The 115,343-nt window shown below is 46.3% G+C and carries 109 protein-coding genes and 6 tRNA genes (2 of these 115 cut by a window edge); 61 read left to right on the top strand and 54 right to left on the bottom strand.

Annotated features, from left to right (window positions below; all coding sequences use genetic code 11):
- Together K6Y21_RS00820 and K6Y21_RS00815 are read left to right on the top strand one after the other, a co-directional pair.
- Nucleotides 1-830, top strand: the 3' portion of a protein-coding gene (locus tag K6Y21_RS00820) for an inactive transglutaminase family protein (protein WP_233069701.1). The gene continues 682 nt to the left of window position 1, outside the view; the window shows 830 of its 1,512 coding nt (coding positions 683-1,512); its start codon lies off the left edge, out of view; the stop codon is at nt 828-830.
- 2 nt (nt 831-832) lie between these two features.
- Nucleotides 833-1,795: an alpha-L-glutamate ligase-like protein gene (locus tag K6Y21_RS00815; RefSeq protein ID WP_233069700.1), complete on the top strand. Its 963-nt coding sequence runs from the start codon at nt 833-835 to the stop codon at nt 1,793-1,795.
- Nucleotides 1,796-1,866: 71 nt separating this feature from the next.
- On the opposite strand, the gene K6Y21_RS00810 is transcribed toward K6Y21_RS00815, so the two are convergent.
- The 4 genes from K6Y21_RS00810 to rnm all read right to left on the bottom strand — a co-directional run bounded on the left by K6Y21_RS00810 (nt 1,867) and on the right by rnm (nt 5,328).
- On the bottom strand, nt 1,867-2,592 hold the full coding sequence (locus K6Y21_RS00810; protein WP_233069699.1) for a YebC/PmpR family DNA-binding transcriptional regulator: 726 nt from the start codon (nt 2,590-2,592) through the stop codon (nt 1,867-1,869).
- A 187-nt stretch (nt 2,593-2,779) separates the two neighbouring features.
- Entirely contained in the window at nt 2,780-3,643 is an 864-nt protein-coding gene (gene rluB / locus K6Y21_RS00805; RefSeq protein WP_233069698.1) for a 23S rRNA pseudouridine(2605) synthase RluB, read from the bottom strand.
- Between the two features lie 120 nt (nt 3,644-3,763).
- Complete coding sequence (locus K6Y21_RS00800) at nt 3,764-4,384, bottom strand: L-threonylcarbamoyladenylate synthase (protein ID WP_233069697.1); 621 nt, start codon at nt 4,382-4,384, stop codon at nt 3,764-3,766.
- Nucleotides 4,385-4,476: 92 nt separating this feature from the next.
- The gene (gene rnm, locus K6Y21_RS00795; protein WP_233069696.1) at nt 4,477-5,328 is read right to left on the bottom strand and encodes an RNase RNM; all 852 of its coding nucleotides are present in this window, start codon (nt 5,326-5,328) and stop codon (nt 4,477-4,479) included.
- A gap of 318 nt (nt 5,329-5,646) precedes the next feature.
- Between rnm and K6Y21_RS00790 the strand changes: the two genes are divergently transcribed.
- From K6Y21_RS00790 to trpA, 6 genes are read left to right on the top strand one after another with little or no spacing between them, the layout of a single operon-like run.
- Nucleotides 5,647-7,239, top strand: a complete 1,593-nt coding sequence (locus K6Y21_RS00790) for an anthranilate synthase component 1 (protein ID WP_233069695.1) — start codon at nt 5,647-5,649, stop codon at nt 7,237-7,239.
- A complete protein-coding gene (locus tag K6Y21_RS00785) occupies nt 7,232-7,840 on the top strand; it encodes an aminodeoxychorismate/anthranilate synthase component II (RefSeq protein WP_233069694.1) in 609 nt (202 codons plus the stop codon). Before K6Y21_RS00790 ends, K6Y21_RS00785 begins: the two co-directional genes overlap by 8 nt.
- A 10-nt stretch (nt 7,841-7,850) precedes the next feature.
- The gene (gene trpD / locus K6Y21_RS00780; RefSeq protein ID WP_233069693.1) at nt 7,851-8,867 is read left to right on the top strand and encodes an anthranilate phosphoribosyltransferase; all 1,017 of its coding nucleotides are present in this window, start codon (nt 7,851-7,853) and stop codon (nt 8,865-8,867) included.
- The gene (trpCF, locus tag K6Y21_RS00775) at nt 8,851-10,239 is read left to right on the top strand and encodes a bifunctional indole-3-glycerol-phosphate synthase TrpC/phosphoribosylanthranilate isomerase TrpF (protein ID WP_233069692.1); all 1,389 of its coding nucleotides are present in this window, start codon (nt 8,851-8,853) and stop codon (nt 10,237-10,239) included. Before trpD ends, trpCF begins: the two co-directional genes overlap by 17 nt.
- A 9-nt stretch (nt 10,240-10,248) precedes the next feature.
- Nucleotides 10,249-11,436 carry a tryptophan synthase subunit beta gene (gene trpB / locus K6Y21_RS00770; protein WP_233069691.1) on the top strand — a complete coding sequence of 396 codons (1,188 nt, stop codon included), beginning with the start codon at nt 10,249-10,251 and terminating at the stop codon, nt 11,434-11,436.
- A complete protein-coding gene (trpA, locus tag K6Y21_RS00765) occupies nt 11,436-12,245 on the top strand; it encodes a tryptophan synthase subunit alpha (protein WP_233069690.1) in 810 nt (269 codons plus the stop codon). Before trpB ends, trpA begins: the two co-directional genes overlap by 1 nt.
- 64 nt (nt 12,246-12,309) lie before the next feature.
- Here the strand turns inward: trpA and K6Y21_RS00760 are convergent, their stop codons facing one another.
- From K6Y21_RS00760 to K6Y21_RS00730, 7 genes are all read right to left on the bottom strand, one after another.
- Entirely contained in the window at nt 12,310-12,483 is a 174-nt protein-coding gene (locus K6Y21_RS00760) for a DUF6435 family protein (protein WP_233069689.1), read from the bottom strand.
- Nucleotides 12,484-12,618: 135 nt separating this feature from the next.
- A complete protein-coding gene (locus tag K6Y21_RS00755) occupies nt 12,619-13,737 on the bottom strand; it encodes an AI-2E family transporter (RefSeq protein WP_233069688.1) in 1,119 nt (372 codons plus the stop codon).
- On the bottom strand, nt 13,724-14,845 hold the full coding sequence (locus K6Y21_RS00750) for a DUF2955 domain-containing protein (RefSeq protein WP_233069687.1): 1,122 nt from the start codon (nt 14,843-14,845) through the stop codon (nt 13,724-13,726). Before K6Y21_RS00750 ends, K6Y21_RS00755 begins: the two co-directional genes overlap by 14 nt.
- Nucleotides 14,835-15,968 (bottom strand): HlyD family secretion protein, encoded by a 1,134-nt coding sequence (locus tag K6Y21_RS00745; protein ID WP_233069686.1) that lies wholly within the window; start codon nt 15,966-15,968, stop codon nt 14,835-14,837. Before K6Y21_RS00745 ends, K6Y21_RS00750 begins: the two co-directional genes overlap by 11 nt.
- A gap of 173 nt (nt 15,969-16,141) precedes the next feature.
- Nucleotides 16,142-17,638, bottom strand: coding sequence for a PTS glucose transporter subunit IIBC (gene ptsG, locus K6Y21_RS00740; RefSeq protein WP_233069685.1), 1,497 nt, complete (start codon nt 17,636-17,638; stop codon nt 16,142-16,144).
- A gap of 277 nt (nt 17,639-17,915) precedes the next feature.
- Nucleotides 17,916-18,689 (bottom strand): tRNA pseudouridine(65) synthase TruC, encoded by a 774-nt coding sequence (gene truC / locus K6Y21_RS00735; RefSeq protein WP_233069684.1) that lies wholly within the window; start codon nt 18,687-18,689, stop codon nt 17,916-17,918.
- Nucleotides 18,689-19,015, bottom strand: a complete 327-nt coding sequence (locus tag K6Y21_RS00730; protein WP_233069683.1) for a YqcC family protein — start codon at nt 19,013-19,015, stop codon at nt 18,689-18,691. The genes truC and K6Y21_RS00730 overlap by 1 nt, the downstream gene beginning before the upstream one ends.
- Nucleotides 19,016-19,124: 109 nt before the next feature.
- Between K6Y21_RS00730 and K6Y21_RS00725 the strand changes: the two genes are divergently transcribed.
- The 5 genes from K6Y21_RS00725 to K6Y21_RS00705 all read left to right on the top strand — a co-directional run bounded on the left by K6Y21_RS00725 (nt 19,125) and on the right by K6Y21_RS00705 (nt 21,874).
- On the top strand, nt 19,125-20,147 hold the full coding sequence (locus K6Y21_RS00725; RefSeq protein ID WP_233069682.1) for a DUF3549 family protein: 1,023 nt from the start codon (nt 19,125-19,127) through the stop codon (nt 20,145-20,147).
- A gap of 10 nt (nt 20,148-20,157) precedes the next feature.
- Nucleotides 20,158-20,448, top strand: coding sequence for a DUF3301 domain-containing protein (locus K6Y21_RS00720; RefSeq protein WP_233069681.1), 291 nt, complete (start codon nt 20,158-20,160; stop codon nt 20,446-20,448).
- Between the two features lie 79 nt (nt 20,449-20,527).
- Nucleotides 20,528-20,758: a DUF2789 domain-containing protein gene (locus K6Y21_RS00715; RefSeq protein WP_233069680.1), complete on the top strand. Its 231-nt coding sequence runs from the start codon at nt 20,528-20,530 to the stop codon at nt 20,756-20,758.
- A gap of 43 nt (nt 20,759-20,801) precedes the next feature.
- Nucleotides 20,802-21,104 carry a hypothetical protein gene (locus tag K6Y21_RS00710; RefSeq protein WP_233069679.1) on the top strand — a complete coding sequence of 101 codons (303 nt, stop codon included), beginning with the start codon at nt 20,802-20,804 and terminating at the stop codon, nt 21,102-21,104.
- Nucleotides 21,104-21,874, top strand: a complete 771-nt coding sequence (locus K6Y21_RS00705; protein ID WP_233069678.1) for a Zn-ribbon-containing protein — start codon at nt 21,104-21,106, stop codon at nt 21,872-21,874. Before K6Y21_RS00710 ends, K6Y21_RS00705 begins: the two co-directional genes overlap by 1 nt.
- A 7-nt stretch (nt 21,875-21,881) precedes the next feature.
- On the opposite strand, the gene syd is transcribed toward K6Y21_RS00705, so the two are convergent.
- Nucleotides 21,882-22,439, bottom strand: a complete 558-nt coding sequence (gene syd, locus K6Y21_RS00700) for a SecY-interacting protein (protein WP_233069677.1) — start codon at nt 22,437-22,439, stop codon at nt 21,882-21,884.
- Nucleotides 22,440-22,495: 56 nt separating this feature from the next.
- On the opposite strand from syd, the gene queF reads away from it, so the two are divergent.
- The 6 genes from queF to K6Y21_RS00670 all read left to right on the top strand — a co-directional run bounded on the left by queF (nt 22,496) and on the right by K6Y21_RS00670 (nt 30,691).
- On the top strand, nt 22,496-23,350 hold the full coding sequence (queF, locus tag K6Y21_RS00695; protein ID WP_233069676.1) for an NADPH-dependent 7-cyano-7-deazaguanine reductase QueF: 855 nt from the start codon (nt 22,496-22,498) through the stop codon (nt 23,348-23,350).
- A 130-nt stretch (nt 23,351-23,480) separates the two neighbouring features.
- Nucleotides 23,481-25,685: a tetratricopeptide repeat protein gene (locus K6Y21_RS00690; protein WP_233069675.1), complete on the top strand. Its 2,205-nt coding sequence runs from the start codon at nt 23,481-23,483 to the stop codon at nt 25,683-25,685.
- 102 nt (nt 25,686-25,787) lie between these two features.
- The gene (locus K6Y21_RS00685; protein ID WP_233069674.1) at nt 25,788-27,401 is read left to right on the top strand and encodes a GGDEF domain-containing protein; all 1,614 of its coding nucleotides are present in this window, start codon (nt 25,788-25,790) and stop codon (nt 27,399-27,401) included.
- A 78-nt stretch (nt 27,402-27,479) separates the two neighbouring features.
- On the top strand, nt 27,480-28,844 hold the full coding sequence (gene ppnN / locus K6Y21_RS00680) for a nucleotide 5'-monophosphate nucleosidase PpnN (RefSeq protein ID WP_233069673.1): 1,365 nt from the start codon (nt 27,480-27,482) through the stop codon (nt 28,842-28,844).
- The gene (gene xni / locus K6Y21_RS00675) at nt 28,841-29,626 is read left to right on the top strand and encodes a flap endonuclease Xni (protein ID WP_233069672.1); all 786 of its coding nucleotides are present in this window, start codon (nt 28,841-28,843) and stop codon (nt 29,624-29,626) included. The genes ppnN and xni overlap by 4 nt, the downstream gene beginning before the upstream one ends.
- 153 nt (nt 29,627-29,779) lie before the next feature.
- On the top strand, nt 29,780-30,691 hold the full coding sequence (locus K6Y21_RS00670) for an isocitrate/isopropylmalate family dehydrogenase (RefSeq protein ID WP_233069671.1): 912 nt from the start codon (nt 29,780-29,782) through the stop codon (nt 30,689-30,691).
- Nucleotides 30,692-30,737: 46 nt separating this feature from the next.
- Here K6Y21_RS00670 and rlmM read toward each other — a convergent pair whose 3' ends face one another.
- From rlmM to hemA, 10 genes are all read right to left on the bottom strand, one after another.
- Nucleotides 30,738-31,871, bottom strand: a complete 1,134-nt coding sequence (gene rlmM / locus K6Y21_RS00665; protein ID WP_233069670.1) for a 23S rRNA (cytidine(2498)-2'-O)-methyltransferase RlmM — start codon at nt 31,869-31,871, stop codon at nt 30,738-30,740.
- On the bottom strand, nt 31,868-32,275 hold the full coding sequence (locus K6Y21_RS00660; RefSeq protein ID WP_233069669.1) for a DUF423 domain-containing protein: 408 nt from the start codon (nt 32,273-32,275) through the stop codon (nt 31,868-31,870). Before K6Y21_RS00660 ends, rlmM begins: the two co-directional genes overlap by 4 nt.
- 9 nt (nt 32,276-32,284) lie before the next feature.
- Nucleotides 32,285-32,920 carry an alpha/beta family hydrolase gene (locus K6Y21_RS00655; RefSeq protein ID WP_233069668.1) on the bottom strand — a complete coding sequence of 212 codons (636 nt, stop codon included), beginning with the start codon at nt 32,918-32,920 and terminating at the stop codon, nt 32,285-32,287.
- 1 nt (nt 32,921) lies between these two features.
- Nucleotides 32,922-33,842 carry a transcriptional regulator GcvA gene (locus tag K6Y21_RS00650; RefSeq protein WP_233069667.1) on the bottom strand — a complete coding sequence of 307 codons (921 nt, stop codon included), beginning with the start codon at nt 33,840-33,842 and terminating at the stop codon, nt 32,922-32,924.
- Between the two features lie 374 nt (nt 33,843-34,216).
- The gene (kdsA, locus tag K6Y21_RS00645) at nt 34,217-35,062 is read right to left on the bottom strand and encodes a 3-deoxy-8-phosphooctulonate synthase (protein WP_233069666.1); all 846 of its coding nucleotides are present in this window, start codon (nt 35,060-35,062) and stop codon (nt 34,217-34,219) included.
- Nucleotides 35,063-35,071: 9 nt separating this feature from the next.
- Complete coding sequence (locus K6Y21_RS00640; protein ID WP_233069665.1) at nt 35,072-35,875, bottom strand: SirB1 family protein; 804 nt, start codon at nt 35,873-35,875, stop codon at nt 35,072-35,074.
- A gap of 4 nt (nt 35,876-35,879) precedes the next feature.
- On the bottom strand, nt 35,880-36,263 hold the full coding sequence (locus tag K6Y21_RS00635; protein ID WP_233069664.1) for a SirB2 family protein: 384 nt from the start codon (nt 36,261-36,263) through the stop codon (nt 35,880-35,882).
- A 5-nt stretch (nt 36,264-36,268) separates the two neighbouring features.
- Nucleotides 36,269-37,120, bottom strand: a complete 852-nt coding sequence (prmC, locus tag K6Y21_RS00630) for a peptide chain release factor N(5)-glutamine methyltransferase (RefSeq protein ID WP_233069663.1) — start codon at nt 37,118-37,120, stop codon at nt 36,269-36,271.
- Nucleotides 37,110-38,201, bottom strand: coding sequence for a peptide chain release factor 1 (gene prfA / locus K6Y21_RS00625; RefSeq protein ID WP_233069662.1), 1,092 nt, complete (start codon nt 38,199-38,201; stop codon nt 37,110-37,112). Before prfA ends, prmC begins: the two co-directional genes overlap by 11 nt.
- Before the next feature lie 30 nt (nt 38,202-38,231).
- Entirely contained in the window at nt 38,232-39,500 is a 1,269-nt protein-coding gene (hemA, locus tag K6Y21_RS00620; protein ID WP_233069661.1) for a glutamyl-tRNA reductase, read from the bottom strand.
- A 128-nt stretch (nt 39,501-39,628) separates the two neighbouring features.
- Here hemA and lolB point away from each other — a divergent pair, with 128 nt between their 5' ends.
- The 12 genes from lolB (at nt 39,629) to K6Y21_RS00560 (ending at nt 45,557) form a co-directional block, all read left to right on the top strand.
- The gene (lolB, locus tag K6Y21_RS00615) at nt 39,629-40,228 is read left to right on the top strand and encodes a lipoprotein insertase outer membrane protein LolB (protein WP_233069660.1); all 600 of its coding nucleotides are present in this window, start codon (nt 39,629-39,631) and stop codon (nt 40,226-40,228) included.
- The gene (ispE, locus tag K6Y21_RS00610) at nt 40,203-41,072 is read left to right on the top strand and encodes a 4-(cytidine 5'-diphospho)-2-C-methyl-D-erythritol kinase (protein ID WP_233069659.1); all 870 of its coding nucleotides are present in this window, start codon (nt 40,203-40,205) and stop codon (nt 41,070-41,072) included. The genes lolB and ispE overlap by 26 nt, the downstream gene beginning before the upstream one ends.
- A 96-nt stretch (nt 41,073-41,168) precedes the next feature.
- Nucleotides 41,169-42,116 (top strand): ribose-phosphate pyrophosphokinase, encoded by a 948-nt coding sequence (locus K6Y21_RS00605; RefSeq protein ID WP_233069658.1) that lies wholly within the window; start codon nt 41,169-41,171, stop codon nt 42,114-42,116.
- A 173-nt stretch (nt 42,117-42,289) separates the two neighbouring features.
- Nucleotides 42,290-42,904, top strand: a complete 615-nt coding sequence (locus K6Y21_RS00600) for a 50S ribosomal protein L25/general stress protein Ctc (RefSeq protein ID WP_233069657.1) — start codon at nt 42,290-42,292, stop codon at nt 42,902-42,904.
- 2 nt (nt 42,905-42,906) lie between these two features.
- The gene (gene pth / locus K6Y21_RS00595; protein ID WP_233069656.1) at nt 42,907-43,497 is read left to right on the top strand and encodes an aminoacyl-tRNA hydrolase; all 591 of its coding nucleotides are present in this window, start codon (nt 42,907-42,909) and stop codon (nt 43,495-43,497) included.
- A 16-nt stretch (nt 43,498-43,513) separates the two neighbouring features.
- A complete protein-coding gene (gene ychF, locus K6Y21_RS00590) occupies nt 43,514-44,605 on the top strand; it encodes a redox-regulated ATPase YchF (RefSeq protein ID WP_233069655.1) in 1,092 nt (363 codons plus the stop codon).
- 286 nt (nt 44,606-44,891) lie between these two features.
- Nucleotides 44,892-44,968: transfer RNA gene (locus K6Y21_RS00585), tRNA-Met, on the top strand.
- 30 nt (nt 44,969-44,998) lie between these two features.
- Nucleotides 44,999-45,083, top strand: a tRNA-Leu gene (locus K6Y21_RS00580).
- Between the two features lie 59 nt (nt 45,084-45,142).
- A tRNA-Gln gene (locus K6Y21_RS00575) sits at nt 45,143-45,217 on the top strand.
- Between the two features lie 44 nt (nt 45,218-45,261).
- Nucleotides 45,262-45,336, top strand: a tRNA-Gln gene (locus tag K6Y21_RS00570).
- A gap of 44 nt (nt 45,337-45,380) precedes the next feature.
- Nucleotides 45,381-45,457: transfer RNA gene (locus K6Y21_RS00565), tRNA-Met, on the top strand.
- Nucleotides 45,458-45,472: 15 nt separating this feature from the next.
- Nucleotides 45,473-45,557, top strand: a tRNA-Leu gene (locus K6Y21_RS00560).
- 104 nt (nt 45,558-45,661) lie between these two features.
- Here K6Y21_RS00560 and K6Y21_RS00555 read toward each other — a convergent pair.
- Nucleotides 45,662-46,828 (bottom strand): FAD-dependent monooxygenase, encoded by a 1,167-nt coding sequence (locus K6Y21_RS00555; RefSeq protein ID WP_233069654.1) that lies wholly within the window; start codon nt 46,826-46,828, stop codon nt 45,662-45,664.
- 242 nt (nt 46,829-47,070) lie between these two features.
- Between K6Y21_RS00555 and miaB the strand changes: the two genes are divergently transcribed.
- From miaB to lipA, 17 genes are all read left to right on the top strand, one after another.
- A complete protein-coding gene (miaB, locus tag K6Y21_RS00550; RefSeq protein ID WP_233069653.1) occupies nt 47,071-48,504 on the top strand; it encodes a tRNA (N6-isopentenyl adenosine(37)-C2)-methylthiotransferase MiaB in 1,434 nt (477 codons plus the stop codon).
- A 10-nt stretch (nt 48,505-48,514) separates the two neighbouring features.
- Nucleotides 48,515-49,582 (top strand): PhoH family protein, encoded by a 1,068-nt coding sequence (locus K6Y21_RS00545; protein WP_233069652.1) that lies wholly within the window; start codon nt 48,515-48,517, stop codon nt 49,580-49,582.
- Nucleotides 49,566-50,030, top strand: a complete 465-nt coding sequence (gene ybeY / locus K6Y21_RS00540; protein WP_233069651.1) for an rRNA maturation RNase YbeY — start codon at nt 49,566-49,568, stop codon at nt 50,028-50,030. The genes K6Y21_RS00545 and ybeY overlap by 17 nt, the downstream gene beginning before the upstream one ends.
- A gap of 2 nt (nt 50,031-50,032) precedes the next feature.
- Nucleotides 50,033-50,914 carry a CNNM family magnesium/cobalt transport protein CorC gene (gene corC, locus K6Y21_RS00535; RefSeq protein WP_233069650.1) on the top strand — a complete coding sequence of 294 codons (882 nt, stop codon included), beginning with the start codon at nt 50,033-50,035 and terminating at the stop codon, nt 50,912-50,914.
- 64 nt (nt 50,915-50,978) lie between these two features.
- Entirely contained in the window at nt 50,979-52,508 is a 1,530-nt protein-coding gene (gene lnt, locus K6Y21_RS00530; protein WP_233069649.1) for an apolipoprotein N-acyltransferase, read from the top strand.
- Nucleotides 52,509-52,676: 168 nt separating this feature from the next.
- On the top strand, nt 52,677-55,256 hold the full coding sequence (gene leuS / locus K6Y21_RS00525) for a leucine--tRNA ligase (RefSeq protein ID WP_233069648.1): 2,580 nt from the start codon (nt 52,677-52,679) through the stop codon (nt 55,254-55,256).
- Nucleotides 55,257-55,270: 14 nt separating this feature from the next.
- Nucleotides 55,271-55,762: an LPS-assembly lipoprotein LptE gene (locus tag K6Y21_RS00520; RefSeq protein WP_233069647.1), complete on the top strand. Its 492-nt coding sequence runs from the start codon at nt 55,271-55,273 to the stop codon at nt 55,760-55,762.
- Nucleotides 55,763-56,791: a DNA polymerase III subunit delta gene (gene holA, locus K6Y21_RS00515; RefSeq protein WP_233069646.1), complete on the top strand. Its 1,029-nt coding sequence runs from the start codon at nt 55,763-55,765 to the stop codon at nt 56,789-56,791. It abuts the gene before it with no gap.
- The gene (gene nadD / locus K6Y21_RS00510; protein WP_233069645.1) at nt 56,769-57,452 is read left to right on the top strand and encodes a nicotinate-nucleotide adenylyltransferase; all 684 of its coding nucleotides are present in this window, start codon (nt 56,769-56,771) and stop codon (nt 57,450-57,452) included. Before holA ends, nadD begins: the two co-directional genes overlap by 23 nt.
- 69 nt (nt 57,453-57,521) lie before the next feature.
- A complete protein-coding gene (gene rsfS, locus K6Y21_RS00505) occupies nt 57,522-57,860 on the top strand; it encodes a ribosome silencing factor (RefSeq protein ID WP_233069644.1) in 339 nt (112 codons plus the stop codon).
- On the top strand, nt 57,857-58,327 hold the full coding sequence (rlmH, locus tag K6Y21_RS00500) for a 23S rRNA (pseudouridine(1915)-N(3))-methyltransferase RlmH (protein ID WP_233069643.1): 471 nt from the start codon (nt 57,857-57,859) through the stop codon (nt 58,325-58,327). The genes rsfS and rlmH overlap by 4 nt, the downstream gene beginning before the upstream one ends.
- Nucleotides 58,328-58,330: 3 nt before the next feature.
- Nucleotides 58,331-60,304 carry a penicillin-binding protein 2 gene (mrdA, locus tag K6Y21_RS00495; RefSeq protein ID WP_233069642.1) on the top strand — a complete coding sequence of 658 codons (1,974 nt, stop codon included), beginning with the start codon at nt 58,331-58,333 and terminating at the stop codon, nt 60,302-60,304.
- Nucleotides 60,301-61,407 carry a rod shape-determining protein RodA gene (gene rodA, locus K6Y21_RS00490; RefSeq protein WP_233069997.1) on the top strand — a complete coding sequence of 369 codons (1,107 nt, stop codon included), beginning with the start codon at nt 60,301-60,303 and terminating at the stop codon, nt 61,405-61,407. The genes mrdA and rodA overlap by 4 nt, the downstream gene beginning before the upstream one ends.
- Before the next feature lie 224 nt (nt 61,408-61,631).
- Nucleotides 61,632-62,804, top strand: a complete 1,173-nt coding sequence (locus K6Y21_RS00485; protein WP_233069641.1) for a serine hydrolase — start codon at nt 61,632-61,634, stop codon at nt 62,802-62,804.
- 145 nt (nt 62,805-62,949) lie between these two features.
- Entirely contained in the window at nt 62,950-63,219 is a 270-nt protein-coding gene (ybeD, locus tag K6Y21_RS00480) for a DUF493 family protein YbeD (protein WP_233069640.1), read from the top strand.
- Nucleotides 63,220-63,240: 21 nt separating this feature from the next.
- Nucleotides 63,241-63,888: a lipoyl(octanoyl) transferase LipB gene (gene lipB, locus K6Y21_RS00475; RefSeq protein WP_432757969.1), complete on the top strand. Its 648-nt coding sequence runs from the start codon at nt 63,241-63,243 to the stop codon at nt 63,886-63,888.
- Nucleotides 63,885-64,850, top strand: coding sequence for a lipoyl synthase (lipA, locus tag K6Y21_RS00470; RefSeq protein WP_233069637.1), 966 nt, complete (start codon nt 63,885-63,887; stop codon nt 64,848-64,850). Before lipB ends, lipA begins: the two co-directional genes overlap by 4 nt.
- A gap of 82 nt (nt 64,851-64,932) precedes the next feature.
- On the opposite strand, the gene proB is transcribed toward lipA, so the two are convergent.
- The 5 genes from proB to K6Y21_RS00445 form a co-directional block, all read right to left on the bottom strand.
- The gene (gene proB / locus K6Y21_RS00465; protein ID WP_233069636.1) at nt 64,933-66,036 is read right to left on the bottom strand and encodes a glutamate 5-kinase; all 1,104 of its coding nucleotides are present in this window, start codon (nt 66,034-66,036) and stop codon (nt 64,933-64,935) included.
- A gap of 146 nt (nt 66,037-66,182) precedes the next feature.
- Nucleotides 66,183-66,584: a sigma factor-binding protein Crl gene (gene crl, locus K6Y21_RS00460; protein WP_233069635.1), complete on the bottom strand. Its 402-nt coding sequence runs from the start codon at nt 66,582-66,584 to the stop codon at nt 66,183-66,185.
- Between the two features lie 165 nt (nt 66,585-66,749).
- Nucleotides 66,750-68,012, bottom strand: coding sequence for an esterase FrsA (frsA, locus tag K6Y21_RS00455; protein ID WP_233069634.1), 1,263 nt, complete (start codon nt 68,010-68,012; stop codon nt 66,750-66,752).
- Nucleotides 68,013-68,215: 203 nt separating this feature from the next.
- Nucleotides 68,216-68,677, bottom strand: a complete 462-nt coding sequence (gpt, locus tag K6Y21_RS00450; RefSeq protein ID WP_233069633.1) for a xanthine phosphoribosyltransferase — start codon at nt 68,675-68,677, stop codon at nt 68,216-68,218.
- 46 nt (nt 68,678-68,723) lie between these two features.
- The gene (locus K6Y21_RS00445; RefSeq protein WP_233069632.1) at nt 68,724-70,016 is read right to left on the bottom strand and encodes an NCS2 family permease; all 1,293 of its coding nucleotides are present in this window, start codon (nt 70,014-70,016) and stop codon (nt 68,724-68,726) included.
- A 363-nt stretch (nt 70,017-70,379) separates the two neighbouring features.
- Here K6Y21_RS00445 and K6Y21_RS00440 point away from each other — a divergent pair, with 363 nt between their 5' ends.
- The 3 genes from K6Y21_RS00440 (at nt 70,380) to K6Y21_RS00430 (ending at nt 74,470) form a co-directional block, all read left to right on the top strand.
- Nucleotides 70,380-72,017 (top strand): methyl-accepting chemotaxis protein, encoded by a 1,638-nt coding sequence (locus K6Y21_RS00440; protein WP_233069631.1) that lies wholly within the window; start codon nt 70,380-70,382, stop codon nt 72,015-72,017.
- Nucleotides 72,018-72,447: 430 nt separating this feature from the next.
- Nucleotides 72,448-73,905: an aminoacyl-histidine dipeptidase gene (locus K6Y21_RS00435; RefSeq protein WP_233069630.1), complete on the top strand. Its 1,458-nt coding sequence runs from the start codon at nt 72,448-72,450 to the stop codon at nt 73,903-73,905.
- A gap of 139 nt (nt 73,906-74,044) precedes the next feature.
- Nucleotides 74,045-74,470: a hypothetical protein gene (locus K6Y21_RS00430; protein ID WP_233069629.1), complete on the top strand. Its 426-nt coding sequence runs from the start codon at nt 74,045-74,047 to the stop codon at nt 74,468-74,470.
- Here the strand turns inward: K6Y21_RS00430 and dinB are convergent, their stop codons facing one another.
- The 13 genes from dinB to K6Y21_RS00365 form a co-directional block, all read right to left on the bottom strand.
- Nucleotides 74,471-75,535 (bottom strand): DNA polymerase IV, encoded by a 1,065-nt coding sequence (dinB, locus tag K6Y21_RS00425; RefSeq protein WP_233069628.1) that lies wholly within the window; start codon nt 75,533-75,535, stop codon nt 74,471-74,473. It abuts the gene before it with no gap.
- A gap of 113 nt (nt 75,536-75,648) precedes the next feature.
- Complete coding sequence (gene nqrM, locus K6Y21_RS00420) at nt 75,649-75,873, bottom strand: (Na+)-NQR maturation NqrM (RefSeq protein WP_233069627.1); 225 nt, start codon at nt 75,871-75,873, stop codon at nt 75,649-75,651.
- Nucleotides 75,870-76,895, bottom strand: a complete 1,026-nt coding sequence (locus K6Y21_RS00415) for an FAD:protein FMN transferase (RefSeq protein ID WP_233069626.1) — start codon at nt 76,893-76,895, stop codon at nt 75,870-75,872. Before K6Y21_RS00415 ends, nqrM begins: the two co-directional genes overlap by 4 nt.
- Nucleotides 76,896-76,901: 6 nt before the next feature.
- Nucleotides 76,902-78,125 carry an NADH:ubiquinone reductase (Na(+)-transporting) subunit F gene (gene nqrF / locus K6Y21_RS00410; protein WP_233069625.1) on the bottom strand — a complete coding sequence of 408 codons (1,224 nt, stop codon included), beginning with the start codon at nt 78,123-78,125 and terminating at the stop codon, nt 76,902-76,904.
- A gap of 41 nt (nt 78,126-78,166) precedes the next feature.
- The gene (gene nqrE, locus K6Y21_RS00405; RefSeq protein ID WP_233069624.1) at nt 78,167-78,775 is read right to left on the bottom strand and encodes an NADH:ubiquinone reductase (Na(+)-transporting) subunit E; all 609 of its coding nucleotides are present in this window, start codon (nt 78,773-78,775) and stop codon (nt 78,167-78,169) included.
- Nucleotides 78,775-79,401 carry an NADH:ubiquinone reductase (Na(+)-transporting) subunit D gene (locus K6Y21_RS00400; protein WP_233069623.1) on the bottom strand — a complete coding sequence of 209 codons (627 nt, stop codon included), beginning with the start codon at nt 79,399-79,401 and terminating at the stop codon, nt 78,775-78,777. Before K6Y21_RS00400 ends, nqrE begins: the two co-directional genes overlap by 1 nt.
- Complete coding sequence (locus K6Y21_RS00395; RefSeq protein WP_233069622.1) at nt 79,394-80,173, bottom strand: Na(+)-translocating NADH-quinone reductase subunit C; 780 nt, start codon at nt 80,171-80,173, stop codon at nt 79,394-79,396. The genes K6Y21_RS00400 and K6Y21_RS00395 overlap by 8 nt, the downstream gene beginning before the upstream one ends.
- Nucleotides 80,166-81,371 carry an NADH:ubiquinone reductase (Na(+)-transporting) subunit B gene (locus tag K6Y21_RS00390; protein ID WP_233069621.1) on the bottom strand — a complete coding sequence of 402 codons (1,206 nt, stop codon included), beginning with the start codon at nt 81,369-81,371 and terminating at the stop codon, nt 80,166-80,168. Before K6Y21_RS00390 ends, K6Y21_RS00395 begins: the two co-directional genes overlap by 8 nt.
- Nucleotides 81,372-81,373: 2 nt before the next feature.
- A complete protein-coding gene (locus K6Y21_RS00385) occupies nt 81,374-82,711 on the bottom strand; it encodes a Na(+)-translocating NADH-quinone reductase subunit A (protein WP_233069620.1) in 1,338 nt (445 codons plus the stop codon).
- Between the two features lie 422 nt (nt 82,712-83,133).
- Nucleotides 83,134-84,240, bottom strand: coding sequence for a TRAP transporter substrate-binding protein (locus K6Y21_RS00380; RefSeq protein ID WP_233069619.1), 1,107 nt, complete (start codon nt 84,238-84,240; stop codon nt 83,134-83,136).
- A gap of 120 nt (nt 84,241-84,360) precedes the next feature.
- Nucleotides 84,361-85,740, bottom strand: coding sequence for a TRAP transporter large permease (locus tag K6Y21_RS00375; RefSeq protein ID WP_233069618.1), 1,380 nt, complete (start codon nt 85,738-85,740; stop codon nt 84,361-84,363).
- The gene (locus K6Y21_RS00370) at nt 85,740-86,270 is read right to left on the bottom strand and encodes a TRAP transporter small permease subunit (protein WP_233069617.1); all 531 of its coding nucleotides are present in this window, start codon (nt 86,268-86,270) and stop codon (nt 85,740-85,742) included. The genes K6Y21_RS00375 and K6Y21_RS00370 overlap by 1 nt, the downstream gene beginning before the upstream one ends.
- Nucleotides 86,271-87,020: 750 nt before the next feature.
- Nucleotides 87,021-87,632, bottom strand: a complete 612-nt coding sequence (locus K6Y21_RS00365; RefSeq protein ID WP_233069616.1) for an alpha-ketoglutarate-dependent dioxygenase AlkB family protein — start codon at nt 87,630-87,632, stop codon at nt 87,021-87,023.
- 81 nt (nt 87,633-87,713) lie between these two features.
- On the opposite strand from K6Y21_RS00365, the gene K6Y21_RS00360 reads away from it, so the two are divergent.
- The 5 genes from K6Y21_RS00360 to pntB all read left to right on the top strand — a co-directional run bounded on the left by K6Y21_RS00360 (nt 87,714) and on the right by pntB (nt 93,732).
- The gene (locus K6Y21_RS00360) at nt 87,714-88,277 is read left to right on the top strand and encodes a YajG family lipoprotein (RefSeq protein ID WP_233069615.1); all 564 of its coding nucleotides are present in this window, start codon (nt 87,714-87,716) and stop codon (nt 88,275-88,277) included.
- Nucleotides 88,278-88,292: 15 nt separating this feature from the next.
- Nucleotides 88,293-88,871, top strand: coding sequence for a peptidylprolyl isomerase (locus K6Y21_RS00355; protein ID WP_233069614.1), 579 nt, complete (start codon nt 88,293-88,295; stop codon nt 88,869-88,871).
- A 113-nt stretch (nt 88,872-88,984) separates the two neighbouring features.
- Nucleotides 88,985-90,460 carry an AmpG family muropeptide MFS transporter gene (locus K6Y21_RS00350; protein ID WP_233069613.1) on the top strand — a complete coding sequence of 492 codons (1,476 nt, stop codon included), beginning with the start codon at nt 88,985-88,987 and terminating at the stop codon, nt 90,458-90,460.
- 336 nt (nt 90,461-90,796) lie between these two features.
- Nucleotides 90,797-92,329 carry a Re/Si-specific NAD(P)(+) transhydrogenase subunit alpha gene (locus K6Y21_RS00345; protein ID WP_233069612.1) on the top strand — a complete coding sequence of 511 codons (1,533 nt, stop codon included), beginning with the start codon at nt 90,797-90,799 and terminating at the stop codon, nt 92,327-92,329.
- An 11-nt stretch (nt 92,330-92,340) separates the two neighbouring features.
- Nucleotides 92,341-93,732, top strand: coding sequence for a Re/Si-specific NAD(P)(+) transhydrogenase subunit beta (pntB, locus tag K6Y21_RS00340; protein WP_233069611.1), 1,392 nt, complete (start codon nt 92,341-92,343; stop codon nt 93,730-93,732).
- A gap of 71 nt (nt 93,733-93,803) precedes the next feature.
- Here the strand turns inward: pntB and K6Y21_RS00335 are convergent, their stop codons facing one another.
- Nucleotides 93,804-94,649: an AraC family transcriptional regulator gene (locus K6Y21_RS00335; RefSeq protein WP_233069610.1), complete on the bottom strand. Its 846-nt coding sequence runs from the start codon at nt 94,647-94,649 to the stop codon at nt 93,804-93,806.
- 145 nt (nt 94,650-94,794) lie between these two features.
- On the opposite strand from K6Y21_RS00335, the gene K6Y21_RS00330 reads away from it, so the two are divergent.
- The gene (locus K6Y21_RS00330; RefSeq protein ID WP_233069609.1) at nt 94,795-96,168 is read left to right on the top strand and encodes an MATE family efflux transporter; all 1,374 of its coding nucleotides are present in this window, start codon (nt 94,795-94,797) and stop codon (nt 96,166-96,168) included.
- A complete protein-coding gene (locus tag K6Y21_RS00325) occupies nt 96,165-96,512 on the top strand; it encodes an MGMT family protein (protein WP_233069608.1) in 348 nt (115 codons plus the stop codon). Before K6Y21_RS00330 ends, K6Y21_RS00325 begins: the two co-directional genes overlap by 4 nt.
- Here K6Y21_RS00325 and ltaE read toward each other — a convergent pair.
- From ltaE to K6Y21_RS00300, 5 genes are all read right to left on the bottom strand, one after another.
- On the bottom strand, nt 96,509-97,519 hold the full coding sequence (ltaE, locus tag K6Y21_RS00320; protein ID WP_233069607.1) for a low-specificity L-threonine aldolase: 1,011 nt from the start codon (nt 97,517-97,519) through the stop codon (nt 96,509-96,511). The two genes, K6Y21_RS00325 and ltaE, sit on opposite strands and share 4 nt — an antisense overlap.
- Nucleotides 97,520-97,596: 77 nt before the next feature.
- Nucleotides 97,597-98,037, bottom strand: coding sequence for a type IV pilus modification PilV family protein (locus tag K6Y21_RS00315; protein ID WP_233069606.1), 441 nt, complete (start codon nt 98,035-98,037; stop codon nt 97,597-97,599).
- 20 nt (nt 98,038-98,057) lie between these two features.
- Entirely contained in the window at nt 98,058-99,440 is a 1,383-nt protein-coding gene (locus K6Y21_RS00310; RefSeq protein WP_233069605.1) for a hypothetical protein, read from the bottom strand.
- A gap of 222 nt (nt 99,441-99,662) precedes the next feature.
- Nucleotides 99,663-100,328: a PilW family protein gene (locus K6Y21_RS00305; RefSeq protein ID WP_233069604.1), complete on the bottom strand. Its 666-nt coding sequence runs from the start codon at nt 100,326-100,328 to the stop codon at nt 99,663-99,665.
- 8 nt (nt 100,329-100,336) lie between these two features.
- Nucleotides 100,337-100,927 carry a GspH/FimT family pseudopilin gene (locus K6Y21_RS00300; RefSeq protein WP_233069603.1) on the bottom strand — a complete coding sequence of 197 codons (591 nt, stop codon included), beginning with the start codon at nt 100,925-100,927 and terminating at the stop codon, nt 100,337-100,339.
- 234 nt (nt 100,928-101,161) lie between these two features.
- Between K6Y21_RS00300 and K6Y21_RS21235 the strand changes: the two genes are divergently transcribed.
- Nucleotides 101,162-101,563 (top strand): type IV pilin protein, encoded by a 402-nt coding sequence (locus K6Y21_RS21235; RefSeq protein ID WP_285229705.1) that lies wholly within the window; start codon nt 101,162-101,164, stop codon nt 101,561-101,563.
- Nucleotides 101,564-101,696: 133 nt separating this feature from the next.
- Here the strand turns inward: K6Y21_RS21235 and K6Y21_RS00285 are convergent, their stop codons facing one another.
- The 7 genes from K6Y21_RS00285 to K6Y21_RS00255 form a co-directional block, all read right to left on the bottom strand.
- On the bottom strand, nt 101,697-103,601 hold the full coding sequence (locus tag K6Y21_RS00285) for a transglycosylase SLT domain-containing protein (protein ID WP_233069602.1): 1,905 nt from the start codon (nt 103,599-103,601) through the stop codon (nt 101,697-101,699).
- Between the two features lie 15 nt (nt 103,602-103,616).
- The gene (locus K6Y21_RS00280; protein ID WP_233069601.1) at nt 103,617-105,203 is read right to left on the bottom strand and encodes an ABC transporter ATP-binding protein; all 1,587 of its coding nucleotides are present in this window, start codon (nt 105,201-105,203) and stop codon (nt 103,617-103,619) included.
- On the bottom strand, nt 105,200-106,240 hold the full coding sequence (locus K6Y21_RS00275) for an ABC transporter permease (RefSeq protein WP_233069600.1): 1,041 nt from the start codon (nt 106,238-106,240) through the stop codon (nt 105,200-105,202). Before K6Y21_RS00275 ends, K6Y21_RS00280 begins: the two co-directional genes overlap by 4 nt.
- On the bottom strand, nt 106,240-107,322 hold the full coding sequence (locus tag K6Y21_RS00270; protein ID WP_233069599.1) for a microcin C ABC transporter permease YejB: 1,083 nt from the start codon (nt 107,320-107,322) through the stop codon (nt 106,240-106,242). Before K6Y21_RS00270 ends, K6Y21_RS00275 begins: the two co-directional genes overlap by 1 nt.
- Nucleotides 107,323-107,366: 44 nt before the next feature.
- Nucleotides 107,367-109,187: an extracellular solute-binding protein gene (locus tag K6Y21_RS00265; RefSeq protein ID WP_233069598.1), complete on the bottom strand. Its 1,821-nt coding sequence runs from the start codon at nt 109,185-109,187 to the stop codon at nt 107,367-107,369.
- 191 nt (nt 109,188-109,378) lie between these two features.
- On the bottom strand, nt 109,379-109,783 hold the full coding sequence (locus K6Y21_RS00260) for a DUF4124 domain-containing protein (RefSeq protein WP_233069597.1): 405 nt from the start codon (nt 109,781-109,783) through the stop codon (nt 109,379-109,381).
- A 133-nt stretch (nt 109,784-109,916) separates the two neighbouring features.
- Nucleotides 109,917-113,048: a GGDEF domain-containing phosphodiesterase gene (locus K6Y21_RS00255; RefSeq protein WP_233069596.1), complete on the bottom strand. Its 3,132-nt coding sequence runs from the start codon at nt 113,046-113,048 to the stop codon at nt 109,917-109,919.
- Between the two features lie 395 nt (nt 113,049-113,443).
- On the opposite strand from K6Y21_RS00255, the gene hpf reads away from it, so the two are divergent.
- Both hpf and K6Y21_RS00245 read left to right on the top strand, forming a co-directional pair.
- The gene (gene hpf / locus K6Y21_RS00250; protein WP_233069595.1) at nt 113,444-113,782 is read left to right on the top strand and encodes a ribosome hibernation-promoting factor, HPF/YfiA family; all 339 of its coding nucleotides are present in this window, start codon (nt 113,444-113,446) and stop codon (nt 113,780-113,782) included.
- Between the two features lie 77 nt (nt 113,783-113,859).
- Nucleotides 113,860-115,343: the 5' portion of a chorismate mutase gene (locus K6Y21_RS00245; protein ID WP_233069594.1), read on the top strand. It continues 406 nt past the right edge of the window; 1,484 of the gene's 1,890 nt are visible here — the first part of the coding sequence; its start codon is at nt 113,860-113,862; the stop codon falls past the right edge of the window.

Genomic DNA, 115,343 nt, shown 5'->3' with positions numbered 1-115,343 from the left:
AAGGTGAACAATGGTTGCTATTTGATGCCAAGACAGGTAAAGAAGCCAACCGCGAGAGCCTACTGCTCTGGGAACAAACCGACTCTTCATTACTGGATTTAGAAGGCGGCTATAATTCATTAGTGACCTTCTCAATGATCAAGCAAGAGCAGCCGGCCCTGATGGCCGTCAAAGAGAAACTCAGCAGCCAAGATTTACTCAACTTCTCAATCCAAAGCCTACCGATCGAAGAACAAGCCCTATTTAAAGGTATTTTGCTCATTCCTATTGGTGTCTTAGTGGTCGTATTAATGCGCGTTATTGTGGGCTTAAAAACGTCCGGTACCTTTATGCCGGTGCTAATCGCCATGGCCTTTATCCAAACCAGCTTACTAACGGGACTTGTTGGTTTTATATTAGTCGTGGGCACGGGCCTGATCATTCGCTCGTACTTGTCACGTCTCAACCTGCTATTAGTGTCTCGAATATCCGCCGTGATTATCATGGTGATTTTGATGATCGGGCTGTTCTCGGTGATCTCTTACAAAGTGGGGTTAAGTGAAGGCCTTAAAATCACCTTCTTCCCGATGATCATCCTATCTTGGACCATAGAGCGTATGTCGGTACTTTGGGAAGAAGAAGGCGCCAAAGAAGTGCTTCGTCAAGGGGGCGGTAGCTTGCTAGTGGCGGTACTGGCTTATCTGGCGATGAACAATGATTATGTTCGCCATATCACCTTCAACTTCTTAGGTGTTCAACTGATCATTATGTCCTTGGTACTGTTATTGGGTAGTTACACAGGCTACCGTTTACTTGAACTTTATCGCTTTAAATCCATGGCGGAGAAATAATCATGTTTGGATTACTCGCCAACCCTTTTAAATTAAAAGAAAAAGGCATTATGGGTATGAACAAGCGTAACGGTCATTACATCGGCCGTTACAATAAACGCTGCCTATACCCTTTAGTTGATAACAAGCTAAAAACCAAGATCATTGCCCAAGATGCCAAGGTCACCACCCCCGCGTTAATTGGTGTAATCAGCTCTCAAGCCGAAGTCAGTAAGGTGGGAGAGATGATCAAAGGGCACCCGGGTTTTGTGATAAAACCGGCTAAAGGCAGTGGCGGTAAAGGTATTTTGGTTATCACCAAAGTAGAGCATGACCGCTACTATAAGCCTAATGGCGCCGAAGAAACCCATGAAGATTTCGAACGCCATGTGTCCAATATCTTAGCAGGTCTGTTTAGTTTAGGTGGCGCCCAAGATGTGGCCGTCATCGAAGCCTTGATTGAATTTGATACGGCCTTTGATGGCTTTAGCTATGAGGGGGTGCCAGATGTGCGCGTGATCGTATTTAAAGGCTTTCCGGTGATGGCCATGATGCGCTTATCCACCACAGACTCAGATGGTAAGGCTAACCTACACCAAGGAGCTGTCGGTGTCGGTATCGACATAGGGACAGGTAAAGCCTTACATGCCGTGCAATTTGGCGATCCGGTAACGCACCATCCCGACACAGGTCGAGCATTAAATGAGCTGGTAGTTCCCCAGTGGGATACGCTCATTCGCTTAGCGGCGAGTTGTTATGAAATGTCGGGGTTAGGCTATCTAGGAACAGATATGGTATTGGATAGAGACAAGGGGCCCATGCTACTTGAGCTTAATGCTCGCCCGGGTTTAGCGATCCAAGTTGCCAACGGCGCAGGTTTGCTGCCTCGATTAAAGTTAGTGGAAAGCTTAGGCGAAAAAAAGATGACGCCAGAGCAACGTATTGAGTTCGCTTTTAAGCACTTTTCAAGCACGCCTACACTTTAGAGCGGCGCATCAAGCTTAGAGACAAAAATAGCCGGAAAACCGGCTATTTTTTTACGATAAACTCAAACCAATCAAGCTTCGCTAACTTCACCGTTGTGGTAAACGTCTTGTACGTCATCGCAATCGTTGAGCATCTCTAAGAATTTTTCAAACACTGGAATATCATCGCCACTGATAGGCGCTTGTGTTTGCGGCACAAAGGTAATTTCTTCAACGTCAAATTCCAACTCAGGCATGGCTTCTGCTAATGCCGTTTTGGCCTTGTAAAACTCGGTATGGGGAGCAAACACCGTGATCACACCATTTTCGTTTTCAATGTCTGTCACATCCACATCGGCCATCATCAGCGCTTCCAATACGGCTTCATCGTCTTCACCCTTGAATGCCAGGATGGCAAGGTGATCAAACATGTGCGCTGCTGAGCCAGGAGCGCCTAACTTAGCGCCATTTTTTAAAAATGCTTGGCGCACTTCCATATGGCTACGGTTAGTGTTATCCGTTAAACAATCCACTATCACCATACAGCCACCTGGGCCAAAACCTTCGTATCGAGCGTGAGCATAATCTTCACCACCCGCGCCACTCGCTCTTTCGATGGCACGCTCGATGACGTGAGTCGGCACTTGGTCTTTTTTAGCTTTCTCAATGATGCGGCGAAGTGACAAGTTAGTATCGGGATCCGGGCCACCATTTTTTGCAATAACGTATATTTCTTTACCGTATTTTGAATAAACTTTGGTTTTCATGCCGGCCGTTTTAGCCATCGAATCTTTACGGTTCTGGTAAGCTCTTCCCATCTCGTTCTCTCTCGATCTGATTTTGTATTAAAAAAAGTGCGCCGATTTTACCCGCCTCGCCCATTCAAGGCTAGCGATACCGTCACTTAAATGCTCAACGTCTCGTTAAGGTCAAATTTTCCCTTAATTTAACGAGCCAAAGACATAAAAAAACCTGCCGCAGCAGGTTTGATATCGGACTTGGCAATCAACGCTTACGTGTTTTTTTACGCTCGTTGTTTTGCTTCATTTGATGTTTTTTCACCGAACGACGGATACGGTGGTTTTGCTTACGATCAGGGCGTTTATCCACTTTAACCTTAGTTTCGGTTTCTGGCGCTAAGCCTACTGCTGTACGAAGTAAGTTCACATCCTTAAGAGGTAACTCATTCCAGCCCCCTTTAGGTAAACCTTTAGGTAGATCCAACTGACCATAACGAACCCGGATCAAACGGCTCACCTGCATGCCTTGGCTTTCCCATAAACGGCGCACCTCACGATTACGGCCCTCACTTAAGGTCACGTTAAACCATTCATTAATGCCTTCGCCGCCGGATTTCTTGATTTTACTGAACGCAGCCATGCCATCGTCTAGCTCTACGCCTTGCTTCAAACGGTGTAGCATCTCATCATCGACTTCACCAAAGACACGCACCGCATATTCACGCTCGATTTCATGGCTTGGATGCATCATACGGTTGGCAAGCTCGCCATCGGTTGTAAACAACAATAACCCCGCCGTATTAATGTCTAATCGGCCTATCGCAATCCAGCGAGACCCCAACACCCTAGGTAAACGGTCAAACACCGTTGCTCTGCCTTCACTGTCAAAGCGAGTACATAGCTCACCTTCTGGCTTGTGATACATCAATACTCGACATACCACATCGTCTTCGGCTTTGGTGGCGATAATGCGCCCTTCTACTCGCAACACTTGATCTGCTTCGGCGCGATCGCCCAACTTCGCTACTTTCCCGTCAACGCTGACTTTGCCTGCAGCAATTAACTCTTCCATCTTGCGACGTGAGCCAACGCCACTGCGCGCTAATAGTTTTTGGATTTTTTCACTCATCTTGATTCCTAACACTGAGTTGGCGCAGCCGCAAGCAACTGCAAGCCTACTTCACAGCAGTCTTATAAATGGGCGCGAATTGTATCAGTTTTAATACAGATCACTTAATAAAAAATACCTTTATTCAAACGGGCTAGGATCCCCTGACCCTCTGCGTATCACTTCAGGATCGCCCTCTGAAAAGTCCACCACCGTGGTGGGATGCTCAGACAAATAACCACCATGAATGATTAAATCAACCTGACGCTCTAAGTGGTCACGAATTTCCTCAGGATCGTATTCCGTGTGATCATTGCCCGGTAAAATCAAACTGGATGACATGAGAGGCTCTTCAAGCTTTTCGAGTAAGGCCAAGGCAATATTATTGTCAGGTACGCGAATACCTATGGTCTTTTTCTTCGGGTTCATCAGACGTTTGGGCACTTCTTTGGTGGCCTTAAAGATAAAGGTGTACGCCCCAGGAGTATTGTTTTTCAATAAACGAAACGCGGCGTTATCCACTCGCGCATAAGAGGCCAGCTCAGATTGATCGCGACATACCAAGGTAAAGTTATGATCTTTATCGATTTGTCGTATTTGGCAAATGCGATCCATGGCCGCCTTATTGCCAAGCTGGCAACCGATGGCATAACCCGAATCCGTTGGATAAACAATTACACCACCGTTTTTTACTATGTCTACGGCTTGGTTAATTAAACGAACTTGGGGATTATCTGGGTGTACATAAAATAATTGACTCATGTTTTTTCCTTTGCATGCGCCAACGTTATCATTTCGGGCGCTGTTCTTATTATTTATGGCGCTTATTTATGGCGCTTATTTATGGCGCTTATTTATGGCGCAACGGCCGTTAACTCTGGCCAATCTTGCCAAATTGGCTCGGCATCTTTGGGTAAATATAGGTTACGTCCTAAATCTGACCAACTGCTGACCAGATGAAAATCAGATCCTTGGGATGCTTTTAAACCCACTGCATTACCCCATTGGGCAAGATTGATCCTATCTTGAGGTGATTGTTGCGACATGGCGACTTCAAGGGCATCCCCTCCTGCGGCTTTAAAATCATGCAACAGGCGCTTTAACCACTTATTAGATAATTTGTAATGGGTGGGGTGCGCCAACACAGCCACACCACCCGCCTGTTTAATAATGCCTATCGCCTCAGTCATGTCAGGCCAATTATGGGGCACATAACCGGGATTGCCTCGGGTTAGGTATTTCTTAAACACCTGTTGAAATGAATCTACAATGCCTTGCTCTACCATATAGCGGGCAAAGTGGGCGCGGGTCACTTGGGCTTCCCCCGCCAAGGCTTTGGCTCCTTCATAGCAACCCGCAAGGCGATTTTTTTCAAGTCGACGACCCATTTCTATCGCGCGCGCTTCACGTTTTTCACTCTGGCCTTGAATAAAAGCCTGTAAAGCGGGGTCAGTGATATCTAATCGCAACCCAACCACATGAATTTCATGATTTTGCCAACCAGAAGATATTTCAATCCCATCAATCAAGGTTAACGGCAGCGCCAATTCGGCAATGGCTGCACGCGCAGGCGCTATGCCAGCAGTGGTATCGTGATCTGTAATAGCGAGCACGTCAACACGGCGATCAACTGCCCTTTGCACTAATTCTTTAGGCGATAATAACCCATCAGAAAACCGAGTATGAGAATGAAAGTCGACTAACATCACTGTTCCATAAATATGACTTGACTTTATAGGCCAAATAAAAGAAGAATTAGGCATCATTCATGTAACGAAATCGCCGAGATGCTTAATTTAACACATTCTTCTCTAATTTGGTGGTGGCACAATCCAATATAAGCGGGTTGTGGTTTGTTATATGTAAAAATATTTGAAAAAAACCGACAAAAAGCCCGCAACTAAGCGGGCTTTTTTCGTATCAGGACTGTTAAAATGCGTATTCAGGTAAGAAAACATAATTGGCGATGGCGAGTTAGCAATAGAACTTAATAAAAACAAATTGTTATTCGCATCGGAGTTAAAATGAAAAATTCAGAATTTACGGGTGAGCTAATCACCCTGCGCCGGCCCAGCCAATACAGCGCAGAATCTTTACCGCTTTATCAAGCATTAAGTCGCCATGGCGACAACAGTCTGTTACTTGATTCAGCCGAAATCGACAGCAAGGCAGACCTTAAAAGTTTAATGTTATTAGACGCCGCGGTGCGCATTGCCTGTCATGATCTCAACGTAACCATGCAAGCCTTAACCGATAACGGTTATAACCTGTTGGTGTTTTTGACCGAGCAATTTGATGCCAAGGTCAAGGTTGAATTAACAGAGCGCACCTTGCACCTCACCTTCCCAGAGCCAGATCGTAACTCTGACGAAGACACCCGCTTAAAGTCTCACTCTCCCGTTGATGGCCTGCGCACCATCATCAACAAGGTAAAAACCGATTCAGCGCTAAACGAAGCCTTATTCCTTGGTGGCGCTTTCTCTTATGATTTTATCGGCACCTTTGAGCGATTGCCCGAAGTGCCAAACGGCACCAATCAATGTCCGGATTATTTGTTCTATGTGGCGGAAACCCTGCTACTGCAAGATCACCAGCAGCAACGCTGTGAATTGATTGGCTCGGTTTTCAGTGGCCCAGACAGCCAAAGTAACCAAGCCAAAATAGAACAGCGTCTTAGCGAGATTGCCACCCTTTGTGAAACCTTCACCCCAAGCCCAATTACCACCAGCCAAACCGTTAACAGCAAGATCAGCGTTGACGTATCAGATGTTGAATTTTGCCGTCAGGTAGAAACCCTAAAAGGCTATATTCGTAAAGGTGATATCTTCCAAGTGGTGCCCTCACGCAGTTTCTCCCTTGATTGCCCTTGCTCGTTAAGCGCTTATGGCAAACTGAAAGAAACCAACCCGAGTCCTTATATGTTTTATCTAAACGATCAGGACTTTGTGTTATTTGGTGCGTCCCCAGAAAGCGCGATTAAGTATTGCCACAAATCGAACGATGTTGAAATCTACCCGATTGCGGGTACGCGTCGCCGTGGCTTTAACCCAGATGGCAGCATCAACAAAGATTTAGATGGCCGTATCGAACTAGAACTTCGTCTAGATAAAAAAGAAATGTCTGAACATTTAATGCTGGTAGATCTCGCGCGTAATGACGTGGCTCGTATTTCTGAGCCCGGCACCCGCCATGTCGCCGATTTGCTAAAAGTCGACCGCTACAGCCATGTGATGCACTTAGTATCACGCGTGGTGGGTAAACTGCGCGGCGATTTGGACGCGCTACATGCTTACCAAGCCTGTATGAACATGGGCACCTTAACGGGCGCGCCTAAAATTCGCGCATCCGAATTAATCCGCGAAATCGAAAAGCAACGCCGTGGCAGTTATGGCGGCGCCGTAGGTTATCTCACCGGCCAAGGTGAAATGGATACCTGTATCGTGATCCGCTCGGCCTTCGTACAAAACCAAGTGGCCCATGTGCAAGCCGGTGCCGGTGTTGTATATGATTCAAAACCTCAAGCCGAAGCCGATGAAACCCGCAACAAGGCAGCAGCCGTACTTAACGCCATTGCCAAGGCTCATGGCACCACATTGGAGGCAGTGAGCCATGACTAATACAACCCTCAACACCATAGTATTACTGGATAACTTCGATTCATTTACTTACAACTTAGTGGATCAATTTCGCAGCCTAGGCCACCCGGTAAAAATTTACCGCAACAGCGTGGATGCCAAGAAAATCAAAGCAGAATTAGATGCCATTCCTAATTCAGTGCTAGTGCTATCACCTGGGCCGGGTTGTCCATCGGAAGCTGGCTGCATGCCGGAATTGATCCAACTGTGCCGAGGTCAAGTACCTATCCTGGGCATATGTCTAGGCCACCAAGCCTTAATCGAGCATTACGGCGGCATTGTTGGTCCAGCCGAAGAAATCATGCACGGTAAGTCATCAGATATTAACCATTGCGGCAATCGCATGTTTGCAGGGTTAAGCCAGCCACTTCCCGTTGCCCGTTATCATTCACTGGTCGGGACTTTTGTGCCAGATACCCTTAAAATTGTCGCCAGTTTTAATGATATGCCGATGGCCATCTATCAAGAGCAAGATCGGGTGATCGGGTTTCAGTTCCACCCAGAGTCTATTTTGACCAGCGAAGGCGCTAAACTGCTTGAAGCCAGTTTAGCCATACTTTCGCAGCCAGCTAGCAGAAGCTAAGGACAGCCTCATGAGCAAGATTTTAGATACTTTATTCGCTGGGCAATCACTCAGTGCTGAGCAAAGCCATGATTTTTTTAATCAGGTTATCCAAGGTGAAGTCGATCCGATAGTATTATCGGCTGTTTTAACCGCACTGAAAATCAAAGGCGAAACCCCAGAAGAAATTACCGGTGCCGCCTCGGCATTATTGGCTAACGCCAAAGGGTTTCCGCGCCCCGATTACGATTTCACCGATATCGTGGGCACGGGCGGTGATGGCTTTAGTACCATCAATATTTCCACGGCCAGCGCGTTTGTGGCTGCAGCCTGTGGCCTAAAAGTGTGTAAACACGGCAGCCGCAGCGTGTCGAGTAAATCAGGCGCATCGGATCTACTGAGCGCATTTGGCATTAATGTCGATATGAGCCCAGAAGTGGCGCGCCAATGCTTAGACGAGCTTAACGTGTGCTTTATTTTTGCGCCGCAATACCACGCGGGCATGCGCTTTGCCGGTCCCGTACGCGCCGCCCTAAAAACCCGCACCTTATTTAATGTGCTTGGACCTTTGGTTAACCCTGCGCGCCCATCGACTGAATTAAACGGTGTTTATGATGCGAGCCTATTGCGCCCGATTGCCGAGGTACACAAAACCTTAGGCATGAAGCGCGTGATGGTGGTGCATGGCTCGGGCTTAGATGAATTTGCCCTGCATGGCCCAACCCAAGTGGCAGAGTTGCAAGATGGCATTATCAAAGAATACACGGTGACACCTGCCGATTTCGGCCTAGAGCAATTCCCCATTGATGCCATCGTTGGAGGTACGCCTGAAGAAAACAAAACCATTATCGAGCAAATCCTTCAAGGTAAAGGCACGCCTGCGCAACAAAGCGCGGTGGCCATTAATGTGGCGGCATTGCTGGTACTCAATGGTCTGGCCAACAACTTTAAACAAGGCGCCGAGCTTGCCATTAAGGCCATGCAAAGCGGTGAGCCACTGGCCTTGGTAAACAAATTAGCGGAGATGAGCAATGCCACTGCAGTCTGAATTGGAAAACACCATCTTAGGTAAGATCATTGAAGATAAGAAAATTTGGCTTGAGGCGCGCAAACAAAGCCAGCCTTTAGCCGAGTTTGAACATCTGTTAACGCCTACCGACCGCAACTTCTACGGCGCCCTTGAAGCGCCGGGCACCCATTTTATTTTGGAGTGTAAAAAAGCATCGCCATCAAAAGGCTTAATTCGTCCTGAGTTCGACTTAGACTTGATTGCTAGCGCGTATAAAAATCACGCCAGTGCGATTTCGGTATTAACCGATGAAAAATACTTTCAAGGCCAGTTTGACTACGTCACCCAAGTGCGTAATCAAGTCACCCAACCGGTATTGTGTAAAGACTTTGTCATCGACCCTTACCAAATTAAACTGGCACGTCACTACCAAGCCGATGCGGTGCTGCTGATGCTATCAGTACTTAGCGATGAAGAATACGTGGCCTTAGCTGAGGTGGCTCATAGTTATAACATGGGCATCTTAACCGAGGTCAGTAACGAGCAAGAAATGGCGCGCGCACTGGCGTTAGATGTGCGTATTTACGGCATCAACAACCGTAACCTGCGCGATTTAAGCACCGATCTTAATCGCACTAAAACCTTGTCACCTCTGGTGCCAGAAGGCAAGGTCGTGATCTGTGAATCGGGCATGTACCATCACGACCAAGTGAAAGATCTGCGCCACTTCGCCAAGGGCTTCTTGGTGGGCAGCTCTATCATGGCCCAAGACAACGTCGAGCTCGCTTGTCGCCGTTTGATCTTAGGTAACAACAAAGTCTGTGGCTTAACCAGCAAAGAAGCGGCCGCTGATGTCTATGCTGCAGGCGCTGTGTTAGGTGGGTTGATTTTTGTCGAAAAGTCACCGCGCTATGTGTCACCAGAGCAAGCCCGAGCGGTGATGTCAGGCGCGCCACTTGAATATGTTGGCGTGTTTCAAAACCATGACGCCAAGCAAGTGGCTGCCATTGCCAATGAGTTAGGTTTACAGGCTGTGCAATTACATGGCGATGAAGACGAAAACTACATTGGCGCTCTAAGGCCCTTATTGCCGGCGCAATGCCAAGTATGGAAAGCCATCGCCATTGATGGCGCGGAGCCCGTGCTTTGTCCAGCTGCCGATATGCAATTATTTGATACCCGCTCGGGCGGTCAATCCGGTGGTACGGGGCAAGCGTTTGATTGGCAAATTTTGGCAAAGCAAGATAAAAGTAAATTGATGCTAGCCGGTGGCATCACCCCAGAAAATGCCACCCAAGCCGCCCATCAAGACTGCTTAGGATTAGATCTGAATTCTGGAGTGGAAAGCGCTCCGGGAATCAAGGACAAAGAAAAATTACAACGTGCATTTAGTGCAATTAGACAGTATTAAGGCAGAGCAATGAGTAAATTAAATCCCTATTTTGGTGAATTTGGCGGTATGTTCGTCCCCCAAATTCTGATGCCAGCGTTAAACCAGCTGGAAGAAGAATTCATTAAGGCGCAAAACGATCCTGAATTTATCGCAGAGTTTAGAGAGCTACTAAAAGAATATGCTGGCCGTCCAACGCCATTGACGCTATGTAGCAATCTGACCAAAGGCAAGAAAACCAAACTATATCTAAAGCGTGAAGATTTACTTCACGGCGGCGCGCACAAAACCAACCAAGTCTTAGGTCAAGCGCTACTGGCTAAACGCATGGGTAAAACCGAAATCATAGCCGAAACCGGTGCTGGTCAACATGGGGTGGCTTCAGCCCTAGCTTGTGCGCTTTTGGGCTTAAAATGTAAGGTTTACATGGGCGCTAAAGACTGTGAACGTCAAAAGCCAAATGTGTTTCGCATGCGTTTAATGGGCGCTGAAGTAATCCCAGTGACCTCAGGCTCATCGACCCTAAAAGATGCTTGTAACGAAGCATTACGCGATTGGACCGCCAGCTATGATAAAGCCCATTACCTACTAGGCACCGCGGCAGGCCCGCATCCTTTCCCCACTATCGTGCGTGAATTCCAGCGCGTGATTGGCGAAGAAGCGCGCGCCCAGCATTTAGAAAAAGAGCAAGTACTACCAAACAAGGTGATTGCTTGTGTTGGCGGTGGCTCTAATGCCATCGGTATTTTTGCTGATTTTATTGATGATGAGTCGGTTGAACTGATTGGCGTTGAGCCAGCTGGTAAAGGCATCGACACACCGCAACACGGTGCACCACTACGCCATGGCCGTAAAGGTATCTTCTTTGGTATGGCATCGATGATGATGCAAGACGAGTACGGCCAAGTAGAAGAATCTTACTCGGTATCGGCGGGTTTAGACTTCCCATCCGTTGGTCCACAGCATGCTTACTTGCACTCCATTGGCCGCGCTCAATACGAGTCGGTAACCGATGACGAAGCCTTAGCCGCGTTTCACGAGCTTGCTCGTAAAGAAGGTATTATTCCTGCGCTTGAGTCAGCGCACGCCCTTGCTTATGCACTCAAAATCATCGAGCAAGATGACAAAGAGCAAAGCATCATAGTTAACTTATCAGGCCGTGGCGATAAAGACATCTTTACCGTGGCTGAGCTATTTGAAGAAAAAGGATTAATGTAATGACTCAAAGATATGAACAATGCTTTGCGGCATTAGCAGAAAAGAACCAAGGTGCGTTTGTGCCTTTTATCGCCCTTGGCGATCCTAACCGCGAATTATCGATGAAGATTGTCGATTGTTTAGTTGAGTCAGGCGCTGACGCCCTTGAGCTCGGGATCCCATTTTCTGATCCTGTGGCCGATGGCCCAACCATTCAAGATGCGTCAACGCGCGCATTGAACAGCGGTACCACGCCAGACACTTGCTTTGAAATGCTTAGCGAAATCCGCGCTAAATACCCCGATTTACCGATTGGTTTGTTGCTGTATGCAAACCTGGTTTTTAGCAATGGCGTTGATAACTTTTATGCCCGTTGCGCTAAAGCGGGGGTAGATTCACTGCTGATTGCTGATGTGCCAGTAGAAGAAAGCGGCCCTTACCGCGAAGCCGCAGCCAAGTATGGTATTCACCCTATCTTCATCGCGCCACCAAACGGTGACGAGCACACCATGGAGTTAGTGGGTAAATACGGCGGCGGATATACTTATCTATTAAGCCGTGCAGGCGTAACGGGTGCGGAAACCAAGGCAGGCAAGCCCGTTGAAAGCCTACTCGCTAACTTAACCAAGTACCAAGCGCCCCCTGCACTATTAGGGTTTGGTATTTCTGAGCCAAACCAAGTGAAAGAGGCCATTGCGGCAGGCGCAGCGGGTGCGATCTCTGGATCAGCTGTGGTTAAAATCATCGAGCAAAACGTGGATAATGAAACCGCGCTACTTGAGCAAATGGCTGCTTTTATCAGCTCAATGAAGGCTGCTACGCAAAAGTAACCATCAAAATCACACAATGACACTAAACCAAACCCTCGTTACGTCGAGGGTTTTCGTTTAAGGGCTACCTACTTTGCTGTAATCCCTCAATCTGTTGCCAAATCTGCTCGGCTTCTGCACTCAAAAACGCAAAGGACTTCATGTCACCACGACGCTGGGCCAGCATGGCTTGCTCAAGCTTGGCATCATATCGCTTGCGTAATTTTTTCTCTGGGTTACCTAACAGCCACTTTAACATCTTGTTACCTTAATATTCTCATGGTCACAAAGATACGCGGCTATCGGCTTTTTGGCTCAAGTTGAAACAGCGGGAAATACCGCAAAATATCACATCAGTTCATATTTTGCGGTACTGGATTCAGAAGATTTAAAATTACTCAGCAAGTTGAGTATCAGCACTGCGCGTATCAGGGGCTTCATCGGAAGCGTCATCATGAGAGAGCCATGCCATCAGTAATTTATAACCTAACGCTAAGACTACCGCGCCAACAAATAGGCCAATTAAACCTGACATCAGCATGCCACCAATGGCGCCGAGTAAGATGACTAACATCGGAATATCAACACCGCGTCCCATTAGCATCGGCTTTAAGAATGAATCGCTCACTCCGACAAACAAGCTCCAAATCATAAAGATAGTGGCAACGGTACTGGATTCAACTGTGTAAACATAGGCAATAATGGGCCCCAAAATAAGGATTGCGGGCAGCTGTACTATGGCTAAGATCAGCACTGCAACCACCCAAATACCTGTGGCGGGCACGCCAACCAAGGCCATGCCTAAACCAGCCAGTACCGCTTGGATCACCGCCACCCCAATCACACCTTGTACCACGCTGCGCACGGTGGCCGCAGACAACGATGCAAACTCATCACCATGGCTACCCGCTAGGCGCACTGCGATACGCTGGAAAACGGCGCCGCAGGCTTGGGCGTTGGTCATAAATACACCCGCAATGATTATCGATAGGACAAATTGCAACGTCGTCAGTCCGGCGCCCCCTATCATACCGACTAAATAAAGCACAACCTCTTTCACTTCACTGGCATGCTGCACGGTAAACGCCTTAACATTGGACACGGCATTGCTCCAAGTTTTATAAACAGCCTCTCCTATGATGGGCCAGTCAGCCACACTTTCTTTTGGTGCAGGCAATTGTAGGTTGCCTTCTTGTAAAGCATGAATAAACTCTTGCGAGCTACTAAATATCGCTCCAGAAAACATCACCGCAGGTACCAATAGTACCGCCAAACAAACTAAGGTGACCAATAGGCTGGCTTTTCCTTGCGTTAGCTTCACTTTATTACTGACAAACTGAGTGACGGGATACAAGGCCACCGCAATAATTGCCCCCCAAGTAATTAATAAAATGAAGGGGCGAATAATTTCAACACACCAGCCAATCATCAATAACACCACGATAATTTTAATCGCCGCATCCACGGCTTGGGTCGAGAACGAGTCCGTCGAGGTGAGTTTATTTGGTTTCATATTTGATCGGTTCCTTAGTCGATGCTTGATCAATGAAGAGGGATCTTAATCTATTCCACTTTTTCCCTTCGATAAAAAATGAAATAACAACGAGATAAACACATGCACCGCCGATTTGGGCAATACGGGCATAAAAGTTACTGTCTACATCACCCGATCCAGACGCCATTGTCGAACTAACCAGTACCAGTAAGGTACTAAAAATAGTAGAAAAAACCATGGCCTTATCGGGATTGGCGTACATCTTGTGTGCAAACTGCAATGAAATAACAAAGATAAGACACAGATAGAACCCAATCACAGGTACAAATGAGACGAGGTTATAGACAACTATCGCTATGATGCCGCCAATGATGTTAGTGAGCAGCATAAACAAGGTGAGTTTAACGCTTTTTTGCCCTGCGGTTTGCAATGATAAAATCGCAACAAAGATCATGGTTAGCATGGCCCCTGATAACTCAAAGGTGTAAATAAACACGATCACAGGGAAGGCAATAATCAGCGCTTTAACCGACTCAAACAGCCGTGTGGCTTTATCCAGTTCGGATTCTGCGAGTTGCTCTTTTTCTCCGGCAAGGTCGGGCAGGTAGATGTGTAGCAGTGAAAATAGCAGCACAGACACTAACCCCGAAAAACATAAGCCCACCCCCACCACCATGCCAATCCCCGGCGAGATAATCGCGGTGTAGGGGATAACAAGGGAAGAAACAAGTAGCATAGTGGCAAAGAAATTCCACCTTGGGTCCGTAAACAGGTAATACGACACCAAGAGCAATACGGCGATAAGGGGTAATAAAAGACTGGGGTACTCTAGAAGTCCCACACTTACAAACCAAGCGATGACGATGGTAAGCAGCATAGAGATCACCAGCTCATAGACCGTTTGCACCCGAGGCGCTTGCCTATCAACCAAAAACTTGGCTAATAAGATGGGCATAATGTAAGCCAAGGTCCAGTTGACTAACGCCGAGATAGCCACCGCGAGGGTGATGCCTAAGGTAAACCGCAGCACCCTACGTTGCAAAATTTCCCCAGGGCTGTATACGGGAGTGAATGACTCCTCAGGCTTTACTATCTCAAGCTCAGCGCCTTGCGACTTATCTGACATAAGAAAGCCAACTTAAGAAACGGATCCAGATGCGACCGATAGGACGCAGCAAGGAAGCATCTTCACTGTAAGCGATGACATCCGCTTGGCCACCCACACGTAAATAGCCCTTAGCTTCAGAATCAGTAAATTCAATGGTGACAGGGAATCGCTGGGTATCACGCAACCAACTTGATTGTGAACTGATCTGCGCCAGCTTACCCGCTTGCTCATTTTGTCCCCAATCCACACCATAATCGATATTAGCAATCGCTCCTTTGAACACTTTACCAGGTGCATAGTCCAGAGCAATTTCGACTTCGTCTCCCGGCTTAAGATTACCTAAGCTGTTTTCTCTGAAATACGCCTCCACCCATACCGAATCGGTGGAAATAAAGGTCATTAATGGCTGGCCCACATTGGCGCGGAACCCGACATCAAGCTTAAAGTTAGACACGCCACCATCGGAAGGCGCTAAAATATGAGTTCTCGACAAATCTAATTGTGCTTTTTCTAGAGCTAACAATGCTGACTGTAACTGGCTGTTATCTTCACCCGTTGCTCCCAACTGCTCTTTCACCTTTTCCAGCTCGGCTTTGGCACTGGCTACGCCTGCTCGTGCAGTCGACAGCCCAGCATTGGCGTTATCTTTATCGGCTTTAGATACCACTCCTTTTTCAGCTAACGCCGCTATACGCTTATACTGAGCTTGCGCGTTGACTAAGTTTGCTTGGGCTTCACTCACGCGAGCTTCTGCCGAGACCACGCTGGCGGTTTGCGCTCCCACCCCTTGCTTGGCTTGCTCGACCGATTCAACGGCTTGTTTGTAAGCAATTTCATAATCCGTGGGGTCCAATTTAACTAAGGTATCCCCTTCTTTTACAAATTCGTTAGGTTTGACCATGATTTCCACAACATCCGCAGCCACTTGAGGTGCAACGGGCACCACAAAACCTCGCACGCGGGCCAAGTCGGTTGAAGGAATAAATCTATCGGCAACCAAGTGAAATACAAACATCGCTAAAAGTACCAACAATAAAATATTAGTTACTTTTTTGATTTTATTAGTTTTATTGTTATTGGATTCGGGAGTCGACTGCTCGGGTGACGCCGGCGCGGTGGTTGCTGGTTCTGGTGTTGCCATAAATATTCACTTTATCTGAATTTGATGATTGTTAAATATTAAACCAGTAAAGTTAAATTTTGTCGACATTTCAAAGATAAGGAGAGTGTTTGCAACCCAATTTTGATAAAAAGCTGAAAACTAAAGTCATAAAAAAGGAGCCGTTAGGCTCCTTTCAAGCTAGATATCACGGCCTACAGGCCAGCAATGTATTCTTCCATATCGGTTTTCAAGTTGTCCGATTGAGTACCAAAGATAGCTTGCACGCCATCACCGGCGACCACGACGCCTTTCGCACCGAGCTCTTTTAGGCGATCTTTGTTCACCGCATCGACGCTTTTCACACTGATACGTAAACGGGTAATACACGCATCTAGGTTAGTGATGTTGTCTTTACCACCAAAGGCAGCCACCAGCTCTTTTGACATGTCAGAGCCTTCAACAGCAGCGCTCGTTTGCTCAACTTCATCTTCACGCCCCGGTGTTTTAAGGTCTAGCTTGATGATAGTGAAACGGAAAATAACGTAGTATAGAGCAGCATAACCTAAGCCAAGTAGTGGGAACATCCAGCCTTTATTTGAGTTTGCGAATAACACCACAAAGTCAATAAAGCCGTGTGAGAAAGTTGTACCGTGCACCATACCCAGCATGTTAGTAAGCACAAATGCAGAGCCTGCCAAAACAGCGTGAATTGCATACAGAACCGGCGCAACAAATAAGAACGCAAATTCGATTGGCTCTGTGATACCTGTTAGAAAGGAGGTAAGCGCAGCAGAGATCATAATGCCCCCTACTTTTGCTTTGTTTTCAGGTTTTGCACAATGCCAAATTGCAATTGCCGCTGCTGGCAGACCATACATTTTAAACATGAAACCACCGGCTAATTGACCAAATCCATTACCCGCTGCACGTGACGCTTCATCGGCGACTTGGTAACAAGTTAAAATACCGTTGCGCACAGCGCCAGAAGAGTCAACACACTGCCCTGCTTCAAAAAAGAAAGGCACATTCCAGATATGATGTAAACCAAATGGGATCATACTACGCTCAACCACACCATAAATACCAAAGGCTAACGCAGGGTTTTGGTAAGCAGCCCAATGGGAGAAAGCACTAATTACACTTGCAATAGGGGGCCATACAACCGATAAAACAACACCAAGTACGATAGCTAAGATACCAGTGATAATTGGCACAGCACGTTTACCAGCAAAGAAACCTAAATACTCAGGTAATTGAATTCTGTAGTAACGATTAAATGCCCATGCAGCCAAAGAGCCAGCTAATACACCACCAAGTACACCCGTTTGGTATTTATCGGTCACACCTTTCATATCTAAATCAGATAAAACATTACCGGCAGCCGCAGCAGCTTCTTGAACAGAGCTCAGTTCCATATTCCCTAGCATACTCAGAACGGATTGCATGATACCGTAACCAACAATGGCGGCCAAAGCAGCCACGCCATCGTTTTTGGTAAAGCCTAGTGCGACACCAACCGCAAACAATAATGGCATTTGCCCAAATACTGAATCGCCTGCATTTTTCATTAACTCAGACACAATATCCGGCAGGAAGCTAAAATTAGCTGCACCGACCCCGAGTAAAATACCCGCAACAGGCAACACTGACACAGGTAGCATCAGCGACTTACCCACTTTTTGCAGGCTTGCAAATAGCGCCTTAAACATAGTGAATCTCCTCTCATTACAAAACGTCACTGATAGTCAATACTCGGTCAGTAAAGTTATCAGCGGATGAATTAATTAAAGCACAAGATTTACAAGTTAAAACTTGTTCTAGTTCAAAAACTTAATTGTCGTTATGTAACAAAAAGTAACAATTATTAGTTTCTATTTATCAATAACTTAAATCAGGGAGGGAGGCATTTCCTTGTTAGCCGTTACAGCACTGGAACAGATGCAAAGCTAAGTAACGGCAAAACAGGCTGAAAAAGACGCTGGAGGGTTATATAGCACCGCCCGAGAGACTCATTTCACAGCGTGTTAGGAATTGTTGGAAATCGTCGGGTAAAGGCGCAACCATGGTCATGGCCTCTCCCGTAATGGGATGTGAGCAAACCAGTTTAGCGGCATGTAACAACAACCTTTGATTGCCTAAGGTTTGTTTTGCGAACGCATTTTGTTTGCCATCGCCGTGGCTCGTATCCCCAATAATAGGGTGCCTTAGATGAGCTAGATGGCGACGCAGTTGATGCTTACGCCCGGTTTTCGGCATCAATTGCATCAGGCTATAGCGCGCACTTTGGTAGCGTCCAACCGGATAAGGTAGCTCAACCTGCTGTAAGCATTTATACTGGGTGATAGCCTCCTTATAGCTGGCCTCTTGACTGGCATGTTTATCGGCTATCTTGTCTAGCTCTTCTTTTAAAGGGTAATCCAGTTCGCCATCACCGCACCACCCTCTGACCACCGCGTAATAGGTTTTTTGCGGCTGGCGAGCAGCAAATTGCTCGCTCATGATGTTGGCTACTTCCGAGCTTAAGGCAAACAACAACAAACCTGAGGTCGGCCTGTCGAGGCGATGGATGGGATAAACATATTGGCCTAACTGGTCACGTAGCATTTGCATCGCAAACTGGGTTGCCGCCTTATCTAACCAACTGCGGTGCACTAATAACCCCGAGGGCTTGTTAATGGCCACCAGGTAGTCATCTTGATAAACGATTTCCAGCGGGGCTACAGGCTTCGCTTCGTTTAGCTGCTGATCGATTTCTGCCATTATTGGTCTCCTCTAAGCAATTGATCAATTTGGCCAATTATCTCAGCCACCTCTTCGCCCTGATGGGTGAGTCCTGGCAAAGCTTCTTGAGCCATCGGCAGTACTTCTATGTTACTTGGCAAGGGCAAGCCATGAATGGCCAAGTGTTGTAATTTCGGGTGAAACACAAACTGCAGCCACTGGGCAAAGGTTAAGGTGTCGATACAAAAAGGCATCTGACTTTGCAAGGCTTGGGCGCTTGGGGCCTGAGCTTGCCATAAGTCGGCCTGCTCCATGGCGGTTTTTAGCTGGGCTAATAAAGTTAATAGGTGAGCCGCTTGATCCATCTATCACAGTTCATTCAAATAATACTTGGCCGCAAATATACCATCTGTCAGCCTTAAGCCCTATAATGCCTGCCTATTTTTATCTATTAGTTCATAGGTGACTTCGACGATGCATATTCATTCTCTGACCGATTTTCTCGACCAAGCTAAGTGCCAATACCGGATTTATGATCTGGGCCGCAAGGTACAAAAAATCAGCGCCAGCGAATTTAAAAAAGTCGAACAAAACCAAGTGCCATATCCCTTTCCGCTGCAACAGCATGCTTGGCTGGCGGTGGTCTTTTGGCAAGCGGATCAACCCGAGCACTATATCTGGTTTTTAAAGTTGCCTTTGGATGAGAGAGGGTTACTACTGGCTGGCCCGCAAACTCACTTTATTCAACTTGTGGTAGAAGCCCTAGGCGCAACTTTAGAGCAAAAACCCGATGAAAAGCAGCAAGAGAGATTGGCTAATAACCCTTACACCTTCAAGCCTGCCGAACTCAAAAAGGCCGTGTTTCATGCCAAGTTGAACCTGGATTTAGCCCGCCCTGCTTCACGCTATTACGAGCAAGCTCATGCCTATTTCAGCGGCCAACTTGATTGGCAACAGTGGCAACAATTAGGCATGCAAGGCATTGCCGATGTGGCGGTGCGTTTAAAACAAGATGCTAACGAAACCCACTTGATCAATGCCCTGCCTCAGCTCCCCGAAACACCCCTTGGTATTTTATTGGAATGTTTAGAGCACCAAGACTTAGGCACCCCATTAGCCGAATCATTGCGCGACTTTGCCTTAACCAAAGGACAAACCCAGCCCGCATTAGCCACACTTGCACTGCGCGCCATGTCGTCTTGCAAGGCCAGTGGCATGCGCCAAAACTTGATGAAACATCAGCTTGATTCCGGCCTTGCCAAAGATCCGCAATGGTTTATCGCTATCGCAGCACGCTGCTGGCAAGATTTAGCTGAGCCTGAGTTGCAACGTGCTTATTTAGAAAAACTGGCGTTGATCGACCAAGGGCAATTATTCGTTCAGTTATTTGCCGATTTAGTGGCCCAGCCTGGCCTGCGCACCAGTCTATTAACTTTGATCCGCGATCCTCATCGCAGTCCCGAGCTAAGCCGCGCCATTGGCTTATTGTTTTCTTAGAGGTAAAAGCATGTCTGATTTAATCTGGTTACTGGTCATCGTCGGCATCTGCATCTGGTTTTGGCAACAGCGAAAACAAACAGAAAAAGCGCGGACCTTGATTGAACAAAAATGCAATGCGTTGGATTTACAGCTGGTTTCCGTGGCAAAAGAGCGAATTAATTTAAAACTGGGAGAGCAATTTCTTGAGCAATCCTTTATTTTTGAATTTAGCAGCGACAGCGAAAACTGTTACCAAGGCAAGTTGTATATGTTAGGCCAGCATCAGTATCGGTTTGATATCCCCCCTTACCGGGTTTGAACGCCAAGTAAAACAGCAAAGCCAAAAACCGCTAGGCCCGACTATACTGGATAACACGAGTTGCAGTTTGGAGGTTCATATGGACTATTCAAGTTATACCATGGCGTCTCTATTTGCTCAGTTAGGCCTAGCGAATGATGAGATGAGCATTCAAAGGTTTAGCCACCAACACCCGCTAGATAATACCACCCTATTAGCGGACGCCCCGTTTTGGAATAGCGCACAAGCCGAGTTTATTCGCGAACAAATTTGGCAAGACTCCGACTGGGTTGAAGTTATCGATCAACTCGATTTGATGCTAAGGCGTTAAAATTAGCGTAAACTAGCGGTTTTTAATCTCAGTAGTTAATTTCATGGAAGAAGCAATTCGCGTCGCTCAGCAACTTGCTAAAAGTGGCAAAAACCCAAGTGTGGCTCTGGTCAAAGGCAAGCTGCCTAAAGGCTATCCTTTACCTAAAATCATTGCCGCCCTCAAAGTGTGGCAAGAGCACCCAGAGCTGGAACCGGCCACGGCTTCAACGCAACATAAAGACGAATCCGAGCTCGATGATTTAGACCAAAAAATTCAACGCCACATAGCTCAAGCAGTCAGCTTACTACAACAGGAAATTGCCGAATTGCGCGCTGAAGTCGACAAGTTAAAGAACGCCCCTTAATGTATATTCAAGATCTCATCTTTGAGTGTTTTCAAGACACCACGTTTTCGCGTGTTGAACAAAGCATCAATCAATATTTAGATGCCCTGCGCTACCAAGGTCAAATACTGGGTCGCGAGTTTCCTATCGCGATTAAAGAGGGCTATTTTCAGCTTCGTCTGGTGACACCAGAAAGTAACAGCCTGCACAGTTCATTTTTAAGCGACCAAGGTCGGCTGGCCTTACAAGGGCTAACCCAAGCTGGCTTACTGAGCCCAAAAATCAAATTATTGGGCGAAGATCTCAATTCGCAAGCAACATGCAATACGTCGCCCCCATGGCAAATTTTATATACAACCTATGTCCACACCTGTTCACCGCTGCGCAGCGGCGACGATCTTAGCCCGATTCCCCTTTATCGTATTCCTAGCATCGCTAATGGCAGTCAAAAACAAGCCATAAAATGGCAAGAAGATTGGGAAGCGTGCGATCAATTGCAAATGAATGGCTCCATTTTAGAGCATGGCGCGTTGGCCGAAATAAGTGAGGTCGATTCGCGACTATTCCGGCGGGGTTATGATTTAACCAAACGCATTGAGTACCTGACCAAAACCCCGACATACTACTATCTATATCGCGTTGGCGGGAGCAGCCTAGCGCAAGAGCTTGCTCGCCCTTGCCCTCTTTGCCAACAACCTTGGCAGCTCGCCCAACCGGCTCTGGATATTTTTGACTTTAAATGCGATAGCTGTCGCTTAGTCTCTAATTTATCTTGGGATTTTAAACAATAATTCAGTGTTAAACGGGTTGCAATTGATCGAGAAACTCAGCTAACGAGGGGGCTAACGTGGCCACAGCGCCCTTACCTAGCTGCTCTAGAATCACTTCACCGCTGTCATTGACCACGGACACGATTTGCATTTCATCTTCACAACTGGCAATGAACACGGTATCAGGTAGCTTTAAGCGGCGCTGCATTAAAACGTGAGCAATCACATTCTCTTGTAACCTTTGATAATCCTCTAAATTCCACGCTTGCACTAAAGTCAGGGCCATGGCGTCACCTTGCTGGTTAATAAAGCGACAAGCTAGAGGATCACTGTACCAACTACTAAAAAAGTCATTGATGCTGGGGTGTAATTGGCAATCGAGGGCCTTTGCTACGTTATCAAAATTCACCGTATCTGAGTTGACGGCAGGTTGCCAAGTGATCATGCCATCGATGGGGGCACCGCGTTGGCAGGGCGAAGGCCACTGTTGATCATACTCAACCTCAGGCCATTGATTTCGCTCAGCCCAATGGGCTTCGCAGCGTTGAAAAAATGCAGATAGTTGTTCAAGGGAAGATTGTGACACTACTTTTTGCCTATTTTCGGTTAGAATAAGGCCATTGTAACTATTTTTGATTGCCAATGAAAAAAACATCTCGATACGAAAACGCGCCCATCCTCAATAGTTTATCCTTGGGCCAAGATACCCAATACGATGCCACCTATGATCCAACTTTACTGCAGGCGGTGCCGCGATCACTCAACCGCGATGATTTAGCGCTCAAGGGCGACCCGTTGCCGTTTCATGGTTTTGACTTATGGGGCCTTTATGAATTGTCTTGGCTTAATGCCAAAGGCAAACCCGTGGTGGCGACAGCCCATTGTAAGCTTGATGCTGGCAGTGAAAATTTAATCGAGTCAAAATCGTTTAAGCTCTACCTTAATAGCTTAAACCAGCAAAAATTTAGTTCTGAGCAGGCCGTGCTGGATACCTTAGTTAAAGACTTATCTGCCTGTGCAAATGGCCAAGTCGACGTCACCTTGTACACTGACTTAGACCAAAATTATGAAACCTTGGGCAGTTTCAGTGGCCACTTGATTGATGATCTGGACATAGAAATTAACACTTATGACTTTAACCCTGATTATCTGAAAAATAGCACCACGACGGAAGTTGTTGAGGAAACCTTATACAGCCATTTACTCAAATCTAATTGCCTAGTGACCAACCAACCCGACTGGGGCAGCGTGTTAATAAAATACCAAGGGCCAAAGATCAATCCCGAGCATTTATTGCGCTATCTCATTTCATTTCGACAGCACAATGAATTCCATGAACAGTGTGTTGAGCGTATATTTCAAGACATCAGCCACTATTGTAAACCGACAAAACTGACTGTTTTTGCTCGATATACCCGCAGAGGTGGACTAGATATTAACCCGTTTCGTAGTAACTTTGAGAGCGGGATAACAACCCCGAGACTTTTGCGCCAATAGAGGTTTTTTTGCGTTGGGGCTGGCGTTATCATTACGCCAGCTGCGATATCTGTTTTTTTGGAGAGCTCTGCCAATCTTGCGATTGATACGTTCATTAAACACTCAAGCCCTGATGTTAGTTGCGGGATTAATGAGTGCTGTATTCCCAGCCTACGGCTATGACGACATCACGAGCTTATCGCTTAATGATGAACTTCAGGCTGCCTATGATTTACGCATCACCGCGCCTTTAAAATGCATAGAATTAGTGGATGGCTATCTAAGCCGCAATAAGTCGCAGCTACAACAAACCCAGCAAGGCTACGAATTCAACGATGCCTTCTCCTTAGCCAGTAATAACAGCAGCAGTATCATTAATGCCTTTCAAATTAAGTCTCGCTGTTACAAAAAGCTGAACAACATCGATCAGGCGCTGGTTAATATCGAAATCGCCATCGAGCTGGCACAAACAAGCTCACTGGCGTTTGAATTGGCGCAGGCCAAACTCAGCTATGGTAATATTTTATTTAACCATACCCAACGCCATGTTGATGCGTTACTTGAAGTGCAGCAAGCCTCACTGCAAGCAGATAGCTCCAGCCACCCCAAGACACCTGAATTGCAATTATCAACCCATTTAGCCTTGGCCGACTTTTATACTCAGAAGGATAAATTCCAACAAGCAAACCAAGAGCTAGAAAGCGCCAAGACCATCGCCAATAAGCTCGACAAGCCTCAATTAATTGCTTGGCTTAATTATTACTGGGGCCGCTATTACATTCGTATTTCTCAGCCTCAATTGGCTTTGAGCCACTTTGTCGATGCGAAAAGCATGGCTGAAAACGAAGATAACTTTTTACTTATCGCCAAAGCCACTTATGAAATTGCCGACATCTATCGCTTGCAAGGCAACAAACTGGATAAAGCCTTGCATTATGCCAACCTCTCCGCCAATGCTTACCAAGATTTAGGTGATGAGCGTGAACTCGCCTATGCCCAAATTTACATGGCTATTTTGCACCGTCAAAATCAAGAGTATTCTTTGTCTATGGTGTATTTTTGGAACGCGGGCGACTTATTAAAAGGCTTACAAGATCTCACCGGCAGTGCCTTGTGCAACTTTGAAATGGGTAAAACCTTCTTAAAAATGCACAGTGTTGATGAAGCCCGAAATTACCTCAACTTGGCCCGCTTTCAATACAGCAAAATGGATGACACCAAGATGCTGGCTGACACCCTATTACTGTTAGGGCGTCTAAATATAGAACAAGGAGAAGCGGGAATAGCACGTATCCAATTAGAGAAAGTACTCGCCTTAAGTGAGTCCTTATCATTTTTGGAGCAACGTGAGCGCGCTTACGAACTACTGGCCGCGGCTTATGAATTAACGGGGCATTACAAAAAAGCCATCGAAAACTTTAAGCAATTCCATGCATTGCAAACCAAGATAAAGCAGTTGGAATTCACCTTAGAACAAAACAAATTTAATGAACAATACCAACTCATCGAACGCACCCAACAAATTACCGTGCTGGAACAAGACAACCAAAAGTTGACCAGCAAGCTTGAAAGCTTTTTGCTCATCTGCGTGGTTATCGCCACCATTTTATTGGTGCTATTGTATCGCTACATCCGTAATTGGCTAAAACTCAAACAATTAAAGTCATCCACCAAACAATTGGTTGAACAACTCAACCATCACCCCCATACCTTGCTGCCATGGTGGGCAAGCCAATTAAAAGCCCAGCGGCTATATCAACCTAAAGAGCAACATGAAGCGCAATATTATGCTTTGATCTCTATCGACTTTTTAACTGACCTCTACGAAAAGTATGGCGCGTTAAAAGCACAGAGAATTGAAAAAGAATTTGGCCTTCACCTGCAAAGCCAACAAGGTGAGCATGCCACCTTCTATCAAGTACGCGACAACCAGCTGCTCTACATTTGCCAGCGTGATGGCAACATTCATGCCGAGGCCTTATCTCGCATCTTAATCGAGACCATAAGCCAGTTTACCGTAAAATACGACCTGAACCCTGGCATGGCCATCGGGATCGTTAATCACCCCTTTTTACCAAAAGCGGAAGCCGCCATTGATCACAAACGGGTCAGTGACTTAGCCTGCCTTGCATTACTGGGTGCGAAGCAGCTTCAACCCCAAGAGCAAACCGCATGGCTTGAGTTATTCGCCATCGATTGCCCTCAAGCCGCCTTCTTTAATGGCGATATTTGGCAGTTAGGGCAGCAAGCCATCGCCAAAGGGTTAGTCAAAATAAATTGTAGTGGGGACAAAAACCAGATCCTGTGGCCAATCATTCAAGCCAGTAACACCATGAAGCTAAAGCCGGGCATTTAGTTGCTTCATGCAACAGATTTCATGGCAAAATCTTGTTTGCATTATCGAACTATTGCACAATGCAATCTTGCGACAGGATTGTGTTATTGACAGGGAATGTCATTGAAATCACCAAATGAAAAATGCGTCATTATAAGCAAAGATGGCATCGCCCCTCTCGCCAGAGGCGGCGTAAAGCAAAATAGTGTCAATCAACCTAAGGCCGACATGGAAAACAAACTAATCAGCCAACTCATCGAAAAGCTCGCTTTATGTGCACAAAGCCTAGATCCGTCACTCGATGAAAAGCTTGAACAGCTTGTCACTCAACTGCAACACTCAGGTGATCTCAATCAGGTCCTTGAGGAAATTAAAGCCGTTGAACAGCATCTACAAAATAAGCCGGCAACAATCAAACCTGCGCTAGCAGAGCTAGACAAGCAAACGCGCACCGCGGCTGAAAATCTCCAACAGGCCAAAAGCTTACCCAATAATGTCAGAGCAAATATTCGTGAATATATGAATCGACCCGCTTCTGAAGTATTGCGTGAACACCAAGATAAATTAGCCGTTTTGGTTGGGTTTTATCAACAATTAGTGACACATAGCGAGCGCCCTGCACCCAACTTTTTACGCGTTCAATCCAGCGCGGATCCGGTGCAAGAAGAGAGTACCAGCAATATTCCCACCGTCGACGCTACGTCTCATAAACGTATCTGTGATGAACTGCAAAGGTTGATCACTGAGCTAGACTTTGCCGGTGAGTTTGGTGAAAAACTGGCCAAGATACGCAACCGTATTCTCAGTGGAATAGCCCCATCGCAATTGGCCAGTATTTGCTTGGAAATGATTAACTTGATCATTGATGGCACACGCGAGGAGCGCAAAGCCTCACAAGCTTTTTTATACTCGTTAAATGAAAGCTTAAATTCTTTTCATCAAACCTTTTGCTCCTCCGTCAGTGAATCGCGCAGTATTCGCAATGAGCAGTTTGAACTCAATGAAGATTTGCGTGCAAGACTGCGTACCATGGGCCTTCAGGTTGATAATACCAACGACTTACTGCAGCTTAAATTGTCTATCCAATCACAATTAAAAGAGATAGGGCGTTTATTATCAGAAAAAGAAGCCTTTGAACAACGAGAGAAAGAGCTCGAAAAGCGCTTAGCTGAAATGGAAAATAAGCTTAGCCTAATGAAGGATGAGACCTCGGAATATAAAAAGCGCCTTAGCGCTCAAAAGCACAAGTTATTTTTAGACAGTTTAACTCAGGTATATAACCGAGCAGCCCTAGATGAGCGACTAGAGTTAGAGTTTAAGCGCTGGCAGCGTTATGACCACCCCTTGTGTCTGGCCATTGTCGATATCGATCATTTTAAATCGATTAACGATAACTATGGCCATATGGCGGGTGACAAAGCCCTTAAGGTGATCGCCCGAGCCTTGCAAAAATCACTACGCGATACGGATTTTATTGCACGTTTTGGCGGTGAAGAGTTTGTCTTGTTGCTACCCAATATCAGTGCCCAGGACTTGCAAGCCCCGCTAGATAATCTAAGAGAGAGCATTAAGAGCATTCCTTTTAAATTCAAGGATAACCGCGTATCCATTACCATCTCAATTGGCGCAACAGCCTTTGTCGAAGGCGACCAACCCTTAGACGCGTTCGAACGAGCCGACCAATCTCTTTATGATGCTAAACACCAAGGGCGTGATCGTGTCATCCTAAGTATTTAGCATTCTTAACATTATAAAGCTATACTAATCATAAAGTTAAAGAGGCAATCATGCCTCTTTATTAATTAGGGGGTCAACATGATCACACACATCAGCCCCGTTGGTAGTATGGACTTACTGTCACAACTTGAAGTCGACAGATTAAAGAAAACCGCTTCCAGCGAGCTTTATCAAATGTATCGCAATTGCTCTTTAGCTGTATTGAACTCAGGCAGTAAGACAGATAGCAGTAAAGAGATCCTCGAAAAATACGCCAATTTTGAAATCAGCGTCATTCGCCGTGAGCGCGGTGTTAAGTTAGAGCTGTTTAATGCGCCCGAGCACGCTTTTGTCGATGGCGAGCTCATTTATGGCATTCAAGAGCACCTGTTCTCGGTGCTCCGTGATTTAGTGTATGTCAACAGCCAACTACCGCAAAAAATTCCCACAGACGAAGAAGAGCTGACCGCTTTTACCACCAACCAAGTTTTCTCTATTTTGCGAAATTCTCGGGTACTGCACCCAGGAGTGGATCCTAATCTCGTGGTTTGTTGGGGCGGTCACTCCATCAGTGACGTGGAATATGCTTATACCCGTGAGATGGGTAGCCAGTTAGGGTTACGTGGTTTAAATATTTGTACCGGATGTGGTCCTGGTGCAATGGAAGGGCCAATGAAAGGGGCCACCGTCGGCCATGCGAAACAAAGGGTTAAAGGCGGCCGCTACATAGGTCTAACCGAGCCCAGTATTATCGCAGCAGAGCCGCCAAACCCGATTGTTAACGAGTTGGTCATTCTACCCGATATCGAAAAACGGCTAGAAGCTTTCGTCAGAATGTCACACGGTATTATTATTTTTCCAGGCGGAGTCGGCACAGCTGAAGAGCTGCTCTACATTCTAGGCATCATGATGCACCCAGAAAACAAACGTCAACCTTTGCCCATCATTCTGACTGGTCCCAAAGAGAGTGAAGAATATTTTCGCACCATAGATGATTTCATCGGTGAAACATTGGGCTTTGAAGCTCAGCGCCACTATCAAATCATCATTGATGATGCGGCTAGTGCGGCGCAAGTGATTAAGCAAACCATGCCTAAAGTAAAAGACTACCGCCGCGCTATTGGTGACGCTTACTCATACAATTGGTCGCTCAAGATTGAGCATGACTTCCAAGTGCCCTTCGTGCCTAACCATAAGAATATGGCCGAATTAAACCTTAACTTGGATCAAGAGCCGCAAGTATTGGCAGCCCATCTACGCCGCGCGTTTTCTGGCATTGTGGCCGGAAACGTCAAAGAAGACGGCATCAAAGCCATTGAGCAACAAGGCCCATTCCAGATAGATGGGGATCCAAAACTGATGAAGATGATGGACAAACTATTGCAAAACTTTGTTAAGCAAGGTCGCATGAAACTGCCCGGCTCGAATTACATTCCCTGCTACCAAATCATCAACAAAGAATGAGCAATACCTTACTTATCGTCGATGCGATGAACTTGATTCGTCGCATTCATGCGGTATCTCAAGCACAACAACACACCGAGCAAGGGCAGCTCATTGCCACCTTGCACGGTACTCTCAACAGCGTGAACAAACTACTCAAGCAACTGCCCTCAAGCCACGTTATTGCGGTGTTTGATGGCCTAGCACCAAGCTGGCGCAGCGAACTATGGCCTGAATATAAAGCCGGACGCACGCCAGCCCCGTCAAGTTTGCTTGACTATCTTGATAAGATCCAAGATGCCCTGCTGGAGCAAGGGGTTGAATCTCTGGTCAGTGAATCCGATGAAGCCGATGATCTGATCGCAACCTTAAGTCACACCTTAGCCAGTAAAGGTAAGCAAAGTATTATCGTGTCCACCGACAAAGGCTTCTTTCAGTTACATAATGACTTGATTAAACAATTTGATTATTTCAATCAGCACTGGCTCCAAGCCGATGACTATTGCGCTAAAGTGGGCATCTTAGCAACCCAGTTGATTGATTTTTGGAGTTTAACCGGGGTGAGTAGCAGCAATATCAAAGGCGTCCCAGGTATTGGCCCGAAATCCGCCGCTAAATTACTCGCCAACCATGCCGATCTCAATCAGTTATTAAAGGCCAATGCGCCTAGGGATAAGTTAGCGCAAAAAGTGCATCAACATCAGCAAGACTTAATCATGAGCCGAACGCTCATCATGCTAAAAAGGGATATTCCTTTAGGTTTCAATTTAAAAGATATTCGTTATAACAAAAAAATCAATTAGTAAAAGATTAATTGATTTTTATCTGCTACTCTGAACCGATAATAATAAGAATCAATAAGCCACTGCTAAGCTTGCTATCTCACTCAATATCGATAGCGCACACTTTTTAACTTTTTTTATCTTGTTAGCTCTCACATTACAGTAAGGTTAACTATGACATTTGAACGCATCGCCCTCTTGCCAAGCCGACATCAAGACGAATCCATGACTCAAGGGATAGTTCAAGCTTTAGATAAACTGGGGGCAGGTATCATATTGCAACTGGCGCCCTATCCCCATACGCCAGAGGATTTAGAGCAAAGCTGCGATCTAATAATAGACAATCAAATTGCGTTGATCGGACCTTTAAAAGAAGAATCGTTAGAAGAAGCAAAATTACGAAGCCAATTACATTTGCCTTTAGGCTTAACGACACAATGCTATTACATTCTTCATTTCCCCAGCAGCCCGTTTCAGCCTGTGCAGGAAATAAACCTCGTGTTTGATCTAACCAAAGCCAGTGGACTCAGCCTAGAGTTGCATTATCAACAGTTTGCCCAGCAAGCTTTAGAGGCTGCCCAGTCAAAGCAAAAGCGTATCGTCACTGTGGTAGATGAAAACGAACATGATTCGGTATTGCTTGATGTCATCGCGCGCACAGCCAAACAAGACTTTCCCGAGCTCCAAGTGCAGTTTAGCAGTATCGATGAAGTCAGTTTACACCTAGCCAGCGATGCCGAGCGCTATAACTTTATTATCACCCACAAGTTGTTTGGAAAAATCATCAAAAACCAAGTTTGTGGTAAGCAAATTGCTAAGCGCCTATGTGCGAAATCGTATTTCGGTGAGCAAGGCGCCATTTTTTGCGCCCTTGAGTTAACCAACCAGCTTCAGCTGGAAGACGATCCGGCTGCGTTGATGTTAGCGTCGGTCAACTTACTTGAATACCTTGGTAAAGAAAATGAAGCAGAAGCCATGTTCAATGCCTTGACCCAAACCATCGCCTTTGACGATCGCCTTACCTGCGCCTTCGGCGGTCATCATAGTGGAACGGATTTTACTCAAGCTATCCTAGAGCGCTTATAATTATTCAGGGGAACGGACTCCCCCGAACATCAGTCACCCCACCGAGTTATCGCGTAAAAGCTTTCCAACGAATGTGAACGGTCACTTCTTCTCGATCGTGATATAAGTGCTTAACTTGATAATCAAATGCATCTTCACCAAGGCGAGCAATGATCATATCTAAACACTCTTTTACCGCGTAGTAACGACGCTTCATGGGCAGCTTAAGGTTGAAAATCGCCTCGCGACAATAGGCTTGTTCTAGCCAATCAGCCATTAATTTGGCCACGCGATGGGGCTTTTCAATCATGTCACACACCAGCCAGTTAACATGAGTATGCTCAGGATATTGCACCTTACGGCCATGTTCATTTTTACCCGTCAACCAAGTCAGGTTGCGAATAAAAGGTTGAAATTTAAAACCATCATCGGGATAGTGTTTGACCTGGCCCGTGTCCATTAATGATTGAGCTATTTGGCCATTATCAACGGCAGCAACAAACAAGCCACGGCGAACCAATTGATAGGTCCAGCCACCGGGGCAGGCCCCCAAATCCACCGCTTTCATACCTGGCGCAAGCCGTGTTTCTTGCTCTTCTTTAGGAATAAATAGTTGAATGGCTTCATCTAATTTAAGGGTTGAACGACTGGGCGCAGCACTGGGAAACTTCAAACGTGCAATCCCCATATAAAAGGGAGAGCTGTTGTAAGTTAATGAATAACCAACATAAGCCGTTTTATTATCAAGAAAACAAACATGATAACGCGGTTTTTTGGGCTGCTCCTTAGCCGTTAATTTGTTAGCCTTGCGCAATGCACCTCTAAGGGGCACGGTGAATTTACGACAAAATGTTAACAGTGGCTTAGTTTCGTCCCCCTCTGGTGCTTCAACCCAAAGATCACCACCTAACGGTAACGGCTTAGCCGCTTCAACAATCGGCGTCACGCGATCATTGATGTCCAAATCCGTTAATAACGCTGTCACGGCAATCATCTGACGGGCAAACACTAATCGGAAAAAGTCTAACGCTTTGAGCAGCCCCTCAACCTGATTAGGATCGTAGCATTCAAAATAAACATAGCCAGACTGGCTTTGAGTTTTGACAAAGCCGAAGCAGTCATGGATGGCAGCTTGCTCTTGAATTTCAGCAGCACAATCACTTTCAAAACCGGGGCGACAATACAACAATATGCCCTTCATTGTTTATTTCCTCTCAACGCTATCATGGCTAAACACAGCCAACCTAAAATAAAACACATGCCGCCGACAGGCGTTAGCCAGCCAAGCAGCTTTTGTCCGGTGAGGGCCCAATAATAAAAAGAGCCACAAAACAAAAAAATGCCTGCCAAGAAACAAGTGGCAGCGCAATATGATAACCGATAACCGCGTTCTTGGTGGATAAAAAGTGTCAACAAAGCACACCCAAGTAACGCCAGGGTGTGATAAAAGTGATATTGCAGCGCCAACGCTACATAGCCAGCCAGGGGCTCAGATAATGTTAGAGCATGGCTGATATAAGCCCCCAGTCCCACCGCACTGGCTCCTGATAACCCAGCTAATAAAAATAGCCAGCGTCCGCCCCAGCCTTGATTCTCTATTGCCATGCTTATTTCCTAACGCGATAAGATAAATTTTGCTGTCAACTCGATGGCTTGCGCCATATTCTGTTGATAGCTCACGCCCGAGGCCTTACGGGGTTTAAAGCTATGATCGCCATCGGTTAAAAACGCCATTTCAATTAATGGGGATAACGAATACTGGGCAATTTCCTCTTTGCTGCCCATGGTGTCACGCTCACCTTGAATTAATAAACACGGCTTATTGATGTCAGCCAAGTGCTCCCCTTTTAGTCGCTCTGGTTTACCTGGGGGATGAAACGGAAAACCCAAGAAAACGCCTCCTTTAACCTGGGGTAAATGCATTAAATGACTGGCCATGCGCCCGCCCATAGACTTGCCGCCTATCATCACCGAACCATCGGCAACTTGCGCAATGACTTGTTCAAAGGCCTCAAGCAAGATGGGCGCTTTATTGGGCGGTAAACGCCGCTGCTCTGCTAACATGCGCTGCATATAAGGAAAATTAAACCGAATAACCTTAATGCCGTGACTGGCTATCCCTTGCGCCATTTGTGTCATGAATGGGTGGTCCATACCCGCGCCAGCGCCATGGGCGAGAATGAAGCTGTGTCCACTGTGGCTTGATGCCCCATCAATTAATAAGGTTTGTTCCATCTTCAACTCACTCATCTTATTGCGTCTCCAAAATCCCAACCAGTTCTTGCTCTTCTTGCTCAACCAGCTTAATCATCCAATCACGAAAAGCCGCAATTTTACCTAACTCGGCTTGGCTTTCTTCACACACCAAGTAATGGCACTTTTTACTTTCTAACACATCATTAAAAGGGCAAACCAAGCGGCCGGCATCGAGCTCAGGTTTAGCTAACACATTATGCCCTAAAGCAATGCCTTGGCCGTGAATAGCGGCTTGAAGCACCATGGACGAATGGCTAAAGATAGGGCCTTGATTGACATTAGCGGCATTGACTCCAACCTTCTTCATCCAGGTTTTCCAATCTTTACGCGCGGTGTCATGCAGTAAAGTATGGCGACAAAGGTCGGCTGGTGATTCCAGCTTTTTTGGCCCTTTCAATAATTCAGGCGAACACATAGGTAACAGGTATTCAGTATGTAACTTATGGCAACGTAAATTTGGCCAATTGCCTTTGCCATAATAAATAGCCAAATCGACCCCATCACGCAGTAAGCCTTCATCGGCATCCACCGCTTTGATACGCACGTCTATTTCGGGATATTGCTCACTAAACTTAACCAAACGGGGCACCAGCCATTGAATGGCAAAACTCGGCTGTAAGCTCACCGTCAAGGCACCGGTTGCGGTACGGGCTAATAATTTCTCCGTGGCATGATTTAAATTGGCAAAAATTTCCTTGAGATCGAGGAAGTAGCTTTGGCCCTCTTCAGTCAGCAACAATGCTCGGTTGCGCCGCTGAAATAGCCTTAGCCCAAGATACTCCTCTAACCCTTTTATCTGATGGCTTACAGCAGCTTGGGTAACAAACAGCTCTTGTGCCGCCCGGGTAAAACTAAGGTGGCGAGCAGCCGATTCAAAAGTTTTCAGCGCCTTTAATGGTGGTAACCTGTTATACATTGCATATCCATTAGAAAAACTAATGACAAATATTATAAATTGTCGTTTGTTGTATCACCAGCGAAAGACTATATTTCCTTACGCAACAAAGGCTATATGTAGCAAGTAGTGTTTTTCTCTAGGCTCTTACCCAGTATTTTGTAACAAACTTTTTACAAAATACGTTACTATAGCTAATGGTTTGCAATGTTGTGTTTGCATTCATAGGTTATTCTATGAAAGGTTAAATTATGACGTGGTGGAACCGGTAATTTAATCTTCTTCTGTTTAGCTACAGTTAAGCGCTGCCTCTGGCAGCGTTTTTTTTGCCTGCACTTCCACCAACCAAAAATAAAGGCCGCGAATGCGACCTTATGGGTTGATTGATTCAGTCCTTAAACCGTTTCGATCTTTTCAAAGCTTTTGACTAATTCATCCAGCTGCTTAATTTGCTGTAAAAATGGTGCTAATTTCGCCAGTGGCAGAGCACATGGGCCATCACATTTGGCTTGGTCTGGATCGGGGTGAGACTCAAGGAACAAGCCAGCTAACCCTTGTGACATTCCCGCGAGGGCGAGATCAACCGTTTGCCCACGACGACCATCGGCACTATCCGCCCGACCACCTGGCTTTTGCAGCGCATGGGTCACATCAAAAATCACCGGATATTGCGTTTCTTTCATGATGCCAAAACCTAACATATCAACCACCAGGTTGTTGTAACCAAAGCAGCTACCACGCTCACATAAGATCAAACGATCGTTGCCCGCCTCTTCAAACTTGGTCAATATATGCGCCATTTCATGGGGAGCCAAAAACTGGGCTTTTTTGATGTTAATGACAGCCTTAGTTTTTGCCATTGCCGCCACAAGATCCGTTTGACGACTTAAAAAGGCAGGCAGTTGGATCACATCAACCACTTCTGCCGTAGGAGCAGCCTGATAGGGCTCATGGACATCAGTGATCACCGGAATGTTAAAGGTTTGCTTAATTTCTTGAAAAATTTTCAACCCTTCATCCAGGCCCGGCCCACGAAAACTATTAATCGATGACCGATTCGCTTTATCAAAAGAGGCCTTAAACACATAAGGGATGTTTAGTTTTTGTGTAACCTCGACATAGGTTTCGGCCATTTTCATCGCTAAATCACGCGACTCCAGTACGTTCATGCCACCAAATAAAACAAAAGGTAAGTCATTGCCAACTTGTACATCACCGATAGAAACAATTTTCTGGCTCATCATATGTCCTTAGTGCATCACTAATTGCTTGGGATCCATTTGCTTTATTTTTAATTTCAGCAAACTAATCGAAGGATCATCAGGGCACTTATCAATAAAATAGTTAAAGTCATCAACCGCTACGTTATAGCAGTCTAGCTCGTGAAAAATAAATCCGCGATCGCGGATTTCAAACGGATCGCCAGGGGCTAACCGCAGCAATAAGTCAGAGCAACATAAAGCGAGATCTAACTTATTTTCGCGCAACAATACGCCTTTCTTGGTTTGCAGTAAGCGTCGGATAATATCCTTTAAGGTATCAGCTTGTAGGTCTTGCTCTGATAGCCGAGCGAGATCGCCTTTAGCTCCTCTTAATTTAAGCTCAAGCTGGTGCCTATTTTGCACCTTGCCATCAAAAGGGTCGAGAATGATCCGCTCACCCTGTTGCGTAATCGACACCAAAAAGTGACCAGGAAAGCAAATCCCTTGCGCATCAACTTGCACCCGTTTAAGAAAGTGCAGTAGCAATATGCCTAAGCTCAGCGGGATCCCTTTGCGCGTTAATATTACCTGACTTAATTGCGTATTGGGGTATTCAAAAAAGTGCTGCCAATCACCACTAAACTGCCAATGGTTGAAAAAGCAGTTAACCACAGTTTGCCAGATCGGTTGCTGCTTGCAGTCATGTCCGGCCATAAACGCATCAAACTGCTGCTCCAGTAAAGTTAGCTCAGCCTCGACCGACGCCATCTCTACTTCATCAAGCTCTTGCTCAATCAGCAAGGCCATATCCAGCAAACTCAGCTCAGTGATTTGGTCCTGAAACAACGTCACCCCACTACCCCAAAATAATTGCCTGATGTTTAACCGCAACATGAGCCATGTAGGCGACCCAACTCAATGCACCGATGAAGGCACAGATTTTTATCACTTTCGTTCGCCCTCCCTTAAGGGCCATATATTGCAGCAAGAGCACCGCTAAAAAGGCTAATACCTTATCCGTTAGCCAAACATGAGCTGAGGTAAAAGGCATCATTCCTGTCACCGCGATCAAGCCAACGCCCGTCAACACCAAACCGGTTAAACAGGCCATGTAGCTGCCAATGAGCGCTTTGTTCGCCGCTAAACGGCTACCATAAATCACTAAGCCAAAACGCACCATAAATAGCACCACCGTCAGTGCAATAAACAAAAAGTGGCTGTGCTTAAATGCCATATACATATTAATTAACTCCATTTACCTAGGGTAATTCGATCATTTTGGCAATAATCGGCAAGGGTTTGAACATCACTGAAGCCTTGTTCGACTAACAAGGTACGAACCGCCTCACCTTGATCATAACCATGTTCCATTACAAGATAGCCTCGCTCGACAAGATACGTAGGCGCTTGACGTGCGATCAATGCCAGATCCGCTAAACCATGGTCTTTTGCCACCAAAGCCGAACGCGGTTCAAATCTAACGTCGCCTTCACTTAAATGCCTGTCTTGCTCATCAATATAAGGTGGATTCGAGACGATCAACGAAAATTGCTGACCTGTCACCGGCTCAAACCAACTGCCCTGCTTGAAGCTAGCATTACTCAACCCCAGCGCTTGGCCATTTGTTTGGGCTAATTCAACCGCATCCCCTTGAATATCAATGCCAATAACCGATACATTTGGCCACTCCGAGGCCAGTGCGAGTGCTATCGCCCCCGTCCCCGTCCCCAAATCAAGCACGCCAAACTCATGAAGCTTGGGTAACTCAAGCTGTAATACCTGCTCAACTAATATTTCAGTATCGGGGCGCGGGATCAAGGTGGCAGGGCTCACCTTCAAGGGCAATGACCAAAACTCGCGTACTTGGGTGATATGGGCAACCGGCTCACCCGCAACACGTCTTGCAATCAACGCAAGAAAGCGAACTTGTTGCTCATCCGTTAACACCTTATCAGGCCAAGTGAATAAAAAGCTATCTGGCTTCTCGAGACTGTAAGCCAGCAGCACCCGCGCATCTAAGGCCGCGGATTCTGATTGCACCAATTGCTGACGAGCCCAATCTAGGGCATCAGCGATAGTGAGCAATTTATCCTTCATTTTCTGCCAACGCCGCTAATTGATCGGCTTGGTATTCTTGCAAAATAGGCTCAATCAAGGCGTTCAGATCCCCTTCCATCACCTCATTTAAGCGATAAATGGTTAGGTTGATGCGATGATCAGATACACGGCCTTGCGGATAGTTGTAAGTGCGAATGCGCTCTGAGCGATCGCCACTGGCCACAAGGCTACGACGCATGCTTTGCTCTTCGGCTTGGCGTTGATCATCGACCATAGATTGTAAGCGAGATTGCAATACACTCATTGCGCGAGCACGGTTTTTATGTTGTGAGCGCTGGTCTTGACACTCCACCACCATTCCCGTTGGCAAGTGGGTAATACGAATTGCCGAATCAGTTTTGTTGACGTGCTGACCACCCGCGCCTGAGGCTCTAAAAGTATCAATTTTAAGATCGGCTGGGTTAATGTCGATGGCTTCAGATTCCGGTACTTCAGGCAATACCGCCACAGTACAAGCCGAAGTATGAATACGACCTTGAGATTCCGTTTCTGGCACACGCTGTACACGATGGCCACCCGATTCAAACTTCATCACGCCATAAACGGATTCGCCTTCCATCTTAGCAATGATTTCTTTATAGCCGCCTTGGTCACTTTCATTCATGTTAACCACGCTAACACGCCAACCGCGTTTCTCGGCATATTTGCTGTACATGCGAAATAAGTCGCCAGCAAAAATCGCCGCTTCATCGCCACCCGCACCCGCGCGAATTTCGATGTAACAATCACTGTCGTCGTTGGGATCTTTTGGCAGTAATAGAATTTCCAGCTCGCTCGTCATGGATTCCAATGCCGCTTTAGCATTCGCCACTTCTTCTTCGGCCATCTCGCGCATATCCGGATCATCATCTTGCAACATTTCTTGCGCAGATGCGTAATCCAGTTCGGCTTGATTATAAGCATCAAAACAGTTAACCACCGTTTCAAGCTGTGAGTATTCCTTATTTAAGGCACGAAATTGATCTTGATTGGAAATCACATCGGGCTCGCTCATTAGCGCTTGTACTTCTTCGTAACGCTCTTTCAAGCCTTCCAATTTTGAAATAATGGACGGTTTCATGGTTGCTCCGGGCTGATGCCCTCTAAAAAATTAATTTAAATCTTGGTCAGCACTTATACCAAGGCCTTGGCATAAGGTTGCTAGCTTGTCTTGTTGGCCACTTCGAGCCATCTCGGTTAATGATATGGTGGGCTGATGGATCAGCTTATTGGTTAACTTAAAACCTAATTCTTTAATCACTGCCCCAGGATCTTCCCCCTGTTGCAATTGAGCCAGTGCGCGTTGTACACAGGCATCACGGACAGCTTCGCTGTTTTCTCGGTATTCACGAATATGATTGACCGAGCGTAGCGACGCCAACCATGCCATAAAATCTTGACTACGAACCCTAACAATACGCTCTGCATCAATCGCAGCCTTTTGTCTGGCTTCTAAATTTTGCTCTATGATACCTTGTAAATCATCCACGGTATAAAGATAAGCATCATTGAGCTCTGCCACTTCACTTTCAATGTCACGCGGCACGGCAATGTCCACTAACAGCATGGGCTGATGTTTACGTTGCTTTAATGCCGTTTCTACCGCCCCTTTGCCCAAAATAGGCAGTGGCGCAGCGGTAGAGCTGATCACGATGTCGGCCTGAGATAAATAATGAGGAATGTCACCCAGGGTGATCGCGGTGGCATTAAACTGCGAAGCCAAAACCTCGGCGCGCTCGCGGGTACGATTGGCCACGAACATCTTCGCCACTCGCTGCTCGGCTAAATGCTTGGCGGCTAACTCTATGGTTTCGCCAGCACCGATTAATAACACGCTCGTTTCAGCTAGCTCAGCAAAAATCTGTTTAGATAAGTTAACCGCCGCGTAAGCAACCGACACGGCATTGGCACCGATGTCGGTTTGAGTACGAATTTGCTTAGCCACTGCAAAACTGTGCTGAAATAATTTATCTAAGATGCGATAAACACAATCCACGTCGCGCGCTTGTTGATAGGCTTGCTTAATTTGCCCTAAAATTTGAGGCTCGCCCAATACCAAAGAATCAAGACCGCTAGCCACTCGAATTAAATGAGCGGCTGCGTCGCGCTGTTTATGACAATAGAGATAGGGCTGTAACGTCGCCCTATTTAGATTGTGATAGCGACAAAGCCAAGCAAGTAATTCCCCTTCATCATCAATCGCAAGGGAGGCATAAATCTCGGTGCGGTTACAGGTTGACACTATCACCAGCTCATTAACCGATGCTAACGCCAGCGCACTTTGATGGGCAGCCGCCATCGCATCTGGTGCAAAGGCAAGTTGTTCCCTTAGCGCCACAGAAGCTGTTTTATGGTTTATTCCCAGTGCAAGCAGTGTCATTTCAATTTCTTTCAAATTCGCGAGGGCGCAATTTTACGGAAAACTCCCGCTTAATAAAAGGGATTGCTGACTGGTTTTGCTTGGATTGCCTAGCTATACTGTGCTGGCAATATCAAAAGGGGTCAAAATTGAATCATCTACGCTTTTACTTACTCTTTATAATCATGGGGTTGAGTGGTTGTTCCTTACTTTCACCCGATACCGACAAACCCTTACCACAATTTAGCCAGCAAGCTGAATTAGCCCAGCTCAACCACTGGCAATTAAAAGGTAAGCTCGCCATACGCGCTTCTGGGCAAAAAGCCAATGCGGTCGATATCTTTTGGCGCCAGCAAGGTGATGAGTTTCACATTACCTTTACCAAGTTATTTAAAACCGTGCTTGAGGTGAAACAAGATCCATACGGCGCTTGGCTTAGAGATAATAACGGCAAGGAGCATTACGCCGCCAGTGCAGAGCGCTTAATACAGCAATTGGCGGGGTGGGATTTGCCCCTTGATCAAATGCAACAATGGATCAAAGGTGTCCCTCAAGGGGCGCTCGCCACGTATGATGAAAACGGAAACACCTTAACCATTAATGCGCTAGTCAACCAGCAGGATTGGCAATTAAGCATTGCCTCTCATATGCAAACCCAAGGTCTGAGCGTCCCGCAAAATTTAACACTTAAAAATCAAGATAATACGTTAAAGTTAAAAGTATATGAATGGATCTTCACCCAGCCTTGAGGCAATACGTTGGCCTGCGCCAGCCAAGTTAAACTTATTTTTGTACATCAACGGGCAACGCTCGGATGGATATCACGAACTGCAAACCCTGTTTCAATTTATTGACAAGGCTGATTATCTGACCATAAGCGCCAATCATAATGGTGCGATCACGGTTCAGCCAGACAGTGATATCCCATTGACGGACAACCTCATTTACAAAGCCGCCAACGCATTGCAACAATACAGTGGCACACACTTAGGTGCCAATATTGAGCTTGAAAAAAATCTGCCCATGGGCGGTGGACTAGGAGGAGGATCCTCCGATGCCGCCACCACCTTAGTCGCTCTTAATCAGCAATGGCAACTAAACTACTCAAATAAAGTACTCGCAGAAATAGGGGCAAAATTAGGTGCCGACGTGCCTATCTTTATTCATGGTTTGGCATCGGTTGCCGAGGGCGTCGGTGAGCAGCTAACCAGCGTTGACATTGATGAACCTTGGTATGTCATTGCCTGTCCTCAAGTGCATGTGTCAACAGCAGCAGTGTTCACCCACCCTACGCTGATTCGCAATACACCTAAACGCCCATTAGCCCAGTTATTATCTGATGCTTGGCGTAATGATTGTGAGCCTTTAGTTAAAAAACAATATCCCGAGGTTGCCAAGGCAATTGACGCCTTGATAGAATACGCGCCGTCAAGATTGACTGGCACCGGCGCATGTGTCTTTGCAACATGTCAAAGCCAACAGCAGGCCCAATCAATTTTACAACATTGCCCTGCGTGGCTTAATGGATTTGTAGCGCAGGGAAGTAATCAATCTGCCTTATATAAGCAGTTGAAATTGCGAAATAAAATATAAATCGTCGATAAAGTTAGGTTGCCAAAGTAGGCAACTTAGCGTCCAGCGCTTGCGCTGGTATCACCCTAAACAGGAAGCAACCTGAGGTTCCCCACCGTGCCTGACATGAAGCTGTTCACTGGTAATGCGACGCCAGAACTTGCCCAGAAGATCGCTGACCGCCTTTTCACTAAACTTGGTAGTGCCGAAGTTGGCACTTTCAGTGACGGAGAAATTAGCGTACAAATTAACGAAAATGTACGTGGCGGCGACATCTTTATTATTCAATCTACTTGTGCACCAACCAACGACAATCTAATGGAATTGATCGTAATGATTGATGCCTTGCGTCGTGCATCTGCTGGTCGTATTACGGCTGTTATCCCTTATTTTGGTTATGCGCGTCAAGACCGTCGTGTACGCTCTTCTCGTGTGCCAATTACCGCTAAAGTAGTGGCTGACTTTTTGTCTAGCGTAGGTGTTGACCGCGTCATGACCGTTGACCTGCATGCTGAACAAATTCAAGGTTTCTTCGATGTGCCGGTTGATAACGTATTCGGTAGCCCAGTGCTACTTGAAGACATGCTTAACAAGAAGCTAGAAAACCCGGTAGTCGTATCACCGGATATCGGTGGTGTAGTACGTGCCCGTGCTCACGCTAAACTGCTTGATGATGCTGACCTTGCCATTATCGATAAGCGTCGTCCTAAAGCCAACGTGGCTCAAGTGATGCACCTCATCGGTGAAGTTGAAGGGCGTGATTGTATCATCGTTGACGACATGATCGACACTGGCGGCACCCTATGTCAGGCGGCGGCAGCACTAAAAGATCGCGGTGCTAAACGTGTTTTCGCTTACGCAACCCACGCCGTATTCTCAGGTAACGCGCCACAAAACATCGCTAACTCTGTGATTGATGAAGTGATCGTAACCGACTCGATCCCGCTTTCACCTGAAATGGCTAAAATTGAGAAAGTCACTCAGCTAACCCTTAGCGCCATGCTGGCTGAAGCCATTCGTCGCGTCAGCAACGAAGAGTCTATCTCAGCGATGTTCCATCATTAATATCAGGACGACTGAACACTCGGCGTAAAATCGGCTTGATTTAATCGCCTACAGGTGTAAAAACAGTTTGAGAAAAAGGCGTAGTCAAGGTAACATGGCGCGCCTTTTTTTTATGGGCATTTTTTTAAGCTGGTCGCAAGCTTAAAACCATTCTATTAATTTGGAGAAATATTATGTCAACAATCACTCTTAACGCTGAAGTGCGTACAGACCTAGGGAAAGGTGCGAGCCGCCGCCTACGTCACGCAGACAAAGTTCCAGCGATCCTATACGGTGCTGGTCAAGAAGCTGTGTCACTAACTCTTGCACACAACGATGTACTGAAAGTAAACAACGTAGAAAGCTTCTACACAAGCGTTATCACGCTAACTGTTGACGGTAAAGAAGTACAAGCAGTACTAAAAGACATCCAACGTCACCCGTTTAAGCCTAAGGTTCAACACTTAGACTTCCTACGCGTTGACGCGTCTCAAAAACTGCACACAACTGTACCACTGCACTTCATCAATGAAGAAACTGCAGCATCAGTTAAAGCGGGCGGCGTACTATCTAAAACTGCACACGAAGTTGAAGTTAGCTGTCTACCTGGCGTACTTCCTGAGTTCATCGAAGTTGATGTTAACAAGATTGAACTAGGCCAAACACTACACCTTTCTGACCTTGTGTTAGCAGAAGGCGTAGAGCTAGTTGAACTAGCTAAAGGTGCAGACCACGACCAAGCGGTAGCCACTGTTGCTCCTGCTAAAGGCGGTGCTGCAGCTGAAGAAGCTGAGGAAGCAGCTGAATAATCGTGACGACGAATATTAAGTTGCTTGTGGGCCTGGCTAATCCAGGCCCCGAATACCAGCAAACACGGCACAATGCTGGAGCCTGGTTTATTGAAGAACTAGCGCGCCAACACCATACCCAACTCAAGCCCGAAGCTAAATTCTTTGGCTTGACCGCTCGGATCCAAATCGAAAACCAAGACATTCGCTTACTCATCCCCACCACCTTTATGAATTTAAGTGGTAAAGCGATTGCAGCTATGGCCAACTTCTATCGTATCTCCGCTGAAGAAATCTTAGTCGCTCACGATGAAATGGACATGCCCCCCGGTGTTGCAAAATTAAAACAAGGCGGTGGCCACGGCGGCCATAATGGATTACGAGACACGATCAACAAGTTGGGAAACAATAAGAATTTCTACCGCTTGCGTATCGGCATTGGTCATCCTGGCCATAAAGATAAGGTAACCGGTTATGTGCTCGGCAAAGCGCAAAGTATCGATCAAGCTCGCATTGACAGCGTGATTGATGAAGCGGTTCGCTGCACCCCTATTTTAGCCAAAGACGGCATCGCCAAGGCGATGAATCGACTTCATAGCTTTAAAGCAGATTAAATTAAGGTAAACACTCATGGGTTTTAAATGTGGTATTGTTGGTCTTCCTAATGTAGGTAAGTCAACCCTCTTTAATGCATTAACGCAAGCGGGTATCGAAGCCGCTAACTTTCCGTTTTGTACAATAGAGCCTAACACGGGTGTGGTGCCTGTTCCTGATCTGCGCCTGGATGCGATTTCTGATATCGTTAAACCACAACGTATTATTCCGACGACCATGGAGTTTGTCGATATCGCGGGCTTAGTGGCTGGCGCATCCAAAGGCGAAGGCTTAGGCAATAAATTCCTAGCCAATATTCGTGAAACCGACGCCATTGGCCATGTGGTACGTTGTTTTGAAAACGACAACATAGTGCACGTTGCTGGCAAGGTCGATCCCGCCGAAGACATTGATATTATCAATACTGAACTGGCGCTTGCTGACCTAGAAAGCTGTGAGAAAGCCATTATCCGTGTGGGTAAAAAAGCCAAAGGCGGTGATGCCGACGCCAAGTTTGAATTACCTGTATTAGAAAAAATTCGCGCGCACCTAGAAGCCGATCAGCTGATCCGCAGTCTGGAGCTTGAAAAAGAAGAGCGTGCTGCTATTGCCTACATGAGCTTCTTAACAGATAAACCAACCATGTACATTGCCAACGTTAATGACGATGGCTTTGAAAACAATCCTTATCTGGACACAGTAAAAGAAATTGCGGCGAAAGAAAATGCCGTTGTGGTGGCGGTTTGCGCCGAAATTGAAGGTGAAATTGCCGAGCTTGAGGACGAAGAGCGTGCTGAGTTTATGGCTGAGATGGGCTTAGAAGAGCCAGGCCTAAATCGTGTTATTCGCAGTGGTTACGAGTTATTGAACTTACAAACCTACTTTACCGCCGGTGTTAAAGAAGTGCGCGCTTGGACTTTCCCTCAAGGCGCGACAGCACCTCAAGCGGCAGGTAAAATCCATACTGACTTTGAAAAAGGCTTTATCCGCGCCGAAATCATTGGTTACGACGATTATATCCAATACAAGGGTGAAGCGGGCGCCAAAGAAGCCGGTAAATGGCGTCAAGAAGGTAAGAGCTATGTGGTTAAAGACGGCGATGTGATCCACTTCCTATTTAACGTCTAAGCCAGCCAAGCAAACAATCAACACCCTAGCCTCGCATTTGCGGGGCTTTTTTGTTTAACCATCTCGGTTTTCTCAGCTTTTTAGTTAACTAAATACTTCCGATTACCCCGCTGGAGCTTATTTCGATTAACAAAGCAGCAACGGCTCGGCTAAATGCCTAAAAACTAGGCATACGAATCAAAACTCGATTATTTTTGCGAAAAAGGTATTGACGCTTAGGCTCAGTATCCGCATAATGCGCCCCGCAACGACGAACAGGGCATCAAAATCTTGAACGTCAAAGCATGGCTACATAGCTCAGCTGGTTAGAGCACATCACTCATAATGATGGGGTCCCAAGTTCAAATCTCGGTGTAGCCACCAATTTTCTTTTTAGCTAAGCTATCAAGAAGTGCGGAAGTGGTGAAATTGGTAGACACGCTAGATTTAGGTTCTAGTGCCGCAAGGTGTGAGAGTTCAAGTCTCTCCTTCCGCACCATTAATGATTAAGTGTAAACTTGATCCGTGTGACTTAATTACACGTAAAACTCAGACAACAGGGATATCGCCAAGCGGTAAGGCACCGGGTTTTGATCTCGGCATTCTGAGGTTCAAATCCTCATATCCCTGCCAATTTCGACAAGTTGGCCACATTGGCGAGCTGTCAAAAGTACAACAGGGATATCGCCAAGCGGTAAGGCACCGGGTTTTGATCTCGGCATTCTGAGGTTCAAATCCTCATATCCCTGCCAAATTTTCTGGTTGCAAATGCGGCCAGAGAATAGCAAAAAAGAATGGCTACATAGCTCAGCTGGTCAGAGCACATCACTCATAATGATGGGGTCCCAAGTTCAAATCTCGGTGTAGCCACCATTCTTTCTTTGCATTGCGGAAGTGGTGAAATTGGTAGACACGCTAGATTTAGGTTCTAGTGCCGCAAGGTGTGAGAGTTCAAGTCTCTCCTTCCGCACCATATCAAAACAATCCTTAATCATTCCAGCTTTTTATACCCATCAGCTTCTTACGATTTCTAGCATCCTCCATCGTCTCTGATATAAATCACGATTAAGGGCTCAGTTACAAGCCCATCGCATACTTCATTACCTTATTTTTTAGCGCTCCCGAATTTTGCGCCAGGGTTAACCCTATCTCGCGCAAGCCCTGCATACCGGGTAATTGGCTACTGAAACTTTTATAAAACACATCCATCGCCGACTGCATCAGCAAGTTATCACCACGGCGCTGCTGTTGATAATCACGCAACGCCTGCTGCTTTTGATCGACTTGAGTCAGCGCATTAAACTCAAGTTGCACCGCTAATGCTTGCACATCCTTAAAGCCTAAATTGACCCCCTGCCCGGCTAACGGGTTAATGGTGTGCGCGGCATCCCCAAGCAGCACCACACTGTGTTTATAATAGGACTGCGCATGCTGCCGAGTTAATGGAAATGCACCCGCTTGTAATACTTCAAAATCAAAGTCTAAATGCGCAAATTCCGCCTTAATCGCCTGCTTTAACTCGGTATTGGAAAGGGACGATAGCCGGCGAATATCAGCGACTTGGTGATACCAAGCCAAGGAGGCATAAGGGCCAGCTAGGGGTAAAAATGCACGCGGCCCTGTGGTTACAAACTCCTGCCAAGTAATGTCTTGCTGCGCTTGATCGGTTTTAATGTTGATCAACATGCAATGCTGGCGATAATCCCATGCCGTCGTGCCAATCCCTGCGTGCTGGCGACAGAATGACTTAGCACCATCGGCGGCCACTAACAATTGAGCAAACCAAGTATCGCCGGAACTGAGCTTGACCTCTACGCCCTCGGGTTGATTATCAAACGAGGCAATTTGAGCGGGGTTGAGCATTTCAATGTGGGGGTGCGCTAACATGGCTTGCCATAACGCCGTTTGAATCACTTTATTCTCTATGATGTAACCAAGCAAAGGCTGGTCAATATCGGCAGCGTTGAAAGTTAAGGCTTGCCCGCCCTGTTGGCGTGTGGCAAGACGGCGATAGGGGCAAATGCGCATGGCGGCGATAGCCTCCCAAACCCCAGCTTTCGCCAGTAAGGTTTGACTGGCCACACTGATCGCCGACACCCTCAGATCAAGGGGGTCGTTAGGGTCGAAGTGAGGCGCATCGGCGGCTTCAACCACGGTTACCTGCAATCCTAAATCTGCAAGTAGTAAGGCAGCACTCGCGCCTACCATGCCACCACCGTTTATCATTACTTGAGTTGTCTTCATCCCGCTTTGCCTAACTGCTTGAAATATATTAGGCATATTTTAGCTAAATAAACACACTACATAAATGAGTTTGCGTTTTTACACCAATAAGGAAAACAAGCTGTCATGCTCGTGCACGAAAATCATCACCCATTGAGCGAATTTTAACCTTTAAACAGAAACAGGCCCTAGTAAGGCCAGACCGAAATCAGTAGAATATGCCCTCTTTTTTCGTTGTCCAGTAAGTAGAGCAGTTACAGCAAATGAGCAAAAAACTTCATATCAAAACTTGGGGCTGTCAGATGAACGAATATGATTCATCAAAAATGGCAGACCTATTAGACGCTACCCATGGTTACACCTTAACGGAAGAGCCAGAAGAGGCGGATGTACTGTTACTCAATACCTGCTCTATTCGCGAAAAGGCGCAAGAGAAAGTGTTCCACCAATTAGGTCGTTGGAAAAACTTCAAAGATCAAAAGCCGGGCTTAGTGATCGGCGTGGGTGGCTGTGTTGCATCACAAGAAGGCGATGCCATTCGTGAGCGAGCGCCGTTTGTCGATATCGTATTTGGCCCACAGACCTTGCACCGTTTACCTGAAATGATCAAACAGGTTCAAACCAACGACGGCACTTCCGTGGTTGACGTGTCCTTCCCTGAGATTGAAAAGTTCGACCGTTTACCTGAGCCAAAAGCAGAAGGCGCCAGTGCCTTTGTTTCCATCATGGAAGGCTGTTCTAAATACTGTACTTTCTGCGTGGTACCTTATACCCGTGGAGAAGAGGTTAGCCGTCCGCTTGATGACGTACTTTACGAAGTGGCGCAATTAGCCGAACAAGGCGTACGTGAAGTTAACCTGCTAGGCCAAAACGTAAACGCCTATCGCGGCGCGACATTTGATGACCAAATCTGTAGCTTTGCTGAGTTACTGCGTTATGTGGCTGCCATCGACGGCATCGATCGCATTCGTTACACCACCAGCCACCCGATTGAGTTTACCGACGACATCGTTGAAGTGTATGCCGATACCCCTGAAGTAGTAAGCTTCTTACACCTACCGGTGCAAAGTGGTGCCGATCGTATTCTAAACCTAATGAAACGTGGTCATACGGCTATCGAGTACAAATCGACAATCCGTAAATTACGCAAAGCACGTCCTGACATCACCATTAGCTCGGACTTCATCGTTGGTTTCCCGGGTGAAACCCAAGAAGATTTCGAACAAACCATGAAGCTGATTAGCGATGTTAACTTTGATCACAGCTTTAGCTTTATTTACAGTGCGCGTCCAGGCACACCAGCGGCCGATTTACCTGACGACGTAACCGAAGACGAGAAAAAGCAGCGTTTGTACATTTTGCAAGACAGAATCAACCAACAAGCCATGCAAATTAGCCGTCAAATGCTCAACACCACGCAGCGCATCTTAGTGGAAGGCCCGTCGAAAAAGAATCCACTTGAGCTACGCGGCCGTACTGAAAATAACCGCGTGGTAAATTTTGAAGCACCACATAAGTTTATCGGCCAATTTGTCGACGTTAAGATTGTGGATGTGTACGCAAACTCACTACGCGGTGAATTTATTTGTGGTGAAGATGAGATGAACTTAAGAGAATCCATTCGCCCAGCCGATATAATCAGTAAAAATCCAAACCATACCGACCACTTAGGTGTGGGTTCGTACACACCGAACTAGAGAATTGATATTGAGTACAACACTAGAAAAAGTTGAATTTGTTTTGAGCCCCGCCGATCCAGAGCGATTGGCGAATCTATGTGGCCCATTTGACGACAACATCAAACAGATCGAGCGCCGTTTAGGGGTTGAGATCACCTACCGCAATCATGATGTGAAGATTGTCGGTAAGGCTTTACATGCCAATGCTGCAAAGGCGATTTTGCAGCAGCTTTATGTTGAAACCCAACCCGTAAAAGGGAAAGCAGCTGACTTGCTACCCGATCAAGTGCATCTGGCCATACAAGAATCAAAAGTACTTGAACAACATCACCAGCAAGAGAGCGCATCGTTTCACAAGAGCATTTCCATCAAGACGAAGCGCGGTGTGATCAAGCCTCGCGGCGAAAACCAATCCAACTACGTCGCCAATATTTTAACCAACGACATTAGCTTTGGTATTGGTCCTGCCGGTACAGGTAAAACCTACCTTGCCGTGGCTTGCGCCGTGGATGCCTTAGAGCGCCAAGAAGTTCGCCGTATCTTGTTAACGCGTCCAGCTGTTGAAGCCGGTGAAAAGTTAGGCTTTTTACCGGGTGATTTATCACAAAAGGTTGATCCTTACCTGCGCCCCTTATATGACGCCTTATTTGAAATGCTTGGCTTTGAAAAAGTCGAGCGTTTAATTGAGCGTAACGTGATTGAAATTGCTCCGTTAGCCTATATGCGTGGACGCACCTTAAATGATGCCTTTGTGATCTTAGATGAAAGCCAAAACACCACGGTAGAGCAAATGAAGATGTTCCTCACCCGCATTGGCTTTAATACCAAAGCCGTGGTCACCGGGGACATCACCCAAGTCGACTTGCCTCGTCATGTCAAATCCGGCTTACGTCACGCCATTGAAGTGCTCCCTAATGTTGAAGAAATTGGCTTCAGCTTTTTCCAAGCTGAAGACGTAGTGCGTCACCCTGTCGTTGCGCGAATTGTGCAAGCCTATGACGCGTTTGAACAACAGCAGCAGGCACAAGAGCTAGCGAAAAAACGAAAACGAGAAGCAGAAAGAGCAGCAGAGGCCAATAATGGCAGTGATTCTTGATTTACAGCTGGCCTGTGACAACGAAAATAATATTCCTAGCACAACAGACCTTGAAACTTGGTTAAATGCCACCATTACTGCTGACGAAGCCGAACTCACGATCAGAATTGTTGACACACAGGAAAGCCAGCAATTAAATTGTGATTATCGTGGTAAAGATAAGCCAACCAATGTGTTGTCTTTTCCTTTTGAATCACCACCGGGCCTTGATTTACCGCTTTTAGGTGATCTTGTTGTTTGTAAAAGTGTGGTAGAACAAGAGGCTAAAGAACAAGGTAAGGCGTTAAATGCCCATTGGGCACACATGATCATCCACGGCACGTTACATTTACTCGGGTATGATCACATTGATGACCACGAAGCCGAAGAAATGGAAAGCCTTGAAACCCAGATTATGCTACAACTGGGTTTTATTGATCCTTATATCAGTGAAAAGGAAGATATTTAAGCATGAGTGACGATATTCCCCAGCCCAGCGGTTCTGCCAAACGCGGCTGGTTAGGTAAATTTAGCCAAATGTTTCAAGCAGAGCCGAAGAGTCAGGAAGAACTTGTCGAGGTGATCCAAGAAGCGAATCAACGCGACTTGATTGATCAAAACACCGCCGAAATGATCGAAGGTGTGCTTGATGTTTCAAAAATGCGCGTGCGCGACATCATGATCCCACGCTCACAAATGGTGACGATAGAAAAGAGCCAATCGGTTGATACTTTTTTGCCTATTGTGATTGAATCTGCACATTCGCGCTTCCCTGTGATCAATGAAGATAAAGACCACATTGAAGGTATCATGCTAGCTAAGGATCTGATTAGCTTTGGCTTTTCAAACCAGCAAGAAGATTTCTCTTTATCTAAAATATTGCGCCCTGCGGTGGTTGTACCAGAAAGTAAGCGATTAGATAAACTCCTCAAGGAATTTCGCTCCGAGCGTTACCACATGGCCATTGTCGTTGATGAATACGGTGGCGTGTCAGGTTTGGTCACTATCGAAGATATCCTTGAATTGATCGTGGGCGAAATCGAAGATGAGACCGACGCAGAGGATGCGCCGCAAGAAGATATACGCCGCATCAGTAAACGCCATTATTCCGTTCGGGCCCTAACCCCGATTGAAGACTTTAATGAAACATTTAACGTCAACTTTGCCGATGACGAGCAAGACACCATAGGTGGCATGGTCATGCATGCATTTGGTCATTTACCCGCTCGTGGTGAGAGTATCGAAATTGAAGGCTTTACCTTTAAAGTGGTCAGCGCCGACAAGCGCCGTTTGATCCAGTTACAAGTTAAATTGCCAGACAATGTGACGGACTCACTGGTCGAGACCGAATAATCCCCATCCATGGCTATCGTAAGATGGCCATTTTTTTAAGTGAATAACGCAATTGAATGACGCCGTGAATAAACTATCCCCTTGGTCAATACGCATCATCGCTTTTCTATTAGGTAGCTTAATTCCCCTTGGGTTTGCCCCGTACTCCTATTGGCCTGTGGTCTTCATCAGTATCACCGGATTTATGCTGTTGCTTGACCAACGTACGGCCAAAGAAGGGGCTAAGTTAGGCTTTCTTTTTGCTATGGGCATGTATGTCTTTGGCATCAGTTGGATCCATGTCAGCATGGATCTCTTCGGTGGCATGCCAGCGATTGCAACCTGGTCATTGATGGCGCTACTGTGTGCCTACCTGGCATTATTTACGTTACTGGTGGGATATGTCTGCCAACGCTTTTCATTACCAACGCGCTGGCAGTATGGACTCTTCATTCCGGTGGTATGGTTATTGTTTGATTGGTTCAGAGGCCATTTCCTCACCGGTTTCCCCTGGTTATGGTTAGGATATAGCCAAATCGATTCGCCGCTAGCAGGCTACGCGCCCATCTTAGGGGTTCAGGGCGTAACCTTAGCTGTTATGCTGATTTCTGGCTTGTTAACCATTGCAATAAAGCAGCGGACTTGGCTGACAACCGGCTTATCCCTTGCCACGATTGTCGTGCTGATGGCCTTGGGAGGCTTTTTAAAACAGCAAACGTTCACTCAGCCCTTAGCGCCAAGTAAAGTCGCTTTGGTGCAAGGCAACATAGATCAAAACATCAAGTGGGAAAATGAGCACTTATGGCCATCTCTTAAGCTCTATTACCAACTGAGTCAAATCCAACAAGAGCTCGATCTTATCATCTGGCCAGAATCAGCCATCGCCGCATTGGAGTTTAATGTCGAGCCCTTCATTGTCCGCCTAAATCAAGACATGAAAGATCGCCAAACCAGCCTGATCACCGGTATCATTGAATATCGTCAACCCGAGAATACCTATTACAACACCCTCATAGCCCTAGGTGATACCCCCTTTGAGCATGGCTATGAGCCCAATCACCCAAACCGTTACGCCAAACACCACCTATTACCCATAGGTGAATTTGTGCCATTTGAAGCATGGCTAAGGCCCCTTGCACCTTACTTTGACTTGCCCATGTCTTCGTTCAATCGCGGTGACTACGTGCAGCCTAACTTACAAAGTAAGCACAACAAGCTTGCCCCGGCCATTTGTTATGAAATTGCCTATTCAGAGCAACTTAGACAAAATATTCAAACCGATACCAGCATGATCTTAACCGTCAGTAATGATGCTTGGTTTGGCAACTCTAACGGCCCCCATCAGCATTTAGAAATTGCCCAGATGCGCGCCCTTGAGTTTGGCCGCCCAGTGCTAAGGGCTACCAATACCGGTATCACGGCGTTTATTGATCATCAAGGTAAGATCACTTCTCGGGCTGAACAATTTAAAACCCAAGTGATCACCCAAGAGGTGATCCCAATGCAAGGTCACACGCCTTATGGCCGCTTGGGTTCATGGCCGTTGATTATTTTTGTCACCAGCATCTTTAGTTTATGTCTCTGGCGCTATTATCGCCAAACGAGCAAAGCCTAGAGAAGAAACGATACAGTGACCAAAAAACCCCATACTAGCGATGGTTTTTTCTCACTAAAAACATGCGAAAAACGCCAGCCAAGGCGACTCCCTTATTGTTGCCTTGGCCCTGCTGCTGTATCCTATGCCGATATATTTTAACCCCATTGATGTGCGGACAAACAACATATGCAAGAGCAATACAACCCCAAGGACATAGAAACCAAAATTCAACAACAGTGGGAAACTGACAACAGTTTCAAAGTTGAAGTCGATGAAAGCAAAGAGAAGTTTTACTGCCTATCTATGTTCCCTTACCCTAGTGGCCGACTGCATATGGGCCATGTTCGTAACTACACCTTAGGTGACGTGGTTTCACGCTACCAACGTATGCAAGGTAAAAACGTATTACAACCTATGGGTTGGGATGCATTTGGCCTACCCGCTGAAAACGCCGCAATAAATAACAATACCGCGCCTGCTAAATGGACCTACGAAAACATTGAGTACATGAAGACCCAGCTGAAACAGCTAGGCTTTGGTTATGATTGGGACAGAGAGCTGGCCACTTGCCAACCAGAATATTACCGCTGGGAACAATGGTTCTTCACTCAGCTTTATGAAAAAGGCTTAGTGTACAAAAAAATGTCAACCGTCAACTGGGATCCCGTTGACCAAACCGTACTCGCTAACGAGCAAGTAATTGATGGCCGCGGTTGGCGCTCAGGCGCATTAGTTGAGCAAAAAGACATCCCACAATGGTTTATTAAAATCACCGATTACGCCCAAGAGCTACTTGACGATTTAGACCAACTCGATGAGTGGCCAGAGCAAGTTAAGACCATGCAGCGCAATTGGATTGGCCGTTCTGAAGGTGTGGAAATGACGTTTGGCCTAGTGGGCCGCGATGATACTTTTGATATCTACACCACCCGTCCCGACACCGTCATGGGTGTGACTTACGTGGGCGTTTCTGCGCAACACCCATTAGCGTTAGAAGCGGCAGAAAATAACCCCGCTTTAGCCGCCTTCATTGAAGAATGTAAAAACGCCAAGGTAGCCGAAGCCGACATGGCCACCATGGAGAAAAAAGGTTTTGATACTGGCCTAAAAGCCATTCATCCGCTAACAGGCGCCGAAGTACCGGTTTACGCGGCTAACTTTGTATTAATGGGCTACGGCTCTGGCGCGGTGATGGCCGTACCGGCACACGATCAACGTGACTATGAGTTTGCCAAACAATACGGCCTTGAGATTAAAGGCGTTATTAAACCTGTTGAAGGCGAGCTAGATATCTCTGAGCAGGCCTATACCGAAAAAGGCACATTATTCAACTCGGGCGAATTTGACGGCCTTGATTTCCAAGGCGCGATTGATGCCATTGCTGCCAAATTAGAGGCGCAAGGTAAAGGTAAAAAAACCGTTAACTTCCGTCTACGCGACTGGGGCGTATCACGCCAGCGCTACTGGGGTACGCCAATCCCAATGATCAACCTAGAAAACGGCGACGTGGTGCCAGTACCAGAAGATCAACTCCCTGTCGTATTACCCGAAGATGTGGTCATGGACGGCGTGACGTCACCCATTAAGTCCGATCCTGAGTGGGCTAAAACCAGTTATCATGGCGAAACCGCGTTCCACGAAACCGACACTTTCGATACCTTTATGGAATCAAGCTGGTACTACGCGCGTTACTGCTGTGCCAACAATGACCAAATGATGCTAGATCCTAAAGAAGCCAACTACTGGCTTCCTGTGGACCAATACATAGGGGGCATCGAGCACGCCATCTTGCACTTACTGTACTCGCGCTTTTTCCACAAACTATTGCGTGACACAGGTTTGGTTGAATCAGACGAGCCGTTTAAGAAGCTCCTGACTCAAGGCATGGTATTGGCTGACGCCTTCTATTATGAAGACGAAAAAGGCGGTAAGGTTTGGGTATCACCACTGGATGTAGAAGTCCAACGTGACGACAAAGGTCGCATTACCGCGGCGCAAACCAAGTCGGGTAAAGAAGTGATTTACACAGGCATGAGTAAAATGTCGAAATCGAAAAACAACGGTATTGACCCGCAAGTGATGGTGGATAAATACGGCGCCGACACCGTACGTTTATTTATGATGTTTGCCGCACCTGCCGAGCAAACCCTTGAATGGCAAGACTCAGCCGTAGAAGGTTCACTGCGTTTCTTGAAGCGTGTATGGAAACTGGCCCATGAGCACATTAGTGCGGGCGCAGCGCCTGAACTTGAGGTAGCCAGCTTAAACGAAGCGCAAAAAGACTTGCGCCGTGAGCTGCACAAAACCATTGATAAAGTATCCGACGATATTGGCCGTCGCCAAACCTTCAACACCGCCATTGCCGCTGTGATGGAGCTGATGAACAAGCTAACCAAGGCGCCATTAACTCAGCCACAAGATCGCGCCCTAATGCAAGAAGCATTGGAAGCCATTGTTCGCCTACTTGCCCCGATTACACCGCATATTAGTGCTGAACTATGGCAAGCTCTGGGCCATCAAGGCAATGTAGAAGCAGCACCTTGGCCTGTTGCTGACGCCAAAGCCATGGTTGAAGACACCAAAACCGTAGTGGTGCAGGTCAACGGTAAGTTACGTAGCAAGTTAACGGTCGCCGCAGATGCGAAACAGGACGAAGTAGAAGCCCTAGCAAAAGCGGATGAAAACGTGGCTAAGTTTATCGATGGCAAAACCATTCGCAAGGTGATTTTCGTTCCCGGTAAGCTGCTTAATATTGTTGCAAACTAATACGTAGAGGCTCAATGTCGATTTTAAAACAGGCTAGCCTATGGCTAGCCGGATTATTGCTTTTAACAGGCTGTGGCTTTACCCCAAAAGGCCAAGTGATTAATCGTGCTGACATTAACAGTGTGTATTTGTCTACGCCCGATCCTTACGGTCAATTAACCCGCGAGGTAGAGCAACAATTACGCTTTGCTAAAATCGATATTTTGCGCCACCCCGATGAGCACATGGTACAACTCAGGGTAGGAAGTGAGCAACAATCAAAACGCACCATTTCACTTTATGATAATGGCCAGTCGGCTGAATATGAATTGGGCTATGGCGTGCAGTATCAAATTATTCAACCCGGCAAAGAGCCACTGAGCTTTACCATTAACATCCATCGTGATTTTCTTGAAAACCCTCAACAAGCGCTAGCCTCATCTCGTGAGGCTGAGCTTATCTTGAATGAGATGCGAGAGCACGCGGCACGTCGTATTATCCGTCGTCTCACTACGTTGGAGCCGTAAGTGCGGGTTTATCCAGAAGCTCTGGTTAACCATTTAAAACAACTCAAAGACGCGTATCTAGTCTTTGGTGATGAACACTTATTGCGTTTTGAAGCGCTGCGCGATATTAAACAGGCAGCGCAAAAGCATGGTTTTCAAGAGCACCATCAATTTGTTACCGACAATGACATGAATTGGGATCAAGTGTTTGATTGTGCCAATGCCATGTCATTGTTTTCTAACCAACAAATTATCAGCATTGAAGTCACTAAGACAGATAAACGCATCACCGACGCCCTGTTTGAGCTAAGCCAATTAAATAACCCCGATACCTTATTGATTGTCCATGGCGAAAAACTCAGCCTACAGCAAATGAAGGCAAAATGGTTTGTCGCCCTATCTGAGCAAGGCCTGTACATTCCAACAAACCATCCTGAAGGTAAGTTTTTCCCGCAATGGATGCATAAGCGTTTGCGCGCCGCTGGCTTAACCGCGACTCAGGATGTGGTTAACTTTATGTGCCGTAATTTTGAGGGGAATTTATTAGCCTGTATGCAAGAAATCGAAAAACTTGCATTACATTTTGGTCAAACAAAATTAAGCCTGCAAGATGTCGCCAATAACATCACTGGCCATACGCATTTTGGGGTTTTCCAATGGCTAGATACCTTGTTTGCAGGTAAGGTCAATCGAGCTCAACGTATGTTGCAACAGTTACATGAAGAAGGCACTGACATCGTATTACTCAGTGGTACCCTTAATAATGAAGTCAAAAAGCTACTTGAATATCAGTATCAGCTTAACCAAGGTCAACCCTTTGCAAACATCATGAAGCAAGCGCGTGTGTGGAGCAGTAAACAAGCGTTAATCAATCAAGCCTTAACTCGCCTTCCCAGTCGAGAGTTAGAGTATATCTACCAACTATGCTGCCAACTAGAACTCAGCATCAAAACCCAATATGAGCAAAACAGCTGGCCTCAATTACAAATGATCTGCCTATTGTTTCAAGGAAAAACGGCACAGCACTATGCACTCTCCCAACCCAATTGATCATCATACGCCCCACTTAACAGGCCCGGCTCAACCCATTGCCATCATGGGCGGCTCGTTTAATCCGATACACTATGGCCATTTACGTCCGGCTTTAGAGCTACAACAAAGATTAGGCTTTGCTGCGGTTCACCTAATGCCAAACCATATCGCCCCCCACAAGGCGCACGATTCAACGACGACCGAGCAGCGCTGCGCCATGCTTGAATTGGCCATTCAGGGAGCCCCTACCTTGGTACTTGATACCTGCGAGCTCACCTTACCGCAACCGAATTACTCTGTCGCTACCTTAAGTGAACTGCGCCAGCGTTATCCTGACACGCCTTTGTGTTTTATTATCGGCATGGACTCCTTTATCAACTTACCCAAATGGTATCGCTGGGAATCACTATTAGATTACTGCCATTTGATTGTGTGTCAGCGCCCGGGTTGGCAACCGACTTATTGCCAGCCACTTCGTAATCAAGTGCTGCCTCATCAGATCACTGAGCCGTCATTATTACATCAAGATTTACACGGCCATCTATACTTTACCCAAGTCACTCAATTGGCGATCAGTTCCAGTCAAATAAGACAATTACGTCAGCAAGGACAGTCAATTAAGTATCTGCTACCCGATCCCGTTATTGACTACATAGAACAAAACCAACTGTATCTTTAACGAGACTACTTAATCCCTTTGTTTGTTCATGTTAGAATGCCGCCCTTAAATTAATCAGAGGAAAATCCATTGCAAGCAGAAGCATTACGCCAGTTCGTGGTAGAAAAAATCGAAGATTTAAAAGGTCGTGACATCACTATTTTAGATGTGCGTAGCAAATCTAACCTGACCGACGTAATGGTGGTTTGTTCAGGTAATTCGAAACGCCACGTTATCTCCATTGCGGAGAACCTATACACCGAAGCTAAGCGTGCCGGTAACAAACCCTTGGGCATGGAAGGCAACGACACAGGCGAATGGGTATTGGTAGACTTAGGCGACATCGTTGTGCACGTGATGCAAGATGAAACACGTGATTTTTACCAGCTTGAGAAATTGTGGAACGACGCGGGCGAGCAAACCCAATGAAGATCCAACTAGTGGCAGTGGGCAGTAAGATGCCTGATTGGGTGGAGCGTGGCTATCAAGAATATGCGCGGCGCTTTCCCCATGATATGCCCTTAGAGTTAGTCGAAATTGCGGCGGGAAAACGCGGTAAAAATGCCGATATCAAACGCATTTTACAAAAGGAAGGGGAGCTAACCCTAGCCGCGATCCCGAAGGGAAACCGCATTGTTACCCTTGAAGTAACCGGACGCCCTTGGGATACCCCCACTCTTGCTAAGCAACTGGACACCTGGAAACATGATGGTCGTGATGTGAGCTTACTGATTGGCGGCCCGGAAGGACTGGCTCCAGCATGTATTGCAGCATCGGAACAAAAATGGTCGTTATCGCCCTTAACCTTACCTCATCCATTAGTGCGCGTGGTCGTAGCGGAATCACTTTATAGGGCATGGAGCGTCACCGCAAACCATCCCTACCACAGAGAGTAATTAATGAACCAACCCAGCGTAGCAATGCGAGATCATAGCGCCGAATCTGCGCTGTTTGTCAGGCGAGTCGTCGTCAGTATTGTGTTTGTGCTGACATTAATTTCGATCTTGTTCTTGAACCTGTATTACCTGCAGGTTGAATCGTTTCAAGTCTACAAAACCCGCTCAAACGACAACCGCATCAATGTGTTACCTGTGGCGCCCAATCGGGGGTTGATTTACGACCGCAATGGCGTGCTGTTAGCAGAAAACCGCCCTATCTTTAGTCTTGAGATCACCACTGAAAAAATCGCGGATCTCGAGCAGACCGTTAACGACTTAGCTCAATTACTCGGGCTAGATCAAGACGATATCGACAACTTCTATCGTCAAAAAAAACGTCAACGCCGGTTTAAGCCCGTTGCCCTAGTGCCCCGTTTAACCATGGAGCAAGCGGCCATCTTTAGTGTTAACCAGCACCATTATGAAGGGGTCAATATCGAGGCTTACCTAAAGCGTTACTACCCTTATGGTGAGACCTTAACCCACATGCTCGGCTATGTCGGAAAAATTAACGACAGAGATGTCATTCGACTAGAAAAAGAAGGAAAATCAGCGACCTACGCCGCAACTCGTGATATCGGTAAACAAGGTATAGAGCGATACTACGAAGACATGCTACACGGAGTGCCCGGTTATCAAGAAGTTGAGGTTAATAACCGCGGAAAAATCATTCGCGTACTGAAGTTTGTTCCACCAGAGCCCGGCAAAGATATCTACCTCAATATCGACCTCGCGATGCAGCAAAAAGCGAAGAAAATGCTTGATGGCCGACGGGGCTCGGTGGTGATGCTCGATGCCAATGACGGCGGTGTGTTAGCCCTAGCATCTAGCCCCAGCTACGACCCGAACTTGTTTGTTCATGGTATTAGTAGTAAAAATTACAATGCCTTATTGCATTCAAAAGATCGCCCGCTCATTAACCGAGCGACGCAAGGGCGTTATCCACCGGCATCAACCATTAAAATGCAAATGGCGCTGCTTGGTCTGAACGAAGGCGTTGTCACCCCTCAAACCCGGATTTGGGATCCAGGCAGTTGGCAAATTCCTAACACGTCTAAGCGTTTTCGCGATTGGAAACGTTGGGGCCATGGCTGGGTAGATGTTTACCATGCCATTGAGCAAAGCTGTGATACCTATTTCTATGATTTGATTTATCAGGTAGGGATAGATAAAACCAGTGAGTTTATGAAACAGTTTGGCTTTGGCGATTACACAGGCATTGATATTGCCGAAGAAACCCGAGCCGTGATGCCTTCACGCGGCTGGAAGCGGGCGCGCTTTAATCAACCTTGGTATCAGGGAGATACTATCTCTGTAGGTATTGGCCAAGGGTATTGGACAGCCACCCCGATTCAACTGGCCCATGCGACGGCCAACCTAGCCCGTCGAGGCGAGATCATTGTGCCTCGGCTCCTGAAGTCGATTCGCACGGTCAGTGGTACATTTGAAGTTCCGCCTGATCATAAGCCACCGATAGTGCTCAATAATGACAGCCACTGGCAGGTGGCCCTTGATGGCATGTACGGTGTCGTCAACAAAAAAACGGGGACAGCCCATAAAGCGTTTGCCGACACGGCTTATGTTGCAGCGGGTAAATCCGGTACCGCTCAGGTTATCGGCATGAAAGAGGACGAAGAATACGACGCCGAAAAGTTAGCTGAACATCATCGTGATAACGCTATGTTTGTGGCTTATGCCCCGTTTGATAACCCTGAAGTGGTTACTTCCGTCGTGGTAGAAAATGCCGGTGGCGGAAGCTCTCACGCCGCCCCCGTTGCACGAGCAATGTTAGATGCCTACTTTGAGCGCAAACAAGCGCAGCCATTTAACCCATCATTCTCCTTATCGAATAGCTTACAGAGTAATTTAACCCGAGATGAGTTAGAAACCTTAAGTGATGAGCAGCCTGAATCAACAGAAGTAGGAGCCCAATAGTGGAGCGCCGTCAAGAAAACACCATTTGGTACAAGTTACATATCGACTTGCCCTTGTTACTTGGCTTATTGGGCTTAATGACCATTAGTTTGATTGTCCTCTATTCTGCCGGCGGACAAGACATGGACTTAATGCTGCGCCAAGCGGTACGCTTGGGCTTTGGTCTTATTACCATGTTTGTGTTAGCCCAATTTTCCCCCAGCTTTTATGCCCGCTGGGCCATGCCGGTGTTTTTGGCAGGCGTTGCCTTGCTGGTTGCCGTACTCTTAGTGGGTCATGTTGGTAAGGGTGCCCAACGTTGGCTCAACTTAGGCTTCTTTATGTTTCAGCCCTCTGAAATCATGAAATTGGCAATGCCATTAATGGTTGCCAGCTATATCGGAAATAAAAACTTGCCGCCTAGTTTGAAACATACATTTGTTGCTTGCGCCATTATTTTGACCCCGACCCTGTTGATTTCCAAGCAACCCGATTTAGGGACCTCTCTTTTAGTCGCGGCGTCTGGCGTGTTTGCATTATTTCTGGCAGGCGTTAGCTGGAAACTTATCGGCGTAGCCGTGGCGGGCGCATCTGCCTTCGCCCCCGTGCTGTGGTTTTTCCTAATGCACAATTATCAGCGCCAACGCGTACTGACCTTTTTAAATCCAGAGAGCGATCCCCTTGGCTCGGGCTACCACATTATTCAATCAAAAATAGCCATCGGCTCTGGCGGTATTTTTGGCAAAGGCTGGATGCAAGGCACCCAATCTCAACTCGACTTTTTGCCTGAACGGCACACTGACTTTATTTTTGCGGTTTATTCCGAAGAGTTTGGTTTAGTGGGGATAGCCTTACTGTTGCTACTGTACATTTTTATTATTTGCCGTGGGCTTTACATCGCAAGCCAAGGCCAAAGTGCATTTAGCCGTTTAACCGCAGGCGCACTAACATTAACCTTTTTTGTTTATATTTTTGTTAACATTGGCATGGTCAGTGGGTTATTACCCGTTGTCGGGGTCCCCTTACCCTTGGTAAGCTATGGAGGGACCTCCATGGTAACCTTGATGGCGGGATTTGGCATCTTGATGTCAATTCATACCCATAAGCGCTTGTTAGCAAACTAATGAGTTGTAACATCACAAAATACCCGTTTGTAATTGAACATGATGGCATTTAACCTGTCATAACCAAGAAGTTGGCTGAAATATCTGGCGTGAATAAGCGATACCCACTCCGCCCATGTGCCAACTTCTGCTATTTTTTGAATGAAATTGTGCGCCGTGAATCGAACACCTATTCGTATTCAGGGATTTTCCAATAGTGACCAAATAAAGAGACCTGCATTTCAATGTCGATAATTGCCAATATTTCGCGAAAGACCGCCCTCCTTTGTTTATTTATCAGTACCAGTGTATTTTCTGCTCCCAAGGCCATCCCGAATGCGCCGACCATTGCCGCTAAAGGCTATTTGTTGATGGATTACGACTCGGGTGAAGTGTTAGCCGGCAATAATGAAGACGTGCCAATTCCTCCCGCCAGTTTAACCAAGATGATGACCAGCTATGTGATCGGTCAAGAAGTCAAATCAGGCAATATCTCACTGGATGACCAAGTGGTTATCAGTGAAAAGGCTTGGTCTAAAAACTTCCCAGACTCTTCAAAAATGTTTATTGAAGTGGGTAAAACCGTCTCGGTTGCTGACTTAAATCGTGGCATCATAATTCAGTCTGGTAACGATGCATGTGTTGCCATGGCTGAACATATTGCCGGTAGTGAAGAAGCCTTTGCCGATCTCATGAACTCGTGGGCAAAACAATTGGGCATGACCAATACCCACTTTGAAAACAGCCATGGTTTGCATTCAGAAACCCATAACACCTCGCCTCGTGACATGGCTATTTTAGCCAAGGCGATGATCCGAGATGTGCCAGAAGAGTACGCAATTTACAAAGAAAAAGCATTTACATTCAACAATATTACCCAATACAACCGCAACTCGTTATTGTGGGATAAAAGCCTGAATGTCGATGGCATCAAAACAGGCCACACCAGTGCGGCAGGCTACAGCTTAGTGTCTTCTGCCACCAAAGATGGCATGCGCTTAATTGCCGTTGTGATGGGCACGAAGAGCGAACAAGCCCGTAAAGAAGAAAGTAAAAAATTACTTAACTGGGGTTTTCGCTTTTTTGAAACCCTTACACCCTACCAAGCAGGTGATAAACTGGCCTCTGAACGTATTTGGATGGGCGACACCGAATATGTTGATCTAGGCTTGGCCACGAGCACGCCCATCACCATTCCTCGCGGCTCAGCTAAAAGCTTAAAAGCCAATTTTGTACTTGATACTGAATTATCTGCCCCTATCGCGAAAGGCCAAGTGGTCGGTAAAGTGTATTATGAAGTCGACGGTGAAAACCTGGCCGAATTTCCCCTTGTAGCCCTAAATGATGTCAACGAAGGCAGCTGGTTTAGCCGTTTGATGGACTACTTCCAATTACTGTTCAAACGTTGGTTTGGATAAGTTGATTGCGCTGCGCTCCCTTTGAGCGCAGCCTCCCAAATAAACCGCATAAAAAATGTGATATACCTCAACATCCAGCTGAGGTAAAATTAGCCGTCTTAGCCCAACACTGGGCCTTGATTGATTTAACATAGTGAAGTAAGCAATGGCATTAAATACGCGATTCGATGAGTTTTTAGAATTTCCCAATGATTTTTTGTTCAAAGTCGTAGGACTTGCACAAAAAGAACTGCCAGATTTAGTGGTTGAGGTCATTCAGCAACACGCCCCCGGTGACTATAGCCCCACCATTCGTGCCAGTGCCAAAGGCACTTACCATACCGTGTCTGTTAGGGTGCGAGTGGAAAGCAAAGAGCATATCGAAACCCTTTACACCGCATTGGGTAAAATAGATATCGTACGCACTGTACTTTAATTTATGTCGGCAGGTTATCCCTTGATAAGCCAAAAGTTGATTGTCAGGCAGTATCCGCTGTGCGAATACCAAACAGTTTGGCAACAAATGAAAACCTTTACCGATACCCGAGGTGAACAAGACGCCGACGAAATCTGGCTGGTGCAGCACCCCAGTGTGTTTACCCAAGGCCAGGCCGGTAAGGCTGAGCATGTTCTGATCCCTGGTGACATACCGGTTGTTGCATCCGATCGCGGTGGGCAAGTCACTTATCACGGTCCCGGACAGCAGGTCGCATACATTTTAGTCAACCTCAAACGCAAAGACTTCGGGGTTCGTGATCTGGTCAGCCATATCGAAAATGCCTTGATAGCCCTGCTACAAGAATATCAAGTTGAGTCTTACGCCAAACCCGATGCGCCTGGCGTTTATGTCGGTAATAAAAAAATGGCTTCGTTGGGACTAAGGATCCGTAAAGGTTGCTCATTTCATGGTTTGGCTCTGAATGTTGATATGGATCTTACCCCATTTCAACGTATTAACCCTTGTGGCTATGCAGGACTTGAAATGACTCAGCTTCGCGATTTTACCGATGCTATTGATTTTAACCAACTGCAACGCCAGTTGATCGAACAACTCAGCCAATTACTCGATTACAACGAGATGGAATGGACAGGTCCAAAACAATGAGTAAACCCAATAAACCCGTTGCTGGCGTTAAATTAAGAGACGCAGACAAGGTATCTTTGATCCCTGTAAAAGTCGTCCCCAGTGACAAAGCCACCATGTTGAAAAAACCTGAGTGGATGAAAATAAAACTGCCTAGCTCAAGCGCCCGCATCCAAGAAATCAAAGATGCCATGCGTAAGAATGATTTACATTCGGTGTGTGAGGAAGCCTCCTGCCCTAACCTATCTGAATGTTTTAATCATGGTACGGCAACCTTTATGATCTTGGGGGCCATCTGTACTCGACGTTGTCCTTTTTGCGATGTTGCCCACGGTCGCCCTTTACCGCCGTCGGCCGAAGAGCCAGCCAAACTTGCGCAAACCATTAAAGATATGAAGTTGAAATATGTGGTGATCACCTCAGTGGATCGTGATGATCTGCGAGATGGCGGCGCACAGCATTTTGCCGACTGTATTCGTGAAATTCGCGCGTTGAATCCTGAAATCAAAATTGAAATCTTGGTGCCTGACTTTAAGGGCCGTATGGATCGCGCTCTAGAAATCTTAAAAGACACGCCCCCTGACGTGTTTAACCACAACCTAGAAACCGCCCCAAGATTGTATAAAAAAGTACGCCCTGGCGCTGATTATCAGTGGTCGCTCACCTTGCTTAAGCGCTTTAAAGAGCTGCACCCTAATGTGCCAACCAAGTCAGGTTTAATGATGGGGTTAGGTGAAAGCAATGAAGAAATTGAGCAAGTGATTAAAGATTTAAGTGCGCATGGTGTGACCATGCTAACATTAGGTCAATATTTGCAGCCTAGTCGCAATCACCTTGCTGTTGAACGTTATGTGCCTCCGGCAGAGTTTGATGCACTCGGTGAAATTGCCAAGCAAAATGGCTTCACTCACGCAGCTTGTGGCCCGTTTGTGCGCTCGTCATACCATGCCGACTTACAAGCCGCGGGGAAAGAAGTGAGCTAAAATAACACTCACGGTCAGCCCTAATACACAAAAAGGCCCATCTGGGCCTTTTTGTTATCAGTCACAAACCGCCGTCGCTACCCTACAGTACCACCAGATCATCTCGGTGGATGGCCACGGAACCATAGGCATAACCTAGCGCAGCCTCAATTTGTTCCGAATGTAAGCCTTTAATTTTGCTTAGCTCGCTACTTGAATAGCGGGATATGCCACGGGCAATCACCTTGCCCGCTAAATCAGTCACCAAAATCACATCACCACGGCCATATTGCCCATGCACTTGAGTGATCCCTTTGGGCAATAAGCTACTTCCTTTTGCCGCCACCGCATTCGCAGCACCTTGGTCGATCATAATCGAGCCAGCAGGGGGAGGACCGGCCAAGATCCACTGCTTACGGTGCTCAAGTGGCGACTTTTTCGATAAAAATAAGGTCCCTAAAGATTCACCTTCGGCAATGCGTTTAATCACCTGCTCTTCATTACCCGCTGCGATCACCACATCAATCCCGGCTCGTATCGCGACATCTGCGGCTTGTAACTTAGTCGCCATGCCTCCAGTACCTAGGCCTGACACACTGCCGCCGGCTAACATGCGAATTTCATCGGTAATTTCGGTGATCTGCGAAATTAATTTTGCGTCTTTATTATTTCGCGGATCCGCGGTATACAGACCCGCTTGGTCTGTCAGTAATAACAATAAATCAGCATCGGCGAGTATTGCAGCCAACGCTGAAAGGTTGTCATTATCACCCACTTTGATTTCAGACGTGGCCACGGCATCATTTTCATTCACAATGGGAATAATGCGATGTTTTAGCAAGGTGCGCATGGTATCGCGCGCATTCAAAAAACGCTCTCGGTCATCTAAGTCGGCACGTGTCAGGAGCATTTGACCAACATGTAAGCCGTAAATGTTAAACAGGTTTTCCCATGCTAAAATCAGTTGGCTTTGCCCTACTGCCGCCAACATTTGCTTGTTGGCCACGGTTGTAGGGAGATCATGACGGCCAAGGTGTTCGCGCCCAGCAGCCACCGCCCCTGATGTCACTACAATAATTTGATGACCCGCTTGGTGCAGCTTGGCACATTGCCGTACTAACTCGACCATATGAGCACGATCGAGTTTAGCGCTTCCGCCAGTGAGCACACTGGTCCCTAATTTAACAACGATGGTTTTTTTTAACATGGGGCTGGCTAATTCAATAAGTAAAACATAAACCTAATTGGCCATCATGATACCAAGTTTATGGTGCACTCACACCTGAAAAATCGGCTTTGATACAATAATGCAGCGATCACCAGCACGACGACGTTATGTGCTGGTGCATAGGACTAAGCAGCGGTTAAAATGAGGTTTCTATCAAGGGAAGAAGAAGGCTGTAAGTCGAGCTCAAAAGTGGTCTCTACCAGCTCAGACACTTTGTCAAAGAACACTTGTAACGAGCGCGTCACTTCAGCTTGATGTGGCTTAGGAATGGCTTGCTCTTGCCAATGACCCGCTACATCATAAAAACCATAGTGATAGTGATAAGTAAAACCCGTTTCTGTTTTAGTTAACTCAAGCCACCAGCCATAGAACTCGCGCAGCTCTGGCTCGGCATTAATTTTTACACATACCGCCAAACAATCAAAAAAGAACTTCTGCTCATCACTTTGACCAATACGAAAATAAGGGCCAATATCGGTGAACTTTTTAGTCAATCGTCCCTGAGCTGGGAATTGCGCTTGCGCCATCTTTACTCGTCTCCTTCACGTTTAGAGAGGATACCAATAACTGATTAATGGATAAGGTGCAATGACTATCACACCGTAGCCTGATCCAGCTCGCGATAATTAACAGAGTGCACAATAACAGTGCAATTTAAGCCGGCACCATGTCATGCTAAAGCCAAACCGAGTTCAGTCTACCAAGTGTTGTTTAAGCCACTCAGCCGCTTGCTCTAGGGCATGAAAATACGATTGGAATATAGGCGGTTTGTCTATCACTATGGATTCACCCCGTTTACTGCCATTGGCAATCTTTAGGATATCTTCTTCAGGGCAAATAAGGTCATCGGCATGACCTATGCTTAACAATGGCACTTGGGTTTTACTGCGACCGAGTAAGCCCTGACGGGACAGAGAAAAAACCTTACAGTGGTGAAACAAACGTGCACTGTCTTCACTGGTCAAACCCATCCGATTCGCGATGGCATCCCGCATCATTTGCGGTAGCGCAGCAAACCGCTCCGGCTCCATAAATAGTTTATCAACCGCACCACCGATACTCACTGCGGCTTTAACATTAAATGGCTCAAGATAGGCCAAGCGAGTGACTAAATTGGCGCCCAAACGACCGCCCATTAAGGCTATTTTATCATGGTCTAACCAAGGCACTTGCTTAATATGCTCAACCACAGCGCGCAGCAAAGCCGTACTATCTTGTTCTAACTTGATACCACTCGCAAATCCTAGCCCCGGCATGTCCACGGTTAACATGGCCAGCCCAGCGGGGGCTAAATGGCGTTCAAAAATCTTAAAGTATTCGATTTGCATACTGTCGATGGCACCACAAACCACCACCACAGGTGACGGCACGTCATCTTGGGCGAGATGTAAATAACATTGAACTTTCTTATTACCATAAGGCACATCGACAATGCGCAAAGGACAAGGTAATAACTTCCCCATCTCGCGATAGCATAAATTTGCCAGTGTTTGAGCCTGTAGTGCTAGCTCATCACCTTTTAGATGGGGATAGCCAGAGATAGCATAATATTGCGAGGCAAGGTAAAAGGCGTCTTTTGCAAGCTGCGTATCACCCGCCACCAGGGCATCTTTTGCTGTATGTTGCCACTGTGATGCCGGCTGGGTCCACTCATAAGTCCAATTCCCCGAGTGGTAATCCTTAACCGTATCGAGTAGATCATCACGTGTACGCTTTTGCTTTGACACCGCTATTTTGGCAAATATCTCTTCCACCGTAACAGGATCAACACCTTGCCAAGCCCATTGAGCGCGACGTAAAGCTCGGTACCAGCCACTCACAATTTCATCATCCATCATCTCCCCAACCACTTGCTGCTCCTTGCCAACCTGAGCGCTAGGGTTAGTAATGGTTGATGTTTCGGGATAATTGAAATTAATCTTGAATAATTTTTCTGAAAGATTTTGACTAGACATAAAGGAACTTGTTGTTGATTAATTGACTAAATTATACGTCTTTTATTGGCATTTGGCAGAGTGAATCTCATTGCCATCATTGGCTTAGATCAACGAGTTATAAAGTAATTTGATAATATACCCACCTTCTTAAAGATACCTGTTCCAGGTAGATTGGGTATAAACATTAAAAAAGCGGCCTCAGCCGCTTTTAATAGAGGGGATTATTGTTCATCAACCAAGGGCGTGGTGTAACAAAGGGACATATCCCAAGGCTGCTCAATCCAAGTATCTTGTGGAATTTCAGTAATAAAGTCATCCACTAAGTGTTTACCCGCGGGCTTGGCAAAAACCGTAACAAAACGGGCTTTTGGCAACATCTCACGGATCACTTTAGCTGTGCCACCCGTGTCGACTAGATCGTCAACTACAATGAAGCCTTCACCATCATGATCAACACCTTTGATCACTTTCAATTCTTTTTGCTGATCATGGCTATAGCTCGCAATACAAATGGTATCAACATGACGAATACCTAACTCACGAGCCAAAATAGCTGCAGGTACAAGACCACCGCGACTAACAGCAATAATACCTTTCCATTGATCAGCTGGAAGTAACTTACGCGCCAAACGGCGAGATTCTCTTTGCTCTAATTCCCAAGAGACGTAGAATTTTTTGCTCATATTTACCTCAATATGATTCAGATTGACGTTGGCGCAAAGCGATCATTTAAAACTGCAATGCAAACTTAACTGTAAATAGGATTGCCAATACCCAAACACTGCTACTTACCGACATCGCTTTACCTGTTATGAGCTTGATGACAGCATAGGCGATAAAGCCAATTGCAATACCATGTGCAATTGAAAATGTCAGTGGCATTAATAGCGTCACCACCACAACGGGCGCAGCTTCAGTAATATCGTGCCAATCAATGCGGGTTAAGCCCGACATCATTAATATAGCAACATAAAATAGCGCACCTGCAGTGGCATAAGCTGGTACCATACCGGCAAGGGGCGCAAAGAATAAACATAAAAGGAATAAAAATCCAACTATAACCGCAGTTAATCCTGTTTTTCCGCCTTCAGCAACACCACTGACACTTTCAATATAGCTGGTCGTCGTCGATGTTCCCATCACAGAGCCGGCAATAGAGGCACCACTGTCGGCCAATAGCGCACGGTTCAAACGCGGTAAATTCCCTTTTTCATCAAGTAATTTCGCTTTATCGGCCACCGCAATTAAGGTGCCAGAAGTATCGAATAAATCAACAAATAGGAAGGCAAACACCACACTGATCATGGCAACATTAAATGCACCAGCAATGTCTAATGCCAAATAAGTCGGTGCCACAGAAGGCGGCATAGAAACAATACCGCCATAAGCGATGTCGCCCAATGCCCAACCAAGGAAGGTCACGCCCAACACGGCGTACATGATGCCGCCCTTAACGCGAAAATGCACCATAGCAATAATGGCAAAAAAGCCCGCACAGGCTAATAGCGAATGCAGTGAAGTGATTTCCCCCATCGACACTAAGGTATTTGGGTTACCCACCACGATACCCGCATTTTTCAGCGCGATTAATGCGAGGAACAGACCAATACCGGCGGCAATACCCGTTCTTAAAGCTTGTGGGATACTGTTAATGATCCACTCTCGAATGCGAAACAGGCTTAGTAGCAAGAAACAGCAGCCAGATAGGAAAACGGCACCCAGTGCCACTTCCCAGCTATAGCCCATATCACCCACCACCACATAAGCGAAGAACGCGTTTAAGCCCATGCCCGGGGCGAGAGCAACGGGGTAGTTTGCATAGAACCCCATAATAAAACAGCCAATCGCCGCGGCTAAACAAGTTGCAACAAAAACCGCACCGCGATCCATACCCGTATCAGATAGCATGCTTGGGTTAACGAAAATAATGTATGCCATGGTTAAGAAAGTAGTGATACCAGCGATAACTTCCGTTCGCACACTGGTGCCGTTCTCTTTCAGTTTAAATATTTTTTCTAACATCTTGAGGTCCATTGTTGGTTAACTCCCTATCGTTTAACAACGATTCCCTGTTGCGCCGGAAAACTACTTAGTCAACTTTTGCACCCCATGTTGGTTTATTTATTGGGTAGGGGGAGGTGTATGAAATTGAGCGGCGGATTATAAAAGTCTGCTCAGCAATTAACCATGACTTTAGTCAGAATTAGCTCAGTTTCGCCATAAAATTAATCAATCAAAATCATCAAAGCAGCTGAAATAATCAAAACTAAATCACATAAAAGACCAGTGAAATATTCTAGTAAGCTGAAAGTGTGAACAACGCAAAATTTTTCATTGTGATTTATTGATACTAATCAATTAAATACAACCTATCGAGGTACTGCGATGTTATCAATATTAAGAAAACTGTCTATCGGTCATCGTTTATATGGCAACCTGATTATCGCTTTATTAGGCATGTGCGCATTAATCGTCTTAGTGTTAGTTCAGTACAAGCATGCCTTACTTGAAGATAAGCGTCTGCAAGTACAATTTGAAGTGGATACGGTTTACTCACTCATCCAACATTATCATCAGCAGGCTAAGGATGGGGTATACGACGAAGCAACAGCGCAGCAAAATGCCATGAATGCGATTAGAGCCATACGGTATAACAAAACCGATTACTTTTGGATCAACGACCTTGAGCCTGTAATGGTAATGCATCCTATCAAGCCTAGCCTCGACGGCAAACCCTTAAGTGATTTACAAGATCCCAATGGTAAACGCCTGTTTGTTGAATTTGCGAATATCGTTAAACAACAGGGTGAAGGCTTTGTTGACTATCAATGGCCAAAACCTGGCTTTGACCAACCCGTAGATAAAATATCATTTGTTAAGGGCTATCAACCTTGGGGTTGGATAATCGGCACCGGACTTTACATTGATGACGTTGATGCACTTTACAGCGACATGGTTTACCAAGTCAGCGGCGTATTTATCGCCGTTGCCCTACTGCTACTGGGGCTTTCTACATTAATCATTTTAAGTATCACTAAACCCTTGAAACATACGTCCATCGCGATGGCTGAGATTGCACAAGGAGATGGAGATTTAACCCAGGTCTTAACCGACCAAGGCCAAGATGAAATCGCCCGACTATCAGACAATTTTAACTTGTTCACGCACAAAATTGCCGAGTTAGTCAGGCAAATGCAGCCGGTAAGTCAACAAGTTGGCGATACAGCAGAACATTTAAATCAATCCGTTAATGCTAATCACCGTATTGCTGAGCAGCAACATCATGAAACCGATGGTGTCGCCGCAGCAATGAATGAAATGCTAGCGACCACCCAAGAAGTGGCGAATAGTGCCCAATTGGCTGCCGACTCAGCTGGCGATGCCGACCAACGGGCGCAACATGGTCAAGCAGCAGTTGAGCAGACCATCAGTTCCATTGCACTGCTCGGCGAAGAGCTCAAAGAAACCGTTACCTTAGTTAACCAGCTCGAGCAAGATAGCCAGCAAATTGGCACTATTTTAGATGTGATCCGCGGCATTGCCGAGCAAACTAACCTGCTCGCACTCAATGCGGCTATCGAAGCCGCGCGTGCCGGTGAACAAGGTCGCGGCTTTGCTGTGGTAGCCGATGAAGTGCGCACTTTAGCAACACGCACGCAGGCTTCCACCGACGAAATTCAAGAGATGATCGCTAAATTACAAAAGGGGACAAATAGCGTTGCCTCGTCTATGGAGCAAACCCAAAGTCAATCAGACAAGACCGCCAGCCAAGCGACTAGCGCAGGGGAAGCGCTCAATGAGATTGTAACGGCCATTAATGTTATCACTGATATGAATCATCAAATTGCCAGTGCGTCAGAGCAACAATCTAAAGCATTAGATGAAATAAACCGAAATGTGACCAATATTTCGGAGCTGGCGAGTGAATCAACGGCAAACAATCAAACCACCAGTGAAGTCAGTGGGCAATTACAACAAGTGGGTCAGGAATTACGACAACTGATGTCGCAATTTAAAGCTTAACCTTACTTTCTATACCCTATCTACTTGAAGATGCATGTTTCAGAGCGCCACCGTGCTTTCAATACTAGGCACGCTAATGCAGGAATGTAGACACCTTCTAAATGAGCGTAACAGCGTAGTGGAAGTACGGTGGCGCTCCCAAAGGGCAAATTTTACAGGCGTTTATGCCGCGTTATTGATTTTGATAAGGGAACAACCATTACCTGCAATCAATGCCTTGCCTAAACGCCTGTAAATTCTTGCTGAAATCAAGCATCTCCAGGTTGATTGGGTATATAACAGGGCGTCTAATCAAGACGTCCTGTTCATTTATGCCTCAGCGCCAAATATAAACAACTAAGATTAGCCCTTTTAGTAGATGATACTTTATTCATTCTCCTACCTTACCCTATAATGGGCGCATTCTACTTGCTAACACAAAGTGATTATCATGAGCCAACTTGACCTATTGTCGCCCCAACCCTTATGGTCTTTTTTTAGCCAAATTTGCCAGATACCCCACCCGTCTAAACACGAACAAGTGCTTGCTGATTGGATCATGCACTGGGCCAAGACACAAGGTTTAGCCGTTCAACAAGACCCGATTGGCAATGTCATCATAAAAAAACCGGCTACCCCCGGCATGGAAAACAAGAAAGGCGTGATTTTACAAGCACACCTTGACATGGTGCCACAAAAAAACAATGACACTGAACATGACTTTACTCAAGACCCGATAGAAGCCTATATTGATGGCGACTGGGTCACGGCCAACAATACCACCTTAGGCGCCGATAACGGCATAGGCATGGCCTCTTGTCTTGCAGTACTGGCCAGCCAAGATATTCCCCATGGACCCATAGAGGTTTTACTGACCACGGACGAAGAGGCGGGCATGACAGGCGCATTTGGCCTTGAGCCTGGCTACTTAGACGGTGACATTCTAATCAACACGGATTCAGAAGAAGAAGGCGAAGTCTATATGGGCTGCGCTGGCGGTGTAAATGTTAACGTACACTTTCCTCTTGAACGGAGCGTGTGTCCTCATCCCTTTGGATTTGAATTAAAGGTTAGCGGCCTCAAAGGGGGCCACTCCGGCTGTGACATTCATCTTGGCCGTGGTAATGCCAATAAGATCTTGGCACGCTGCCTTTATGAATTAAGCCAACAAAGCGAATTTCAGTTGCAGTTAAGTGAGCTACAGGGCGGCAGTTTACGCAATGCCATACCACGCGAAGGCAGCGCTAAGTTTGCTATTGCCAAAGCGCAACAAGGGGCGTTTCAGGCAGCGTTTGCCAGCTTGGCAAAGCAAATACAAACCACCCTCGCTCACACCGAGCCTGATTTAAAGTTAACGTTAACTCCCGCCAACATAGAGACCATCATAGATGATGCCCAGCAAAGAAAGCTGATTAGCGCCTTACACGGCGCCGTTAACGGTGTCATTCGTATGAGTGATGAGTTTAGCGGCGTAGTAGAAACCTCAACCAACTTAGGTGTGGTCAGTTGTAATAACCAGGGTATCGATGTGCAATGCTTAGTGCGCTCAATGCACGATAGCTGTCGCGAAGATGTACAACACATGTTAGCCGCTGTGTTTCAATTGGCCGATGGTCAAGTCTCCTTTTCAGGAGCCTACCCAGGCTGGGCACCTAAAGCCGACTCCGACATGCGCGATCTAGTGCAACAAGTTTACCTGCAAGCATTCGGCAGCACACCTAAGATCATGATGATCCATGCCGGCCTTGAGTGTGGCCTATTCAAAGCGGTGTACCCTCATTGGGACATGGTTTCTATCGGTCCAACCATTAAATTTCCTCATTCACCTGATGAAAAAGTCCATATTCCCAGTGTGGAAAAATATTGGCAGCTGTTAACTAAGGTATTGGCGGCCATCCCTAACCAATGACCTTGCTGCTAGCCTTACCGCTGGGTGGCAACACCCAGCTAACCTTCTCTAAATTATCTTTAATTGAAAACCGCTTTAGCCCCTCAGTAACCTCGGCTAAAATAGTGGGGTTGAAAATCAGTTTACTTTAGGGAAAAAGATGAAAAGGATACTTCACTACCCACTGCGAATGGTCATATTAGCTTCCCTCACCTTAATGCTCCCAGCCCATGCAGAATCAAGCTGGGAAAAGGCTTGGCAAAGTACTAAGCAAGCCAGCAGTCAAGTGTGGTCAGCAACGAAAGAAACCAGTGAAGATGCATGGCAAGGAACTAAAGAGGTCTCCTCCGACGTTTGGCAAGGTACCAAAGAAGTGTCGAGTGATGTGTGGCAGACCACAACCGACGTGTCTACTGAAGTTTGGGACGGCACTAAAGATATATCCAATCAAGCATGGCAAGAGACCAGTGGCCTATTTAGTGAAGAGTCATCCGCTTCAGCCAGCTCAGACAATCAAGTTAACACCAAGGCAAAAGCCCAAGGCGATGCAGAGGTTGAAGTCATCGAATATGACTGGGGTGAGTAACTAAATCAGGTTTAATTGCTTGGCATCTAAAGCGTTATTCCCTTCACTGTTGAGCTGAGCTGATAAACCTAACAAACGTATCCCTCTGCCCTGACTTTTTGACAACAACTGAAGCAGTAATGGCTGATAACATTCCGGCTCAAGTTGAGCCACCTTTTGCTCGGCCGAGCGCAACTGAAAGTCAGCAAACTTCATTTTTACCGCCAATGATCGGATCCTGTCTTTTGCTCCTACCCGGGTTAACCTGCGCTGTAACTCTTGGTATAAATCTTTCAGGATCACCTCACACTCGGCTTGCTCAGCAATATTGTGGCTAAGGGTACGCTCAACACCAACCGACTTACGCTCTCTGCTTGTTACTACCTCACGGTTATCGATACCTTGGCTGCGCTCTAGCAGCACACGACCAAATTTACCAAACTTAGTTAAGATAACTTCCCGTGGATAAGCGTGAACGTCTTTACAGGTGTAAAGGCCAAGGGCATGTAATTTTTCTAAAGTGACCTTGCCAACACCAGGAATCTTTTCTAAAGGCAGGCTGGCCACAAAAGCATCGACTTCAGCAGGCGTCACCACACATAAGCCATTGGGCTTGTTCTCATCCGATGCCACTTTGGCAATAAACTTACAAGGCGCAACCCCAGCAGAAGCCGTGAGCCCGGTTTCCTCTTCAATGGCTCTGCGTATATCTTGAGCTATGTAGGTTGCTGAGCCAGAGAAAAGTGATGACTCACTTACATCTAAATAAGCTTCATCTAACGATAATGGCTCTATGATGTCGGTGTAGCGGTGAAAGATTTGTAACACTTGCTTTGAAACGGCCTTATACGCATCCATACGTCCGGGCAAGATGACTAATTCAGGACATAATTGCAGTGCTTTATGGATTGGCATCGCACTACGAATGCCAAACTTTCTAGCCACATAATTGCACGTTGAAAGGACACCACGGCGCGACGCTGCGCCCCCGACGGCGATAGGTAAGGAGGTGAGCGAAGGATCATCTCGCATCTCAACAGCAGCAAAAAAACAATCCATATCGACGTGAATAATTTTACGTTGCATAACCAAACCCATCAAACTGTACATAAAAACAGTATATGTATAAATAAACAATTCACAAGGTTTAGATGTAAAAAAAGGCCCAATGGGGCCTTCTATCAAGCTAGGATGCCATGCTAAATAATGCGATTATCTTCCAACATTTGGCGTCTGGCTTCTTCTTTAGCCATTTTCCTCTTGCGATTATCACAAGGATCGGGGCAATCACATTCTTTATCAATGCCGATACTGCCTAAACCGCCACAACTGCCACTGACGGCTTTCTTCTGAAAGATATAGCCTACTGACATGGCAATGATCACCAGTAAAAAAACCACAAAGGTAGCAATAAAATACGTCATTTTGCCTCCGTAAGCAGAAACGGTTCAAAGTCTTGAGTATAACGCTCAACAAAACCAGAATCTGTTTTAATTATCATATAAACGGCTAGTTTTTGTTCGCTGGCAAAATCATAGCCGAGTTTAGGTCCCATCACCATTATTGCTGTCGCTAAACCGTCGGTCACCATAGAGGATGGCCCTATCACGGTAACCGAAACCAACTTATGCTTGATTGGCATGCCCGTATTAGGATCGATCATATGGGAGAAACGTTCACCGTTTTCTTCAAAGTAATTACGGTAATTTCCTGAGGTCGCCACTGCATTATTACCCGGCACGACCACTTTTTGGATCGCTCGCTCTGTGGTAACAGGCTTTTCAACGGCAATGCGCCAAGGCAAATCCTTGTCGTTATTGCCCTTCATTCTCAGCTCACCACCGATATCAACAAGGTAATGGTGCTCACCCAAGCTTTCAATATATTCGGCCAGCACATCGACCCCATAACCTTTAGCGATGGATGATAAATCAACATAAAGTTCCGGGATCGCTTTATATAGGATCAGCCCATCAAAAGATAAATGTTCAACCCCTGTGATCGCCTTGCGCTCAGCGATTTGTTGCGCCGTTGGCAAATGCTTAGGTTTTGCATCAGGCCCAAAACCCCATAAATTAACCAAAGGGCCTAAGGTAATATCCAAGGCGCCTTGGGTTAAGTGAGCCAGTTCAATCCCTTGTTTAACAACCTTGATGGTATCAGCTGAAACCCTATGGCTTTGCTGTGCCTGATTAAACAAAGACAATTCCGACTGCGGACGATAAGTCGACATTTGGTCGTTAACCAATTCTAAGCGCTTATCTAATTCGGCCTGAAATTGGGCAACATCACTGATGCCTTCGGTAACTACTTTAACCCGATAGTAGGTGCCCATTGTCGCGCCTTCCACCACCACCATAGGTTTGGTTGGCGCATCTTGGCTGCAGCCTACAATAAAAAAGGCTAGCCCGATAAGGGCTAGCCATTGCGTTATGGATTTGAACATCAGGGATTAACCACCAAAGTCATCCAATAGGATATTCTCGTCTTCAACACCTAATTCTTTTAGCATGTTGATAACGGCTGCGTTCATCACCGGTGGACCACACATGTAGTATTCACAATCTTCCGGCGCTTCATGATCGCGCAAGTAGTTTTCAAACAATACATTGTGGATAAAGCCAGTGTAGCCATCCCAGTTATCTTCAGGTTGTGGATCACTTAATGCCACATGCCATTCAAAGTTTTCGTTTTCTGCTGCGATTGAGTCGAAATCTTCTACATAGAACATTTCACGTTTCGAACGCGCACCATACCAGAAGCTTACTTTACGCTTAGTATGTAAACGACGGAATTGGTCAAAGATATGAGAACGCATTGGCGCCATACCTGCACCACCACCGACAAATACCATTTCAGCATCGGTGTCTTTAGCAAAGAATTCACCAAATGGACCAGAAATAGTCACCTTATCACCCGCTTTCAAGCTAAAGATGTAAGACGACATCTTACCACATGGTAACTTCATGTTATTTGGTGGCGGCGTCGCGATACGTACGTTAAGCATGATGATGCCATGCTCTTCTGGGTAGTTAGCCATCGAGTAAGCGCGGATGGTTTCTTCATCGACCTTAGATTCTAAATCGAAGAAACCAAAATGTTCCCAGTCACCACGGTATTGCTCTTCAATATCGAAGTCTTTGTATTTAACGTGATGAGCGGGTGCTTCAATTTGGATGTAACCACCGGCACGGAAAGGAACCGACTCACCGTCTGGGATTTGCAACTTAAGCTCCTTAATAAAGGTCGCTTTGTTATCGTTAGAGATAACCGTACATTCCCACTTCTTAACGCCAAAAATTTCTTCTGGAAGCTCAATGTCCATGTCTTGTTTGACGTTAACTTGACAAGCCAAACGCTCACCTTCGCGCGCTTCACCTTTAGAGATGTGATCAAGTTCGGTAGGTAAAATGTCACCGCCGCCTGCTTTCACTTTTACGCGACACTGGCCACATGAGCCACCGCCACCACAAGCTGAAGAAACGAAAATACCTGAATTAGCTAATGCGCCCAGCAGTTTGCCGCCAGCGCCACAGGTGATCGCCTTTTCAGGATCACCGTTTACTGAGATTGTAATGTCGCCAGAGGCCACCAACTTCGATTTAGCAGACAAGATAATAAATACCAAGGCCAAAACGATTAAGGTGAACATGACAACGCCGAGAATAATTTCCATCGACAATTTCCTTGCTTCAGGGGCCTAAGTAGGCCCCAAAATTACAACTGAATACCAGAGAAAGACATGAAGCCTAACGCCATTAGACCTGAAGTGATGAAGGTAATACCTAAACCACGAAGACCATCTGGCACGTCTGCGTATTTCATTTTCTCACGGATACCGGCTAGGGCCACAATCGCAAGTAACCAACCAACACCACTACCTACACCGTAAACGAAAGACTCTGCGATGTTGTATTCACGTTGCACCATGAATGACACACCACCAAAGATCGCACAGTTAACCGTAATCAAAGGTAGGAAGATACCCAGAGCTTGGTATAACGCAGGGAAATACTTATCCAATACCATTTCTAGGATTTGCACTAAAGCCGCAATCACACCGATGAAAGTGATGTAACCTAAGAAGCTTAAGTCCGCTTCGCCAAGGCCTGCCCACTCAAGTGCACCGGGTGCAAGTAAGTTAAAGTAGATCACTTGGTTAACCGGAACCGAAATGGCGAGCACCACGATAACCGCAACACCTAAACCGAATGCCGTTTTCACTTTCTTTGATACAGCAAGGAAGGTACACATCCCTAGAAAGAAAGCTAACGCCATATTCTCAATGAAAATTGAGCGAATAAAAATACTTAAATAATGTTCCATTAGTCCTTCGCCTCAACCTGTTCAGGTTTGTATGTTCTGATTGCCCAGATCAATAACCCGATGATAAAGAACGCACTTGGCGGTAATAGCAATAAGCCATTACTTTGGTACCAACCACCTGCTGACGTTAATGGCATGATTTCGATACCGAAAAGTGCACCAGAGCCAAAGAACTCTCGAATACCACCGACAGCGACTAGAATGAAGCCATAACCTAGACCATTACCGATACCGTCCATAAAGCTCGCGCCTGGAGGGCTCTTCATTGCGTAAGCTTCAGCACGACCCATTACGATACAGTTGGTAATAATCAGACCAACGTAAACCGACAGCTGTTTAGACAGTTCAAATGCCACCGCCTTAAGTACTTGGTCAACCACAATTACCAATGACGCAATGATCGCCATTTGTACGATAATACGGACACTGCCTGGAATGTGATTACGAATAATCGAAATAAACAAGTTAGAAAAAGCACATACGAAGACAACCGCTAAGGTCATAACGAAAGCTGTTTCTAATTTACTGGTTACCGCTAGAGCCGAACAAACACCTAATATTTGCAATGCAATTGGGTTGTTCGAGATAATCGGCCCTGTTAGGACGCTCTTAGTATCACTAGCCATTGTTTAGCTCTCCTTTACCTAGCTTTTTCAAGTAAGCACCATAGCCTTGCGTACCTAACCAAAAATCAAAGCTATGCTGGATACCCACACCTGTCAGGGTTGCACCAGATAAACCATCTACACCGTGAACGTCACCGGCCGCTGCGCCACCTTTAACGATCTTAATGGCAGGGTTACCTTGCTCATCAAACAGTTTCTTGCCTGGCCAAAGGGCCTTCCACATAGGGTTATCAACCTCACCACCTAGACCCGGTGTTTCACCGTGTTGGTAGTAAGTAATGCCGTCAACGGTATTGCCATCAGGCTGTACCGCTACAAAGGCGTACATCATATTCCACAGACCTGCGCCACGTACAGGAACAATGACGCGCTCAAGGTCGCCAGCATCATTTTTTACTAAGTACACCAAACCTAAGTTTTCACGAGTCGAGAAACCCGCTTTCGCTTGGTCTGATGTCAGCTTAGTGCTGGTGCTAGGATCTTTAGCAGCTGCGAGGGGGTCATATTCATTCGCATTAACCGCGTTTGAGTATTCACCTGTCGCTAGATCGACAACACGGGCTTCGATGTTTTTCGCGAACACATCAGCCATTTTTTGTGAACCGACTTCTAAACCAGAAACGGCCAAAATATTTTTTTGCTTATCCAAAAGCGCATTAGCTTGCTGAGTTGGGCGTAAGCCTACAGCGGCAACCGATACGACGATAGAACAAGCAAGACAAACACCTACTACGACGGAGATAGTTTTGCCTAAGGATTCTTTACTAGCCATTGCGTGCAAGTCTCCGTTTAACGTTTGACTGAACAACCAAGTAGTCGAATAACGGGGCGAACAAGTTAGCAAATAGGATTGCTAGCATCATGCCTTCTGGGAAAGCAGGGTTAACCACACGAATCAAGACCACCATTACACCGATAAGCGCACCGTACATCCACTTACCATTATTGGTAAATGACGCCGATACTGGGTCTGTTGCCATAAACATCATACCGAACGCAAAGCCACCCATCACTAGGTGCCAGTGCCATGGCACTTCAAACATAGGGTTAGTGTCAGAGCCAATCGCATTGAACAAGAATGCGGTTACACCCATACCAATCATGACACCGGCAACAATTCGCCAAGACGCAATCTTAGTGATCATCAAGAATGCACCACCGATTAAGATGGCCAGCGTTGATACCTCACCAATAGAACCTTGCATGTTACCAACGAAAGCATCCATCCAGCTCATTTGAGTGGTCACCGCTTCCATACCACCATTAGCCGCTAAGCTAAGTGACGTTGCACCAGAGAAACCATCAACAGCAGTCCAAACTGAGTCACCTGAAATATCTGACGGGTAAGCAAAGAATAAGAATGCACGGCCAGCAAGTGCTGGGTTTAGGAAGTTACGACCGGTACCACCAAAGATTTCTTTAGCGATAACCACACCAAACGTAATACCGATGGCCACTTGCCATAAAGGAATGGACGCAGGCACGATGAGAGCAAACAGAACCGAGGTCACAAAGAAGCCTTCGTTCACTTCATGGCGACGGACCGTTGCAAATAATACTTCCCAGAAGCCACCTACGATAAAGGTAACCGCATAGATAGGCAGAAAGTACATGGCGCCAAACATCATGTTGGCAAATACACCCGCATCAGCCCCCATGGTCACGCCAAGCATTTGCAGAATAGCTACACGCCAATCATCAAATGCAGTTCCGGTGCCCGCAGCAATGGCTTCGTTTGCTTGGAAACCGACATTGTACATACCATAAAACATGGTCGGGAATGTCGCTAGCCATACGAAAATCATGATGCGTTTTAAATCAATGCCATCACGAACGTGAGAGCGACCTTTGTTTACAAAACCTGGGGTGTAAGCAAAGGTAGCGGCCGCTTCATAGAGGGCATACCACTTCTCGTGTTTTCCACCAGGCTCAAAATGAGGCTCAATATCCTCAATAAATTTTTTCAACATTGTTAGCCTTCCTTCTCTATCGTGGTCAAACAGTCACGAAGAATAGGACCAAAGTCATACTTACCTGGGCATACAAAGGTACATAGGGCAAGATCTTCTTCATCTAGCTCTAAACAACCCAGAGCCTGAGCACCGTCTAAATCACCCGCAATTAAGTCGCGTAGTAGCATGGTTGGCAAGATATCAAGCGGCATTACACGCTCGTATTGACCAATTGGCACCATAGCACGGTCACTGCCGCCCGTTGTTGTAGTGAAGTTAAACAGTTTCTTGGTAAAGCCAGAAGCAAATACGTTTGCAACAGAGAATTTATTAAAACCAGGCGCACCCCAGCCTAAAAATTCTTTTTCGCGGCCTTCTGCCAGCACCGACACTTGGTTACTGTATCGGCCTAAGTATGCTAATGGACCCGCTGCATTGGTGCCGTATAAAACAGAACCTGAGATAATACGGTTCTCGCCCGACTTCAGCTCACCTTGAGTCAGCTCAGTCAAACTCGCACCCAAGCGAGTACGCACTAGACGAGGCTGATTAACAGCAGGACCAGCAAGGGATACAATGCGATCTGTGTATAGCTCACCCGTTAGGAACAGGTGACCAAATGCAATCACGTCTTGGTAATTAATAAACCAAACTTGCTTGTTCGCGCTAACAGGTTCAAGGAAGTGAATATGAGTGCCCGGCAAACCAGCGGGATGCGGACCGGCAAAAACATGCTCTTCAACGTTTGCTGATGTTGCTTTCGGTAAGTTTGAATCACCTTTACAAACATACACTTTACCTTCGGTAAGGCGGGCAATCACAGCCAAACCATTCAAGTAAGCTTGCTCTTGTTGATTAATAATAACTGCAGCATCAGCCGCAAGTGGATTGGAATCCATCGCGGTAACAAAAATCGCTGCGGGGGTGGCGTCAATAGCAGGAACCTTATTGAAAGGTCGAGTACGAAATGCTGTCCAAGCACCTGACTCAATGAGGTTGGCCTTAACTTTATCTTGACTTAATGACGCGAGTTCAGCCGCACTGTATTTCTCAAATGAAACACTGTCATCGCCTTTGATAGCGATAACAACTGACTGAAGCACACGTTTGGCTCCACGGTTAATTTCTTCAACTACTCCGGATGCTGGCGCTGTGTATTGCACACCTTCATTCTTTTTATCAACAAAAAGAACTTGGCCTTTTTTTACACTATCACCCACCTTAACTTTCATGGTCGGGCGCATGCCAACATAGTCTTCGCCCAGGGTAGCTACCTTAGTGATGGCTTTGCCATCATGGATTACTTGCTCTGGAGCACCTTGAATCGGGAGATCCAGTCCTCTTTTTATTGTAATCATACTCACTTGCACTACTTTATCGGGAAGAAAGGGTTTGTGCCTAAAGACACTCTATTTTATTCGCTAGACACCTGATCTGACGCCAGTGATACGTTCCTTTGTAACACCCCTGCGACATGAAGATAACATCCAGCTAAATTTTCAGGCGCTGTATTCTAGCATTAAAGCGGATGAAATCGCCAAAAAAAATGCGCATTTACAGCATGCCTCCTTTAAAATTCGCGGACTGATTAACAAATCAAAACATAGGTAGAGAATTCACTTGTTACAAACAATCCGCCCTTAGTTTACAAAAATATAACTAAATGGGTAAAAAAATAGCGAGCCATTTGCCCGCTATATAAATTGATCTAAGTCAACAAAATCAAGATTTAAGCGCGATTCAATCGCCCTGACTTAGTTCGTTTTTTGCCCCTAGACCTTTATTCTTGGTCACGTAATTCTATATACGCTTTTGATGAGACTTTACTGTAGTCTTTCGCGTCATTTAAAAATGCCATGTAAGCATCGTAAACTTTTTTCATCTGCGGATCATTGGCGACCTGCTCTTGTAATACCTCATCACTTAAGGACTTCAGCTTTTGCATTACTTCAACAGGGAATTGACGCAGCTCTACGCCGTGTTCATCCACTAAGTTTTTCAATGCCTCAGCATTTTTTACCATGTATTCATCTAGCATTTCTTGGTTAGTTGCTTTTGCCGCCACTTCCACAATCATGCGTAAATCTTCCGGTAATGCTTCCAATGCTGCTTTATTAGCCATAAATTCAATAGTCGTGCCTGGCTCATGCCAACCCGGGTAGTAATAATATTTGGCAGCTTTATGTAAGCCAAACGCTAAATCATTGTATGGACCAACCCATTCCGTCGCGTCAATGGCCCCTGTTTGTAATGAAGTAAAGATTTCACCGCCCGGTAAATTCACAGGCACACCGCCTGCGCGCTTAAGCACTTCTCCGCCTAATCCCGGCAAGCGCATTTTAAGGCCTTCTAGGTCGGCAACCGTGTTGATTTCTTTATTAAACCATCCACCCATTTGAATGTCGGTATTACCGCCCGCCAGTGGGACCAGATTAAAAGGCGCGTACACTTCTTGCCAAAGCTCAAGGCCACCCCCATTATGAAGCCAAGCATTCATCTCTTGCGCCGTCATACCAAAGGGCATCGTTGAAAAGAATTGTGCTGCCGGTGACTTGCCTTTCCAGTAGTAAGCCCCTGAATGCCCCATTTGCGCGGTGCCAGCAGAAACGGCATCAAACACTTGCAATGCAGGAACTAATTCACCCGCACCATAAACCTTGATGGTTAGGCGCCCACCACTCATCACATTCACTTTTTCAGCAAAGCGCTCCGGTGCCACCCCCAGACCGGGGAAATTTTTAGGCCAAGAGGTCACTAATTTCCACTTAATCTGCTCTTGTTTTACTTGTCCTTGACTATCTGCTTTTTGCTCACCACAACCGAGCAGAGACAAGCTTGCGGCGGCAGTGATGGCAAAGGCAAACGCCATTTTGGTTAATTGTTTCATCTCTTTCTCCTGTTGTTACGGCAAATAGGCTGTCTCGACAATCGTCTTGACAACTGTCTCGACGATTGTCTTTGTTTACCATAAATAGTTAATGCAAGTTGTGTTGTAGATTATTGATAATTAATTATATATTTGATCTGGCAACCAAGTGACCAGTTGTGGCCAGATAGCGATAGCAATTAGCACCAAAACTTGGATAGCAATATATGGGGCGACCCCTTTGTATATTTCCCGAGTGGGCACCGTCGCCGGCGCCACGCCTCGCAAATAAAATAAAGCAAAGCCAAAAGGCGGTGTTAAAAACGACGTTTGTAGGTTGACCGCAAACATGATGCCAAGCCAAACCGGATCAAAGCCCATCGCTAATAATACGGGGCCAACTATCGGCACCACCACGAAGGTGATCTCGATAAAATCTAAAATAAAGCCCAATAAAAACACCACTAGCATGACCACTAACATGGCTCCAACGGGTCCACCCGGCATATTAGTAAACATCTCGTGGATCAAGTCTTCGCCACCAAAACCGCGAAAAACCAATGAAAACACCGAAGCGCCAATCAAAATCATAAACACCATACAGGTGATTTTTAGGGTTGATTGCACCACCTCCGCCATCACTTGTTTGTTCATTTTACCTTGCGTAAAAGCTAATAGGCTCGCACCAAAAGCACCCACGCCAGCCGCTTCAGTGGGCGTCGCTAAACCCAGTAAAATAGAGCCTAAAACCGCAATAATAAGCAGTAAAGGCGGCACTAATGCCTTAAACAATGCGACTTTAAGTAGCGGCTCGCTATCTAAATCTTGCTCCGATAGATCTTGATTAATGGTGTCTTTACTGAGCCAACTCATGAAAAACACATATAACAGATAGCAACACACTAAGATTAATCCTGGGACAATAGCACCGGCAAACAGATCGCCCACCGACACCGTGTCAGGAGAAAAGATCCCCATTTTCATTTGTGCTTGTTGATAAGCACTCGACAATACATCGCCTAGCAATACGAGGGCGATAGAAGGAGGGATAATCTGACCTAAGGTCCCCGTTGCGCAAATGGTGCCGGTGGCAAAGCTGGCTTTGTAACCCCGCTTTAGCATGGTGGGTAGTGACAACAACCCCATAGTGACCACCGTAGCCCCCACAATGCCGGTACTGGCAGCCAATAGCATCCCCACCATCACCACAGCAATGGCCAAGCCACCTTTTACCCGCCCCATCAACTGTCCCATTGAGGTCAACAATTTTTCCGCCACTTGCGACTTTTCTAACATCACCCCCATCAGTACGAATAGTGGCACGGCTAAAAGCGTTTGGTTGTTCATGATGCCAAAGATGCGGTTTGGCAAGGCGCCTAAATAGCTGCCATCGAATGTGCCTGTAATGATACCGACACTGGCAAACAATAACGCGGTTCCCGCCAGAGAAAACGCAACCGGGTAACCTGCCATCAGGACCAAACATACAACTGCAAACATCACCAAAGAGATATATTCCATTACAACAGCACCTCATCGGCAGGCTGCTCCATAGGCAGGCCCAGCAGCGTAAGAACATGAATCAAGGTTTGAGCAATGCCTTGCAATAACAGCAGCATAGGCATTAATAACAAATTTGTTTTAAGGATAAACACCAAGGGCAAACCACCAGGCTCTGGGCTGCCCTCGAGTAGCAGCCAAGAGCCGATGACATAGTCCCAACTACTAAAGAACAAAAACAGGCAAACAGGTAACAATAAAAAGAGAAAGCCAAAGATATCGACCCAAGCTTTAGTTCGGGGTGCAAAGTTACGATAGAACACATCCACTCGAACATGATCATCAAACTTCAAGGTATAGCCCGCCCCAAGCATGAAGGTCAGAGCATGGAGGTAAAGTGTCGACTCTTGTAGTCCGATCGAGCCATAATCAAAACCATAGCGCAGCAGCACCACGGTTAACATCACCAGAACCATTAACAACAACAACCACGCCAGCCCATTGCCTAGCCAGTCTGAGCTTCTGCTTATCGCAAGTGCAAGCTTGCGCATTGCGGACACTGTGCTTGATTGTTTCAACGAGTTCTTCCCTGAATTATTTCAAATTGGTAACAAGATTAACAAGTTGACAATACTAATCTAAAAAAAAGATGAAACAACCAAGTCAGCAAAAAAACATGAAGCAAATCAAGTGGTGGACTTGCCAGCGAACCGAGTAGGTCGCTGGCAATACTCAGTCTACCTACCCAATCTACTGGAAGATGCATGTTTCAGATTGCCACCGTGCTTTCAGTACTAGGGCCTGTTGATCTTTCGTGCTGGTTTTTGCAGCGATTTGTAGGGTATTAATACCAAACAATCGTTGTGGGCAGCGGCTTTGTGGCATAGTCATCTACGCGAAAAGGCGCTAACGCAGTAGAAATGACCAACAAACGCTGTCCTACGGATTCGGCTAAAGCCCTTCGGGCGTAAGCATTCTGTTCGTCGTTGAGCAGTATTTACTTAGAATGCTAAGCTTCACACTGCTCGCCTTGCCCAAAACGCTTTTAGACAGGGTGTCTCCCACTCGAACAAAAATCAACCATCAAAGATCAACAGGCCCTAGGCACGCTAATGCAGGAATTTAGGCACCTTCTAAATTAGCGTAACAACGTAGTGGAAGCACGGAGGTAGTGGAAGCACGGAGGCGCTCCCAAAGGGCAAGTTTTACAGGCGTTTATGGCGCGTTATTGATTTTGATAAGGGAACAACCATTACCTGCAATCAATGCCTTGCCTAAACGCCTGTAAACGCTTGCTGAAATCAAGCATCTCCAGGTTGATTGGGTATATACCGAAAAGTGAGATTAATCCGGGGCTCACATTGACGCTGGGTTTTCGCAATCTGATGCAACCAGTGATGTTGGGTCGCGCCAGCCATGATCAGCAAACAGCCATCGCCCAATGCAAACTCATGCTTCTCTCCCGTTTGTTTATGGCGCATTAAAAACCGCCTTGTTTGCCCCAAACTCAATGAAGCGATAACAGGACAACTGCCCAGCTCTGGCTCATCATCACTGTGCCAGCCCATATAATCTTGCCCATCGCGATACAAGTTGCCCAATACACTGTTAAATTGATAGCCACTGACTTGCTCAATTTCCGACTTGATAGCCAGCAAAATACGCGGCCAAGGAGTGGCGGGTAAGGTTAGGCCAGAATAGGTGTAGGGCTTATCGCCGCACCAAAATTGCAGCCTGGGTTGCATCACAGACTTACCAAACATTTGAATCGCTTGCTGCTGCCAATTCAGTTGCTCAAGTGATGTAAAGAGCGCCCTGCATCGACTAGCACAATAAAAATGCGGTTGTACTAGAAGCTCACCATCGGTCAGTTCAATTCGCGCTAAACCCTCTTGTTGACTAAATAAATCCATAAATAAATCGATTTCCCGGTATAGATTTTACCCTTAAATACGCTATTATCAGCGCCAACGCATCTCAGATTTAAGGCTAATATGAAATACCTAGTTGCAGCGCTTTTTTCACTACTTTTACTTAGCGGTTGTTCTTCAACTCAGCCCATTTACCTTCATCTCTCCCCTGATTTGACAGTATCAGACGCGCAATACCCCAATACGCCCAGCGTCGCATTAACCTCAGCGGATTTACGTACAAATAAGCATATCGTTAGCATTACCGAAAAGAGTAAGCCAACTCAGCTTATCAACAATGACGCTCCAATCAACGACGTGTTGGCCGATAAACTCGGGCAAGCATTAACCCAACAAGGCGTCAGCATCACCAGCCTAGCCACGACTAAAGTTCACCTAGAAGTGATCCAATTGGTCACGGAAGTAACACAATACCGCACTAAACACACAGCGAAAAATACCGTAGAGTTACGCTTGGTAGTGACCACGCCGGCGCGTAAAGTCACCAAACAATATAAAAACATTACATCCAGTGAAGGCTCATTTAGCCCAAGTTCAGCCGATTTAGAAGCTGCGCTTGATAAACTGCTTGCCAACGTTTTAAATCAAATGTTGGTTGATAAACAAGTTCAACAAGAAATCAAATAGAAGGACCGATAAACCATGTTTCGTCACTATCTAGCCGCTTTTAGTTTATTTATGCTTGCTCTCACCACAAGTCAAGCCCATGCCGCTAACCCAGAAATCCTCATTAGCACCAACAAGGGTGATATCAAACTTGAGTTATACCAAGACAAAGCACCTACCACGGTGGCTAATTTTTTGACTTATATTCAACAAGATGGTTTTAAAGACAGCATTTTCCACCGCGTCATCCCTGAATTTATGATCCAAGGGGGCGGTTTTAAAACCGACTACCAGCGCCTGGCCACGAATGCACCAATCAAAAATGAAGCCGACAATGGCCTGTCTAATAGCCGTGGCACTATCGCAATGGCACGTACCAATAATCCAAACTCTGCCACTCGCCAATTTTTCATCAACCACAGAAATAACCCAAACCTTGACCAAGGTGCATACGGTGCCGGCTATGCCGTATTTGGTAAAGTAACCACTGGCATGGATGTAGTCGATGCGATTGCTTCTGTAAAAACTGGCACAACGAGCGCAATGCCAGGTGCCCGCGACGTGCCACAAAGCCAAGTGGTCATCAAATCCATTCGCTTAATTGAAAAAGATTAAGGCAAACTGATTTGGGCCCCATCATCATGGGGCTCATTGTATACCCATCCCCTTGATTTTATGGCGTCAGCCTCGCAAAATGCATGGGCACTTTCCGACTAGAGGCCAAACCATTGACAAAACCCAATGCCGTAACCAAACCCACATGGTGGCAAGCCCTCAATGTATACACAGAAAAGCGCGTCGCGATCTTATTTCTGTTAGGCTTTTCGGCTGGGTTACCGATCCTGTTAGTCTTTGGTACCTTATCCTTCTGGCTACGTGAAGCAGGCATAGACAGAACCACTATTGCCTTTGCCAGTTGGGCGGGCCTTGCCTACGGCTTTAAATGGGTCTGGTCACCTTTGGTTGACCGCATGCCTATCCCTTGGTTATCAAACCTAATGGGTCGCCGTCGCAGTTGGTTGATCCTGTCACAATTAACAATCATGGCCGCCATCGCAGGTATCGCGGCTACCGATCCACTCGAAAACCTAGGGTTATTTATTGCCTTTGCGGTCTTAGTCGCCTTTGCTTCAGCAACCCAAGACATCGTGATAGATGCTTATCGTATTGAGTCAGCTCCGGAGCAATATCAAGCCGCGATGTCGGCCTCCTATCAAGCGGGCTATCGTCTCGCCATGATTGCAGCCGGTGCAGGGGCATTAGCTTTGGCAGCCTTATTTGCCGACCACTCGTTAGCCTACCAACGTGAAGCTTGGTCACAGTCCTACCTCGTGATGATGAGCTTTATGCTGGTTGGCGTGATCACTTGCTTGTTTTGTCATGAGCCAACTATTGACTTCAAAGAAGCCGATGCAGAACAAGATAAGATTAAACAAGAGCTAAGAGCCGGAGGCCTTCCAGCCATCCTTGCCCACCTCTTAGCCTGGCTGAAAGTGGCCATCGCCAACCCGTTTATGGACTTTTTCCTGCGTTATCGTTGGCAAGCCTTGTTGATTTTAGCGCTGATCGCCACCTACCGGATTTCAGATATTGTCATGGGGATCATGGCAAACCCTTTCTATGTCGATATGAACTTCACCAAGGAGCAAATTGCCGCCGTCACGAAAGTGTTTGGTGTGATCATGACCTTAGTCGGCGCTGGTATTGGCGGCATCTTGATCCATCGCTTTGGCACCATGAAAATACTGTTTGTGGGCGCACTGCTAGCCGCAGCCACCAACCTTACCTTTGCTTTGCTCGCGATGACACAAGACCAACCCAGTCTATTACAAAGCGAAATAAACATGTTTGGCTATCAAGGGTTGATTGAAATCACCAATTTTCACCTTCTTATCGCCGTGATATCCCTAGACAACCTCAGTGCCGGCATTGCGACGTCAGCCTTTATTACTTACTTATCAAGCCTTACCAACAAGGCTTTTTCTGCGACTCAGTATGCCGTGTTCAGTTCAATGATGATCTTACTGCCCAAATTTATTGCAGGCTTTTCGGGAATGTATGTCGATCATTTTGATTACGTCAACTTCTTTACCGTATCAGCTCTGTTAGGCGCGCCGGTCCTGATTCTGATCATTTTTGTTGCTCGATGCGTACCTGCTAATCGCACCATGTCCAAGCTTAATGTGGCAGAGTCCAACCAATAGTTAGTTAACTAACTATTCATTTATGACTCAAGGCCACCCCTCACGCTCACAGAGTTAACACTCAGTTTATGACTTTTTTATACCCAAATAACCAATTGAATTTTGGCTTTAGAACGATAGGTTATAAAAAATGACGTAATTATCCAAAGAAAATAGCTCTTTTTTCCCTTAACTAGTAGATTGAAACGGCTATTTTCTCTAGGATGACGGGTAAATGTTGTAAAATAACACCTTTATTGAAAACTAAGCTAAGCCACTGAATCATGATCCAGATCCAGCCTTGCTGATTTGTTATCAGTAAAATGTGCACAAAACTTAATAACTCAGGGAATAACTATGCAGATAGGTGTACCAAAAGAGCTGTTAGAAAATGAAACTCGTGTTGCCGCGACGCCCAAAACCGTTGAGCAACTATTAAAACTCGGATTTTCAGTTTCTATTGAAGCCAGCGCTGGTGAAAAAGCCAGCTTTAATGATCAAGACTATGTTGACGCGGGTGCAACACTGGCAACCGATGCCAACACCATCTGGCAGTCAGACATTATTTTTAAGGTGAACGCACCAACCTTTGAAGAAATCGATTTGATCAAAGAAGGAGCGACCTTAATCAGCTTTATTTGGCCTGCACAAAACGAAGAGTTAATGGCGAAATTAAGCAGCAAGAACATTAACGTGCTGGCGATGGACGCCGTGCCGCGTATTTCACGCGCTCAAGCGCTCGACGCATTAAGCTCAATGGCTAACATTGCCGGTTACCGTGCTGTGATTGAAGCCGCTAACCAATTTGGCCGCTTCTTTACCGGTCAAATTACTGCTGCAGGTAAGGTGCCCCCCGCTAAAGTATTAGTAGTAGGTGCCGGTGTAGCAGGTCTTGCCGCCATCGGCGCAGCGGGTAGCTTAGGCGCGATTGTGCGCGCAACCGATACCCGCCCAGAAGTTGCCGAGCAAATCGAATCGATGGGCGCAGAGTTCTTGATGCCTGATTACGAAGAAGACGGCTCAAGTACAGACGGTTACGCCAAAGTAATGAGTGAAGGCTACCTAAAAGCGCAAGCCGAAATGATTGCCGAGCAGGCCAAAGACGTGGACATCATCATTACCACGGCCTTGATCCCGGGTCGCCCTGCGCCGCTGATCATTACCGAAGACATGGTTAAGTCAATGAAAACCGGTAGTGTGATTGTGGACTTAGCCGCGCAAACCGGTGGTAACTGTGCTTTCACCGAACACGGTAAAATTATTGAAGTAAATGGCGTGAAAATCGTCGGTTACAGTGATTTACCCGGCCGACTACCGACGCAATCAAGCCAGTTGTACGGTACTAACCTAGTTAACTTGATGAAGTTACTGTGTAAAGAAAAAGACGGTAACATCAACATCGACTTTGAAGATGAAGTTATCCGCGGTACCACAGTAGTTAAAGAAGGCGAAATTAGCTGGCCACCACCAGCGATTAAAGTCAGCGCGGCGCCTGCGCCACAAGCAGCAGCTGAGCCAGCCCCAGTGGTTGAAGAAAAACCAACCAACCCTTGGTTAAAACCGGTTATCGCAGGCTTAGGCGCGCTGGCCTTTTTCTGGGTAGCCGACAGCGTACCAAGTAGCTTCCTTTCTCACTTCACCGTCTTTGTTCTAGCCTGTGTGGTGGGTTACGGTGTGGTATGGAATGTAAGTCACTCTCTGCACACTCCGCTAATGAGTGTAACCAATGCTATCTCTGGCATTATCGTGATCGGTGCCCTACTGCAAGTAGGCAGTGAAAACGGCTTTGCTAGCTTCTTGGCCTTTATCGGCGTGCTGATAGCCACTATCAATATAGTGGGCGGCTTTACTGTAACTCAGCGCATGCTGAAAATGTTTACTAAAGACTAAGGGGATATTCAATGTCAGCAGGAATTATGACAGCCGCTTATATCATAGCCGCTATCCTATTTATTCTTAGCCTTAATGGCTTAAGCAAGCAAGAAACGGCTAAACGCGGTAACATCTACGGCATTATCGGTATGGCGATTGCGATTTTCGCCACCGTATTTAGCGATGGTGTATCAGGTCTAGGTTGGATCATCCTTGCCATGTTAATCGGTGCTGCTATTGGTGTGCACAAGGCGAAAAAAGTTGAAATGACTGAAATGCCAGAATTGATTGCAATTTTGCACTCATTCGTTGGTTTAGCCGCGGTATTAATTGGTTTCAACTCGTTTATCGTGCCACCTGAAGTCGTACCAGGCCCAGATGCTCACGCCGAGCACATGATCCACTTAGTAGAGGTATTTTTAGGTATCTTTATCGGTGCCGTCACCTTTACCGGTTCGATTGTTGCTTACGGTAAGTTAAGCGGTAAATTTAAAAGTGCGCCATTAAACCTACCGGCGAAGAACTGGCTGAACGTAGCGGCATTAGGTAGCTCTACCTTATTACTGCTATTGTTCGTAAACGCTGAAAACGGCAGCATGTTTGCACTACTGCTAATGACGCTCATCGCTTTTGCCTTCGGTGTTCACCTAGTGGCTTCCATCGGTGGCGCTGATATGCCAGTGGTGGTATCTATGCTTAACTCTTACTCGGGTTGGGCCGCTGCTGCGACCGGTTTCATGCTATCAAACGACCTACTTATCATCACAGGTGCATTAGTGGGCTCGAGCGGTGCCATCTTATCTTACATCATGTGTAAAGCGATGAACCGCTCGTTCATCAGCGTTATCTTAGGTGGCTTTGGCGCAGAAGGCGGCACGGTTGCCAGTGATGGTGAACAAGGCGAGCACACCGAAGTTCAAGCCGAAGAAGTTGCCGAAATGCTACGTAACAGCCGCAGCGTGATCATCGTTCCAGGTTACGGCATGGCGGTAGCTCAAGCTCAGTATCCGGTTGCCGATATTACGCGTAAACTACGCGACAAAGGCATCAATGTACGCTTTGGTATTCACCCTGTAGCGGGTCGATTACCGGGTCACATGAACGTACTACTAGCAGAAGCCAAAGTGCCTTACGATATCGTACTCGAAATGGACGAGATCAACGATGACTTTGCTGACACAGATACAGTACTTGTTATCGGCGCTAACGATACCGTTAACCCAGCAGCAAAAGAGCCAGGCTCACCGATTGCGGGTATGCCGGTGCTTGAAGTGTGGGAAGCGAAGAATGTTATCGTGTTTAAGCGTTCAATGGCATCTGGCTATGCGGGCGTACAAAATCCACTGTTCTTTAAAGAGAACACAGATATGCTATTTGGCGATGCAAAAGCATCGGTAGACAACATACTGCACGCGCTATAATCGGTAAGATTAAAGCAGCTAAATAGGCCAGCCTCGCTGGCCTTTTTTGTGTCTTATGGTTTTGTGAGTGACTAAACTTGACGGCTTAAACGCATTTGGCTGGGGGACTCGCCAAAATGTTTTTTAAAGCGATTGGAGAAGTTGGCCACATCGGAATAGCCAAGGGCTAACGCGACCTGTCCGACCGCCCAACGTTGCGTGACCAACAAGTGCTTGGCCCGCGCCATTTTTAATTGCAATAAATATTGCTTGGGGCTCATGCCCAGATATTGCAAACATAAGCGGAAAAAGTGCGGCTCAGAATAATGTAATTGCTCAGCCAACTCGGCCACACTCCAAGGTCGATGCAATTGCTGTTCAACTTGATTAAATAAATGGCGCAACTTAATTTCAATACCACTTTGCTGGCCTTGTTTGAATAAGGATTTGTGGGTCAGTTGCATTAACATATCGAGGCAATTGACCGCGAGCCCCGATTGATCACCGCTTAACTTGGCCTCAGAAAAGTACATATTCATGGCATGAAATATCCCTTGAGCATGTTCGCAATAACTCACTTTAGGCTCACCATTTGCCAAGCCTTGCCATTGCTCGTTGTTTTCCAAAATCAACCACGCTACTTGCCACTCATCAGAATCTAATTGAAAGCCATTGACGCTGCCTGCAGGTAACAAGGTTAAGGTATCGGCTTCGATCACCATCTCAGCGTTTGGGGTAAGCATCTTGCCTTGGCCTTTGATGCTATACAACAACACATGGAAATTTGGCCGAGTACGACGCACCAGAAAATGCTCTCGTGCTAAACTGGTGCCACACAATATAATCCCTTGATCTTGTAGGTATATAGCTTCTTCTGGGCCAAAAAACACCTCTTGGCAGGCATCTGCGGCCTCACAACAATCTTGCCAAAGTTCCATTAAATCACCAAATGATAGTTTAGAACAACATGATGCGAGTTTACACTATGCTAACATTTAGCAAAAGCGGCTATGATGTTTAGGTCTTATAAATCAACACCTGATCGAATCTTTTCGGTTTCCCGTTGAACCATGAGGAAACAAGATGAAGGCGAAGATAGCAACGGCAACCAATCCGGACTTCCTACAGAAGTTATGGCATCTGGCTTTGCCCATCTCGTTACAGTCGTTCTTGTTTTCCCTGCTTGGCTTGGTCGACATCTTAATGGTCGGTCAGCTGGGCGAAGCCGAAGTGGCTGCGGTTGGACTGGGAAACCGAGTCTTTTTTTTCAACCTACTGATCATTTTTGGTTTATCCGGCGGAGTCAGCGTGCTCGCCGCACAATATTATGGTAAAGGGGAAGTATCAGGGGTTCGCCGCTGTTTAGTATTAGCCCTGATATGTGCCTTTAGCATTTCATTCCCTTTTGCACTCTTTTATACCTTAGCCCCCGAGCAAGTCATTGCCTTTGCCAGTGATGCCGCCGCTCTAGTTGAGCTAGGTTCAGTGTATTTAAACATCACTGGCGCCACCATCTTACTCACCGCCATCGTGGTGCCCATTGAAGCCGCATTGCGTGCTGTCGGTGACGCCAAAACCCCCACCAACATTGGTATTCTCGCTATCATAGTGAATGTGTTTCTAAACTGGGTACTGATTTTCGGCCACTTAGGCTTTGAGCCCATGGGCGTGGCAGGTAGTGCTTGGGGGACGACATTGTCTCGATTATTTCAAACGCTGCTGTTGATTGTTTATGTGCTGTATAAGCGCCGCCTGGTCGTGTTTACAAAACAGGATGTGCTTCAAGCACTCAAAATCAAAGAGGTGAAACGCTTTGCCTTGATTGCGGTGCCATTACTGATCCACGATGGCTTTTGGGCCTTTGGCGTGCTGGTTTACAGCTTTATTTTTGCCCGTATTGGCGTTGATGAGTTGGCGGTGATGAGCATGCTGGCCTCGGTTGAAGGCAGTATATTTGCCTTGTTTGTTGGCTTTGCAGTGGCGTGCTCAACCATGCTTGGCCACGAGCTAGGCGCTGATAAATACGACCAAGCTTGGCAGCAGTCTTGGGTGTTTATGATCTTTAGCCCCATATTAGCCATCCTGATGACCTTAATCATCTTGCTATTTAAAGATCAGATTGCGAATATTTTCAGTGGCTTTGAAGGTGACACCCTAGACAGTGCAATCCGCGTGTTGATGATCATGGCGCTGGCATTGAGTATCAAGGTACTTAATATGGTGGGTATCATGGGGGTACTGCGCAGCGGTGGCGATGTTAACTACAGTATATTCATTGACCTATTTTGTATGTGGTGTATTGGTATCCCCCTTGCCTTTATCGCAGCGACCGTTTGGGGCTGGCCGTTATACCTGGTTTACTTGTGCTCCTTGAGTGAAGAAATCGTCAAGGCGGTGATGGTATTGTTTCGCGTACACCGCAAAATATGGTTAAAAAACTTGGTAACCGATCAGTGAGTCAAACCACACAGCAAAAATTTCAGCGCATCTATCAAGTGGTGGCCTTGATCCCAAGCGGGCAGGTAGCGAGCTATGGCCAAGTTGCCGATTTAGCCGGCTTGCCAAGGCATGCTCGCCTTGTCAGTAAAGCGTTAAAACTGGCCCCAGAGCGCCTTAATTTACCTTGGCATAGAGTGATAGCTAGCCAACTCAAAATCGCCTTCCCCGCTTCTAGCCCCATGTATATTGAGCAAAAACAAGCGCTGTTAGCTGAGCAGGTTGAGTTTAATGGCAGCAAAATACAAGCCAAGCATCACTGGCAACCCGATCTGTTTACCTTGTTGCAACAATTAGATTATTAGCCTCGAATATAGCGTTTAATCGCCGCCACCAGTTTATCTATCTTGTCCTTGTTGACATCTAAATGCGTGACTAAACGCAGCACTTGGCCACCTGAGATGAATATCCCTTGGTTTTGCAGCGCCGCTGCCAGCTCATTAAAATTCACCACTTCTGATTTAACAAATACCATGTTGGTTTGCACTAATTCAGGCTTGACGTCTAGCTCAGTGATCGCTGCCAGTTGCTTAGCCAGATACAAAGCATTGTCATGATCGTCGGCTAAGCGAGCCACATTATGCTGCAATGCATACAAGCCAGCTGCTGCCAACATACCCGCTTGGCGCATACCTCCACCGCAGGTTTTACGCCAGCGTCTGGCTCGAGCAATAAAGTCTTGGCTGCCCATTAACAAAGATCCAACTGGCGCGCCTAATCCCTTTGACAAACAAATAGAAACAGAGTCGAAATATTGGACTAACTCACAGATAGGAATATCGAGCTTCACTGCGGCATTAAAGGCACGCGCTCCATCAAGATGCATACGCAGGTTATGCTCAAACGCGAGGGCTTGGATCGCCGCCATATAGTCTTGGCTAAGTACCTTGCCATTGATGGTATTTTCCAAAGAAATCAGCTTGGTTTTAACAAAGTGGATATCATCGGCCTTGATCGCCGCTCGCACCTTATTTAAATCCATGCTGCCATCCCTTAGGTTTTCAATCGGCTGTGCCTGCACCGAGCCGAGCACCGCTGCACCGCCGCCTTCGTAAAGATAGTTATGGGCTTGCTGGCCACATATATATTCATCGCCACGACCGCAATGGGCCATTAAAGCCAATAAGTTAGCTTGGGTTCCCGATGGCGTAAACAGGGCATCATCAAAACCTAATAGCTCGGCGGCGTAGTCTTGTAGTGCGTTCACACTAGGATCATCTTGATAAACATCATCGCCCAGGGGGGCATCAAACATGGCTTGACGCATTGCCGCGCATGGCTGGGTCACGGTATCACTTCTAAAATCAATCATAAGCAGGCCTAGCAATCAGGAAAGTTGACTGAGTATAACCGAGTTAAATAGCAGGAAGAAAAGGCAGTGTCGAAAAATTAGTTGCCGGTAAGATCGCGAAAGATATTGTCGGATGAGAATTGGCTTAATGGACTGAGAAAGCCGCTCAACTGCACTTCATGGGCGGTCTGATTGATCCCCTGCCAAGCCACAGAGATATCAATTTTTTTCGGGTTAGTGGTGCCATCAAGTAATTTAAGCTCCTCCACTTCCCATTTTACTTCGTAGGTATATATGCCATAGTGCTGGGGGCCTTCATGGCCACTGGCTATGGCAGCAAAATCATCTGGGGTAAGAAAGTCTTTAAAGTCTTCCATTTTCGCTTGCGCAAGCTCAAGGGCAACCAAGCGGGCTTCCGCTTGACTGCTCTTAAGAAACAAATGCTTTTGTAATTTAACCGTCGCCATTACCGCCACACTAATAATCAGTACGGAGATAAGAATTTCGACTAAGCTAAACCCTTGCGCTTTACGTTGCATGATATAACGACTAAGTCCATTTACTCGCTAAAATCTCGCCAGGTGCCAGGCACCCAACCAAAACGACTACTGCCTGTGTTCTTGCTCACTCCCGAGAGAGATCGCAGCACTTCTGCACTGTAGTCCACTACAATAGAGCCAGAGGTTAACACCACACCATGATTAACCCCATCCACTATCATGGCGCCTTTCACACTGATGGAGCCGCCAAATTTGGCATTAATTGCCGCACTGTTTTGCGTTTCTTTATTACTATTAACGACATAAACTAAACCATTAATTGAAGCTCCGCCGCGAAAATCCGCGTTGCCATCAATGATCAAAGTGACAGCATCTGTGGTTAAGCCTGCGTTATAGCCAGCACCATCAATGCCACCGACATGGATTGGGCAATCACCGTAAATCCACACGACCTTCTCGCCCTCGCCACCAGGGGGGACTTCACAGACCCCCAGTTCATTGGGTTCAACAAAAATAATGCCTTCTTCGCCCTCAGCCGCACGCTGCGCCACTTCATTGCGTAAATTAGCAAAGTCAGCCTCTTCTACGCCTAAGTATTCCGATTTTAAACTTTCAGGGAAACGCGGATCCGCCAATGAAATATCATTATTTGCAAAGGTCTCTTCCCCCCCTTTGCCATCAGGAAATCCTGCTAGGGTATCGGCACTATACCAACCTAACTCATTTTCAAGGGTGGCATCACCGGCCTCAAGGGTATTTTCAAACTTAGATAAATCAGCAAAACCATCGTTACTGTAGCTGAACCAGTTACCGGCTAATTGCAGAGCATGAAAGCTACTCCAATAACTTAATTCTTGATCGGAAAAGGCTTTAGGGTTACTGGCTAATGAAACAGCTCCTTCAATTAACGTTTGTGTATTGGTCGTAATCGGCGCTAACGGAATGCCGTTACCGCCATTATTGGCATTACCCGAAAAATAAAACTCACGACTGACGGTCGCTTGTGCCTGACCATCACGGGAGCGGCCAGTACTGATCACATTAAGCAGTTTTGGGTTCTTAGGGCTCTGCTTGACGACGACTTCAACTTGGTTGGAAGCAAAGAAGTTAATAAATTTCTGGGTACCAGGGTGGGAGCTTGAGCCAATATTCATACTGAGTGGCTCATCACTGGTTTTGTTCAAAAATGACATGGCAGCAGGCTGCTGCTTGCCACCTACATCCACTTTGCCAAAGGCCAGCCAGGTTCCGGCATAATCTAAACCAAGCTCAGCATTGGCATAGGCTTCTTTGTAACGATAATCATTACTCGATGCACGAATTTCAAATAGCTTGTTCTTGGCGGTGTAAAAGCTAAATGCGGTGGCACTTAGCATGAGTAAGATGGTGATCATTAAGGTCGCCATCCCCTCTTGTTTATATGAGGAAATAGGTTTGATCATACAGCTCCCGTTGTACTTCTCAATGAGCTTAATACCCAAGTTACCCCAGAGGTGCAGGTTCAGCGAGAATTTGACGGCTGTTAGGCGGCTGATTTGAGACATAGTAATTCTACGTTGAAAATCAGCAATAAGGCATAACAGCTTACAAAACTCGCCCTATGGGTATTTATTTATTGATTAAAACCGAGTCTCTCTACGGAAACCCTTTACTGGTTAAAATCTTCAATAACCTTGATTGCGCACCAATACGGTTTTATCTAACTCGACATATTTGTCGCGTTGCGAATCGATTGCCGCTTTCAGGTTAATGGTCACTGTACTCATCATTGTATTTAGGCCCTCTGATGGTACGGTGCCGGTTTCACCTTTTGCATTAACCTGAGTTAACGCAAAAGTGAGTTTTTCTACATAAATGGCGTCGTTGGTTAAACGCGTCCAGTTATTTTGCGTCCCACAAGGGGAAAAACCAGAGCGAATGTAGACACCGCCCTGATAAAGTTTATAACCAATAAACTCTTGCGCTGTAATCGCAGAGTTGTTTGCATCCATATCATAAGCAAATGTGATACAAGTGCTATCAGGGGAAACCGCTATGGCTGACGATGCATTGTTATACAAATTATGGCTAAAATCTGAGCTAAATGCTGCCGAAGTGGCACCCGCCCAGTATCCCGCCCGACGAATATCGCGCGACATTAATTCGATTAAGCTCTTCATTTCTAAATTAAGCTTGCCCAAACTAATGATCTTACTGTTATTCACCACACTCGTGGTATAAAGTGAAATCATCATCGCCACCACCAATAACCCCAGCACCATAGAGATCATCAGTTCGACTAAACTAAATCCCTTTTGCAAGCGAGTGTTTTGGCAACGGCGGCTAATCATATGGACACCTATGGAGTACAAGATGCGTAATCAGACGACCCAGACACGGTACAGGTTTTCACATTGCCCATGATATTCACTTCCGCTTTGACTTTGTCACCTTCGTCAGTTGCTACCTGCACACTACCTAGCACACGGCCTGTTTGCACCGGCATGCCTCGTACATTATCAAAAATTATTGTTTTATCTGTCATGCTATTGACGGTTAAATCTATCTGACCAAACTCACTGCCATCAACGACCACTAAACGCTTAGCTGTACCTGCATCAGAGGTTAACTTACAGCTGTTATCAGCCGTGATTAGCGCATCACAATCACATGTATTATTTGCACCCGATACGGTTCTTAACCCAGCACACCACGCGCCATCGGTCCCCTCTTTAAAGGTAACGGCAATTTGGCTATTGGACTTGATCGATTCGCTTTTGGCGTATGTCAGAAGAGAATAAAGTGACTCGGTCGCCCCTCTAAGCTCATTTTTTTTGAATAAACTGCTGTAGGAACCTACGCCAATACTTAATAGAATGGCTAGTATTGCAACGGCAATAAGAAGCTCCATTAAGGTAAAGCCCTTTACATTAAATGGCTTATTTATCATCCATGACCTCATAAATTGTGATGTAGCACACTTCAAAAATTAATCCAGTAAATTTTATCACGTGCAATTTTTGACCACAATCAGGGGACCCAAGGAGATCCTTAATAGGTGATGCAGGTACCAAATTGGCATATACTGCTGTCACATTCTATGCATTTGACTTTATTAACAATAAAATCGGCATATCCTATTTAGCTATAGGAATACCCTAGTTAAACACAAGGATTAAAATTAATGACAAAAATATATAAAGCGGCAGGTTTCACATTAATAGAAGTGTTAATAGCAATTGCTATCATTGCTATCCTAGCGGGTATTGGCTACCCCTCCTACCAAGATCATGTGAAAAAGACGCGTCGTGCTGATGCTCAAGCCCATTTAATGAAAGCGGCGTTAGAACAAGAATCTTGGCGTATTACCAACTCCACCTATGCTGCTGATTTCGCTTCTTTGGGGTTGGATGCGAGTAACTCGTACTATGATTTCACGGTTGAATCAAATGATGCAAATAACTACACCTTGAAAGCAAGTGCTAAAACAGGAACAACCCAAGCGAGCGATAAAGCAGGCTCAACGCTTTGTACACCACTGACATTAGATCAAGCTGATACCAAAGCGCCTGGAGATTGTTGGTAATCGTTTACCTCAGCAACAACAAAGGCGCCAATTGGCGCCTTTGTTGTTTATTGAACTTAAACTTCGGTTAAGCAAAACCTAAATTAATCGCTGCATGACTGCAGCTCCCACTAAGCTGTTTGTTCTATCCCACTTACAGCTGCGTATTCCACTCTTGTTTAGTCAGCATCTGCAATGGCTTGTTTTGCTGGTGTTGGTAAACCACATTGTAGGCCAACACACTTTGCACATAACCGCGAGTTTCACGAAACGGGATCACTTCAACCCAAACATCTGCCGCTAATCCTGGGCTATTGTTACGCCAACGTTTAACCCTGTTTGGTCCGGCATTATAAGCTGCACTGGCAAGAATGCGGTTACCGTTATAGTCATCTAATAACCCTTTAATGTATGCGCTACCGAGACGCACATTCACCTCAGGATCATACAAGCTAGCCACGCCATTGTAAGGGACGCCAATCTTTTTAGCGGTATATTTAGCCGTAGCTGGCATTAGTTGCATCAAACCGCGAGCTCCCACAGGTGATTGAGCTTGGGTATGAAACGCACTTTCTTGTCGGGCTAACGCAAATAAATAACTGCTATCTAGGTTCCGCTCCTTAGCATATTTATTAAATGTGGCCGATGCAACTTGAGGAAAACGCTGCTCAACCAAGTCCCAGCTCTTGGTTTCAATGCTGGCTAAGATCGCAAAATGAAGCCAGCCTTGCTCAAGGGCATATTGACCTAACTGATCCACGATGGGCTTTGGATGGCGACTGATCAAGTGACCCCATTCGGTACGCGCAAAGTTATCCGCGCCATGATATAAAAGTTCATTAATACGGGCTAAGGCCGGCATTTGTTCGCTGATCACGGTTGTATCTAAAGTCACCTTTTGAATATTTAGGCTGTAAGGCACCCCTAAACGTTGTGCTGACATAAAACCATAAAAGCTACGCTCTTTAGCGACTTCAGCAAAGTAGACATTAGCGGCTTTGTCTCGGCCAGCTTTCTGATTTAAACGTGCTTGCCAGTACTTCCAACGTTCATGTTGTTTTGCTTGCTCTGGCAAGGTATCGACCCATTTTAGGGCCGTCTGCCACTGCTCTTTAGCCAATGCATAGCGGATCCGCTGCTCGATGACATCGGCGTCACGCCATTGAGCGAGCTGCTTATCAGCCCACTTTAGCTTGCCATCTAAACGACGATACATCACATATTGGATGAGTTTTAATTCAACTTTACGTTGTTGCGCTTCATTAAATTCAACCTTGGATAAATAAGCCTGATAGGCTTTTAACGCATTGGTTGGCGATTTAGGGATCAGCTTAAGCAACCCCAGCGCGATCACTTCACTCTGGTAGACACTGCCTGTGGTATATTGCTGATAATCAAGCAATCCCTCTGGCTTATGATAAGTCGCGATTAACTGCTCACCCTCACTGACATAGTTGCCTTGTAGACTCTTTTGCAAATAGGCCATTAATTTGGGTTGCTTGGCATCAAAAGCAAGTAACATGCGTTCAAAAATCAATGCTTGGCTGAGTTTTCCTGCTTGCTTCCAGCCTGCAAACAACGGGTCACAAGCATTGGGTAATGAACGGCCATTTAGCCAAAGCTGCTGCGCACCTTGCCATGCTAATTCACGCTGCCCCACTTGGAGTTGGGCATTATAGTAGTGGCAACGAAGATGTAAGCTTCTGGGCTCACTGGGTTGAATGGCCAAAAAGCTTCGCCATTTCTGTTGCTGTGCCAACTTAGATAGGTACTGACGCTCTAAGGTATTGGCTAAATACGAATCTTGGTTCTGTGCTACAAAAGTTTGGAGTTTTTCTAACGGTAAAAAGGCTAATTGCTGCTTTAGGGCATTATACTCAAGGAACACAGCCAGAGGGTACTCACTGCCAAGTTCTTTTCTAAGCAGCTCAGCTTGGGTCCAATTTTTATCTTTTTGCGCAGCGAGGGCTTTTGAATACAGTTGACGTTGTTGTGATAAAGAACTTGCCACACTGGCAAAGGAGAAAATGAAAAGCACACAGAAAATGGATATACGCAAAGGTGACTCCTATTGTTAACTTATAAAGGCGGCCGATAACAACTGCCGAGTATAGTCAGATTTCGGCCGGTTAAATAATGAATTTACCTCAGACTGCTCAATTAATTTACCTCCTTTCATCACCATCACTCGGTGACACATCGCCCTTATCACAGCCAAGTCATGGCTAATAAACACATAGCTTAAGCCATATTTCTTTTGCAAGGCTTTTAGCAGCTCAATAATTTGCTTTTGCACACTACGGTCGAGCGCCGAAGTCGGCTCATCCAACACGATTAACCTTGGCTGTAAAATTAAGGCGCGCGCAATAGCGATACGTTGGCGTTGCCCGCCTGAAAATTCATGGGGGTATCGGTTGGCTGCCGATTCATCCAAGCCCACTTCAGTTAGTACCTCGCTCACTTTGGCTTGAACTTGCTCTGGGGACAACTGCTCATGCACGAGCAAACCTTCACTAATGATCTGTTGCACCGACATTCTCGGACTTAAGCTACCAAACGGATCTTGAAACACGATTTGTAATTGTTTACGCAGCGGCGCGAGCTGAGCGGATGTTTTATCACTGATCTCTTCGCCAAGAAAATCGACCCTACCTTGGCTGGCGTTCAGACCTAAAATGGCTTGAGCTAGCGTACTTTTCCCTGAGCCGCTTTCACCCACTATACCTAAGGTTTCACCTTGATTTACTTGCAAATCAATGCCATCTACCGCCTTAAAATAAGACAGTGTTCGCCCTAACAAACCGCCTTTATTGGCAAACCATACCCGAATATTGCTGGCCGTTAATAATGGCTTAGGATCAACCAGAGGCACCATCTCGCCGCTTGGATTAGCTGCTAATAGAGCCTGAGTGTAGCCATGCTGGGGCGAGGCAAATAATGCTTGAGTTAGCCCTTGCTCAACTAACTTTCCTTGTTGCATCACGAGCACGTTATCGGCGTAGTGGCGCACTATGTTCAGATCATGAGTAATCAGTAAAATGGCCATTCCCAATTTATGTTGTAGGCCTTTCAGTAACTCCAAAATTTGTTTTTGAATCGTGACATCTAGCGCGGTGGTTGGCTCATCGGCAATTAACAAATCAGGCTCATTGGCCAGAGCCATGGCGATCATCACCCTTTGACGTTGGCCACCTGATAGCTGATGAGGGTAATGCTTTAAGCGTCGCTTTGGCTCATCGATACCCACTAAATCAAGCAACTCGAGCATGCGAGCCATCGCCTGTTGATAATTAAGACCTTGATGTAACCACAACACTTCTGCAATTTGCTGACCTATCGTATGCAACGGATTTAACGATGTCATTGGCTCTTGAAAGATCATACTGATGCGCTCACCGCGGATCTGCTGCATCTGGGTATCATCGAGTGGCAAAATTGATTGGCCATTAAGTACCACTTGACCCGTTGCCTTGGCGCCATTTGGTAATAGCCTTAATAGCGATAAAGCGGTAAGCGACTTACCACTGCCGCTCTCCCCCACCAAGGCGAGCGTTTCCCCTTTAGTTAAGCTAAAGCTCACCTGATCCACGATACATCGATCTGCAAAGTTGACTCGTAAATCCGATACCGACAATAACGTCGTAGCTTGATTCATATTCATTGGGCTCTCCTTGGATCGAATGCATCACGAGCCGCCTCGCCAATAAACACCAATAACACCAAAATGACCGACAACGAGAAAAAGGCCGTTAAACCTAGCCAGGGGGCCTGCAAATTAGCCTTACCTTGGGCCACCATCTCACCTAAGGATGCCGACCCTGGCGGCAAACCAAAACCAAGAAAGTCAAGCGCCGTTAACGTCGTCAGCGCCCCGGTAAAGATATAAGGTAAAAAGGTCATGGTCGCAATCATGGCATTGGGCAAAATGTGTTTAGCCATGATCGCCTTATCACTGACCCCTAAGGCTTTCGCCGCTTTAACATATTCAAGGTTGCGGCCACGTAAAAACTCGGCGCGTACCACACCGACCAAGCTAGACCAACTAAATAGCAACATTAACCCCAGCAACCACCAAAAGTTAGGTTGTACCACACTGGCCAAAATGATCAGCATAAACAACATGGGTAAACCTTCCCAAATCTCAATCAAACGTTGGCCAAGCAAGTCGATCCAGCCACCGTAATAGCCCTGAATAGCGCCTGCGGTGATGCCGATGACCGAGCTGGATAAAGTGAGCACTAAGGCAAACAACACCGATATCCGAAAACCATAAATCAGTCTCGCTAACACATCTCGCCCTTGGTCGTCAGTGCCAAGCCAGTTCACCTGATTAGGGGCTGAAGGGGCAGGCTCTGTCAGGGCATAATTGATGGAATCATATGAGAATGGGATCAGTGGCCATATCATCCAGCCCTGTCGGTTTATCTGGTCTTGAATATAAGGATCGCTAAAGTCAGTCCAAGTATCAAAGTCCCCCCCAAAAGTGGTTTCTGGATGAGCACTGAATATAGGCATATACCAGCTTTGCTGATACGACACCAAAATGGGCTTGTCATTAGCAATTAGCTCGGCAAACAAGCTGATCACAAACAACACCACAAACAGCCAAAGGGAATAATAGCCTCGCTTGTTAGCGCGAAATTGCTGCCAGCGGCGCTGATTAATCGGATTGGTTTTAAAAGTCTGCCAAGCTTGCATTAACTACGCCCCGCAAAGTTAATTCGTGGATCAATCAAGGTGTAGGAGATGTCGGTGACAAGCTTCAAGATCAGCCCGACTAAGGTAAACAGATACAAGGAGCCAAAGATCACCGGATAATCTCGGTTCACCACCGACTCAAAACCAAGCAGACCTAAGCCATCAAGGGAAAAAATCACCTCAATCAGCATCGAGCCCGTTAAAAAAATACCGATCAATGCAGCTGGCATCCCCGCCAACACCAACAACATCGCATTACGAAAAATATGGCCATATAGCACGCGTTTTTCACTGCAACCTTTCGCCTTCGCCGTGACCACATACTGTTTGGCTATCTCGTCTAAGAAAGCGTTCTTCGTCAACATGGTTAAAGCAGCAAAACTGCCAATCACCGAGGCGGTAACGGGCAAGGCAAGATGCCAAAAGTAATCAGCAATTTTGCCCATCAGACTCAGCTCAGCAAAATTATCTGACGTTAAGCCTCGCAGTGGAAACCAACTAAAATAAGTGCCTCCTGCAAACACCACAATTAACATAATGGCAAATAAAAAGGCCGGAATCGCGTAGCCTATGATCACTACAGTGCTTGTCCAAACATCAAACCCCGAATTATGGCGGGAGGCCTTTTTGATCCCTAGGGGGATAGAAATCAAATACACCAACAAGGTGGTCCAAAGCCCTAAGGAAATGGACACGGGCATTTTTTCCAGCAGCAAATCCGTGACCTTGATATCGCGGTAAAAACTGTCTCCAAAGTCAAATCGTGCATAATTCCAAAGCATCAAGAAGTAGCGCTCGATTATCGGTTTATCAAACCCATATTGACGCTCCAGTTGAGCAATAAACTCAGGATCAATCCCCTGCGCACCGCGATATTGGCTTTGCGATGAATGGCTAACCAGTTCACTGCCATCTCCGGTTCCCATACGATTAGTCGCATCACCAGACAAGCCTTGCACTTTAGCTATCGCTTGCTCAACGGGCCCGCCCGGTGCCACCTGAACTAAGAAAAAGTTGATAGTCATAATGCCAATCAAGGTCGGGATCATAAGCAGTAATCGACGAAAAATATAACTATGCATCTCTTTCTCCCACGCTCAGGGCGATGTCTATTTCCGTTAAGTGATTACTCAACCTTCACCTCCTGTTTCGCTCCCTTATACCACCAAGTATCTAACCCAATATCATAAAGCGGCTGAGTATGGGGGCGTGAAAATCTATCCCAATAAGCAATACGGTGATAAGGGCTGTACCACTGTGGCACCACAAAGTGCAATTGGCGCAATACCCTATCGAGGGCTTGAGTGTGTAATACTAAATCGGCACGATTTTGCGCTGCAATGAGTCCTTCAACTAATTGATCGACCACCGGGTGACATAACCCCGCATAATTTCGAGACCCTGGCGTATTGGCCGCCTCACAACTCCAATATAAAGGCTGCTCATTACCCGGCGAGCTGGACTGCCCCTGACGTAAGGTTGTGATATCAAAATCAAAACTATTGAGACGATTGATGTACTGTGAAATATCCACCAAGCGGATCTCGGTAGCAATGCCGATGCGACTTAAATTTCGTCGAAATGGCTGAATAATCCGTTCAAACCCTTTGTCATAGACTAAAAACTCAAAGGATAACTGCTCTCCTTTCGCATCGAGTAAGCGCCCCCCCTTGAGCTCATAACCCGCCTCGGTTAACAGCGCAACAGCTTGGCGCATTTGCGTTCGAATATTACCATCTCCAGCGGTTTTGCTTGGACGGTAGGCCGGAGCAAAGACGTCAGCAGGCAGTTCATCTCGATAGGGAGTCAAGATCCCTCGCTCCCCTTCACTTGGATAGCCCTTCGCAGCCAGTTCAGAATTAGCAAAAAAACTATCACCTCGGGTATAAGCTTGATAAAAAAACTGTCGATTTAACCATTCAAAATCAAACATCAGCCCAATGGCTTCGCGCACCTGTCGAGATTTGAACTTGTCACGACGTAAGTTAAAAAAGAACCCCTGCATCCCTTGCGGGTTCGCATCCTTGAGTTGTTCTTTGATAATTTGGCCTTGTTCAAATACCTTGCCTGTGTATCCCGTTGCCCAATTCTTAGCGGAATACTCTTGATGAAAATCAAACACCCCCGCCTTAAATGCCTGAAAGGCTACCGTGGTATCACGGAAATAATCAAAGCTCAGTTGCTCAAAGTTATGACGACCTAGATTCACATTGAGATCCTTCGCCCAATAGTCTTCCACACGGCGATAAACCACTTTTCTTCCCGCATCAAAGGAATCAATTCTATAGGGTCCCGAGCCGAGAGGGATCTGCAAGCTGGATTTTGAGAAATCGTGTTGCTGCCAATAATGCTTAGGCAAAATCACCAGTTGACCCAAAATGAGCGGTAATTCACGGTTGTCACCGGGTTTGAGATCAAAACGAACTTGATGTGGATCTAAGGCGATGACCCCATCCACCCCCGCATAATAGGATTTGTAATGAGGCGCCCCTTGCTCAATGAAGGTATTAAAACTAAACACCACGTCTTCACTGGTAATGGGGTGACCATCATGAAAACGTGCTTTTGGATTAAGCCAAAACGTCACTGAGCTATAATCTGGCGCCACTGCAATGCCATTAGCAATAAGGCCATACTTAGTGAACGCCTCATCAGCCGACGGCTGCATTAGGGTGTCATAAATCAGGCTCACCCCATCAGCTGGCGTGCCTTTGACGATGAACGGGTTGAACGAATCAAAGGTGCCTCGGCCAGCACGCTTAAAAACGCCCCCTTTTGGCGCCTTAGGGTTGACGTAATCGAAATGTTTAAAACCGGCGGGATATTTCACGTCACCATGCATGGCAATCGCATGCTTAGCCTGTTCTGGCAGCGGGTTTGCCAATGAAGTGACTACAAAAAGAAAGTTAACCCAGATAAAGCACCAAAGACAAGCTAATTTTCTCATCAACTCACAACCTCAAACCATGCTTAACATATTGAAAAACAAAACGTAGCATAGAGGTTAGCGGTTATTGTCAAATTCAACAAGAGCCAATCTGTGAAGAATGATCACCCCTTTAACCAAAGCGCGGGTTGTCACCGCCCCATAAGATACAAAATCCATGGTTATCGCCATTGAACTTAGTAAACTTTATCCTAACAAAATGCTTCAACTTGTTTCTTGGCGTTTTTTTGCATCGCTTTTATATGCTCTTTATTGAATTTGTTGCCCTTCCACTCATAATTGCCACTGGTAATCATTTGCGAGCTAAACTTGAGTTTGCGTTTAGCCCCTCGGCACATGTCACTACTCATCATATTGGCGGCATCTTGGCTTGAATAGTCGGTATCAGGGGAGGCGTGAGCAGCGGTTTTGATGTCGATAGGATCGGCTTTAATCACATTGGTCGTGGAGACATCAAACTGCTTAGCATTAGCATCAATTCTAGGGGTAGCACTGTAGTGCACCGTACCATTCGCATCGGTCCAAGTGTATATTTTACCCGCAAATACAGGTGCACTAAGCAAGCCAACAAACAATAAAAGCGATTTGAGCTGCATATAACCGTCCTTGTCACACTCAATCAAGATTGGAGGCGCCAGTTTATCAGAAAACCGACAAAATCAAATAAAGATAAACAAAAGTTGCGACAAACGGTGACAACAGCGACATAAACTGTCACTGTTGTTTCGATTAGATGGTTTTTAAGCGCTTGACATAGCGAACTATTGCATCGCCAGTAATGGGTTTGCTAGCCAAGTAACCTTGATAAAAATTACATTCTTGTTTTTGCAAAAATTCCAATTGCTGGCGCGTTTCTGCGCCTTCTGCGGTCACACTGAATCCCATGTGTTTGGCGAGCGCCAACACCGCTTCAACTATCGCCATATCCCGTGTATCACGCGGGATATCGCGGATAAATGAACGGTCAATCTTGAGTTCATCGGCAGGTAAACGCTTAAGGTATGACAGCGATGAATACCCTGCCCCAAAATCATCCACCGAAAAGCTAATGCCTTTATCTTTTAATAAGGTCATTTTGCGAATGGTTTCTTCTGCATGCCCAAGCACCACTGACTCGGTGATTTCTAAGTTCAGATGGCTTGGCTCCATCCCCGATAACCTAAGGGCCTCTTCCACCTGCTCAACAAAATCTGGGTGGTGGAACTGTTTCGCGCTGACATTAACCGCAATTTGCGGTAAATGGATGTCTTGCTCAACCCAACGCATATATTGTTTACAAGACTCTACTAAGACCCAGTACCCAATTTCGATGATTAAATCACTTTCTTCAGCAATAGGAATAAACTCAACGGGGCTCACCATCATCTTTCCTTCAGGCTGCCAGCGGATCAGTGCTTCGACCCCAACTATTTCCCCAGTGCTAACCATGTGCTGCGGCTGAAAATGTAACAATAACTCATTCTTTTCAATGGCTGAGCGTAGCGCATTATGTATGGTCAAGCGTTTATCGGCCTGCTTTTGCATGCCAATATCAAAGAACATCAAGGTTTTACGCCCGGCAGACTTAGCTTGATACATGGCTGTGTCGGCCTGTTTTAGTAAGTCACTCGCGCTTTGTTTTTTGCCCGGGAACAGGGTAATACCGACACTGGCGCCAATATGAAGGGTTTGCTCGCCATAGTGATAAGGCGCGGAGACGATTTGGATCAAGCGCTCACCCACAATATTGGCTTGCTGCTCTGCGTGCGGTGGATTTTCAGAAAGGTCAGGTAATAGCAAGACAAACTCATCCCCGCCAAGGCGCGCCAATATATCATCGTCACGGATCATATTACGTAAACGACTGGCAACCTGCTCTAAAATCCAGTCACCGGCAGCGTGGCCAAGAGAGTCATTAATGGTTTTGAAATGGTCTAGGTCGATAAACAGTAACGCCCCCACCATATTATTGGCTCGGGCTTGTTCAAAGGCATCCGATAAACTCTCAAGCAGCATACGCCGATTCGGTAAACCGGTCAGCTCATCATAATAAGCGAGGTTCTCAATACGTTTTTCCGCCGCTTTTCGCTCCGACATATCCTCAAAACAAATCACATAATGGGTCACATTACCTTCATCATCCCGCACCGAGGTAATGGTTTCCCATTGCGGGTAAAGCTCGCCATTTTTACGTAAACGCCAACATTCACCGCTCCACTTACCCTCTTCATCGAGTTTTTGTGAAAGGGAAATATCTTGGTCACTGCGGCGCTCACCATTTAATATACTGATATCTTGGCCTGCAACCTCATCGGCACTGTAGCCCGTAATTTCGGTAAAAGCATGATTAACACGCAGGATCAGTGCGTTAGGGTCGGCAATAATGATGCCTTCATTGGTTTCAAATGCCACTGCCGACAGCTTCATTTGTGCTTCATCTTGTTTACGCACCAATTCAGCTGACGCCCTGACCGAAAACGTATTCAATAGCGCTTTAACATTGGCATCATCGACAATCACATCGTCGGTCATTAACACTAAATAGCCGATGATTTGCTCTCGTCCATTGTGCAATGGCCAAGCAACGTAACCTTCTACTTGCCAATCAACAAACTCACCACAGTCAGGAAAATACTTCTTAACCTCTTTTTTAAATATTTGCGGCCCCGCTTCACTCACCCTTTCACAGGGTGAGCCCGCGGTATAAAAAATCATGCTTTGTTGCATTTCGCCATCTTCAACCATGGCCAAGGTGCGTGCGGTGTAATCCGATTCGATTTCACACAACATCACCGTGCGCATTTTTAATGCCTTTGCAAGCTCGGCCACTAAGGCATTAAAAAAGCTTTGACCGGTTTGTGCAGAAATCGCACTAGAAATAACGTCTATTAACCCTTCACGTTGTAAGCGCGCTTTTTCTTGTTGCCCGCGCTGTGCCATTTCCATCACGCGGGCCGCCAATGCGGCTGCAGATTTTAAAAATGCTTGTTCGTCAATACTCCATTGGCGAACCTTGCCTGCAACTTGGCATAAGATAACCCCTTTGACCACCCCTTCGGCAACAATGCTCCCTTGCATACTCGAGCGAATATGCTCTGGTACTTCTAAACTTTGCGAATGGGGGGCATAGGCCATCTCGCTAGAGACAATAATTTTGCTCTCCATCACCGAAGCAAAAAATGCAGGATGGTCTTGGTGCAATAACACTTCACCCAATTTGCCAAAGCCGTCGCCCAAATACTCAACACAAGTTAGCGATGTTAATGTCTCGTTTGCCATCCAAAAGCTAACATGACGTAATTTAAACAACTCGAATAAGTGCCTTGCCAAGTGAGCAAAGAAATTAGCACTGTCGCCTTGGCTCAAGGCTGGATCCGTGGCCAAGTGCAACAACATATCATTTTGGCGTTGGCGCTGTTCATTTGCGCTGCGGTAGAGGGTTTGCTCTGTGGTGGTAGCCAGGATACATGGCTTACTTAAATCATCTAAAATCGGGGTACTTAAAGTGGTGACTACCCAAAACTCCTCACCATCGGGGGCTATCATTCGGTATTCCATCGGGGCGGGCGCTTCCCCTCGCCATGCTTCATCGAGAAAAACCCGAAATGCGGCGCGATCTTCAGGACAAACAAACTCAATCAAACGCTGGCTGGTTAGTTCTACTTGCCCGGCTACCTTTTGCATCTTGGTCGAGTTGCAGCCTTGAAACACTATCCTGTCTTGGCCGACATCCCAATACCAAAAAACACTTTGTCCTTCATAGGGATTAGCATCAGACCGAGACTCAACCAGTTTCGCTCTGGCTAAAGGCAGCTCAGGAGAATCAAGTTGATGGGCTTCTTCGGCATCGGTCGCCTTTTTCGTAAATATCCCTTTAAACATATATCAAATAGCTTGAACTCAATTGGTGTGAATACAACATGATAACTTAGGTTTCTCCCCATTTCGTTATGTTTACGGCGAACATTTGATAAATTTGATTTGTAAAATCGAGGAGCATCGCTGCGATGACGATGAGATAGAATAACAGCACGGGCGTCACATCAACGGCACCCCCGTTGCCTAACCCAGGCTGCTTATCTGTTCAATATTGCTATAGGGCGTAGTCGAAAACAAGCAAAAATCCGGATTAATTAAGCATAAACTCGCCTAGATCATAAATTTAATCGATAGAAATTCCCTTAAGCAAAAGACCGATCAAAATCACATTTTTATTTCTAAAAAATCGTAATCTGAAACAGAACCAAAGCAAAAAAAGACAATCAGGGGCGTTATTTATGACTATAGAAATCACAAGTAAACACATGACTATCACTACCCCAATGCGTGAAAAAATCACGGCTCGTTTTGACCGATTAGAAAAGATGCAGATCCCCCTTATCAAGCCGCATTTCATCATTACTCAGGAGCCAAAAGGATTCAAAATTGAAGCGGCCATCGGCATTCCAAACGGTGATTTGTTTGCCACCGCCAGTCACGACGATCTTTATGTGGCCATCAACAAATTAGGACAAAAATTAGAAAAACAACTGCATAAACACGTCGACAAACCCAATGCACAGCGTTCAAGTGCCCATAAGCGCGCCGTTGAGGAACAAGAAGAGGTTGCCGCTTAAAACGCAGTTGGTAAAACCGCTCAAAATCGCCATAATAAACCTCCCCCTTGGGGAGGTTTTTTTATTCAGGAAAATGTATGGCCAGTTTAGATTTAGAAGAAATTAGACGCACGATCACCGAACTCGATAGTCAATTATTAACCTTGTTAGCCAAACGCAAAGCGATCGCGTTAGATGTGGCGCGCAGTAAGCAAGCCAATCCAAGGCCAGTTCGAGACGAAGAGCGCGAGCAAGCCTTATTAGCCCGGCTCATAACACAAGGTAAAGCCCTCGGCCTAGACGCCCACTACATCACCGAAATATACCACACCATCTTAGAAGATTCGGTGCGCTCGCAGCAGGTCTACTTACAGCAGCTAGTCAACCCAGAGTCGACCATGGCACAAACTAAACTGGCCTATGTGGCAGACAGTGAAAGCCTTTTTGCGGGACAAAAATACTTAAACCGTCAAGGCAAAGCCTTGGTTGAATGGCCTTGTAAACATTTCAAACAAACCATACATGAAGTTGAACACGGCAATGCTGACTTAGGGATTCTTCCCATCGAAACTACCAGCGCGGGCAGCATCAACGAAGTCTATGATTTACTCCAGCACACCAGCTTATCTATTGTGGGTGAAATTGTATTAGATACGGAATATGGGCTTTATGCGCCTGAGGGAGTCACCCTACCTCAACTGACAACCATTTACTGCACACCACAAATAGCGCAGCAGTCGAGTCAATTTCTGCAACAGCTAGAACAAGTCAGCTTAGTGTATTGCCACAACAGCAGCGAAGCCCTAGATAAAGCGCAGCAAAATAGCCATGGCGCTGTGATTTGCAGCCGTCAACAGCCTCAAGTTGAATCCTTAGCCCTACTGCAAGCCCCTGTCACCAATCAACAAGATAATTTAAGTCGCTATATCTTGATCGCACGCCAAGCCATTAAAGTGACCAGTCAGATCCCAGCCAAAACCACCTTGGTTTTAGCAACGGGGCAAAGCGCAGGGGCCCTGCTCAATGTGTTAAGTGTATTTAAGCAATACAATCTCATCCTGACTAAGTTGGAATCGCGCCCTATTCAAGGAAACCCTTGGGAGGAGATGTTTTATATCGACTTAGCCGCAAACCTAGACGCGCCAGCCATGCAACAAGCTCTAAGTGAAATCACGCCGCAAACGCAATACTTAAAAGTGTTAGGTTGCTACCCCAGCAATGAGGTAAAAGCCACACAAGTCCCAGTAGCCGAGCTAGCAAAGATCCATCATCAAGGTGAAGCTCAGTCTCAACAATCGGCCCCAAAAGCCCATGCTGACTTAAGCCATACGCTAGGATATCAACTACTCGCTAATGTCACCCTAGGCGACCAAGAGGAATTTGCCCCAGCGGCCCAAAAGCTAAAAAATGCAGGCGTGCAAGGCGTGCTCCTTCATTTTAACGCCCCCCTAAGCAACCAAGGGCTAATGCAACATTGGCAAACTTGTCAACGACAAGCAAAAGCACTCAACCTTTCCCTGATACTGCCGGTCAAACAGCTTGGTGAAGTTGCGATAGCGGCTAAGTACGCCGATATGCTCTA

Source organism: Motilimonas eburnea, assembly GCF_021295345.1.
In the GTDB taxonomy this organism is placed as follows: Bacteria; Pseudomonadota; Gammaproteobacteria; order Enterobacterales; family CBDFNC01; genus Motilimonas; species Motilimonas eburnea.
Note: the sequence above shows the minus strand (reverse complement) of the source record. Positions and strands in the feature narration are given on the sequence as shown.

Coding starts and splice junctions, on each gene's coding strand:
- K6Y21_RS00815 (WP_233069700.1), top strand. CDS start 833: ATGTTTGGATTACTCGCCAACCCTTTTAAATTAAAAGAAAAAGGCATT.
- K6Y21_RS00810 (WP_233069699.1), bottom strand. CDS start 2,592: ATGGGAAGAGCTTACCAGAACCGTAAAGATTCGATGGCTAAAACGGCC.
- rluB (WP_233069698.1), bottom strand. CDS start 3,643: ATGAGTGAAAAAATCCAAAAACTATTAGCGCGCAGTGGCGTTGGCTCA.
- K6Y21_RS00800 (WP_233069697.1), bottom strand. CDS start 4,384: ATGAGTCAATTATTTTATGTACACCCAGATAATCCCCAAGTTCGTTTA.
- rnm (WP_233069696.1), bottom strand. CDS start 5,328: ATGTTAGTCGACTTTCATTCTCATACTCGGTTTTCTGATGGGTTATTA.
- K6Y21_RS00790 (WP_233069695.1), top strand. CDS start 5,647: ATGAAAAATTCAGAATTTACGGGTGAGCTAATCACCCTGCGCCGGCCC.
- K6Y21_RS00785 (WP_233069694.1), top strand. CDS start 7,232: ATGACTAATACAACCCTCAACACCATAGTATTACTGGATAACTTCGAT.
- trpD (WP_233069693.1), top strand. CDS start 7,851: ATGAGCAAGATTTTAGATACTTTATTCGCTGGGCAATCACTCAGTGCT.
- trpCF (WP_233069692.1), top strand. CDS start 8,851: ATGCCACTGCAGTCTGAATTGGAAAACACCATCTTAGGTAAGATCATT.
- trpB (WP_233069691.1), top strand. CDS start 10,249: ATGAGTAAATTAAATCCCTATTTTGGTGAATTTGGCGGTATGTTCGTC.
- trpA (WP_233069690.1), top strand. CDS start 11,436: ATGACTCAAAGATATGAACAATGCTTTGCGGCATTAGCAGAAAAGAAC.
- K6Y21_RS00760 (WP_233069689.1), bottom strand. CDS start 12,483: ATGTTAAAGTGGCTGTTAGGTAACCCAGAGAAAAAATTACGCAAGCGA.
- K6Y21_RS00755 (WP_233069688.1), bottom strand. CDS start 13,737: ATGAAACCAAATAAACTCACCTCGACGGACTCGTTCTCGACCCAAGCC.
- K6Y21_RS00750 (WP_233069687.1), bottom strand. CDS start 14,845: ATGTCAGATAAGTCGCAAGGCGCTGAGCTTGAGATAGTAAAGCCTGAG.
- K6Y21_RS00745 (WP_233069686.1), bottom strand. CDS start 15,968: ATGGCAACACCAGAACCAGCAACCACCGCGCCGGCGTCACCCGAGCAG.
- ptsG (WP_233069685.1), bottom strand. CDS start 17,638: ATGTTTAAGGCGCTATTTGCAAGCCTGCAAAAAGTGGGTAAGTCGCTG.
- truC (WP_233069684.1), bottom strand. CDS start 18,689: ATGGCAGAAATCGATCAGCAGCTAAACGAAGCGAAGCCTGTAGCCCCG.
- K6Y21_RS00730 (WP_233069683.1), bottom strand. CDS start 19,015: ATGGATCAAGCGGCTCACCTATTAACTTTATTAGCCCAGCTAAAAACC.
- K6Y21_RS00725 (WP_233069682.1), top strand. CDS start 19,125: ATGCATATTCATTCTCTGACCGATTTTCTCGACCAAGCTAAGTGCCAA.
- K6Y21_RS00720 (WP_233069681.1), top strand. CDS start 20,158: ATGTCTGATTTAATCTGGTTACTGGTCATCGTCGGCATCTGCATCTGG.
- K6Y21_RS00715 (WP_233069680.1), top strand. CDS start 20,528: ATGGACTATTCAAGTTATACCATGGCGTCTCTATTTGCTCAGTTAGGC.
- K6Y21_RS00710 (WP_233069679.1), top strand. CDS start 20,802: ATGGAAGAAGCAATTCGCGTCGCTCAGCAACTTGCTAAAAGTGGCAAA.
- K6Y21_RS00705 (WP_233069678.1), top strand. CDS start 21,104: ATGTATATTCAAGATCTCATCTTTGAGTGTTTTCAAGACACCACGTTT.
- queF (WP_233069676.1), top strand. CDS start 22,496: ATGAAAAAAACATCTCGATACGAAAACGCGCCCATCCTCAATAGTTTA.
- K6Y21_RS00690 (WP_233069675.1), top strand. CDS start 23,481: ATGAGTGCTGTATTCCCAGCCTACGGCTATGACGACATCACGAGCTTA.
- ppnN (WP_233069673.1), top strand. CDS start 27,480: ATGATCACACACATCAGCCCCGTTGGTAGTATGGACTTACTGTCACAA.
- xni (WP_233069672.1), top strand. CDS start 28,841: ATGAGCAATACCTTACTTATCGTCGATGCGATGAACTTGATTCGTCGC.
- K6Y21_RS00670 (WP_233069671.1), top strand. CDS start 29,780: ATGACATTTGAACGCATCGCCCTCTTGCCAAGCCGACATCAAGACGAA.
- rlmM (WP_233069670.1), bottom strand. CDS start 31,871: ATGAAGGGCATATTGTTGTATTGTCGCCCCGGTTTTGAAAGTGATTGT.
- K6Y21_RS00660 (WP_233069669.1), bottom strand. CDS start 32,275: ATGGCAATAGAGAATCAAGGCTGGGGCGGACGCTGGCTATTTTTATTA.
- K6Y21_RS00655 (WP_233069668.1), bottom strand. CDS start 32,920: ATGAGTGAGTTGAAGATGGAACAAACCTTATTAATTGATGGGGCATCA.
- K6Y21_RS00650 (WP_233069667.1), bottom strand. CDS start 33,842: ATGTATAACAGGTTACCACCATTAAAGGCGCTGAAAACTTTTGAATCG.
- kdsA (WP_233069666.1), bottom strand. CDS start 35,062: ATGAGCCAGAAAATTGTTTCTATCGGTGATGTACAAGTTGGCAATGAC.
- K6Y21_RS00635 (WP_233069664.1), bottom strand. CDS start 36,263: ATGTATATGGCATTTAAGCACAGCCACTTTTTGTTTATTGCACTGACG.
- prmC (WP_233069663.1), bottom strand. CDS start 37,120: ATGAAGGATAAATTGCTCACTATCGCTGATGCCCTAGATTGGGCTCGT.
- prfA (WP_233069662.1), bottom strand. CDS start 38,201: ATGAAACCGTCCATTATTTCAAAATTGGAAGGCTTGAAAGAGCGTTAC.
- hemA (WP_233069661.1), bottom strand. CDS start 39,500: ATGACACTGCTTGCACTGGGAATAAACCATAAAACAGCTTCTGTGGCG.
- ispE (WP_233069659.1), top strand. CDS start 40,203: ATGAATGGATCTTCACCCAGCCTTGAGGCAATACGTTGGCCTGCGCCA.
- K6Y21_RS00600 (WP_233069657.1), top strand. CDS start 42,290: ATGTCAACAATCACTCTTAACGCTGAAGTGCGTACAGACCTAGGGAAA.
- ychF (WP_233069655.1), top strand. CDS start 43,514: ATGGGTTTTAAATGTGGTATTGTTGGTCTTCCTAATGTAGGTAAGTCA.
- K6Y21_RS00555 (WP_233069654.1), bottom strand. CDS start 46,828: ATGAAGACAACTCAAGTAATGATAAACGGTGGTGGCATGGTAGGCGCG.
- miaB (WP_233069653.1), top strand. CDS start 47,071: ATGAGCAAAAAACTTCATATCAAAACTTGGGGCTGTCAGATGAACGAA.
- ybeY (WP_233069651.1), top strand. CDS start 49,566: ATGGCAGTGATTCTTGATTTACAGCTGGCCTGTGACAACGAAAATAAT.
- corC (WP_233069650.1), top strand. CDS start 50,033: ATGAGTGACGATATTCCCCAGCCCAGCGGTTCTGCCAAACGCGGCTGG.
- leuS (WP_233069648.1), top strand. CDS start 52,677: ATGCAAGAGCAATACAACCCCAAGGACATAGAAACCAAAATTCAACAA.
- K6Y21_RS00520 (WP_233069647.1), top strand. CDS start 55,271: ATGTCGATTTTAAAACAGGCTAGCCTATGGCTAGCCGGATTATTGCTT.
- nadD (WP_233069645.1), top strand. CDS start 56,769: ATGCACTCTCCCAACCCAATTGATCATCATACGCCCCACTTAACAGGC.
- rlmH (WP_233069643.1), top strand. CDS start 57,857: ATGAAGATCCAACTAGTGGCAGTGGGCAGTAAGATGCCTGATTGGGTG.
- mrdA (WP_233069642.1), top strand. CDS start 58,331: ATGAACCAACCCAGCGTAGCAATGCGAGATCATAGCGCCGAATCTGCG.
- K6Y21_RS00485 (WP_233069641.1), top strand. CDS start 61,632: ATGTCGATAATTGCCAATATTTCGCGAAAGACCGCCCTCCTTTGTTTA.
- ybeD (WP_233069640.1), top strand. CDS start 62,950: ATGGCATTAAATACGCGATTCGATGAGTTTTTAGAATTTCCCAATGAT.
- lipA (WP_233069637.1), top strand. CDS start 63,885: ATGAGTAAACCCAATAAACCCGTTGCTGGCGTTAAATTAAGAGACGCA.
- proB (WP_233069636.1), bottom strand. CDS start 66,036: ATGTTAAAAAAAACCATCGTTGTTAAATTAGGGACCAGTGTGCTCACT.
- crl (WP_233069635.1), bottom strand. CDS start 66,584: ATGGCGCAAGCGCAATTCCCAGCTCAGGGACGATTGACTAAAAAGTTC.
- frsA (WP_233069634.1), bottom strand. CDS start 68,012: ATGTCTAGTCAAAATCTTTCAGAAAAATTATTCAAGATTAATTTCAAT.
- gpt (WP_233069633.1), bottom strand. CDS start 68,677: ATGAGCAAAAAATTCTACGTCTCTTGGGAATTAGAGCAAAGAGAATCT.
- K6Y21_RS00445 (WP_233069632.1), bottom strand. CDS start 70,016: ATGTTAGAAAAAATATTTAAACTGAAAGAGAACGGCACCAGTGTGCGA.
- K6Y21_RS00440 (WP_233069631.1), top strand. CDS start 70,380: ATGTTATCAATATTAAGAAAACTGTCTATCGGTCATCGTTTATATGGC.
- K6Y21_RS00435 (WP_233069630.1), top strand. CDS start 72,448: ATGAGCCAACTTGACCTATTGTCGCCCCAACCCTTATGGTCTTTTTTT.
- K6Y21_RS00430 (WP_233069629.1), top strand. CDS start 74,045: ATGAAAAGGATACTTCACTACCCACTGCGAATGGTCATATTAGCTTCC.
- dinB (WP_233069628.1), bottom strand. CDS start 75,535: ATGCAACGTAAAATTATTCACGTCGATATGGATTGTTTTTTTGCTGCT.
- nqrM (WP_233069627.1), bottom strand. CDS start 75,873: ATGACGTATTTTATTGCTACCTTTGTGGTTTTTTTACTGGTGATCATT.
- K6Y21_RS00415 (WP_233069626.1), bottom strand. CDS start 76,895: ATGTTCAAATCCATAACGCAATGGCTAGCCCTTATCGGGCTAGCCTTT.
- nqrF (WP_233069625.1), bottom strand. CDS start 78,125: ATGGAAATTATTCTCGGCGTTGTCATGTTCACCTTAATCGTTTTGGCC.
- nqrE (WP_233069624.1), bottom strand. CDS start 78,775: ATGGAACATTATTTAAGTATTTTTATTCGCTCAATTTTCATTGAGAAT.
- K6Y21_RS00400 (WP_233069623.1), bottom strand. CDS start 79,401: ATGGCTAGTGATACTAAGAGCGTCCTAACAGGGCCGATTATCTCGAAC.
- K6Y21_RS00395 (WP_233069622.1), bottom strand. CDS start 80,173: ATGGCTAGTAAAGAATCCTTAGGCAAAACTATCTCCGTCGTAGTAGGT.
- K6Y21_RS00390 (WP_233069621.1), bottom strand. CDS start 81,371: ATGTTGAAAAAATTTATTGAGGATATTGAGCCTCATTTTGAGCCTGGT.
- K6Y21_RS00385 (WP_233069620.1), bottom strand. CDS start 82,711: ATGATTACAATAAAAAGAGGACTGGATCTCCCGATTCAAGGTGCTCCA.
- K6Y21_RS00380 (WP_233069619.1), bottom strand. CDS start 84,240: ATGAAACAATTAACCAAAATGGCGTTTGCCTTTGCCATCACTGCCGCC.
- K6Y21_RS00375 (WP_233069618.1), bottom strand. CDS start 85,740: ATGGAATATATCTCTTTGGTGATGTTTGCAGTTGTATGTTTGGTCCTG.
- K6Y21_RS00370 (WP_233069617.1), bottom strand. CDS start 86,270: ATGCGCAAGCTTGCACTTGCGATAAGCAGAAGCTCAGACTGGCTAGGC.
- K6Y21_RS00365 (WP_233069616.1), bottom strand. CDS start 87,632: ATGGATTTATTTAGTCAACAAGAGGGTTTAGCGCGAATTGAACTGACC.
- K6Y21_RS00360 (WP_233069615.1), top strand. CDS start 87,714: ATGAAATACCTAGTTGCAGCGCTTTTTTCACTACTTTTACTTAGCGGT.
- K6Y21_RS00355 (WP_233069614.1), top strand. CDS start 88,293: ATGTTTCGTCACTATCTAGCCGCTTTTAGTTTATTTATGCTTGCTCTC.
- K6Y21_RS00345 (WP_233069612.1), top strand. CDS start 90,797: ATGCAGATAGGTGTACCAAAAGAGCTGTTAGAAAATGAAACTCGTGTT.
- pntB (WP_233069611.1), top strand. CDS start 92,341: ATGTCAGCAGGAATTATGACAGCCGCTTATATCATAGCCGCTATCCTA.
- K6Y21_RS00335 (WP_233069610.1), bottom strand. CDS start 94,649: ATGGAACTTTGGCAAGATTGTTGTGAGGCCGCAGATGCCTGCCAAGAG.
- K6Y21_RS00330 (WP_233069609.1), top strand. CDS start 94,795: ATGAAGGCGAAGATAGCAACGGCAACCAATCCGGACTTCCTACAGAAG.
- ltaE (WP_233069607.1), bottom strand. CDS start 97,519: ATGATTGATTTTAGAAGTGATACCGTGACCCAGCCATGCGCGGCAATG.
- K6Y21_RS00315 (WP_233069606.1), bottom strand. CDS start 98,037: ATGCAACGTAAAGCGCAAGGGTTTAGCTTAGTCGAAATTCTTATCTCC.
- K6Y21_RS00310 (WP_233069605.1), bottom strand. CDS start 99,440: ATGATCAAACCTATTTCCTCATATAAACAAGAGGGGATGGCGACCTTA.
- K6Y21_RS00305 (WP_233069604.1), bottom strand. CDS start 100,328: ATGATTAGCCGCCGTTGCCAAAACACTCGCTTGCAAAAGGGATTTAGT.
- K6Y21_RS00300 (WP_233069603.1), bottom strand. CDS start 100,927: ATGATAAATAAGCCATTTAATGTAAAGGGCTTTACCTTAATGGAGCTT.
- K6Y21_RS21235 (WP_285229705.1), top strand. CDS start 101,162: ATGACAAAAATATATAAAGCGGCAGGTTTCACATTAATAGAAGTGTTA.
- K6Y21_RS00280 (WP_233069601.1), bottom strand. CDS start 105,203: ATGAATATGAATCAAGCTACGACGTTATTGTCGGTATCGGATTTACGA.
- K6Y21_RS00275 (WP_233069600.1), bottom strand. CDS start 106,240: ATGCAAGCTTGGCAGACTTTTAAAACCAATCCGATTAATCAGCGCCGC.
- K6Y21_RS00270 (WP_233069599.1), bottom strand. CDS start 107,322: ATGCATAGTTATATTTTTCGTCGATTACTGCTTATGATCCCGACCTTG.
- K6Y21_RS00265 (WP_233069598.1), bottom strand. CDS start 109,187: ATGAGAAAATTAGCTTGTCTTTGGTGCTTTATCTGGGTTAACTTTCTT.
- K6Y21_RS00260 (WP_233069597.1), bottom strand. CDS start 109,783: ATGCAGCTCAAATCGCTTTTATTGTTTGTTGGCTTGCTTAGTGCACCT.
- K6Y21_RS00255 (WP_233069596.1), bottom strand. CDS start 113,048: ATGTTTAAAGGGATATTTACGAAAAAGGCGACCGATGCCGAAGAAGCC.
- hpf (WP_233069595.1), top strand. CDS start 113,444: ATGACTATAGAAATCACAAGTAAACACATGACTATCACTACCCCAATG.